The following is a 115,343-nucleotide window of genomic DNA, read 5'->3' as shown; positions in this document are numbered from 1 at the left end:
GAGGAGACCCGAATGCCATTGTGGCTGCAGTGGACCCTGATTATCGCAGGACTGATTGCCATCACTCTGCTGCTGGCCTTCATCCGCCGCCAGGTTGGCACCCTTTCCGAGGGGCGCCGGCGCCGGATGAAAGCCGAAGCGTTCCAGCAGAAGCGCCGTGACGACATGATCGACAGCATTCGTGTCATTGCAATGGCGGTCGAAACGGAGCAGGTCGAGTATTCCGAGGCCTGCCTCCGTATAAAAGGCCTGCTGGATCATGTTGCGCCCGAGCTGCTCGAACAGACACCGTTCAGGGTGTTCCAGGAAGTGCACGAAAAACTGGAACACATGCCCACCCATCGGGCCCGCCAGGCGACCGACACTCGCTTCGTCGAAAAGATGGACAAGGAACGGTTTGAAGTGGAAAAGGCTCACGCAGACGAGATCCGGCGGGCGGCTACCGCCATTCGGCATCATCAGTTTGATGCCAAGTAGGCAAGCTCATCTCGGCGACTGGTCAGACCGCCTTTTTTGTAACTTTTTGTAACCGAGAAGCCGGCCAACAATCCAGGTTAGTCCTGAAAATCAAAAGCTTCCAGCGGACAGAAAAGTTGACAGCAAACTCATTCCTTCACGCCGGCCACTATTGACTTTTCTTTTCCCTTCCTTCGACTAAATTGAAATCAGGGCGTTGCCTAAATCTGCGACGGCATCTGCTCTTCGTTGTTTTCTCCTGATAAGTTTGGACGACTCTGCAACAAGCGGGTGAGCTTGCCGGCCCTGGGGCCGGCTTTTTTTGGTGGAAAAACGCGGGTTCGTTGAGCTACTGGCTCATCATACCCGCCATGGCCATGATGCTGTTTTTGCTCTCAACCAGCTCATCAAACTGGGCCTCGACCTGATCCCGATCAAGCCCCAATTCATCGAAATCCGCCTGACTGATGACCTCGCCCGCACCGAGCGCGATCCCTCTGGCGGTCAGCAGCTGCCGTCCCAGCCACAGCAGCTTGGCGTACACCCGGCAAGGCCCATCATAGGCCCGGTTCTTCTGAAACCGAATCGCGAGCGTCACCTCATCGGGCATGCCCCAGTTCTCCATCAATTGGGCGGCAATCTGTTCCCGTGTAATACCCAGGAGGTAGTGCTCGGTAACCGAGGAATCGATCTTTGGATTGGCCTCAAGCGATCGGCATACCAGCTTGAAATGGGGCGGAAAAACCTGGGCCAGGACCAGGTAACCGAAGTTGTGCAGCAAGCCACCCAGGTAGGCAAGTCCGAACAGGGGCCGCTCACCGCGGGGCATCATGCTGGCAAGGATGCCCGCCGATTGGGCCTGCCATATCGCCTGTTGCCAGTAATCAACGTAACCTTCGGGGTGGTCCTGCGGCTGCTTCAAGGCGCGCCCCAGCGAAAGGCCCATGGCCAGGTTCATGACCAGGTCAAAGCCCAGCACCCGGGACACCGCGTCGTGAACCGAACGGACCTGCCCCGCCGCCGCGTAGAACGATGACGACGCCCAACTCACGACCTGCGCCGCCAAGCTTGGATCGCTCTCGACGATATCCACAAGGTCGCCCATGACGGCATTGGGATTGACCCGCAGATGGATGATGCGTTGCGCGGTTTCCGGCAGTGGCGGCAATTCCAGCGTGTCTTCCAGGCGCTGCTGGATACGCAGGCCGGTGAATTTCTTGATGGCGGAATGGAGCTGATCCCGGTCCCGACCGTGATCGTCGAGGTTGACGGCGATCGACTCGGGATCCACCGCGAAATCCCTCCGATCGGCGTCGCTCGTCAACGCCTTGAATTCGTTTCCCGGTATGACCATGGCCAGACCCTGTTCTTCCAGCTCCAGGGCAACGGCGGGCAATGCATCCACCCGCTGGTCCACGATGGTCGGCCAGCCGGTGAGGGAAGGCAGGGCCGGGAGCGGGGTCAGTCCCGCCCGTTCATAAACGCGGACCTGTTCACGACGTTTCATCACCCGGAAATCTCGCCCCAGGCGTTTGTTCAGTTCCTCAAGGTCGATCAGATCGTCTTTACGGCAGATCACCTGAAGATTGCCGCCCCCGTCACTCAGCAACACCATGCGCAGCAGTTGGTCCCGGCTGGCCTGGCATGCACTTCGCAGCGACACACCCGAGACCGAATCACCAAGGGCTTGCTGAACTGCGACAGGTAGTTCCATAGTCTGCTCCATATATTGCTGCAGGCTGAAATCCAGCCTTATCCTTGAAAGGTCAGAGTCAGTATAGGCAAACCCGACAGCTCAACGGGCACTCTTATACATCACCGTAGCGAATTCTCTCTCCCAACCAGCGCCGAATCAGGGCTTCCACCACCTCCCGGTCCGGCATCAACCGGGGTGCCATTTCTCGAACCGGCTCAATCCAGCCCTTGTCCCGCTCAAAATCGGCAAGTCGGAACTGCATCATGCCAGTCTGTCGGGTACCCAGCACTTCGCCTGGCCCGCGAATCTCCAGGTCCTTCTCGGCGATGAAGAATCCGTCCTGGCTGTCCCGCAGCGCCTGCAACCGGGCCTTTCCGTTGCTGGAAAGCGGTGGATGGTACATCAGCACGCAGAAGCTGGCCTGCTCGCCTCGCCCCACCCTGCCCCGCAACTGGTGCAACTGGGCCAGTCCCAGGCGCTCCGGGTTTTCAATGATGATCAGCGAGGCGTTGGGCACATCCACCCCAACCTCAATGACCGTGGTGGCCACCAGCAGATCGAGTTCGCCGGTCTTGAACTGCTCCATGACGCCGGCTTTTTCCGCCGCCTTCAGTCGGCCGTGAACCAGACCAACCTTGAGGTCCGGCAAACGCTCCGACAATTCCTGCGCGGTGACCTCCGCCGCCTGGCACTGCAGAGCCTCCGACTCCTCGATCAGGGTACAGACCCAATAGGCCTGCCGTCCCTCACGGCAGGCATTGCGCACCCGTTCAATGACGTCCTCACGCCGACTGTCCGGAATGACGATGGTTTCGATCGGCTTTCGCCCGGGAGGAAGCTCATCGATCACCGAGGTATCGAGATCGGCGTAGGCGCTCATGGCCAGGGTTCGCGGAATCGGGGTCGCCGTCATGATGAGCTGGTGCGGCGCCAGACGGGCACCAACGCCCTTTTCCCGCAGTGCCAGGCGCTGGTGAACGCCAAACCGGTGCTGCTCGTCGACAATCACCAGCGCCAGACGGTCAAACCTGACATCGTCCTGAAACAGGGCGTGGGTGCCGATCACCACACCGACCCTGCCCGTGTGCACCGATTCCAGGGCTTGCTGCCGGGCTTTTCCCTTCACTTTGCCAGAGAGCCAGGCCAGATTGATACCCAAAGGCTCCAACCAACTGCGGAAATTCTGGTAATGCTGCTCGGCCAGAATCTCGGTCGGCGCCATCAGCGCCACCTGCGCCCCTGCACCAATCGCCTGTAACGCTGCTAGGGCTGCGACCACCGTTTTGCCGGAACCGACGTCGCCCTGAACCAGCCTCAGCATTGGCAGCGGCTGGCTGAGATCCTGGCGGATATCCGTCATTACGTGACGCTGGGCCCCGGTGAGCTGGAATGGCAACGAATCGAGAAAGCGATCAGCAAGATCGCCGGTTGGCAACAGGGGCAGAGCTTCGCGCGCCTGGATCTGTTCCCGGACCTGCAACAGGCTGAGCTGGTGAGCCAGCAATTCCTCCATGACCAACCGCTGTTGGGCGGGGTGCCGGCCTTCCATCAGCAGGTGAACCGGCGCGTCGGCAGGCGGCGAATGCACCAGCTGCACCGCCTCACTGATGCCAGGCAACTGGTAATCCGCCAGTAACGACGGCGGCAACCAGTCCCGGATCGGAAAGCGTTGGAGGTACCCCAGTGCCTGCTGGCAAAGCCCTCGAACCCGGGGTTGCTGGATGCCCTCGGTGAGGGGGTAGACTGGCGTGAGCGTCGCCTCCCCGTCAGCCGGCATGGGCGGGGGGTTCACCTGGTATTCGGGATGGTAGAACTCGTACCCCGCGCGACCGGGACGCACTTCTCCGAAACACCGGACCCGGGCGCCTTCGGTCAACTGGTTTTTCTGGGCAGCGTTGAAATGGAAAAACCGCATGACCAGAAAGCCGCTGCTGTCCTTGAGGGTGACCTGCAGGCTTCGGCGACGCCCCATCACCAGATCCGCCTTCATGACCTCGCCTTCGGCAACCGCCACGTCGCCGATTCGGAGACTGCCCATGGGCACTATCCGGGTGCGGTCTTCATAGCGGTGAGGAAGGTGAAACAGCAGGTCCTGCAGCGACGCGATGCCCAGTTTGGCGAGCTTTTCCGCCAGGGCGTTGCCGACCCCCTTGAGCTGGGTGACCGGGATGTCATCCAGTGACGTCATGGGCGACTCAGGCGCTTTCGGCCACGGCCGGAGTGTCTGTTTTCGCCTTTTCAATGACCCGGCACTGGCTTGCGGCAAGTGACAGGACATCGATCGCTTTTGGCCGCGGGAAGGTCACGCGCCACGCGAGTGCCACCGTCCGGAACGGCACCGGCGGCGCGAATCGGCGTACGGCAAGGATGTCTTCGTGATATTGCATGGCCGTGGCAGCCGACAGGGGCAGAACGGTGATGCCAAGGCCGGAGGCGACCATGTGCCGAATGGTCTCGAGGGAACTGCCCTCGGTCACCAGCGAGGGCGACGCGGTATCCACGCGGCGAGTGACGGCCTCAACCAGCGGCGGGCAGGATTCCAGCACCTGGTCCCGGAAACAGTGCCCCGGCCCAAGCAGAAGCAACTGCTCCTGTGCCAGCTCCTCCGCCGTCAACTGGTCCTTCTCGGCCAGCGGATGACCCGCCGGCAGCAGCACCACGAACGGCTCATCGTAGAGTGGCAGGGTAAGGACCTCCGGCTCCTCGAACGGCAACGCAATGATGATGGCGTCAAGCTCGGACTGCCTCAGCTTCTGGCGCAGGTTTGCCGTGTAGTTCTCTTCAATGTACAGCGGCATGTCCGGCGCCGCGCGCCTCAGTTCGGGCAACAGATGGGGAAACAGGTAGGGGCCAATGGTGTAGATCGCCCCGACCTTCAGCGGCGAATTCAGTTGATTTTTTCCATCCTGGGCCATGTCCTTGATCACACCGACCTGATCCAGTACCCGCTGGGCCTGCTCAATGATACGCTGCCCGGTCTCGGTCACCCGGATGCTGCTTTTGCTACGTTCAAACAGGGGGATGCCCAGCTCATCCTCGAGCTTCTTGACGGCGACACTGAGCGTCGGCTGACTGACGTGGCAGCGCTCGGCGGCGCGGCCAAAATGCCTTTCACGGGCAAGCGTAACGACGTATCGTAACTCGGTAAGAGTCATGTTGAGCTCCGGTCAATGGGGTCCAGGTCGAAGTTTCGCTTATTTATGGGTTCAAGCATAAGGATTGAAATTGTCTATGGCAATGACTGAAGGCACCAACACACCCAGGGTTCTGGTAGCCGGTTGTGGCAAACTTGGCAGCGCCATCGCCGGCCTGCTTACCGACTCGGCCACGACCTTCGGCCTGCGGCGAAATCCGGACCGAATTCCGGAGGGGATTCACCGCCTCAAAGCCGACCTGATGCACCCGGAGTCCCTGAAGGAAGTGGTCCCAGCGAACCTTGATGTGGTGATCTATTGCCTGACACCCGCCAGCTACGACGAGCAGGGTTACCGGGACGCCTATGTGAATGGCCTCGCCAATCTGCTCGCGGCCCTCGGTGACCAGCCTCTGAAGCGACTCATCTTCGTCAGCAGCACCAGCGTCTATTCCCAGGATGATGATGACTGGGTCGACGAAAATAGCCCTACCCAGCCCAGTCGGTTCAGCGGCGAGCAGATACTGGCGGGTGAACGAACCGCCCTGGAAAGCGGCCACCCAGCAACCATCGTGCGCTTCAGCGGCATATACGGCCCTTCAAGGCAACGATTCCTGGACGAGGTCATTGCCGGCCGCATGGACCCCCAGTCCCCGGCGCCCTTCAGCAACCGCATTCATGAGGAAGATGCCGCCCGGGCCGTCGAGTTTCTGACTCGGCAGGCCCTGGCGGGCGAATCCCTGCAGGATCTCTACATTGCCAGTGACAGCGAGCCGGTTCGGCTCGATGAGGTGGTTGCGTGGGTGCGTCAACAGACGCCCTGTGCGGAGCCGGTCGAGGGTGCCAGAAAAGGCGGGCGGGCCGGAAGCAAACGCTGCAGCAACCAGCGCCTGCTGGGAACCGGCTTCCGGTTCCACTACCCCAGCTTCCGGGACGGCTACCGCGACATGATTGCCAACCGGTAGTTCTGGCCGAAAAACAAAAAGGCGGCCGTAGCCGCCTTTTTCTTCTGACCGGAGCCAGGTGTCAGCCAGATCAGCTGAGCACCATCACCGCTTCCATCTCAATGGGCACGCCCTTGGGCAGCGCCGCAACGCCTACGGCCGCACGGGCCGGATAAGGCTCTTCGAAATACGTTGCCATGATTTCGTTCACGGTCGCGAAGTTGGCGAGGTCCGTCATGTAGATGTTGAGCTTCACAATGTCCTTGAGCTCACCACCAGCCGCTTCACACACCGCCTTGAGGTTCTCGAACACCTGACGGGTCTTGGCGGAAAAATCGCCCGCCACCACTTCCATGGTTTCCGGAACCAGCGGGATCTGGCCAGACAGATACACGGTGTCACCGGCTTTTACCGCCTGTGAGTAGGTGCCAATCGCCTGCGGGGCGTTTTCAGTCTGGATAACGGATTTGTTGGTCATGACTTTGGAATTCCTCTCTTTCAAAACGCCAATCCTCACCTCTCGGCGCAGTAGCTGTCAACCAGCCTTTGGTCCGTATCAATGGCGGACACGACCGATGTGAGTGACCGCCCGGATGTTCCGCACCCGCCGCATGACACGGGCCAGGTGCCGACGACCATTCACATGGAGCACGAGGCTGACAATGCTGAACTTGGCGTTCTGATCTTCCACGTTGATGCGCTCGATATTGCCATCCGCCATCGCCACGGCGTTGGCCACTTCCGCAATCACGCCCCGCTGCCGCTCGAGCTCGACCCGCAGTTCCACCGAGAACTCGTCGGTGATGTCCTTGGCCCACTTGAGGTGAGTCAGCTGCGCACGTCCCTCGTCATCCTCGGGCAGGCGGGAGCAGGTATCGGAATGAATCACCATGCCCTTGCCCGAATCCATCATACCGACCACCGGGTCGCCCGGAATTGGCTTGCAGCAACTGGCGAAACGAACCAGTAGCCCTTCCGTGCCCCGGATCGTGACCGGGCTGTGAACTCCGCCGCGATGGGCATCCGGGGTCATGTCGACACTGGGTTCCGATTCCGCGCCGGTCACCAGCTGGCGAGCCACCAGATAGGCCATGCGATTGCCCAGGCCGATATCACTGATCAGGTCGTCCAGACTGTTGACCTGGTTGTGGTTGACCACGGCCTGGATCTGGGCATTGCCGATGTCGGCCAGACGGGCACCGAAGCCCTTGAGGGATTTCTTGAGCAGCGTCTTGCCCAGTTCCAGGGATTCCGTCCGCTTCTGGCTCTTGAGCACATGGCGAATGCTGCTGCGCGCTTTGCCCGTGACCACGAAGCTGAGCCATGCGGGATTCGGGCGAGCGCCAGGTGCGGTAATGATCTCAACGGTCTGACCACTCTGCAGCGGCTGGCTCAGTGAGCTCAGGTTGCGATTGATCCGGCAGGCGACGGTCGCATTACCGATATCCGTATGAATGGCGTAGGCGAAATCCACCGGCGTGGCGCCGCTCGGCAGTTCCATGATCTTGCCCTTGGGCGTGAACACGTAGATTTCATCCGGGAACAGATCGACCTTCACGTGCTCGATGAATTCCAGGGAATCATCGGCCCGCTCGCGCATTTCCATCAGCCCTTTGACCCAGCGGTCCACCCGGGCCTGGTTGGCGCTGGTTACGCTGCTCGGCTCGTTCTTGTACATCCAGTGTGCCGCAATCCCGTTGTTCGCGATGTGCTCCATTTCCTCGGTGCGGATCTGGATCTCAATGTTGACGTGCATGCCGAACAGCGTTGTATGCAACGACTGGTAGCCATTGGCCTTCGGCATGGCAATGTAGTCCTTGAAGCGGCCGGGTAGAGGCTTGTAGAGGCTATGGACCGCGCCCAGGATTCGATAGCAGTCGTCCTCGGTATCGGTAATGATCCGGAACGCATACACATCCATGATTTCGTGAAACGATTTCTGCTTGAACTTCATCTTGTTGTAGATGCTGTTCAGGTGTTTTTCTCGCCCCAGGATACGCCCCGGCAGGCCCCGCTCCTGAAGTTTCTCCTGCAACTTGCCGCGAATTTCCTCAATGATTTCCCGGTGGCTTCCGCGCAATTTGGCGACCGCCTTGGAAATGTACTTTGACCGCATTGGGTACAGGGAGGAGAACCCGAGGTCTTCGAGCTCGGTACAGATGGAATGCATACCAAGACGGTTGGCGATGGGCGCGTAAATATCGAGCGTCTCGGTGGCAATACGCTGACGCTTTTCATAAGGCATTGGCCCGAGGGTGCGCATGTTGTGCAGCCGATCCGCCAGCTTCACCAGAATGACGCGGATATCCCGCGCCATGGCCAGCGTCATCTTCTGGAAATTCTCGGCTTGTGCCTCGGCCCGGGACCGGAACTCGATCTGGGTCAGTTTGCTGACGCCATCCACCAGCTCCGCGACGTCTTCACCAAACTGCTCCGCAAGGGCGTCCTTGGGAATACCGGTATCTTCAATCACGTCATGGAGCATGGCCGCCATCAGGCTTTGATGGTCCAGCCGCAAATCGGCAAGAATGTGGGCAACCGCGAGCGGGTGGGTGATGTAGCGATCGCCACTTTTGCGCATCTGCCCTTCGTGGGCCTGTTCGGCATAATAGTAGGCACGACGTACCTGATTGATACGATTTGTATCCAGATAGGTACTCAGCTCTTTTGCAAGCCCTTCAACCGTCGCCTCTGCCGACACCGCGCCTCCGAATACTCGAGAATCTCAGGGACAAAAAAACCCGAATGCACGCATCCGGGTCCTTCCTGATCCAATGACGTTCTATAGATACACTATAAAAGCGCGGGGCCAGATTTCAATGCTTCCAAGGTACGGATACGTATTTGTACCCGTGACGGCGTTACTCGTCGTCTTCTTCCTGCAGCAATTCACGACCGACCTTGCCTTCGGCGATTTCGCGCAGCGCGATAACCGTGGGCTTGTCGTTCTCTTCCGCCACCATCGGTTCCGCACCTTTGGTCGCGAGCTGACGGGCACGCTTGGTAGCCAGCATCACCAGCTGGAAGCGGTTATCAACGTTTTCCAGACAATCTTCAACGGTAACTCGTGCCATAACTTCCCCGAAAAATAAAATGACTAGTTGAGCAGACCGCGTAGTTTACTGTGGCCGGTTCAATTTGTATACAGCCACAAACAGCATCTGCCCTACCGCGAAAGCCCGGCCAGCAGTTCGCCATGGCGAACCTGCTGCACCGACATTCGCAAGCGCTGGCTGCGGACAATCGCCAGCAGATCCGCCAGCGCCAGCTCGAACTGATCGTTCACCACCAGGTAGTCGAACTCCAGCGCGTGACGGCATTCCTCGGCCGCCTCGGTCAGCCGGCGCTCCACCACGTCCGGAGCGTCCGTTCCGCGACCGGTCAGGCGCTCCCGAAGCACCTCAGACGAGGGCGGCACAATGAAAATACTCACACATTCAGGCATCAGCCGGCGCACCTGCACGGCGCCCTGCCAGTCAATCTCCAGTATCACATCCCGGCCTTTGGCCAGGGTTTCGCGAACCCAGGTGTGGGAGGTGCCGTAATAGTTTCCGAAAACATCCGCGTGTTCCAGGAAGTCGCCCCGGCCGATCATTGACTCGAACGAGTCGCGGGTCACGAAGTGGTAATTGACGCCATCCTGTTCGCCCTCGCGCTTGGGGCGGGTGGTGTGGGAGACCGAGACGCCGAGTTTCTGGTCGGCGCGCAGCATGGCCGCGACAAGGCTGGTCTTCCCGGCGCCCGAGGGGGCGGAAATGACGTACAACGTACCTTGCTCAACTGTCTGGCTCATCAACAAACAACTCCAACCCGAATGTATTCAGAAGGCCGCCCGAACCCGAGGCAGTGCCTGCAAAGCGCGGGATTATACGGTGTTCGACCGGCGTCCGCACCTCACTCGAGGTTCTGGACCTGCTCGCGCATCTGTTCGATGAGCACTTTCAGATCCACCGCGGCACGCGTTACCCGGGCATCGATACTTTTACTGCTCAGCGTGTTGGCCTCGCGGTTCAGTTCCTGCATCAGAAAATCCAGCCGGCGCCCGATGGCATCGTCGCTCCTCAGGGTATCGGTCACTTCGCTGATGTGGGCGTCCAGACGTTCCAGTTCCTCGGCGACGTCACTTTTCTGCGCCAACATCACCATCTCCTGGGCGACGCGCTCAGCATCCAGCTCCACCTTGGCCTTCTCGAACCGGTCACGCAGAGTCTGTTCCTGCGCCGTCAGCAGTTCGGGCATCAGCTCGCGCACCTCGGAGACCAGTCGGGTCATGGCGTCCAGGCGATCTTCGAACAACGGCCTCAGACGCTCTCCTTCGCGCTCGCGCACACTCACCAGCTCAGCAACCGTGGCCTCGAACAGTTCAACAGCGGCCGTGCGGGCCTGGCCAAAATCCTGCTCCGGCACCGACATCACCCCGGGCCAACGAAGGATATCGAGCGCACTGATGTGTGCTGGATTATCAAGTATGCGATTGACGTGATTGGCGGCTTCATTGAGCGCCTTGGCCAGGTCATCGTTGACTTCAAAGCTCTGGGAAGCGGTTTCGGCGGATTGCAGTCGCATGGACACATCCACCTTGCCCCGCTTCAGCTGCTTGCGAAGCGCTTCCCGGAACGGATTCTCAAGCTCGCGAAAGGCCTCCGGAAGGCGAAATGAAGGCTCGAGGTACCGATGATTGACGGTGCGAATCTCGCACGTCAGCGTGCCCCAGTCTCCCTGGGCGTCCCGACGGGAAAATGCGGTCATACTTCGGATCATGGCAGCTCCGGTCATGGTTGGTGGCCTAAGCATCGAGTTTAGCAGGCTCGGAACGCTGACGGCGAGCGCTACCCCGCCAAAGCCATCCGGGCCTTGATCGACGTGTTATACTTTTCGGCCTTTCAATCCACGAACAACCGGGACACGCGCCCGGACACCAACCTCAGACTTCAGGAAACACTATGCGACCAAGCGGCAGAACGCCCGAACAACCCAGAGACGTTCGAATCACCCGTAATTACACCCGCCATGCCGAAGGCTCGGTTCTGGTGGAATTCGGGGACACCAAAGTGATCTGCACGGCCTCCGTCGAAAACAAGGTTCCTCCATTCCTGCGCGGCGAGGGCAAAGGCTGGATCACCGCGGAGTACGGCATGCTCCCCCGCTCCACCGGCAGCCGCATGGGCCGTGAAGCTTCGCGCGGCAAACAGGGTGGACGGACCGTGGAAATCCAACGCCTCATCGGCCGCTCACTCCGGGCCGCCGTCGACCTGAGCGCACTGGGCGAGCACAGCATCACCATCGACTGCGACGTCATCCAGGCCGATGGCGGCACCCGGACCGCCGCCATCACCGGCGGCTGCGTGGCCCTGGTGGATGCGCTGAACTTCCTGGTCGCCGAAAAGCGCTTGAAGAAGTCGCCACTCAAGCAGATGGTTGCCGCGCTCTCAGTCGGCGTTTACAAGGGTACGCCAGTGGTTGATCTGGACTACCCCGAAGACTCCGACGCCGAAACCGACATGAACGTGATCATGACCGACCAGGGTGGATTCATTGAAATTCAGGGCACCGCGGAAGGGGCGCCGTTTGTGAAGGACGAGCTGGACAGCATGCTGGACCTGGCCAAACAAGGCATTGAGCAGCTGTTTGAAATTCAGAAGGCGGCGCTGGAAGCGTAAACGAGGCTTGCGCAAAACCTGGGCGCTGGCATCGCTGCCAGCGTTTCCCAGGTGCTCAGCCGGAAAAGACGTGCTTAAAAACCGATCTCGATGTCGTAATCCATGATCACCGGGGCGTGATCCGAGAAACGGGTGGCGTCATCGATCCAGCCATCCTGGATGGTATTGCGGATGCCCGGTGTCAGCAGATGGTAATCCACCCGGATCCCGGCACTGCGGCGCGCACCCTCGGCCTGCTCGGGCCACCAGGTAAACTGGTTACTCTGTTTGTTGATTTCCCGGAACGCATCGATACAGCCCATTTCATCAAACAGGCGATCCAGCCATGCCCGTTCGTGGGGCAGGAAACCGGAAAAGTCATGCTTGTGATACAGCGGGCTGGCATCGGTCACATGATGGGCCGTCTGGAGGTTGGCGCAGAAGATGAATTGACGGCGCTTGCGCAGGGTTTTCTGCATGTGCAGGCCAAAGCCGTCCATGAATTCATCCTTGTGATCCAGCACCGTGAGGTCATCCTCACCGAGAAGTTCTTCCTCGCGCCCCAGGGCACACGGGGCCAGCACACAGGCTACCGAAACCTTATCAAAGTCTGCCTGGATAAACCGGCCTTCGCGGTCCGCCTGCTCGTTGGCAAACCCGTACATGATGGCCTTTGGAAAATGCCGGGTGTAGATGCCGACACCACCATCCTCGTTCTTCTCACCATCGATGAAATAAGCTTCGTAGCCCTCCGGGATGAGATTGAAATCCTCAATCTCATAGGCGCGCATGCGGTGATCCTGAACGCATACAACGTCAGCGTCCTGATCGGCCAGCCAGTCGAAAAAACCTTTATCAACGGCCTGGGCAAGACCATTGACGCTGATTGATACTACCCGCATACGTGTTCCCTGATTCGGTTTGTGTGTATGATACCGTTTTTACGCGTTAATTAAAGATCCACACCCGCCAGAAGCCTTGCCATGCACGACTATCAGCAGAATTTCATCGAATTCGCCATTCGCCGGAACGTACTTCGCTTTGGTGAATTCACGCTCAAATCCGGCCGCACCAGTCCGTACTTTTTCAACGCAGGGCTGTTCAACACCGGCGACGACCTCCTCCAGTTAAGCAAGGCTTATGCCGCCGCGATAGAACGCAGCAAGCTGGATTATGACATCATTTTCGGGCCTGCCTATAAGGGCATTCCGTTGGCCACCGTAACGGCCATGGCGCTCGCTACAGACGGTAACAGCAAACCCTTTGCCTTTAACCGCAAGGAAAAGAAAGATCATGGCGAGGGCGGGAACGTCGTCGGCGCGCCATTGCAGGGCAAAGTCCTGATCGTGGACGACGTGATTACCGCGGGCACAGCCATCCGGGAATCCATTGACCTGATCCGCGGTGCCGGTGCCGAGCCGGCCGGCGTGCTGATCGCGCTGGACCGCCAGGAACGCGGCAACGGCGAGCTGTCCGCGATCCAGGAAGTCGAGCAGGAGTTCGGCATCCCGGTGGTCAGCATCATCCGCCTGGAACAGGTTCTGGACTACCTGAAGGCAAAACCGGAATTCGCCGGTCACGCCGAAAAGGTGGCCAGTTATCGGGATCGCTACGGAGTCTGATTCATGACCAACCGTTTTACTCCACTGAGAATCGCAGCTGCGATGGCCCTGGCACTCGGAACGATCGCCACCGCGCACGCTGGCATGTACCGCTACACGGATGAAAACGGTCAAATTGTTATCAGCAACACCATTCCCCAGGAAGCGACGAAACGGGGCTACGACATTCTCGGCACGAACGGCCGGGTGATGGAAACCGTCCCCCCGGCGCCGACCGAAGAAGAAATTGCCGCCAGGGAAGCCGAAAAGCAGCGGCAGGAAGAGCTGGAAATCCAGCGCGAGAAGGACCGCTTGCTGCTGAAGCGCTACAGCCACCCCGATCAAGCGGTTCGCGCCATGCACCGCAAGGTTCGCGAACTGGAAGGCCTGATCCAGCTGAAGCGCGGCAACATTTCCGTTATTTCGAGCCAGCTGGACAATGAGCAAAGTCGCGCCGCCGACATGGAGCGAGCCGGTCGCGACATTCCGGAAGCTTCGCTGGAAAAGATCCGACGCCTGGAGTCGCAGATTCGTGATCTGGAACAGGAAATCAGGGTCCAGAATCGGGAAATTGAGCAACTCAAATCCGCATTCGAAGCCGATATCGAGCGACTGGAAGAAGTGACCGGAGAGTCACGCACCCTGTCGCTCAGCCAGCCCGAAAAGAACCAGTAGCCGGGCACCCGACAAACGGTCGGACACAAAAAAGGGCGGAGGTTTCAAAACCTCCGCCCTTTTAGCTGAAAGCCGCCGACTCGCGGCGGCACTCCAGACGTCTTAGGCAGACGCAGTCGTCTTCTTGGCAGAAGCGGCGCTCTTGCGCGCAGTGGTCTTGCGAGCAGCCGGCTTCTTGGTGGTGACTGACGCCTTGGCGCTTTGAGCAGCGCTAGTCACTTCGTCAGCGGTCTCGGAAACGGTGTCCGCCGCTTCCTTCTCGAGCTTGGCAACCAGGTCCGCGGCAAAGCTGCCGAAGCGGGTGTTCAGGCTACGCAGCTGGTCGAACAGGTTCTCACTGTAGCCATAGTAACGCTTGCGCAGGGTCTTAACGCTGTATTCGCGAGCTTCGGACTCCAGCTTCTCAGCGTAATCAAACGGCTTGGACGCCAGTTTCTTCTGCTGCTCTTCCGCGGTGTTGATGCCTTTCTCAACGATTTCCTGAATCTGTTCCTGGTAAGTTTTAAGTTTACCCATAGCACTTCTCCTTAGGTTGTCTGAAAGCATTCTCGGTCCAGCGGCCAAGCGTTGACTGCCGGCCTTATCTGAATTTCGACTTTCAGCGTACGGAGAAAAATTAGAATGTTCATACTAAAAGCTGATGGGTACACCCGGCTCACCAAATTTCCCGATTCCGGACGGGAAACCGGCGCCGTTACCAGCGGAACAACACCCAACTCGGCACCAGCATGTCGGATTCGGTTTCCCGGATCCAGCCGCCGCCATCCGATGGCACGAGATAATATTCCGGGCCGACCTCAGGCACCACCTTGATTTCCATGAGCTGACCGTTCACCCGGTATTCGTAGAACACCTCGTTTTCACCGGGCCGAATAACAATCTGCGGCCCCTCGCTGCTGGGCTGGTAATCCGAGATCACCACGGGCTCGTCCGGGGTTTCCACAAGCGTCTCATCCAGGGCACCGTCATCCTGGGCGATAGCCACCCCAGAAAAACCGGCAAGCAGTAACGCTCCCGAAAAGGCGAATCGTTTCATTTTCGTGATACCCTTTTGCCAATCGATTTACGTACAGATTTGCACAAGCCAATCAACGCTTCAATCAGAATCCGGACCCGCTTTGACATGACTGAGCAAAAGACTCCGCCTGTGGTTCTTGTGGACGGTTCGTCCTACCTTTTCCGCGCCTATCATGCACTTCCCCCACTCACCACCAGCAAAAACCAGCCGACCGGAGCCATAAAAGGCGTCATCAGCATGCTGCGGCGACTGGAACAGGATTTCCCCGGTTCGAAAATGGTGGTGGTGTTCGACGCCAAGGGCAAAACCTTCCGCCATGACATGTACGAAAAGTACAAGGCCAACCGCCCGCCCATGCCGGAGGACCTTGCCTGTCAGATCGAGCCCATCCATGAGATCGTCAAGGCCATGGGCCTGCCGCTGCTGATCGTCAGCGGCGTCGAAGCGGACGATGTGATTGGCACCCTGGCCCATGAAGCGACCAGCAAAGGCATCGACGTGGTGGTTTCCACCGGCGACAAGGACATGGCCCAGTTGGTCAGTGATCACGTCACCCTCATCAACACGATGACCGAAACCCGTATGGACCGTGAGGGCGTGCGGGAAAAATTCGGGGTAACCCCCGAACAGATCATCGACTACCTGGCCCTGGTCGGCGACAAGGTCGATAACATCCCGGGCGTCAACAAATGCGGACCGAAGACCGCCGTTAAGTGGCTTGAGAGCTATCAGGATCTCGACAACCTGATTGAGCACGCGGATGAGATCAAGGGCAAGATCGGCGAGTATCTCCGCGAAGCCAAGGAAACCCTGCCACTGAGCCGGGAGCTGGCGACCATCAAGACCGACGTGGACCTGGACTTTGGCCTCGAGGATCTGCAACTCAGGCAGCAGGATGACGACCAGCTCCGCGAGCTGTTCCAGGAGTACGAGTTCCGGAGCTGGGTCGCAGAGCTGGAGCCAGGCTCCGGCAACGGCAGCGACGAATCCAGCGATGCCTCCGAGCCTCAGAACACCTCGCCCACAGAAAAGCACTACACCATCGTCACCGACCAGGGTGAACTGGACACCTGGCTGACGCGGTTGAAGGAGGCCGACCTGTTTGCCTTCGACACCGAAACCACGAGCCTTCGCTACAGTGACGCCGAAGTGGTCGGCGTGTCCTTTGCCGTCACGCCTGGCGAAGCCGCCTACGTGCCCCTGGCCCACGATTACATGGGTGCGCCCGAGCAACTGGACCGGGACGCGGTCCTGAACCAACTCAAGCCGCTGCTGGAGGATCCCAAACAGGCCAAGGTCGGCCAGAACCTCAAGTATGACAAGAACGTGCTGGCCAACCACGGCATTACCCTCGAAGGCATTGCCGAGGACACCATGCTGGAGTCCTACGTGCTCAATTCCGTGCTCACGCGCCACGACATGGACAGCCTCGCCCGGCAGTACCTGGATGAAACCACCACAACGTTCGAGTCCATTGCCGGCAAGGGCGCCAAGCAACTGACCTTCAACCAGATCGAGCTCGAGAAGGCCGGTCCCTATGCGGCGGAAGACGCCGACATTACCCTGCGCCTGCACCAGACACTGACACCCTTGCTGGAAAAAACCGGCAAGCTGGCGTCGGTGTACCGGGAGATCGACTTGCCCCTGGTGCCGGTTCTGTCCCGGATGGAACAGCGGGGGGCCCTGATCAACGCCAGCACCCTTCGCAGGCACAGCCAGGAACTGGCCGAACGCATGGCCGAACTGGAGCAGGAAGCCCACAAAGTAGCCGGCGAGACCTTCAACCTCGGGTCCCCCAAGCAACTGCAAGCCATCTTCTACGACAAGATGGGGCTGCCCGTCATCAAGAAAACCCCAAAAGGCGCGCCGTCCACCGCCGAGCCGGTGTTGCAGGAGCTGGCCCACGAACACGAACTGCCGCGACTGATCCTCGAACACCGCAGCCTGAGCAAACTGAAGTCCACCTACACGGACACGCTGCCGGAACTGATCAGTCACCGCACCGGCCGGGTCCACACGTCTTACCACCAGGCGGTGACCGCCACGGGACGCCTGTCCTCATCCGAGCCCAACCTGCAGAACATTCCAATTCGGAGCGAACAGGGCCGTCGGATCCGTCAGGCCTTTATTGCGCCGGAGGGCTTCAAACTGGTGGCGGCGGATTACTCCCAGATCGAGCTGCGCATCATGGCCCACCTGTCTGGCGATAAGGGCCTGCTGACCGCGTTCGAGAAAGGCGAGGATATCCACAAGGCCACGGCCGCCGAGGTGTTCGGTGTTCCGGTCGCGGAAGTGTCCGGAGATCAGCGGCGCAGCGCCAAGGCCATCAACTTTGGCCTGATCTATGGCATGTCCGCCTTTGGGCTGTCGCGCCAGCTGGATGTCGAGCGCAAAGTCGCACAGGAATACATCGACCGGTATTTTGAACGCTACCCGGGCGTACTCAACTACATGGACAACATTCGCAAGCAGGCCCACGAGGACGGCTTCGTGGAAACCCTGTTCGGCCGCCGCCTCTACTTGCCGGAGATCAACGCCCGCAACAAACAGTTGCAACAGGCGGCGGAACGCACGGCGATCAACGCCCCGATGCAGGGTACCGCCGCCGACATCATCAAGCGGGCCATGATCGAGGTCGAGACCTGGCTGCTCCGGGAGCACGCCGACGAGGCCAGGATGACCATGCAGGTGCACGACGAATTGATCCTCGAAGTCAGGGAAACCGCACTGGACAAGGTTCGGGACGGCCTGGTGCAACGCATGTCAGCGGCGGCGAAGCTCGACGTCCCGCTGCTCGTGGAAGCCGGCGTCGGTGACAACTGGGACGAAGCCCATTAACGGAAATTCGTCCGACTCCATCAAACAACACCGGACCGCCAGCCCGGTGTTGTTTGATAAACGCCACCAAAACAGGGCGTGAGTTCACAAAATGCACCTTAACAAAGCGTAATCTCAACACCGGAACGCCACCTCACTGCCCTTTCACCCGCCTCCCAGCCTTTAATGGCGCCGTTTCCCGGCTGTTCACACAGAAGCGGCACGAAATTCGCTTCGTTTCAAGTGTCGGCGCTTGCCCCCTCCCTCTCCATTCAGGCAACGCCATGTTGTGACACATCAGTCCGAGGTCGTAACCATGACATCTATGGCATCTGAACGAAGCTGGCTACTGGATCCGGGCCTGCTCAAGCTGGTTCACCAGTGCCGCCGCCTGATTCGGTCCGAATTCGGCGTGAAATTGCACCTCACGGAAGAGCACCTTGAGCAACAGCTGGCGGAATACGCGAGCAAGACGCGCTCCAGCCACCTGACACGCACCTGGGAGGCACTGCAGGAAAAAGTGCCTCAGCTGTGTGTGGCAAGAGAAGGTGAAGACGTGCCGAAACGGATGTATCGGGGCCAGGAGATCGCCGAGGACAGCAGACCGGCGGTCGGCGCAAGCAGTGAGGACACCGAAGCGGACCAGGCCCGGAAGAAGAAGGTCATCTACCGTGGCCAGGTCATTGGCTGATCAGCGCCCGCTGATCAGCCCCGCATCAAAAGGCCTTGCTGACCTGCACTGACGCGCTCCAGGCACTCAACTCGTAAGCACCCTGGTAGTTGGCGGGAGAACTCGGCTGGGTCGGGTTCTGGTGCGTGTAATACCGGTCATCGACGTCAGCGTCGTCGGCAAAGATCAACGTACCGATCGCAGCATCAACCGCCCAGCCACTCTGAACGTCTTTCCACTGCGTGCCCAGGGTCAACCAATGCCGGTCTTCGGACGGGATACGGGCGGTGACAAACTGGTCCACGGGCGATTCATCCCAGGCGTAACCTGCCTTGAATGCCCACGCCGGGGTCGCCTGCCAGATGCCGCCAAGGTTGAACTGCCAGGTGTTCTTCCACTTTTCGGTGATGTGGGTGATGTAGGCGCCCGGTACCCCGGCCACCTCGCCGTTCGGATCCCGGCTGATGATATCCAGCTCCTCGAAACGCCCCCACCTCGCGTAGGTCGCACCGGCCAGCACCGTAACGTCGTCGGTCAACCGGTGACGGGCGCCAAAGGTTACGCTCTCGGGAATGGCCAGAGGCACGGTCACCTTTTCGTTCAGGGTCGTGGTGCTCGTGAAGGTTGGCGGCACCGGCACATTGCTGATTTCCGCGTCGCCCTTCAGCTTCAGCTCGGTTCCGGTCTGGGCCGTCAAACCAAACTGGGTCCGTTCCGACAGCTCGTACAGGAAACCAACGCGGAAGGTCACGCCCACGTCGTCTCCCTCAATGTCGGCGTAAGGCTCTGGCAGCGCAAGCGCAGCCGGCCCGGCGGTTGAGCTCAGATCCTGGTAGCGGGTGAGACGGCCTTCGGCGTAGATCAGGTTAAGACCCGCGCCCATGGACAGCCCCTGGCCGTTGCTGACGGCGACCGAGGGTGTGAAGGCAATGGCCGTGAGCTCGGTCTTGTCAGCAAAGAAGCGGCCGGCGAAATCATCGTCATAATCCGCCGCCAGGCCGTATGGCGCATGGATGCCGAAACCCACGTCGATCTGGTCGTTGATTTCGTGGGTGAGGTAAACGTTGGGCAGAACCGCCGGATCGGCAATATCACCGCCGTTGGACGCGGGCTGCACCGGAACCGCCGGGTTGTCCCGGGTCACCGAAATGCTGTCCCGTTTGGCTTCGGCGTCAATATCCAGCACCGCAGCGCCGAACGAGAGATTGGTGCCGGACAGCTGGCTCATGCCGGCCGGGTTGAACAGGACCGTGGTGGCGTTTTCCGGGTTGGCCGCCGAACCGGCGTTGGCGGTCCCCATGGCGCTGGCGCTTTGCTCGTTCAGGGAAAAACCGCCAGCCAGCGCCGTGGCCGGGGCGGTAATGGCGGCCAGCGTGGCCAGGCGAACGGCTCGTGCGAGCAGTGTGGAACTCATGTGCAGGTATCTCCTTATTGAATCGGCGCGGAGTATACGCAGCACAGGCCAATGGCCTCAAATGCCAATCCTACTGGTTTGCGGGGCTAACCATTTACGACTTTCGTCTAATCATCCTGGATCGACAGCTTGTCGACAGTCGACGACAACTGATCCGCCCCCTGGGCATCGGCACCCAACTTGATCATCAGGCGCAGATCGTTGGCCGAATCGGCGTGGGCGAGCGCGTCTTCGTAGGTGATCGAGCCTTCGGCGTACAGCCGGTAAAGGGCCTGGTCAAAGGTCTGCATGCCCGATTCTGTGGACTTGGACATCAGCTCCTTGAGCTTGTGCACTTCGGCCTTGCGGATCATATCCGCCACCAGCGGCGTATTGATCAGCACCTCGATAACCGCCTTCCGGCCCTTGCCGTCCGGGGTCGGGACCAGCTGCTGGGCGACGATGGCCTTGAGGTTCAGGGACAGGTCCATCCAGATCTGGTTGTGCTGTTCCGGCGGGAAGAACTGGATGATCCGGTCCAGCGCCTGGTTGGCGTTGTTGGCGTGCAGGGTCGCCAGGCACAGGTGGCCGGTTTCCGCAAACTGCACCGAATACTCCATGGTCTGGCGGGTCCGGACCTCACCGATCAGGATAACGTCCGGTGCCTGACGCAGGGTGTTCTTCAGGGCCACCTCGAAACTCTCGGTATCGATGCCCACCTCGCGCTGGGTGACGATGCAGCCCTGGTGCTGGTGGACAAATTCGATCGGGTCCTCGATGGAGATGATGTGGCCCCGGCTGTTGCGGTTCCGGTGTCCCAGCATCGCCGCCAGGGACGTTGACTTACCGGTACCGGTGGCACCGACGAACATGATCAGGCCGCGCTTGGTCATGGCCAGGTCCTTGATCACCTCCGGCAGCGACAGATCGTCAATCTGGGGAATCTTCACCTCAATCCGACGCAACACCATGCCGCACAGGTTGCGCTGGAAGAAGGCACTGACCCGGAAACGGCCGATGCCCCGGGCACTGATCGCGAAATTGCACTCGTGACTCTCTTCGAACTCGGCCCGCTGCTTGTCGTTCATGGAGCCGTAGACGAATTCCCGGGTCTGCTCCGGGGTCAGCGCATTCTTGGTGACCGGGAGTACCTTGCCGTTCACCTTCATGCTGGGCGGGACCCCTGCGGTGATAAACAGGTCCGAGCCCCCTTTTTCAACCATCAGACGAAGCAGCTTTTCAAATTCCATGAGAGTACCTGTGGCGGTTCTTGGTTCTTGTCAGTCGCGGATCAGAAATTGTCCGGCATCTTGGCTTTGGCACGGGCCGCATCCCGGGAAATCAGGCCCTTCTGCAACAACCGCTCCAGGCACTGGTCCAGGGTCTGCATACCCAGGGAACCACCGGTCTGGATGGCCGAATACATCTGGGCGATCTTGTCTTCACGAATGAGGTTCCGGATGGCTGCGGTGCCAATCATGATTTCATGGGCCGCGATCCGGCCGCCGCCCATCTTCTTCATCAGAGTCTGGGAGATAACCGCCTGCAGCGACTCCGACAGCATGGAGCGGACCATGGATTTTTCTTCCGCCGGGAACACGTCCACCACCCGGTCGATGGTCTTGGCCGCCGAGGTGGTGTGCAGGGTGCCGAACACCAGGTGACCAGTTTCGGCCGCCGTCAGCGCCAGGCGGATGGTCTCAAGGTCTCGCAGCTCACCCACCAGGATAATGTCGGGGTCTTCCCGCAGAGCGGAACGGAGCGCTTCGTTAAAGCCGAGGGTATCCCGGTGCACTTCCCGCTGGTTCAACAGACACTTCTTGGATTCGTGCACGAATTCGATCGGATCCTCGATGGTGAGGATGTGCTCGTAACGGGTGTCGTTGATGTAGTCGATCATCGCCGCCAGCGTGGTGGACTTACCGGAGCCAGTCGGCCCGGTCACCAACACGAGGCCACGGGGTACCGAGGCAATATCCTTGAAGGTCTGGCCCATGCCCAGGTCCTCCATGGTCAGGACCTTGGAGGGGATGGTCCGGAACACCGCACCGGAGCCCCGGTTCTGATTAAAGGCGTTGACACGGAAGCGGGCGACCCCCGGAACCTCGAACGAGAAGTCGGTTTCCAGGAATTCCTCGTAGTCCTTACGCTGCTTGTCGTTCATGATGTCATAGATCAGCCCGTGAACCTCTTTGTGTTCCATGGGCGGCAGGTTGATCCGACGGACATCGCCGTCAACACGAATCATCGGCGGCAGGCCAGCAGAGAGGTGCAAGTCGGACGCACCCTGTTTGGCCGAGAAGGCAAGCAGTTCAGTAATATCCATAGGATTCCTCGGAAGGCTTTTTCTTTTATTCCGGCAGCATCGGTCCGGCGGCTTTCCTGGCGAGGTTCACTTGGCATTTCAGTGACCTGCGGGTAACGTGTCACCGTAAAGGTGATGGACCGGACGTGGCGATTTCACACTATGAGCAGCATAGCAGACAACATCGGGAGCGTAACCCGACGCATACAAAAAGCAACATTGCAGGCGGGCCGCGAGCCCGGCTCTGTGCGCCTGTTGGCAGTTAGCAAGACCCGTCCGGCCGACGACCTCCGGGAAGCGGCCGCTGCCGGCCAGACCGCCTTCGGCGAGAACTACCTCCAGGAAGCTCTCGACAAGATGGACGTCCTGGCCGACCTGCCCGACATCGACTGGCACTTCATTGGCCCGATCCAGTCCAACAAGACCCGCCAGATTGCCGCGGCCTTCTCCTGGGTGCACAGCGTGGACCGCCTGAAAGTAGCCCGCCGACTCAGTGAACAGAGAGCGCCGGCGATGGGCCCATTGAATATCTGCCTCCAGGTCAACATAAATGAGGAGGACAGCAAGGCGGGATGTGGGCTCGACGAATTGCCCGACCTGGTGTCCGAAATCGGCGAACTGCCGAACGTGTCGTTGCGCGGCCTGATGGCCATTCCGGATCCTGACCAATCCGAAGCCGACCTGCGCCTGAGCTTTCGCAAGCTCGCCGGGGCGCTGAAGGACCTGAGAAACCGACACCCGGATGCCGGCCCCCTCGATACCCTGTCCATGGGCATGTCCGGCGACCTGGAGCTGGCCATTGCGGAGGGCGCCACCTGGGTGCGAGTCGGCACCGATGTTTTCGGCGCCCGCCCGGCGAAGAGCTGAAACAGCCCGTTCCTGCTATGATCAGGTCCGGACGTTTAACCGATCAACCGTTGGAGTGAACCTTGAGCACATCACCAACCATCTCATTTATTGGTGCCGGCAACATGGCCAGCGCCATCATTGGCGGTATGCTGGACAGTGGCTACAAGGCCGCGGACATCTGGGTCAGCGCCCCGGACGATGGCCACCTGCAATCCATCCGCAAGAAATTCGGCGTCAGCGTCACCACCGATAACCGCTACTGCGCCCAACAGGCGGACATGGTGGTGCTTGCGGTCAAACCGCAGGTCATGGCGGATGTGTGCCGCGATATCGCTCCGGTGGTGCAGAACACCCGCCCCCTGATGGTTTCCATTGCGGCCGGCCTCACTGCCGACACACTCGATGGCTGGCTGGCCGGCGGCCTCCCGCTGGTTCGGGTGATGCCCAACACTCCGTCACTGGTGGGCAAAGGCGCGGCCGGCCTGTTTGCCAACGATCGTGTCGAGGAGGACCAGAAAAAGATGGTCGAGTCGGTGTTCGAGAGCATCGGCTCCGCGCTCTGGGTGGATGACGAAAATCTGCTGCACGCGGTTACCGCCCTCTCCGGCAGCGGCCCCGCTTACTTCTTCCTGATGCTGGAAGCCCTGGAAGAGGCCGCCACCGAAGCAGGCATTGCCGCCGACACGGCCCGCCAGCTGGCCATTCAGACCATGGCCGGTGCGGCGGAAATGGCCGCGCGCAGCGAGCATGACCCCGGCCAACTGAAGCGCAACGTCATGTCTCCCGGCGGCACCACCGAACAGGCCATCAACACCTTCGAAGACGGTGGCATGCGCGACCTGGTCCGCAAGGCCTACAAAGCGGCCTTCAAGCGCTCGGAAGAAATGGCCAGTGAACTGGCAGGCAAACAGTAACCGATAACGGAGACACGGCTTCATGCTGGCAGACATCCTGATTACGATCCTGCTCATCGCGTCCACCTTTTATATGACCATTGTCCTGCTGCGGTTTCTGCTGCAGCTGGCCCGTGCCGATTTCTACAACCCGATCTCCCAGTTCGTGGTCAAGGCCACCAACCCGCCGTTGCGCCCGCTGCGCCGCTTCATTCCGGGCTGGGGCGGCATTGACGGTGCCTCACTGGTTCTGGCCATCATTATCCAGGCCATCACCTTTTTCCTGATCCTCGTTGCCCTGAACGGCGGCATTCCCGGCATCAACCCGGTCACCTTGATGGTATGGGCCGTGCTGAACGTCCTGGACCTGATCGTGAAGATCTATTTCTGGTCGGTGATTGCCGTTGTCGTGGTGAGCTGGATTGCCCCGGGCAGTGGACACCCCGCGATTCAACTGGTGGCGCAGATCACCGAGCCGGTCATGCGCCCGGTTCGCAATGTCATGCCTTCCATGGGCGGACTGGATCTCTCGCCGATCATCGTCTTCCTGATTCTGAACGTGATCTCCGTGGTCATTGAGCACATGAAAATGGCCGCCGGGCTCGGTTCCATCGGCCTCGGAATGTAAACCGCGTCTCACGGATACACTCTGTAACAGTTCGCGACGAAAACCAAAATACCGAAGCTGCAAAGTCATCTTTCTGATTTTGCAGCTTTTTTATTGTAATTCCTGCCAATTTCAACGACAGTCTGCGTACCCGTCACCCACAATGATTTCGGTAACAGGATAGTATTACTGAAACGTAATCCGTAAGCATCGTGCCCGAAGCACCCGGTAGTCGCGCAGAAGGAAAGTCCAATGAATCAACAGGGAACTCTGTCGCAGCAGGTAGAGGCGTACCATAACTGGAAGAAAGAGTTGATCCGGCAGATTGGCCGTTACCGGCTTTGGCTGCAGGACAACAATCTGTTTTCCGATGACGTCAGCACCCGCATCCGTAACGGCCTTGAGCTGCTGATTGAGGACGAACTGACCATTGCGTTTGTGGGTGAGTATTCGCGGGGTAAGACGGAGCTGATCAACGCCCTGTTCTTCTCGGAATTTGGCCAGCGCATGCTGCCGTCCCAGGCAGGACGAACCACCATGTGTCCGACCGAACTGTTCTTCGATCGCAGTGCCAACCAGAACTACCTGTTATTGCTGCCCATTGAGACCCGAACCGGTGAGCTGTCCCTGCAGCAGCTGCGAAAACAACCGGAGCGTTGGGTCAAGCACGAGCTCGACGAACGTGATCCAGAGGTAATGCGCGAGGTCCTGGCCGAGGTCGCCCGGGTCAAGAGCGTGCTCCCGGAAGAGGCCCGCAATCTGGGCTTCGACGAAGACATGCTGGAGCACGACCGCAACAACCCCGGCAACGTGCTGGTGCCCGCGTGGCGCAATGCCCAGATCAGTATTCGCCATCCGCTGTTCGAGCGGGGCTTGCGGATTCTGGATACGCCCGGGCTGAACGCCCTGGGCTCGGAGCCGGAGCTGACCATCAGCATGCTGCCGCGCGCCCATGCGGTCATTTTCGTACTGAGTGCTGATACCGGTGTGACGGCCAGCGACATGACCATCTGGAAAGAGCACATCGATACCGAGCACGCCGACCACCGCGCCGGACGGTTCGCCGTACTGAACAAGATTGACGTGCTCTGGGATGACCTGCAGGGCGAGAAGCACACCCAGGATGCCATTGAGCGGGTCCGAGCCTACACGGCCGATCATCTCGGCATCCGCCAGCACGATGTGATTCCGCTGTCGGCCAAGCAGGGCTTGGTTGCCCGGGTTCGACGGGACGAGGATCTCTTTGATCGCTCCAACATCGGGCGCCTGGAACACCTGATTATCCAGCGCATCCTGATGCACAAGGAACAGCTGATCACCCAGAGCCTGATCAACGACTTGCTGGGTATGCTGCAGAACAGCCAGGCGGCCATGCAAACCCGGCTCGACTCCCTTGAAGAAGAGCTCGAGGCCTGCTCCGGCGTCACCATGGACAAGCAGGCCCTCAGCCGTCTGGCCGATCGCGCCCAGAAGGATTACGACTTCTACTACAAGAAGCTGATCACCCTCCGTTCCAGCCGCCGCCTGATGGACTCCCAGGGCGACATGCTGAAAAAACTGGTCAGCGAGGAACGGTTCGAAGGCCACGCCGACCGGATTCGCAAGTCCATGTCCAAAAGCTGGACCACCGCCGGCATGAATCGCGCGATGGACCAGTTTTTCGAGCTGTTGGAAAGCGACCTGACCAATTTGCTGAGCGAAGGGCACCTGGCCGAGAAAATGGTGGGCGCCATCTACCGCCGCTACAACGAGGACACCCGAGCCCGTCACCTCGAGCCGATCCCGCTGCGTTCAGGCCGGCACGTCATCGCCATCCGGGAACTGCGCAAGAAAGCCCGGCGGTTTCGCATCAGCCCCAAGAACCTGCTGACCGAACAGTCCATGCTGGTTCGGCGCTTTTTCAACGTCATGGTCGGCGAAGCCAGGACGCTGCATGCCCGAGTGCGAGCCGACGTCGAGCGCTGGCCCCAGGAAGCGCTGCTGCCCATCATGCAGTACTCCATGGAGCAGAAGCAGCTTCTCGAGCACCAGATCCGGCGCCTGCGGGACATGGTGCGCAGTGACCGCGATGGCCGGGCGGAGCGTGAGCGCCTGAATCACACCATTGCCGACCTGCGCCGCCAACTGGAACTGGCCGACGCCATGCAGCGTCAGATCCGGAAACCGGCTCCGACCCTGATCCAGCAGAAAGTCGTCAATATCTCCGGGGCTGTCTGAGCCCCGACGCCTCCCTGCGCCTTCGGTTGCAGCCATCACGGCCCGGCTTTAAACTGCTGGGCTGGCAATGGCTCCGTCATTGCTGTTCCAGACACTTACGGATCGAACCAGGAACCTGTCGCGCCAATGCCCGATTCCCTGCCCGCGGATTCTGTCGGGATTGTTTCCCCGCAGATTTATCACTTTGATTCCCCCATAGACCTGGCCTGCGGTCAGGCGCTGGACAGTTACGACCTGGTCGTTGAAACCTACGGCGAACTGAATGCAGACGCCAGCAACGCCGTGCTCATCTGCCACGCACTCAGCGGGCATCACCACGCCGCCGGCTACCACGCCATGGATGAGCGCAAGCCCGGCTGGTGGGACAGCTGCATTGGGCCTGGCAAGCCCATCGACACCAACCGTTTTTTTGTTGTGAGTCTCAACAACCTGGGCGGCTGTCACGGCAGCACCGGCCCCAGCAGCACCAACCCGGCCACCGGCAAGCCCTACGGGCCGGACTTCCCTGTTATTACCGTGGGCGACTGGGTGAAGAGCCAGGCCCTGCTGGCCGACCGCCTGGGCATCCAGTGTTGGGCGGCTGTCGTTGGCGGTTCCCTGGGGGGAATGCAGGCGCTGCAGTGGAGCCTGGACTATCCGGACCGACTCAAACACTCGGTGGTGATTGCGTCCACACCCAGACTGACGGCCCAGAACATTGCCTTCAACGAGGTGGCCCGACAGGCCATCACCTCAGACCGGGAATTCCATGGCGGTCGCTACTACGATTTTGATGTGGTGCCCCGGCGCGGACTGATGCTGGCCCGAATGGTTGGGCACATCACCTACCTGTCGGACGCCTCCATGGGCGAGAAATTCGGACGGGAACTGCGGGATCAGGCCTACAAATTCGGGTACGACGCCGAATTCCAGGTGGAAAGCTACTTGCGGTACCAGGGCGAGCGTTTTTCCGAGACCTTCGATGCCAACACCTACCTGCTGATGACCCGGGCCCTGGATTACTTTGATCCGGCGTACGATTATGGTGGCGACCTTTCCAGGGCGCTGACGGGCACCCAATGCGAGTTCCTGGTGCTGTCCTTCAGCACCGACTGGCGCTTCAACCCGGCGCGGTCCGAGGAGATGGTCAACGCCATGATCGCCGCCCGCAGGAAAGTGAGCTATTCGGAGATCGACGCACCCTGGGGCCACGATGCGTTTCTGATACCGACGCCCAGGTACACCGATGTCTTCACCGCCTATATGGATCGCGTTGCACGGGAGGTAGGTGCATGAGACCGGACCTCGAAATCATCCAGCAGTGGATCCAGCCGGGCCACCATGTACTCGACCTGGGCTGCGGCGATGGCACCCTGCTCGATTACCTGCAACGGGAACGCGGGGCCAGCGGTTTTGGCCTGGAGATCAACCCGGACCACATCACCACGTGCATGGGCCGTGGCGTGGCGGTCATTGAACAGAACATCGATACCCAGGGACTCGGCAACTTTGACGACGGCAGCTTCGATACCGTCCTGATGACCCAGGCGCTCCAGGCCGTAAGACGGCCGGACAAGGTCCTCGACGAAATGCTGCGGGTCGGCCGCGAGGGGATTGTTACCTTCCCCAACTTCGCCCACTGGCGACTGCGGTGGGGACTGGCGCTCAGTGGTCGCATGCCCGAATCCGAAGCACTACCGTATAAATGGTACAACACCCCCAACATCCGGTTGTGCACCTTCAAGGATTTTGAAGCCCTGTGCCGTCAGAAAGGCATTCGCATCAAGAGCCGACGGGTGGTTGACGGCCAACACCAGAACAGCTGGCTGGCCAGGCTGTGGCCCAACCTGCTGGGGGAGATTGCCATTTACCGCATCACACGGGAGAACGAGCAATGAACAGTGCCAAGCGTCACACCTTCAGCAAGATCGCCCTGGCTGTGCTGGTCTGGATTGGTTTCTCGATCCAGGCCCAGGCCGCCGGAAACACCGATTTCGGGGACTACCAGGTACACTGGAGCGTGCTGCCCAGCACCTTCCTTGCACCGGAGGTGGCCCGCGCCAATAACCTGCAGCGCAGCAAAGGCATTGGCATCGTCAATATCTCCATCATGAAAGAGAACGACGATGGAACTCTGTCCCCGGTCAGCGGTCAGGTTGAAGGCAAGGTCACCAACGACATCCAGCAAGTACGTTTCCTGGCGTTCCGCCGAATCCAGGAGGGCGATGCGGTGTATTTTATCGCCGAATACCAGTACAGCTCCGGTGAACTGATGACCTTCAACATCACGGCACGGCCCACGGGCGAACCCCAGGACCTGCCGGTACGTTTTGCCCACACACTGTTCAGCGACTGAATTGCCCATGCCAGAACCTCGCATCAACAAGCTGGTTATCGCCAGTAACAACCAAGGCAAGATCGCTGAGCTGACGGACCTGCTGGCACCGCTGGGGCTGACACCGGTCGCCCAGGGCGAACTCGGGGTCAGCGAGGCGGAAGAGCCGGCAGTGACCTTCGTGGAAAATGCCATTCTCAAGGCCCGTCACGCCGCCCGGGAAACCGGTATGCCAGCGCTGGCCGACGACAGTGGCCTGGCTGTCGATTGCCTGGGTGGAGAGCCGGGGGTGCGCTCGGCCCGATACGCCGGTACCGGCGCCTCCGATGAGGACAACGTAAAGGCGTTGCTGGCTGCCATGGCCGACATCCCGGAGTCCAGACGAAGCGCCCAGTTCCATTGCGTGCTCGTCTTCCTGCGCCACGCCAATGATCCGACCCCCATCGTCTGCCACGGCCGATGGCCAGGGGCCATCCTGACCGAGCCGAGGGGTGAAGGCGGTTTTGGCTACGATCCGGTGTTCTGGGTACCTGAGCACCAATGCAGCGCCGCCGAACTGACGCGCGCCGAAAAAAGCCGGATCAGCCACCGGGGGCGCGCCCTCCGCCTGCTGGTCGAACAGCTCGGTACGGGAGCCTAGGCCGGTGACCGCCCCAGCCACGGCGGCGGTCCGACCGCCACTCAGCCTGTATGTGCACGTACCCTGGTGCGTTCGAAAGTGCCCCTATTGCGACTTCAACTCCCACGCCGTTAAAGGGGACATCCCGGAAACCCAGTACCTGAGGGCGATGCTGGATGACCTCGACCAGGACCTCGAGTTTGCGGCCTCACGGCAGATAGAGACGGTGTTCATTGGCGGGGGCACGCCGTCGCTGATGAGCGGCGCGTTCTACCAGACCCTGTTCCGGGAACTCCGGTCCCGGTTGAACCTGGCTGACGAGGCCGAAATAACCCTGGAAGCCAATCCGGGCACTCTGGAGGAAGGGCGCTTCGAAGCCTTCCGCGCTGCGGGAATCAACCGGCTCTCGATTGGCGTCCAGAGCTTCCAGTCCAGGCATCTGACAACCCTCGGCCGCATCCATGACAGCACCGCCGCTCACCGGGCCATTGCCGCGGCCCGAGAGGCCGGCTTTACCAATTTCAACGTCGACCTGATGCACGGCCTGCCTGACCAGACGCCGGCAGACGCCATCGCCGACCTGGAAGCCGCCCTCAGCCACAACCCTCCGCATCTGTCCTGGTACCAATTGACGCTGGAACCCAACACCGAATTCTACAGCCGGCCACCCGACCTGCCCGACGACGACCGGCTCTGGGAGATTTACCGTCAGGGAGCGGATTACCTGAGACAACGGGGATTCCGGGATTACGAAGTGTCGGCCTGGAGTCGGCCGGGGATGGCGTCGCGCCACAACCTCAACTACTGGACGTTCGGGGACTACCTCGCCTTGGGCGCAGGGGCCCACGGCAAAATCAGCCTGGCCGATGGCAGCATCCGCCGCTACTGGAAAACCCGGCAGCCGGACGCTTACCTGAACCGGATCGGCAGCCGCACGGCGGGAGCCGAGTCGATTGCCCCCGCCGACCTGCCGCTGGAATTCCTGATGAACGCCCTCCGCCTGAGCGACGGGGTCGAAGAAACACTGTTTACCGAGCGTACGGGTTTACCGCTGACTTCAGTTGCGGTAAAACTTGATCAGTTGCGTAGAGAGAAGCTACTGGAATGGCATCGCATCCAGGCCACCGATCTGGGCCAGCGATACCTGAACAGCCTGTTGGAGCGTTTTCTGTAATGGACTGGGCAAAAGATCTTGCAGCACTGCCACGAACACTGAAGGCTTCCCTGGTTGCGGTGCTGGTGCTGCTGGGCGCCCTGCTATTGATCAATCAGCCGCTTCAAACCGGCTCGGCGCCCCAGGGCATTGTCAGCTTCCAGATGGCTGGCACGGCCGAGCAGGCGCACGCAATCGTTCGCAGCTGGGGGGCAGAAGGCGTGGCCTGGGCCCAGGTTTCGCTGTGGCTGGACTTCCTGTTCATTCCCGCTTACGTGTTCGCCCTCATTCAGCTAACCCGGCACTTGATGCGTGATCGCCCCGGAGTCCGGGAACGCATGGTCGCCCGCTGGATCCGCGCCCTGTTTCTGGCGGCGGGGTTCAGCGATGCCACCGAGAACATCCTGATGCTCAACAACTTCAACCCGCCTACCGACCTGGTCAGTGTCTCTGCCACGATCTGCGCGCTGATCAAATTCACCGGCCTTACCCTCGGAATCGCCGGACTGGTGATCATCCGGGCCGCCCGCCGCCACCCGCTGGCGCACGGATGACGGCTCACGCCCTCTCGGGTCAGTTGGTGCGGTAGAACAGCAGGTCCCAGACTCCGTGCCCCAGGCCTTCCCCGCGCTTCTCGAATTTGGTGATCGGGCGATCGTCCGGCCGCGGCGAAAATTCGCCCACCGCCTGGGTATTGGCGAACCCTTCGGATTCGCTCATTACGTCCATCATGTGCTCGGAGTAGTTTTCCCAATCCGTCGCCAGGTGGAGAATACCGCCCACCCGTAGCTTGTGGCGAAGCCGCTGTACAAACTCCGGCTGAATCAGCCGACGCTTGTGGTGTTTCTTCTTGTGCCAGGGATCCGGGAAAAACACCATCACCCGGTCAAGGCAGGCATCCGGCAAACACAGATCGATCACATCGTTGGCGTCGATGTTGTAGATCCGGACATTTTCCAGGCCCCGGTCTTCCAGTTCCTTCAGCAGCGCCCCCACGCCGGGCAAGTGAACCTCAACACCGATGAAATCCTGCTCCGGCGCTGCCTCGGCCATATCGGCCAGGGACTTGCCCATGCCAAATCCGATCTCGAGATTGAGCATGGCGTCCCGACCAAACACTTGCCGTGGATCGATCATGCCATTGTCGCGGGTCAGGCCGTATTTCGGCCAACTGCGTTCGTACGCTTTCTTCTGGCCTTCAGTCATCCGGCCCTGGCGCAGCACAAAACTGCGCACCCCTCGACGCATGGTTATCGGCGAATCCGCGACCGCGTCTTTTGGCTCTTTGGGGTCTTTCTGATCGGTCATCTGAAATCCTCAACCGCAGCTTGCGGGTCTGGTTAAACGGATTGTTGGCGACAGTTTACCAGAGACGCCGGTCTCAGGAGGATACCAGCGAACTTCTCCCCTGCTGGCGATCAAGCTGGCGATACCCGAGCGCCTCGACCAGATGCGTCTGAGCCAAGGCTTCACAGCCTTCGAGATCAGCGAGGGTCCGGGCCACCCTGAGAATCCGGTGCAGGGCGCGCGCCGAGAGCCCCAGCTTTTCCATGGCGCCCGACAGCAGGCGCTCGCCCTGCACGTCCAGCCTGCAGGCCCGGTGCAGGTCCCGGCCCGCCAGCGCCGAATTCAACTGGCCACGCGCCTCCTGACGAGCACGCGCCGAGGCGACCCGGACGGCAACGTCGGCGCTGGACTCGCCTGCCCCATCCGAGCGCATCAGCAGGTCGCCGTTCTGAACCGGCACTTCGACATGCAAATCGAACCGGTCCAGCAGCGGCCCGGAAATCTTGGACCGGTAACGCACCACCTGCTGGGGCGTACACTGGCACTCCACCGTGGGGTGTCCGCTAAACCCGCACGGGCAGGGATTCATGGCGCCCACCACCTGAAAACAGGCGGGGAAGCGCACCTGCCGTGCCGCCCGGCTGATGGCGATCTCCCCGGTCTCCATAGGTTCTCGCAGCACCTCAAGCACCCGGCGCTCGAACTCCGGTAATTCGTCAAGGAACAGTACGCCCCGATGGGCCAGGGAGATCTCCCCCGGCCGGGGACTGCTGCCCCCGCCGACCATCGCCACAGCAGACGCCGTGTGATGGGGCGCGCGAAACGGTGGCTTGCACCAGCCTTCTGCACCCGACACCAGACCAGCCACCGAATGCACGCTGGCCACCTCCATGGCAGCCTCATCGCTGAGCGGTGGCAGTATGCCGGGCAAACGGCTGGCCAGCATGCTCTTGCCGGTGCCCGGCGGCCCAAAAAACAGCAGGTTGTGATTACCGGCCGCAGCCACCTCCAGGGCGCGCCGGGGCACGCCCTGGCCGCGGACATCGGACAGATCCGGCAAATCCCGGGCACGTTCCGGCCGCAGGCGCGCGGTGGCTCGTGCCAACGGCACCAACTTTGCCCGTGCAGACAGATGCTCACACACCGTGAGCAGATGTCCGGCTGCCAGAACATCGTCGTTGCTGGCCAATGCCGCTTCCTCGGCGTTGGCGTGTGGCACCAGCAGGGACCGGCCGTCCTTACGAGCGGCCAGCACCGAAGGCAACACCCCTTTCAGCGGACGAAGTGCACCATCAAGGGACAATTCCCCAACGAATTCCAGCCGCTCGAGGCTTTCAGGGGGAATCTGGCCGGAGGCGGCCAGAATGCCCAACGCTATGGGCAAATCGAAACGACCACCTTCCTTGGGCAGGTCCGCGGGCGCGAGATTGATGGTGATTCGACGGGCGGGGAACTCAAAGCCCGCATTGAGCAGCGCACTGCGCACCCGATCCTTGCTCTCCCTGACACCGGTTTCCGGCAGACCGACGATGGACAGTGCGGGTAAGCCGCCTGAGAGGTGAACTTCGACCGTCACCGCGGGAGCAGAGACGCCGATGCTGGCGCGGGAATGAACAATAGCAAGCATGACAACCTTCCATGGTCTGTGGGCAGCGGATCAGAGAATCGGGCGCGGCGTCCTGCCGGCCCGCGGCAGGTTATTGGTCCTGCAGTTTCTGTTCGAGATCATTAACCCGGCGTTCGAGGGCGTCCACCTTCTCGCGGGTCTTCATCAGCACGGCCTGCTGGGCATCGAACTCTTCCCGGGTGACCAGCTCCAGGCGGGACAGCACCGCCATGACGGTGGCCCGAGCCTGGGCCTCAAAGTCTTCCCGGGCAGCGCGGGCCATATCGGGAACAAACTGGCCAAACTGGCCCTGCAACTGGGAGAAAAAATCCTGCGGACCTTTCACACATCACCTCGCTGATTCAAATAATGGACGATTCAGACCAAAGACAGGGCCCCAACCGCTTCGCGGGAGTGTATCACACCGCAGCCCCTGCCATACTGTATCCGGTCGACGGTATAATGCTCGACGACCCCCGGATCGGGCCCGCTCTAATTTGGCTCATTCCGGAGCAAGGCGCCCATTTTTGGTGCATGCTTTTGCTCCAATCTGGGACAGTCATTAGGTAACACACTGTTATCAAATGTTTTTTTTGCGTTGGCACATACGATGCTACAGGTCTCGCACGCAATCCGCACAATTGGTGTGCGAGGTGGCAGCATCCCGAACTCAACAAATGGCCGACGGGCCCGCTCTGTTGAGACGGCTATATCAAGGAGAAAGCAATGAAACTTGTGACAGCGATCATCAAGCCTTTCAAATTGGATGATGTCCGTGAGGCACTATCTGAGATTGGCGTGCAAGGCGTAACCGTCACTGAAGTCAAAGGCTTCGGTCGGCAGAAAGGCCACACAGAACTTTACCGTGGCGCGGAATACGTAGTGGATTTCCTGCCCAAGGTTAAGGTGGAAGTTGCCATCGGCGACAACCTGCTTGACCAGGTCATCGAGTCCATCACCAAGGCGGCCAACACCGGCAAGATCGGTGACGGCAAGATCTTCGTGACTGAACTGGAACAAGCCATCCGGATCCGGACTGGCGAAACCGGCGAAGAAGCGGTCTGATCCAGCTCGAATAAACGAACAGCCAACGCAAAAAATTTATAACCTGAAAAGCCTCGTGCGGAGGGCTTCACATGGAAAGCAATCTTAATCATATTTTCGAACTTCAGTACGCAATGGACACCTTCTACTTCCTGGTGTGCGGTGCCCTGGTCATGTGGATGGCCGCGGGTTTCGCCATGCTGGAAGCCGGCCTGGTGCGTGCCAAAAACACCACTGAAATCCTGACCAAAAACGTCGCTCTGTTCGCCGTTGCCTGTACCATGTACCTGGTTGTCGGCTACGACATCATGTACGACGGCGGCATCTTCCTGAGCGGCATCACAACCGTCGCTGAAATGGACGACGCGGCAGTTGCCGGCGTGCTGGCTGCTTCGACCGAAGCCGGTTTCGGCGACATGGGTGAGTACAGCGGTGCTTCCGACTTCTTCTTCCAGGTGGTCTTCGTGGCCACGGCCATGTCCATCGTTTCCGGTGCGGTTGCCGAGCGCATGAAGCTGTGGGCCTTCCTGGCGTTTGCCGTTGTTATGTGTGGCGTGATCTACCCGATGCAGGGCTCCTGGACCTGGAACGGTGACGCTGTATTCGGCATCTACGAGCTGAGCTACAGCGACTATGCCGGTTCCGGTATCGTTCACATGGCCGGTGCGGCCGCCGCCCTGGCTGGTGTTCTCCTGCTGGGTGCGCGTAAGGGCAAGTACGGCGCGAACGGCCAGATCAAGGCCTTCCCGGGTGCAAACCTGCCCCTGGCCACCCTCGGTACCTTCATCCTGTGGATGGGCTGGTTCGGCTTTAACGGTGGTTCTACCCTGAAGCTGGGTGGTATCGGCGTCGCCAACGAAGTTGCGAACGTGTTCCTGAACACCAACGCTGCCGCCGCCGGCGGTCTGATCGGCGCGCTGATCGTGGCCCGCATCATGTTCGGCAAGGCCGACCTGACCATGGCCCTGAACGGCGCTCTGGCTGGCCTGGTTGCCATCACTGCTGAGCCGGCTGATCCGTCTCCGCTGCTGGCGACCATCATCGGTGCCATTGGTGGTGTGATCGTGGTCTTCTCCATCGTCACCCTCGACAAGCTGCGTATCGACGATCCGGTCGGCGCCATCTCTGTCCACGGTGTGGTCGGTATCTGGGGCATCTTCGCTGTCCTGCTGTCCGACGCAGACGCGACCTTCATGGGTCAGCTCGTGGGCATGCTTACCATCTTCGTCTGGGTATTCGGCACCAGTCTCATCGTCTGGGGCATCCTGAAGGCCATCATGGGCATCAGGGTTTCCGAAGAAGACGAGTACGAAGGTGTGGATCTGTCCGAGTGTGGTATGGAAGCCTATCCGGAGTTTGTCAGCAGCAAGCCGTAATCGGCAGCTGACAGGATCAAAAAGGGCGCCCCTCGGGGCGCCCTTTTTTGTTTCTTGCTTTCGCGTTTTCAGCCTGTGCCACTGTAGAGCACATCGTCGGAGTGGCGCAGATACAGCAACAATTCCATCTGAGCCTCCTTGATATTGTCGAATGGACCCTCGACTGCCCCCTCGCGGGTCTGGAAATACCATTGTCCATTCACCAATTCGAACCGATCACTGCGAAACCAGTGACGTTCTGCCTCACCCTTGCGTACATCCATATTCCACATCTCCTGCACAGCGAACCACGGCATCGCTCACTTTCTGAGCACAACCATGAGTGTAGCCAATATGGTCAGGCTGTCGAGTCGATGTGCGCCTCAGGCTTCGCCGGGCAGGACCGGATCCTCCAGGGCATCCAGCATGAACTGGGGCATGGCCAGTGCGCCGTGATGAACACCGGCATTGTAGTAACGCGTCACGAATGGCCGGTTATCGGCGTCTTCCTCGCGGAAATAGCGGACCGGCTTGTCTTTTCCGGCCATGGTGCAGCTCCACCAGCCCGTCGGGTAGACCGGCTGCGGAAACGGCAGCGTCTGGACATGGTCAAAGCCCGCCTTGCGCATATCCTCGTGGATCGACTTGATGATGGTGTTGGTGTGCAACAACGGCGATTCGCTCTGCTGCACGATCAGACCGCCGTCACGCAGGGCCAGCATCGCATCGCGATAGAAATCAAGCGCGAACAGGCCTTCGGCCGGCCCCACCGGGTCAGTGCTGTCGATGATGATCAGGTCCAGGCTGTTCGGCTCGATGTCACGGATCCACTGAATGCCGTCGCCAAAGAAGAAATTGGCGCGGGGGTCACCATTGGATTCGCACAGCTCCGGGAAGTACTTCTCGGACATGCGCGTCACCCGCTCATCAATCTCCACTTGCCAGGCCTCTTCCACTCCAGGGTGCTTCAACACCTCCTTGAGGGTGCCGCAGTCGCCTCCACCGACGATGACCACTTTTTTCGGGTCTTTGTGGGTAAAGAGTGCCGGATGAGTCATCATCTCGTGATACAGGAAGTTGTCCCGGGTGGTCAGCATCACGCAGCCGTCCAGCACCATCAGATTGCCGAAGGTCTCGGTTTCGTAGATTTCCAGTTTCTGGAACGGTGTCTGCTCTTCGTGCAGTTTCTTTTTCACCTGCAGGGAAAACGCCGTTCCCTGGTCCTGAAACACCTCGGTAAACCAGCCTTCGTTCAATGCCGTCATCATGTTTCTCCTGCTGTGGTCCGTAAGCGGGGTCAAACCGCGTATTGTAGGGATGCCTTCCGGGCAGCTAAAGCTTTAATCACCGGGATGGGCCACGTATTTTCCACACCCGGTTCTTTTAGCGGGCGGGCGGAATCCATACAATGCGACCTAACAACGGCCTCGGTTACCGGTACCCCGCCGGCCCCGGTTTTCTGACAGGATAGCAAGCATGAGCGAATCCAGCGGCACTGCTGCTCACAAGGTTTACAACATTGCCCATTGGAGCGACGGTTACATCGGCGTGAACCGGGACGGCGAAGTCCTGATTCGCCCGGACCGTGGCCACAGCCCGGCCCGGATCAACCTGCCCGAGCTGACACGCTCGCTGACGGGCTCGGGCGTTCAGTTGCCCGTGCTGATCCGGTTTACTGACATCCTCCACGACCGGGTCAACAAGCTGTGCGATGCCTTCAACCGGGTTGCCGAAGACCAGGATTTTCAGGGTCAGTACACGGCGGTGTACCCGATCAAGGTCAACCAGCAGCACCGGGTTGTCGAGGAGCTGGTGTCCGCAGAGCCGGCCGCCAGCAAGGGCCAGATCGGTCTGGAGGCGGGCAGCAAGCCGGAGCTCATGGCGGTATTGGCCATGTCCCGACGGCCCGGCTCGGTCATCGTCTGCAATGGCTACAAGGACCGGGAATACATCCGACTGGCGTTGATCGGCCAGAAGCTGGGCCATCGGGTGTTCATCGTGGTGGAAAAGCAGTCCGAACTGCCTCTGATCCTCAAGGAAGCCAGAGACCTCGACGTGTCACCCCTGATCGGCGTGCGCGCCCGCCTTGCCACCATCGGCAAAGGCAACTGGCAGAACACCGGTGGTGAGAAGTCCAAGTTCGGCCTGTCCGCGAGCCAGGTACTGGACGTCGTTAACACACTGCGCGATGCCAACGCCCTGGATACCCTGCAACTCCTGCACTTCCACCTCGGCTCCCAGATCGCCAACATCCGGGACATCCAGACCGGCTTGCGGGAATGCGCCCGGTTCTACAGCGAATTGCGCCAGATGGGAGCGCCCATTGGCACCGTCGACATTGGTGGCGGCCTGGGCGTCGATTACGAGGGCACCCGCTCGCGCAGCAGTTGCTCCATGAACTACAGCGTGCACGAATACGCCTACAACGTGATCCACGTGCTGCAGACCGAGTGCGACCGGCACGGCCTGCCTCATCCCGACCTGATCAGCGAATCTGGTCGAGCCCTGACCGCGCACCATTCAGTGCTGGTGACCAATGTCATCGACCGGGAAGTACCGGACAATCGCGATCCCGAGGCCCCCGCCCCAGAGGCGCCGGGCCCCTTGCACGATCTGTGGCGTGACTTGCAAAGCCTGGAGGATGCCGATACCCCACGTTCGCTGGCGGAAATCTACCACGATGTCATGCACGCCATGGCCGACGTTCACGCCCAGTTCGCCCACGGCCTGCTGTCCCTGCAGGAACGGGCCGACGCCGAAACCCTCTACACACGGTGCTGCCGTATGCTGCGTAGTCAGCTCGACACGGCCAACCGAGCCCACCGGGAGATCATCGACGAGCTGAACGAGAAACTTGCGGAAAAACTGTTCGTGAATTTCTCCCTGTTCCAGTCACTGCCGGACGTCTGGGGTATCGACCAGATCTTCCCGGTCATGCCGATAAACGGGCTGAACCGGCCGCTCAATCGGCGCGCGGTTATCCAGGACATCACCTGCGACTCGGACGGCCGCATCGATCAGTATGTGGATGGCCAGGGCACCGAGACCACGCTGCCACTCCCGGAAGAGATCCCCGGGGAGCCACTGCTGATGGGCTTTTTCATGACCGGTGCCTACCAGGAAATCCTGGGCGACATGCACAATCTGTTCGGCGACACCCACTCCGTGGACGTGCGAATGGATGCGTCTGGTGGCTTCGAGATCGGCAAGCCAATCACCGGCGATACCGTGACCAAGGTACTCCGCTACGTGAACTTTGAGCCCGACGCCCTGCTGCAGGCGTATCGACAGAAACTCCAGGCCAGTGACCTGTCGGAACAGAGCCAGACGGCGTTGCTGGCGGAGCTTGCCTCAGGCCTGGAGGGGTACACCTACCTGGAAGAGTGATCGTCGCCGCCACCGCCCTCCCGGTTGCGGCGCCAGATGCCGGGTGACACACCCTGCCATTTCCGGAAGGCCCGGCCAAAATTGGAGGGATCGGTGTAGCCGAGCGTTTCGGCGATGATGTCGATCGCCAGGTCCCTGCGACCCAGTAGCTCCAGCGCCCGTTGATGACGCAACCGATCCTGCAGCTGCTGAAAGCGCACGCCCTCACCCGCCAACTGGCGCCTCAGGGTCCGGGGTGACACGTGCATCTGCTCCGCAATCTCCTCCAGCCCGGGCAACCGTCCACCCCGGGCGGATTCGAGCGCTCGCTCCACCCGGGCCGCCACCGAGGTGACCGCTTCGATGGACCGCATCTCCTGCTCACACTGGGCTTCCGCCACCCGCCGGGTGACGGGATTGGAGAGGGACATTGGCAAGTCGAGAAATCGCCTCTGGAAGCGCAGTTGATTGACGCCGCGGCCGAACTCCACCCGTTGCCCAAACAGGCCCCGGTACACCGAGCTGTCCTTCGGCTCGTCAAAGTCCAGCAGGCAGCGACCTCCCTCGATCAATCGCTGCCCGAACAGCAGCAGGTTCACGTCCATGAGTGAGGCCATCACCACTTCAATATTGAACCGGTACAGATCTTCAAACTCGTGCCCCAGCTCCAGCTGCAATACCGCCTCGTCCGCTTCGGTGAAAAAGCACAGATCCATGTACGCGAAACGGATCCGAAAATACTTGATCAGCACAGACAGCGCCTGCTGAAGGTTGTCGCAACTGATCGCGGCCTGGGCCAGGGAGCCATGGGTGGTGAATTTCAGGCGATTGCCGAATTCCAGGCCGAGCGTGTCGTCTCCGCATCGGGCGAGCGCTTCACGGCACAAGGCAGTGAACTGATCCACGGTGATGAAGTTCTCCGGGTGCCCCAGCATTGACGGTCGAATCCCTGCTGCGGCCAGCAACGACTGTCGCGACACTCCTTTGTCCTCGGCAAGCTGGCAGAGGATATCCGCATAATGGGCACGCATGACCGGCAGGGTGCCAGTGGGGCCTGGGGCTTTCATGGCGACGGGGCGCTCCGGAATTGTTTTTTTTCAAGCCTAGACCGCCCTTCCAACTTCGGCAATCACTCCCGGGACGCCGCCCATGCGGCGCTCCTGTCACTGCGCATGACTGCCCGCCGAACCGGAGCGAATTTATTTCAGCAGGAACTGATCCAGACGCACAACCACCCCGTAAATCCAGAACTGACAAACCCGGGACGAGTGCATAGAATGATGACCAGAACAAGCTCAAATCATGCGACTGTCAAGGAGCGCCCAGTGACCACACTGGAGCACAAACCGGCCAACTCCGAGGGGCGGAAAGACCCCTGGAGCCAGCTATTGCAGAAAGTGGGCAAACATCAGGATCGCGAAGCCTACCACGCGCTTTTCGAACACTTCGGGCCCCAGATCAAGTACTACGCCATGGCCAATGGCCTTGCCAGCCACGCGGAAGAACTCGTCCAGGAGGTGTTTGTGTCGATCTGGCGGCGGTCGTGTCTGTACGACTGGCGCAAGGCGGCGGCGTCCACCTGGATTTTCACCATTGCCCGAAATCAGCGCATCGACATGCTGCGCAAGATGCAGCGCACGAGTGCAGAGATGCCGGTGGAAACCGAAGACCTGTGGCAGATTCCCGGGGAAAACGAAAATGAACCGGTGACGTCGCTGCACCGTCTTATGTCTGAGCGACGCATCCGGGAGTCCTTGAGCCACCTGCCCGAAGAGCAGATTACCGTGATTGCCAAGGTGTACATGGAGAACAAGTCCCACCAGATGGTTGCCGATGAACTGGCAATCCCGCTCGGGACCGTAAAAAGCCGGGTTCGCCTGGCGTTGAACAAATTGAAAGTGATTTTGCAGGACCAGAACGTATGACACGGCATCATCCCGACAGCCTGAGTTTGATGGAATACAGCGCAGGCAACCTGAGCGAGCCCCACGCTCTCTGTATCCGGTTACATCTGGACGAATGTCCACAATGCCGTAGCCGCGTGGATACGCTCGACAGCCTGGGTGCGGTGATGATGGAGTACCAGCCGAAAGTGTCGGTGTCGGAAACCATGTTCGACGACATTCTGTCCCGAATCGACAGTGCCGCTGAAGATGAAGCGCCGCTGCCGACCATGGCGCGACTGAGCCCACTGGAAAAGCTCTTGGGCAAAGACATCAACGATCTTCCCTGGAAGCGCCAGCTCGGCGACGTCAGTGTCCTGGACATCACTGACCGGTTCCCGGGCCAGCGCGAACAGGTCGTATTGCAGAAGCTGGCAGCGGGCGGCAAAGCTCCGGTCCACACGCACCGGGGCAACGAGACAACCATCGTGCTCCAGGGTGCGTTCGCCGACCAGAAAGGTGTTTTCAACCAGTGGGACTTCGTGGTGCTGACGGACCAGGACGAGCACAAACCGGTCGCCGTCGGATGCGAAGACTGCATCACCCTGTCGGTGCTCAGTGCCCCGGTGAAGCTGACCGGCACCTTCACCCGGATGCTTAACCCGTTTATTCGCTGAACCTGTCAGTGCGCCAGAAACAAAAGGGGTGATCGATGATCACCCTTTTTTTATACCTCGTCCCCGGCATTCACCAAGGCAACTCCGATCCATCCCAGCTCAGAAAACGTCCATTGTCTTCGCGCCCGACCTCACGCAACACCGCCAAGAGATGCCCGGCGGTCTGCTCCGGCGAGTGTACCGTCAACTGAGCCAGGGACTGTCGGAACGGTTCGCTCAACGCAGACTCGGTCGTGCCCGGGTGTAACGCAAGGCAGGCAACGGGCTTGCACCGCCTCGGCAATTCCACGGCGAGGGTGCGGACCAGCATGTTCAGGGCGGCTTTGGAGCTTCGGTAGGCGTACCAGCCGCCCAGCCGGTTATCGGTGATCGAGCCGACTTTGGCCGACACCGCGGCAATCCGCTTGAACTCCCGATGCCTGAGCCAGGGGATCAGGGCTTGAACGAGCAGCGCGAAGCCCGTAGCGTTCACGGCAAAGGCCTGAGACAGGGCCTCCGCCGACAGATCCTCCAGCCGTTTCTCGGGGAATACGGTGTCCGAATGCAGCAATCCAGCGGCGTATACCAGCGTGTCGATCCCCTCCCGTTGCGGCATCACGGTTGCCAACGCCTCGGCGACCGACGTCATGGCCCCGGTGTCCGACGCATCCCAGGGCAGTAAAGTCACCCGATCCATCCCCTGCAATGCCGCCGGCGCCGTTGCCGGATCCCGGCACAGACCAACCACCTGGCTGTCCGGGTACTGATCCAGTATGGCTTGCGCCAAAGCCGCACCAATGGCTCCCGACGCGCCAGCTATGACCACTCGTTTCATGCGACTCCCCCTCGCGGAACAATCCTGGCCGCCCATGACCGGTCGCGGACGGCATTCAATCTCACTGTCGAGGACATACGAAAAATTTATCGACTGGACCGCCCCGTCCTGTGAACCACCCCATTAAAACGGGCGTATGAATCGAGTGTTCGACAGACCCACAGCGTGTCGGGCAGGCCGCCCGGCAACGACAGAAAAAAACCACGGTGAGGAGAGTATTCCATGCAATACCAGGCACCAGCGAACGACATTCGCTTCCTGCTGTTTGACGTCTTGGGCGCGGACCGGCTCCACGAACTGGAGAAGTACGCCGACGCCACACCGGATCTTATCTCTGCGGTCATTGATGAGGCCGGGAAGCTGGCGGCGGAAGTGATCCAGCCCACCAACCAGGCCGGTGACCGTGAAGGGTGCAGCTACGACCCCGAGACCCATGCGGTCACTACCCCCGAAGGCTTCAAAGAGGCCTACAACAAGTTTGTTGAAGGCGGCTGGACAGCGCTGGATGCGCCCCTGGAGTTCGGTGGCCAGGGCTTGCCCCACACCCTGAAGTTCGTGGTCGACGAGATGGTGTGTTCCACCAACCTCTCGCTGGGCATGTATCCGGGCCTGACCCACGGCGCCATCAGCGCCCTGCACGCCCACGGCTCCGAGGAGCTGAAACAGACCTACCTCGAGAAGCTGATTTCCGGGGAGTGGACCGGCACCATGTGCCTGACCGAGCCCCAGTGCGGCACCGACCTGGGCCTGATCCGTACCCGCGCCACCCCGAATGACGATGGCAGCTACGCCATTGAAGGCACGAAGATCTGGATCACCGGCGGTGAGCACGATCTGGTGGACAACATCGTACACCTGGTTCTGGCCAAGCTTCCCGGCGCTCCCAATACCACCAAAGGCATTTCCCTGTTCGTGGTACCCAAGTTCCTGCCAGACACCGGCGAGCGCAATCCGGCCTTCTGCGGTGGGCTGGAACACAAGATGGGCATTAAGGGGTCGGCCACCTGCGTCATGAACTTCGAAGGTGCCAAGGGTTGGCTGGTGGGCGAGCCCAACGACGGCATGCGCGCCATGTTCACCATGATGAACGAGGCTCGCCTGATGGTGGGCATGCAGGGACTTGGGCTGGCGGAAATGGCCTACCAGGAGAGTCTCGGGTTTGCCCGGGAGCGGCTCCAGAGCCGTTCGCTGAGTGGCCCGAAGAACCCGGACGGTCCGGCCGACCCGATCATCGTGCATCCGGATGTGCGCAGGATGCTCATGCGCCAGAAAGTTCTGAACGAAGGCATGCGGGCATTGGCCCTGTTCACCGGCCATCATCTGGACCTGTCAGTCGCCCACCCGGACGAAGCGGTCCGTGAATCCTCCGACGATCTGGTTCAGCTATTGACCCCGGTTGTGAAGGCCTTCCTCACCGATGAGGGATTCAACAACGCCAACACCGGCCTGCAGGTGCTGGGCGGCTCCGGCTTCACCACCGACTGGCCGCTCGAGCAACTGGTCCGGGATGGCCGCATCGCGCGGATCTATGAGGGTACCAACGGCATCCAGGCCATGGACCTGGTGGGCCGGAAACTGAGCCTGAAGGGCGGGCAACTGGTGCGGACACTGTTCGGGGTATTGAGCGGTTACCTCAAGGACAACCCGGAAGCGCCCTACCGGGTCGAACTCAAGAACGCGATGACGTCGCTTGAGGACGCGACCCTGTGGCTGGCAAGCAACGCGCCCAAGGATCCGGAGCAGGCCGGCGCGGCTGCAACCCCGTACCTGCGGCTGATGGCCCTGACCGTGATCGGCTACCTCTGGTCCCGCATGGCCGGTGTTGCCAAGGCGCAACTGGACGCCGGCGCGGACAACAAGCCACTGCTGGAAAGCAAGCTGGTCTCGGCCCGCTTCTTCTTCGAGAAGCTCGCGCCGGAAATCCAGTGGTTGCTGGGCGACATCAAAACCGGCAAGGACAGCCTGATGGCCTTTAACGACGATCACTGGATCGCCTGAACCGGTCATCGATCCGGGTCGTACCGGGCCCTGACCGGAAATGACCGATGCTTGGCATTTATTGACCTTCTTTGGGAACGGTGAACGTTCAACAATGAGCGGGTTGATTAGTGTCTCTGAACTAGTCCCGCCCAGCCTTCTCCGGCTTGGGCATCCTTGAAAGCCACGCCTTGCGTGGCTTTTTTTTGCCCATTTTTCGGTCTGGCCCGGGCCTGGGTTACAATTGCGCTCTTTGAATTCGTCCGGCTCCGCGCCGGACCCGACCGGAGGCCGCATGAACGCCGACGATTACGCATTCCGCTTTGGCGGCATTGAACGACTGTACGGACGCCGCGCCCTGAAGGCCTTTCGGGGCGCCCACATCGCCATCGTCGGTCTTGGCGGTGTGGGTTCCTGGGCGGCGGAATCCCTGGCGCGCAGTGGCGTTGGCACCCTCACCCTGATCGACATGGACGACATCTGCGTCTCCAACACCAACCGGCAGCTTCATGCGCTGGAACAGCAGTACGGCCGCACCAAGACGGACGCAATGGCGGAACGCCTGAGAGCGATCAACCCCCATGCGGACATCCGCGTCCATTTTGGTTTCCTGACCACCAAAAATGTCGCCGACCTCATCACCCCGGACATGACCGGTGTTATTGATGCCATCGACAGCGTCAAGGCCAAGGCGGCACTGATTGCCCATTGCCAGCGCCGCAAGCTGCCGATCGTGTGTGCCGGCGGTGCCGGTGGCCAGATGGACCCCACCCAGATACAGGTCGCGGATCTCAGCAAGACCACCCAGGATCCACTTCTGGCCAAAGTTCGTAACTTGTTGCGCCGGGAGTATGGTTTTTCCCGCAACCCCAAGCGTCGCTTCGGTATCGAAGCCGTATACTCCCTGGAGCAGCTGACGTATCCTGCCGGTGACGGCGAGGTGTGCCTGCAAAAGCCCGCCACCGATGGGCCGGTGCGCCTTGATTGCGCCTCGGGCTTCGGGGCAGCCAGTCCGGTCACCGCGAGCTTCGGATTTTTTGCGGCCTCCCGGCTGCTCAACCGTATGGCAAGGCGCGCCAATCAATAAACCATAAGGATCTGCTCACACTATGCCTGTCAGTACCGTCCTGCTTCTTGCCAGCATCGGCGTTCTCTCCCTGTTCTGCCAGTGGTTGGCCTGGCGGGTCAGAATGCCGGCCATTCTGTTTCTGCTGGCCGGTGGTATTGCCGCTGGCCCGCTGCTGGGCTTCCTGGCACCCGAGGCGGTGTTCGGGGAACTGCTGTTCCCGGTCATCTCCCTGGCGGTGGCCATCATTCTGTTTGAGGGCAGCCTGACCCTTCGTTATGACGAGATCCGCGGTCACGGCAAGATGGTGCGCAATCTCATCCCGGTGGGCTCGATTGTCACCTGCATCATCGGAACGCTGTCGGTGCGCTGGCTGCTGGACGTATCCTGGCCTGTCGCCCTGCTGTTCGGTGCCATTTCCATCGTCACCGGCCCAACGGTTATCGCACCACTTTTGCGGTCGGTGCGGCCAGACGCCAAGCTCGCCAACATCCTGCGCTGGGAAGGCATCATCATAGACCCGGTGGGCGCCCTGCTTGCGGTTCTGGTGTTTGAGGGCATTGTGTCCTGGGGTCAGGGCAACGTGTTCGGCCATTCCCTCTACATTTTCGGCAAGACCCTGATGGTCGGCTTTCTGATCGGCGCCATCGCCGGCTACCTGAACGGCCTGGTGCTGCGCAAGCACTGGATTCCCCAATACCTGCACAACGCCGGGACCCTCACCTTCATGCTGGGGGTCTACGCCCTCTCCAACGAGATGGCGCACGAGTCCGGACTGTTGACCGTCACCGTAATGGGCATCTGGATGGCCAACATGAAGCAGGTGCCCATCGACAGCATCCTGGAATTCAAGGAATCCCTCAGCGTGCTGCTGATCTCGGCGCTGTTCATCATCCTGGCCGCACGGGTGGAATTCAGCGCCATTGCCGAACTCGGCTGGGGGCTGGCGGTGGTTCTGGCCATCCTGATGCTGGTAGCCCGCCCCTTGAGTATTTTCCTGTCCGCCATTGGTACCAGCCTGAACTGGCGGGAGAAACTGTTCCTGAGCTGGATAGCGCCCCGGGGTATCGTTGCCGCGGCGGTTTCCGCCCTGTTCGCCTTCCAGCTCCAGAAACTCGGCTATGAAAGTGCCGGCACACTGGTGCCCCTGGTGTTCATGCTGATCATTGCCACCGTCACGCTCCAAAGCCTGACCGCCCGGCCGGTGGCGCGGATCCTGAAAGTGGCGGAACCGGCGGAGTTCGGTTTCCTGATTCTTGGTGCCAACCCGGTGGCGCGTATGATCGCCCTGGCGCTCAAAAAACACGAGGTGCCGGTCACCCTCGCCGACACCAACTGGGAGAATGTTCGTCAGGCGCGCATGGACAACCTGCAGACCTATTTCGGCAACCCGGTGTCCGAGCACGCATCCACACACCTGGACCTCACCGGCATCGGCAACCTGCTGGTCATTTCGCCCTACAAGCACATGAACTCGCTGGCGACGTACCACTTCCTGGACTGGTTCGGAAACAACAGCGTCTTCACCCTCGCCGAGGGCGATCAGGACCAGAAGGCCCGCCACCAGACTGCGGAAAAGATCCAGATGACGCGCGGCCTGTTCGGTGGTGCGAGCTACGCCAAGCTGGCAAGCCTGGCCAGCCAGGGCTACACGGTAAAGACCACTCAACTCAGCGATGAGTTCAGCTACGACGCCTTTCTGGAGAAATACCAGCGCGAGGCCCTGGTGCTCTTTGTGTTTGACGGCAAGGGCCACGTGGTGCCGGTCCGGGATATGGACGAACTGAAGCCGGAGAAGGACTGGACGCTGATCAGCCTGGTCCCGCCCCAGGCCCGGAAGGAGCGGAAGGAAAAGGAAAGCCCGGACTCGGCTGCAAACCCGAGTGACGAGGCGGCATCGGAGCGTTCACGACTGCCCCTGCCGGAGGGAGAGAAGCGCTGAGGGGGCCCCTCAGCGACAATCCAGCACCAGCTTACCACGCACATGTCCTCCCTCGAGCAGCTCGTGGGCGTCGGCCACCCGATCCAGCGGGAAAGACTGGTCAATGTGGACGCGGACATCACCGTCTTCAATGAGTTCGGCAATCTCGTCCAGGTGAAAAACGTCCGGTCGTACGGTCATGCCATGGGCACGCAGGCCCATTTCCTCGGCCGCACTGATGATCTCATCGGCCGTGACCGTGGGGATCGTGACCAGCACGCCCTGTTCACCCAGGGTATGCAGGGAGCGCTTGCCAGCCTCGCCACCGACCAGGTCAAGCACGACATCCAGGCCATAGCACTCCTCGGCCACATCGGTCGTGCGGTAATCGATTACCTCATGTACGCCCAGCTCGGCCAGGAAGTCCCGATTGGACGCGGATGCCGTCGCCACCACGTGGGCCCCCCGTTCGAGCGCAAACTGCACGGCGAAATGCCCGACACCACCCGCACCCGCGTGGATCAGGATTTTCTGACCAGACTCCAGCTTGGCCACCTCGAACAGGGCCTGCCAGGCCGTGAGGGCGGCCAGCGGCAGGGCGCCGGCGACCACGAGGTCCAGCTCTTCGGGCACAATGGCCAGTTCATCGGCACCGGCTACCGCGTATTCCGCGTACCCCCCGCCAACGGAGGGGAAGCCGATCATGCCCATGACCCGGTCTCCGGGTGCCAGCGTGGTAACGTCCTCGGCGACCGAGACCACCTCACCGGCCACATCATAGCCCGGTGTCCACGGCAGGGAATTCTCGATCTGGCGCGCGGCAAACCCCAACCCTTTCCGGGTTTTCCAGTCGATGGGGTTCAGGCCCGCACCGTGAACCCGGATCAGGACCTGACCGGCTGCCGGCTGGGGGATGTCCGAGTGGGTCACCTGCAGTACATCTCGCTCACCAAAACGGCCATAGCTGATATGACGCATGGTGGTATCACTGCTCTGTTCATTGGGGTTTGCCATGGTGGTCTCCGGACAACGGTGGTAACGGACAACGGATTCAATTCAGACTAGCAGAAGATGCCCGCAAAGGTGATTCAATCGGCGGGCAGGCCCCGACCTCCGGCGACGACAGCCGCCCCGAGGATCTCGGCAAACTCTCTGGGAGCCCGGGATGGACGCTGGGTTTTCATGTTCACACAGGCGTGTGTCGACAGCGCCCGCACCAGCGTTTTGCCATCGGCCGGACGTACCAGCTGGAATTGGCGGGACGAACGCAAGCGGCCGTCATAACCGGTCAGCCAGGTGCCGAGAATCAGCCGGTCACCGGCGTTGGCGGACGCCAGGTAGTCGATCTCCGTGCGGGTGATTGCCATGGCCTTGCCGGTGGCCTCGTGCAGGTCCCAGGTCATCCCCAGGCTCTCGATATGGGCCCAGCTCACGTCCTCGAGCCAGCGAACATAGACCACATTGTTGGCATGACCCAGGCGATCCGTGTCTTCATCCCTCACGGTGATATCGAGGGTAAACGGATCTGGCAGATCCCACTGAATCGCGCCTTGGTCTGTCATGCTTCGTCGTCTCCGAGACCGGGAATGGCCCGTAACGGTATCCGTCCGATGCGATCGTTGTGAAGTGAACCAAAGTATAGGTAGCCATCGTGCGGATTCACTGAGGTGATTTCCTGCAGGTGAGTGCCCTTGGTATCGTGCAGGCTGGTGATCACCTCGCCGTCGCGATTGAACGCGACCACCAGGCCATATTCCTGAGGCGTCGGTTTCAGGCTGTCGGGCAGCTTGGCCACGAGATCCTTGAGCCAGGGCGTGCGGTGCAGGGCATCCACCTGGGAATTGCGGAGGGTGGGAAACGCCACCCAGTACCGGCCGTCCCGATCCACCGCCAGGTTGTCCGGAAACCCGGGAAGGTTGTCCGCAAACACCTCTGCCTGCCCGGCCTTGGGCCCCTGGATCCAGTAGCGCAGGATTCGGTATTTCCAGGTTTCGTTCACCAGCACGAACGAGCCATCCGGCGACACGGCGACGCCATTGGCGAAATGCAGGTTGCCCAACAAAACCTCAGCCTTGCCAAGCCGGGGCGAGTATCGCAACAGTCGGCCATGGGGACGCATTTCGAGCAGGTCCAGGCGGTAGTCCGGCTGCTGAAACCGGGAGCTGGCGTCGGTAAAGTAGATCCGGCCATCCGGGGCAATGTCGACGTCGTCCGTGAACCGGAACGGTGTGCCCTCTGCCTCGCGAGCCAGCACCGTCACGGTCTTATCCGGCGCGATGGACAGCAGCCCCTTCCAGGCATCGGCCACGATCAGGTTGCCGTTGCGGTCAAACACCATGCCAAGTGGCCGCCCCCCGGTCTGAAGCCAGGTTTCCACCCGACCGTCCGGAAACAGGCGAATGATCCGGCCATCCTGGGTTCCGGAGTAGACCACGCCGTCCGAGCTTACCGTGGTGTCTTCGGGGCCATAGACCTGGCCGCGGGCGAGGAGGTCGGCCAGACGAAGCCGCTCATTGGGGGCCAGCGGGCCAGTTAAAGGGGGAGGAGCCGGCGGTTGCCAGGCCTTGCTGTCAATGGGCGACGGTGTCAGGAGAAAGCTGCCCAGCAGCAAAAACAGGATCAGCACTCCCACCATCAACCATTTCATAGACCATGTCCGCCTGTTTTCGTGTCCGATGCATTTCGCCGCATTGGGTTAACCTTAGCAGACCGCCCCCAAGGCTTGAAAATGCCGTTCGCGCCAACGCCTAGCGGTTATTGTCCAGAAAACGCCGGCACAGGGCCGCGAACGAATCGGCCTTTTCCGCGTGCAGCCAGTGCCCCGTGCCCTTGATGATGCGAAGCTCGGCCGCCGGAAACAGGCGCTGGATCTCGTCCCGATGTTTTTCCTGGATGTAGGCCGATTCCTCGCCTTTGATGAACAGTACCGGACCCTCGAACGGCCGACTCCCCTCAGGGGCGCTGGCCAGGTTGGCGTAACAGGCATCGATCACCGGCACGTTCAGGCGCCAGCGAAAGGTAGGACCGCCTTCACTCTGCTCTTCCCTGGGTATCCGCTCGAGATTTTTCAGCAGGAACTGCCGGGTGGATGGCATCTCCACGAATTCGGCGAGCAGCGTGTCGGCGTCCTGGCGCGAACGCACACCCGTCAGGTCGATGCTCTTCAGTCCCTCCAGGACCTCATCGTGACGGGGTTTGTAACTCACCGGCGCGATGTCGGCCACGATGACCTTCTCAACCCGTTCCGGAGCCTGCAACGCCACCTGCATCGCCACCTTGCCGCCCATGGAATGCCCCAGGATACTGGCCCGGTCGATGCCCTGGCTGTCCATATAGGCAATCACGTCGGCCGCCATGGCCGGATAGTCCATGGTGTCGGTGTGAGGCGAGCTGCCATGATTACGCTGGTCCAGGGCGTGGATCTGCCACTCGTCCTGCAGCCGGCGGGCGATGCCGCCAAGATTCTCCAGGGACCCGAACAGGCCGTGCAACAGAATCAGCGGCGCACCTTCGCCGGTAATGCGGTGGTTCAGATCTACGGTCATGGGCAGACAAATCTCCGGGTTGGCTCACGGGTTTCGAGCGGATACATTACCACTGAGAATCTGTTGAGCAAGTTGGCGAGGGCGGGCGACATTCCGCAGACGAAAAAAAGCCGGGGAATCCCCGGCTTCAAGGTCATAGGCTTTACGCCTGGCTGATCAGCAGTAGAAGATGCTGTTCAGATACTCTGCAAGCGCCATCACGTTTTTCCGTTCGCGCTCAGTGTGAGGTACGAAAATTTCCTGTTCCATAAAACACCTCCTGAAAACACCTTTCCATTGCTTCAACCTGATGACTTAATGCTATCGTTGTTGGCATGACAAACCGTTGACAGGCTGTTTCATCCACTTGACATTTTGTATCAGCGTGGATGAAAAGTTGTTAACCATCGGGACCGATACCGTGATTCCTGCTCAGTCCGACAACGCCAGCACACCGCTGGTCGCCGCCTCCAGCACCCTGGCCCTGGTTCACTACCTCGAGCGCCAGGGGGTTCTGGACCCCGATCGTGTGGAACGGATTGTCGGGCTCGGCCTGGAGGCGCTGTCAGACCCGGACCTCCGGGTGCCAGCGAGCGCCCACTACCAACTCTGGGACTACGCCGAACACGCCACCGGCGACCCCGGCGTTGGGCTGCACGCCGGCCAGGTGGTTGATCCCGAACGCATGGGACTGGTCGGCCACGTCTTTTTCAACTGTGACACCCTGGGCGAAGCTGTCACCCAGTACGTCCGCCTGCACCGGTTAATCAACGAATCGGTCATCCTGAGCTTCGAGCAGACCGGCGAGCAGGCCATCCTGACCTGGCAGCCGGATGTTCCCCATCACTATTGCCGACAGGATATGGACCGGACCCTGGCGGCGGCTCTGTGCCGGACCCGGCATTTCATCCACCCCCAGATCACCGCCGAGTGGGCTGAGCTCGCCCATCCCCGACCAAGCTATGCGGACGAGTACGAAAAGATCCTGGGGGGACCGGTTCGGTTTGACTGCGCCACGACCCGCCTGGCGTTCAACAGCCGCCACCTCAGTCACCCGATTCCCCGCCGCAATCCCTACGTATACTCGGCCGTCCTGAAACAGGTGAACGCGGTGTTGGCGCGCCTGCAGCCCAGACGCTCGTTCGGCCGCAAGATCCGGCGCCTGATCTCGAAGCAGATGGCCACGGACAAGATCGACGCCGACAGCCTCGCCCGGCAATGCCATATGAGCCGCCAGACCCTGTACCGGAAACTGAAACGCGAGGGGCTCGGATTCCACGAACTGGTCGAACAGGTGCGCAAGGACAAGGCCCTGCGTTACGTTGCCGCCGATCACTATGCCCTGGGTGAAATCGCTTTCCTGCTGGGATTTTCCGAGCTCAGTGCCTTCAGCCGGGCCTTCAAACGCTGGACCGGAATGGCGCCGGCCCAGTACCGGGCCAGCCACCTGGCCAATGAGCCCGAAGCATCTGAGCCGGGCACCAAAGCGGACATGGACGAATAACCATGGAGAACGTCTCACTGGTGGCGGTGGCCGTTGGCCTGCTGTACCTCGCCGCACTGACCTGCATTTACCGGATCCTGCTGACCTACCGCACCGCCCAGGGCGCCATCGCCTGGATCATCGGCCTCCTTGGCCTGCCCTACGTGGCGGTGCCCATGTTCCTGCTGTTCGGACGTTACCGGTTCGGAGGCTACGTCAAGGCCCGGCGCATGGGCGACGAGGCCCTGACCAACCTGCTGAATCGGTTTGAGCAGCAGACCACATCGATCCCGGCGCCCGCCGACAAGTACTTCACCGACGAACTCCAGGTGTTGTGCAAGCTCGGCCGCCAGCCCTTTACCGAAGGCAACAACTGCACGTTGTTGCGGGACGGTGAGGCGACCTTTTCGGCGCTGTTCGAGGCCATGGAAAACGCCACCCGCTACATTCTCCTGGAGTTCTACATCGTCCGGTCGGATCGGGTCGGCCAGCGCATCAAGTCCATCCTGGAACGAAAACTCGCCCAGGGTGTGGAAGTCTGGTTTCTGTACGACGACATCGGCAGCGTCTGGCTGCCCCGAACCTACCTGAAACAGCTGGCGGCGGCCGGGGCCAGGATCGCCTCGTTTGGCAACGGCAACATCCGCCGACGACGATTCCAGATCAACTTTCGCAATCACCGCAAACTGCTGGTCTGCGATGGCACCATCGGCTTCGTCGGTGGCATCAATCTCGGTGACGAATACCTGGGCACCGCCATCGACCAGGAACCCTGGCGCGATACCCACTGCCGCATCGAGGGGCCCGCCGTGACCGGTCTGCAGTTGAGCTGGCTGGAGGACTGGAACTGGGCCAGTGACGAGTCCCCGGAACTGGACTGGGCACCGGGGTCCGGCAACGCCGGCGAGGACCGGGTGCTGATGTTGCCGACCGGTCCCGCCGACGATTGGGAAACCTGCACCCTGTTCTTCCTGAACTGCATCAACAATGCCCGGAACCGGCTCTGGATTTCCTCGCCCTATTTCGTGCCCGATTTTCAGATCATGAACGCCCTGCAACTGGCGGCACTCCGGGGGGTGGACGTACGAATTCTGATTCCGGAGAAATCGGACAGCCGGCTGATCGGCCTGGCGGCCTACTCGTATCTCGTTCAGGCCTGCAAAACCGGCATACAGATATACCGCTACCAGCCCGGTTTCATGCATCAGAAAGTCATTCTGGTGGACGACCGTTACGCCGCGGTAGGCACCGCCAACATGGACAATCGATCGATGCGCCTGAACTTCGAGATTACCGCGGTGACCACCGCCCACCATTTCATCAACAGTGTGGAATCCATGCTTGAGGAAGACCTCGGACATTGCCGGCTGATGAGCGAGAGCGATTACCGGGATCGGTCCATCCCCTTCCGCCTGACCTGTCGGGCCATCCGGCTGCTGGCGCCATTGCTCTGACAATCGCCCGGCAACCGCCTGTACTGGTGTCCGCAGGCCCATCTGTGCGACTATGCCTTCACGAATCAGCCAGTACGCAGTAACGATAAAAAGCCATGAACGCGTTCAGACCCAGAGAGACCCTGACCGAGCAGGTCGCCCGCCACATTGAAAACCTGATTGCCTTCGGCCAGCTCCGCTCAGGCGAGCGCATCTATGAAGGGGCCATGGCCAAGGAACTGGACGTCAGTCATGGTTCCATCCGCGAAGGCCTGTTGCTGTTGGAAAAACGCCACCTGGTGCGCAACGTTCCACGTAAAGGGGCATTCGTCACTCCGCTGGACGACTACTTCGTGCGCAGCCTTTATGAGACCCTCGAACTGTACCTGACCCACACGGGCCGTAAGCTCGTTCGGCAATGGCAGCCGGCCGATATGGAACGGCTGGAGTCACTGTATGCGCAGATGAAGGCCTGTTTTGAGAAACGCGACCTGATGGCGTTTCTTGAGCTGGGCATCGAGTACACCAAGGCGTCACTGGCCTACGCGGACAACTACTTCATCGTTGCTGCCATCGATGACCTCTGGCCCTCGGCCAAGCGGTGCGCGTTCGTGGCGTTCCAGCAGGGTGGCAGCCACGTGTTCGAGGACAACCTGGCCCACATGCAGGAATCCATCGAGGCCATCAAGGATCGGGACGAGGAGAAGCTCGCGAACATCCTGCACCATTTCGCCATGCAGCAGTGCCAGCAGGTACTGGACGCGATCGCGACCAACGACCGCAAAGGCGCCTAGCCCCGAGCGTCAGTAGAACAGCTGGGTGTAGGAGAACCCGATGTTCAGGTAGGCGGTCCAGTCGTCCCGGTTGTTGTAGGCGGCAGCCAGCTGTACCGGCCCAAGGAAGGTATCCACGCCGGCAAACAGACTCCAGGAGCGCACGGAATTGTTCCAGCTGGCCTGATCAAAGGACTCCCAGGCGTTACCCGCCTCAAAGCCCGCCCCGGCAAACCAGGGCATCAACGGGCCTCCAAAGGCCTGACTGGCGTACACCGATCCCAGCAGGGCGTTATCACCGGTGATCTGGCCGGGGGCGTAGGCCGAGAGCCGGCGAAAACCACCCAACCTCACCGCATTTTCGATACCCGGCTCGCCGCTGGTCACCGCCGTCCCGTAGACCAGCCCCGTCAGGTTAAAGCCCTGCCAGCTGTCGGTCCCGAGCAACATGGCCGTCACCGAATCGAAGTGACGGTCCGAGCCCAGATCTTCCCGCTCCAATCGCCCGCGCAGACCGGCAAAGGCGCCGTGCCGAGGGTAGAAGGAATCATCGAGGGAATCATGCACCAGTTGCAGGCTGATGCCGCCGCGGTGGACGTTGTCCTCCCGCACGAGCGGCTGCCCGACCAGCTCATCGACGGACGCGTACCCACGGGTGTACTTGAGGCGGGCTTCGGCGTTTCCACCCAGCTCGGTGCCAAGGGCAACGTCCAATTGACGGGAGGTGACGTCTACCTCGGCCACGGGACTGGTGCCCCCGTCGTACAGACTGAACGTTTCCCGGGTGTATTCGCCGCCCACGACCAGGAAACGCTTATAGCCGTAATCCAACGGCTGGTACCATTGGGTTCGCACCCAGGGCTCCGTGCCCAATTGAACGCCGGTCTGCCACTCGGCACCGAGATCATTTAGCTCGGTCATTCTCAGGCCGGAGGCCAGATTGAACCGGTTCTCGCCATCGAAGTTGTCTTCGTAACTGAGCCCGAAGGACAGATAATTCGGGCCCCAGCTTTTTTCCTGCACCTGGATTGTCAGCACGGTGCCCTCCGGAGACGGCGCCAGGGAGTAGGAGACGGTCTCGTAGTAACCCAGACCGTAGATCCGTTTCAGATCCTCCTCAAGCACTTCGACATCCAGCGGTTCGCCGGTTTCCTGCTGTATCCGCTCCCGCAGGAACTCGGGGGCCAGGGACCGGCCCTGTTCGATCCGTATCCGTACGATCGGCCCCGTACTGTAGGCCCGGGAGGCCCTTTGCGCCTTATAGGCTGTCCAGTCGGTCCGCGAGACGGTCAGCGGTCTCAGCTCAACCGCATGTTCGCGAGCCGCCGTGGCCCCCAGTTCAAACAGCGTCAATGCATCGTAGAAGTCGGCGGAGCTGTAACCTTCCAGGTCGGGCCGGATCAGAACGTCTTTGTCACCCAACAAGGCCAACTGCTCATCGGTGTTGCGCCGGGTCATGATGGTGGTGAGCTGGCCAACGACCGAGAAGGCTTCCCTGAGCTCCTCGGAATCCATGAGGGCATCGGTGATGTCAACGGCAATGATAACGTCCGCGCCCATGTCACGGGCCACGCTGACCGGAAGGTTATTGGCCACGCCGCCATCCACCAGCAAGTGCCCGTCACGCTGAACCGGCGCGTAAACGCCGGGAATGCTCATGCTGGCACGAATGGCTTCCGCTAGATTGCCATCCCCCAGCACGACCTGCTCACCGGTTTCGAGGTCCGTCGCCACCGCCCGGAAAGGAATCGCCAGCCGGTCAAAATCCTCCACCAGGGCGGCGCTGCGGGTCAGTTCATTCAGGATGAAACCGAGGTTCTGGCCGGCGATGATGCCGCTGCCTACGTGCAGGCCATCGGCGCGCAGGCCGATACCCGGGGTCAGTGGCAAGCGGACCTCTTCACTCTTGCGCCGCACCGGTTTGTAGACGCGGCCCGGATCATCCTGAAAACTGGAGAGCCAGTCCATTTCGATGAACCGGCGCTCAATGTCCTCGACGGCTACGCCCGATGCGTAGAGTGCCCCCACCGCCGAACCGGCGCTGGTTCCCACCACCAGGTCCACCGGAATATTCATTTCCTCGAGCACTCGCAGAACGCCCACGTGGGCCATGCCCTTGGCCCCGCCGCCACTCAATACCAGCCCCACGCGGGGACGCTCGGCCGCGGACAGTGGCAGCGCGACGACAGCCACCGCCAGGCCGAGTATCAGGAAGACCGTTCTCACCCGCTGAAGGATCCTGTTCCCGGAGCCCACTTCACGACTTGCCGGTGGCGTCGTCGTCCGCCAGGGAAAGGTGTGACACGTCCGGCACCACCGGTGACGGGAGCTCCCGGTCAACCCCCAGATCCGTGCCCGCGGGCGCCAGCGTCCAGTCATCAAGGTGCTGGAACATGGGCGGCTCCACCTCGGTATGCTCCATCAGGGTCACCCCGACCGGATCGAGGCCGAGGCCGGAGCCCGACAGGATGTCATCCACCTTTTCGCCGGCGACCGGCAGGCGCTCTCCCGGCTCGGTCTCCGGCACCTTGCCCCGGGGCGCGGCGGCGGCCTCGGGTTGAGGTGCCGTTTCAGCCCTGGGTGGCGTAGCCTTCGCCGGCGCTGGCCGGGCCGGCTCTGCCCCCGCCATAGGCTGCACATGGGCAATCATGCCGTGTTTTTTCAGGACCGCGCGGTACTTTTCGGCCTGCACTTCCTCCAGTTTGTTACGGATCACCACCGGCTGACCGCTGAACATGCGGTCCACCTGCTCGACGCTGGCCTTGAACAGGCTGCGGGCGTTACTTCTGGCGGTTTCCGGATCCGTACCGGGAGCGCATTCTCCCCTAAAGACAAGCTGAAACATGCGATTTCCTCTTAATGACTGTTCTAATGACAGAATAGTTGATAGCGTGGCCGCCGGCCGCGTCTGCCCCGCAACCTAACAACATGCAAACTGCAAACAATTGAAAAATCCATGCACTCGATCACGCAAAATGCAGGGTACTCTGCGATAATCCACCGTAACGAAACTTTACATTCCGTAACACGAACGCCGGATTGTCACCGGGAGTGACTCTCATGAAAAACACCTTGGCGCTTGGTGTCATGACCGCCGCCCTGTTGATGCCAGCCTTTTCGGCCCAGGCCGAAAACCTGGATATCCTGATGAGCCAGATCTTCCCCCAGGATCAGGCCACCTACATCGGCTACGAGAGTGTTGAGCGCGAGGATATTCCCGCATCCTCCGCCATCGACCGCAAGTACCTGATTGTCGATTTCCGGTTCGAATCCCGCCAGCCTCCAGTAGAGCAGCTTCAGGCCAGCGTGCACAAGGTGTGCATGACCCTTCTGAAGGACCGCGAACTGATCCGCCAGCTCTCCGATTCCGGATATGACATGGTCGCCGTCGCCTTCGACCGCCGTTCCCAATTCGATTGCCTGTAACTGGATCTCCGCAATTACTGGCGGCCAAGAAGCTTGGGAAATGCCTCCAGTGAGCTGTTCACCGCATCCAGGTTAAACGCTTCCACATCGGCCAGCAGTTTCTCCCCATACCGGGTCACCGAGCGCGAACGGAACCGCTGCCCCCAGGCCTGCACCCGCCGTGCGAAATCCTTCATCTGCTCGGGATCGCCGCTCTCCCGAACCGTTTTCCACTCGTCCCCGAAGTCCGAGGCCAGCTGCTCCCGTAACCAGCCGCGCTCCTGCATGCTGAGCGTCTGGGCCAGCAGCCGCTCCTCTTCCTTCGGCTCGCCTTCATCCTCGGCCTGCTCACCGGTGGCGGCCACTCTCGGAATGACCACCGTAAACACCGACCCGGTCCCGGGCTCGCTTTCCACCTCCAGATCGCCGCCCATCATGCGCGCCAGTTTACGGCTGATGGCCAGCCCCAGACCGGTACCACCATAACGCCGGGTGTTCTGACCTTCCTGCTGTTCGAATGCGTCGAATATGCGCTCGCGCTGATCCGCGGGAATACCGATCCCGGTGTCCTTTACCGTGACCACCAGGTGATAGTACTGGCGGTCTGACTCGCCCTCGTCCTCCGGGATTTCCTCGGGCTTGAGCGGTCTGGCCGTTGCCCTGACGGTCACACCGCCGTTGTGGGTGAACTTGATGGCGTTGCCCACCAGGTTGAACAGCACCTGACGGAGCCGGGTCTCATCCAGCATCATGGCGGCCGGCATTTTTGAATCGACACTGACTTCCAGGGTAATGCCCTGCTCCCGGGCCCGCAGATCAAAGATATGACGAACATCACCGAGCAGGCGGCGCAGGGAAACCGCCGAGTAATCCAGGCGCATTTTCCCGGCCTCAATGCGGGACAGGTCGAGAATGTCGTTGATCAGCATCAGCAGGCTGCGGCTGCCGGCTCGAATGGCCTCAAGGTAGGTACGTTGCTGTGGGTCCGTCACCGTGTTGTTCAGCAGGTCGCTGTAACCGATCACCGCATTCATCGGCGTTCGGATCTCGTGGGACATGTTGGCAAGGAACTCGCTCTTGGCCAGACTCGCCGTTTCCGCTTCCCGCGCCAACCGTTCCGCCTCCAGTTTTGCCGCCCGGAGTTCGTCCTCACTGCGTCGCAGGGCATTCTCCGACCGGATGCGCTCGTCCACCTCCCGCGACAGTTTGCGGTTCCAGTAGAGGAAAATCAGCACCACCAGCAAGGCAATCAGCACCACCCGGCGAACCACGGTGTAGTCGGTTTCCTGCTCGATATCCAGATGAATCCAGCGATTGTAGATCGCTTCGGTCTCGGTGGCTTCGAGGCTGTTCAGGGCCTGATTCAGGATGCGGTGCAGCTCCGGCTTGTCCTTTCTGACAGCCAGCCGAAGATCGTACTCGTAAGGGGTAATACTGGTGATCCGGAGGTTCGAGAGCCCCAGCCTGGCAACCGTATAACTCACCGCCGGGATGTGAGTCACCATCACTTCCAGGTCGCCGTTGGACAGGGCCAGCAGCCCCTCCTCGACGGTATTCACGGGGTAGATATCCAGGTTCGGATGGTTGATCAGCAGGTAATCGTGCGCCGCGTGCCGGTTGACCACGCCAACGCGTTCATCCCGCAACTCCCGCAGATCGCCGATAAAGCGGCCGTCGTCCCTGATGGCCAGGGCGATCGGTACGGTGAGGTAGGCCCGGGTAAACAGATACTCGTTTTCAGTCCGAGGCGTCCGCGACAGCCCCGGCAGGATATCGATGTCGCCATCCCGCAACTGTGACTCGGCGGCCATGCGGTCCGGCACTACGATGCGGTTGAACCGTGCACTGAGCTCCGTTTCGAGCCGGGTCACGAGATCCGGCACCAGTCCGGTCGGCCGTCCATCCTGGGCATACTCGAACGGCGGCCAGTCCGACCGGAAGGCGACTCTCAGGTTCGGGTTCCGCTTGAGCCATTCCTGATCAGAGACCGACAATTCCAGACCGCTGCGCTCCAGGGCCGGCAGATCCGCCTGCAACCAGGCCTGTCGAATCACCCGGTGCTCGGTGTGGCTGATGGCCGCGATGGCCTGGTTCAGGACGTAGTAAAGGCGGTCGTCGTCGACATCCACCTGGAACACAACGTCCACCGGGGTTTCATCAAGCAGAGCCGACAAGCCAATGCCGTTGATCATCGCCGACTGCAGGTAATCGGAAACCACCGCCACCGGGCCCAGGAACGCATCGGCCTGGCCCGACAGCACCTGGCTGACGGCCTCGGCGATGCTTTCAACCTCGACCGGCGTGAAGCTCTCGACCGGATCCAGCATGGGGTACTGGTTGAGATCGCCATCGATGACTGCGATCCGTCCGCCCTCCAGATCCGACAGACTGCGTATCGCAACGTCACCGGCACTGACAAACAGACCATAGGTGAGCGTCATCACCGGTTCGCTGTAGCGTTTCCCCGGGGTGACCAGAGATTGGGGCAGGCGGGTGGTCAACACCGCATCGGTGTCCGGCGTAGTCTGACCGGGCTCATCGGCCGCGGGCAGAATCACAGGATTCATCGGCACCCCGAGCTTGTCGGAGAGCCGGGCCAGGTAATCAATGTAAGTGCCGGCCAGCGTGCCATCACCGGTATCGAAGATCAGCGGGACCTGCCCTACGCGCACCCCAATCCGGAAGCTTTCCTGCTCAGCGAGCCAGCTCAGTTCGTCGCTGCCGAGAACCGGCGACGGCGACGGCTGGGGTGGGTCCGCTCGAAGCGGGGATTGAAACAGCGCAAGCAGGCAGCATAGTAAGAAGGGAAGGATGACCTTCACTGGATATCCTCAAGGGTTCCGCTACATTTCAGGGAACAATACCTGCAAACGAACGGGATTTCATTCAGGCAACCGTCAATCAGGAGATCGGTATCCATGGATACAAGCAAGCACACGCTCAGTACCCTTTTCGAGCAGCTCGGTCTGGCGGCCGACGAAAAGAGCATTGAGGACTTTGTGGCACGGTACTCGCCGCTGCCCCGGGAGATTGCGCTGCAGGATGCTCCGTTCTGGTCCGAAAGTCAGTCCCACTTCCTGGAAGAAGGCCTTGAGGACGATAGCGACTGGGCTGAGATCATTGATGAACTGGACGCGATGATGCGTCACTGACCTGCCTGTTCTGCACTGATCTGAACGCGATTCCGGCCGTTGTCCTTAGCGAGGTACAGGGCGCGGTCGGCACGATCAAACACGGTCGCTTCCGAGTCTTTTCTCCCAACGGCCGCCAGGCCAGCGGAAAACGTGACGGTTACCGGCTCACCACTGAAATGAAAGGGCAGCTTGCCGACATGCTGCCGCAGCTTGTCCATCGCCACTTTGGCTTCATCCGGCGTGGTCTCGGGAAACAGCAAAACAAACTCCTCACCACCAAAGCGGGCAATGAAGTCCGTGGTCCGGAGCCGTTCACTCAGCTCTCGGGCCACCAGCTGCAGCACCCGGTCGCCCGCCTTGTGGCCATAGGAGTCGTTGATCCGCTTGAAAAAATCAATATCCAGCACGCCAACCGTTAATGGCTGCTGATATCGCTGCCAGCGATTGAACTCGAAGGACAGGCGCTCCTGCCAGGCCTCTCGGTTCGGCAGTTGGGTCAGTAAGTCCGTCATTGCCCGGTGGCGTTCGCGCCGCACCTCTTTCTGCACCTGTTCCGAGTGGGCCTCCATGGCCGCGATCTTCTCCTGCATGACCGCCAACTGTTCCGAAAGCACCCTCTCCCGCTCCGTCTCCTGTTCACGGTAACGTCCCACCGCCTCGCCGATGGACGACAGGTGATGACTGACTGAGGCTTTAAGCTGCTGCAGATCGTCGCTGTCCCGCAACTGAGACCCCGCCCGCTCCAGCTCCTGACGGATTTCACGGTCCAGGGCCTCGGATGCGGTCAGTCGGCTCGACTGGGCGGACGTTTGCTCCGAAAAATGCGCCCGCAGCGCCTCGAGTCGCTCGTCCAGTCGTTTGAGAAAGGCCTCGAACTCTCGCTGGCTTCGGGTAACCGCCGCAATCACCAGCTCGGCGACGTGGTTCAGCCCCTCCCGCAGCTCGTTCCAGTCGTTGCTGGACAGCAACGCCTGCTGCAGGGCCCGGGCACGGGCTTCGGCGGTGGGTTCAAGGGCAACCGTATTCAGCAGCTGCCCCAGCAGTTGCCCGATACGCCGGGCTATACGGAGACGCTGGGTATTGTCGGCCAGATCCCGTTCGTCCCCGGGAACGTTCCGCGGTTCGACGGAACCGCATCCCGGATCGACGATGGGCGCCTCCGGATTGCTCTCGCTTTCGGGCGGGCTCCGTTCGTCGAGCAAGGTCACCTGTCGGTCGATCTGCTCCTGCAGCTCCCGCCAGGCATCGACATCCACGTTTTTCTGGCGCAGGTCCTTGCGAACCTTCGCCAGCAGTCGGTCGAGCTCCGGGGTCTGGCCTTCCGAGGCCAGACTGGTCCGCACCAGCATCCGTTCCAGGGTATTGCGCTCAACTTTCCATTGCTGGGCCCGAAGGTCGGCCGATTCCAGCTCCTGAAGGTATTTTTCCTTCCAGGACTGATCAGATGTCATTCAGTGCTCCCTTGTTCGCCTGTTCTGACCGCACGTCGCGGGCTTGGCCCCGTGCCAGGTTAGTCCTCGGCACCGTCCTGCTTACGTTTTTGCCCATGATACGGATGACGGCGAGCTCTGGGGTGACTCTGGTCATAAACCCGGGCTAAATGTTGAAAATCGAGGTGGGTATAGACCTGGGTGGTGGCGATGTCGGCATGGCCGAGCAGTTCCTGGACGGCCCGGAGGTCGCCACTGGATTCCAGCATGTGGCTGGCGAAGGAATGGCGCAGCAGGTGGGGATGGAGTTTTTGGTCGGCACCTTTGGCCAGGCCCCAACGGTTGAGCCGGGCCTGGATGCTGCGATGGCTGAGCCGATCGCCCCGCCGGCTGACAAACAGCGCCTGCTCCGTTTCCATCGCCAGGCCGGCTCGCACCGGCAGCCACGCCTGCAACGAGGACCGGGCTTTGCGTCCGACCGGAAGGACCCGCTCTTTGCCGCCCTTGCCCAGCACCCGCACCTCGCCGCCCTGAAGATCGACCGAGTCCACGTCCAGGCCAGCCAGTTCCGACAGCCGGAGCCCGGAGGAGTACATCAACTCGAACATGCACAGATCGCGCACTTCCAGCGGATCGTCCGGACGGGCATCGAGCAGGTGATTGAGCTGGTCCACATCGGCCACTTTGGGCAGTCGCCGAGCGCTCTTCGGGGCCCGGATATCCAGGGCCGGATTGTCGGTGGCCAGACGTTCCCGTAACAGGTACTGGTAGAAACGCCGGATGGCGGACAGGTGGCGGGCAATGCTGCGGCCATTCAGCCCGTCTCGACTCAGTGCCGCCACATAACGGCGAAGGTCATGGTTGGAGACCCTTTGCCACTGATCCTGTTGATCGTGGGACAACCAGCGGGCCAGCCCCCGAAGGTCGCGCTGGTAACTGTCACAGGTGCGGGGCGAATGCCGTTTTTCCGAGGCGAGATGACCGATGAAGGCTTCCAGGGGAGCGATCAGGCTAGCTGGAGGTTCCAGTTGCCCGGTCATGTCGGGCACCCTAGCGAGATTCCGTGGCGATGTCCGCCACCGGCGCCGCTCCGGTGTGACGCTGAACCATGGGCGGGAGCAGCCGGCTCAGGGTATCGCTGATGTAACTCAGAAACAGGGAACCCATGCTCTGGTCAAAATAGCCAGGCTGGCAGCTTCCGACGGCAAACACCCCGACCAGGTCGTTGCTGCGCAGGGGCACGAGCGCAACCGAGGCGATGGGTTCCTCGCGGTCCGGGAACAGGAACTGGCGCTCGCTTTCCCGGAACTGGCCGCATACTGCACGGCTGCCCTCCAGGAGGCTCCCGAGACGCTCGTGGGCTTCGTCCGGGCGGACGACGTGAAGCGCGCCCTGAGACGGATCAGGCAGAGGCCGATCGGTAAACAGAAGGACCGAAGCCGCATCCAGCCCAAAATCACCCCGAATGCTGTCATCGATGGCGGACGCCATGTCATTGAGGGTGCGGGCTTCAATGACCTGCATCAGCAGGCGTTTGCTCTTCTCGAACAGCCGGTCGTTCTGACGGGCAATGGCCACCAGCTCCACCAGTTCGCGACGCAGGGTATCCCGCTGCTCACGGAACAGGTGCACCTGACGCTCCACCAGCGAGATTGCCCGGCCACTGTCGTGAGGCAGGGTCAGACTGCGAAGCAGCTCGTCCTGATCCACAAAGAAATCCGGATTCTCCCGCAGATACTCCGCCACCTGCTCGCGGCTGAGCTCTCCGGCCTTCTGGCGGGCCGCTTGGTCTGTCATCACGTTCTCCTGACTGTCAGGACCGTTGTTTGGTTGGTCTGCTGTTTCTCCGACGACGTCCCTGATGATCGCCGGGCAACCGCAACTGTCCCTCGAAGACACTCGTTGCAGGGCCTTCCATCATAACAGGGGTACCCTCCCCCTGCCATTCAATCACCAGCCGCCCACCACGCAGTTCCACTTCAACCCGAGGATCCAGCAGGCCCCGCAGACAACCGGCCACGACCGCCGCGCAGGCGCCGCTGCCACAGGCGAGCGTCTCACCGGAGCCTCGTTCGAACACCCGCAGCCGGGCGTGGGTGCGATCAATGATCTGGAGAAACCCGATGTTGGCGCGGGCCGGGAAACGGGGGTGATTCTCGAGCCTGGGACCGAGGGTCTCTACCGGGGCGGTGTCCACGTCGTCCACCAGCAGCACACCATGGGGGTTGCCCATGGATACCGCACTCAGCTCCACCGTGCTGCCATTCACATCGACGGTGTAGACCTCCTTGCGACGATCAGCGGCAAATGGGATGGCGGGAGGATTGAGCTCCGGAATCCCCATGTTGACCATGACCAGGCCATCCTTGCCAACCCGCAACTCGATCACCCCTTTGGCGGTCTGCACCCGGATGACCTTCTTGTTGGTCAGGCGTTGATCGCGAACAAACCGGGCAAAACAGCGGGCACCATTGCCACACTGCTCAACTTCGGACCCGTCGGCGTTGAAGATGCGGTAGCGAAAATCCACATCCGGCAGCCCCGGGGGTTCCACGACCAGCAACTGGTCAAAACCGATACCGAAATTGCGGTCCGCCAGCTCCCGGATCATCTCCGGGCGAAGGCGGAACGGCTGGCTGATGGCATCGACCACCATGAAGTCATTGCCAAGGCCGTGCATCTTGGTGAATCGCATGGTTGCAGCCTGGCCTCGTCGCTGTTGCCCCATATCCTGTGCTCCGCTCATTCCGGCAGACAACTCTCGGGCGCGAGCTGGTCGTCCAGGGTTTCACGACGACGCACCACATGCACCTGGTCGCCATCCACCATCAGCTCCGGCGGCCGGTTGCGGCTGTTGTAGTTGGAACTCATGACAAACCCGTAGGCGCCGGCGGACCGAACCGCCAGCAAATCACCGGCCTGCAGTCGAAGCAGGCGATCCTTGCCCAGGAAATCGCCGGTCTCGCACACCGGCCCCACCAGATCCCAGGATTTCTCCTCGCCCTGTTGATGCGGGGTAACGGGCACAATGGCCTGCCAGGCACTGTAGAGCGCCGGGCGGATCAGGTCGTTCATGGCGGCATCGATGATCGCAAAATTCCGGTGTTCAGTGCACTTCAGGAACTCGACGCGGGTAATCAGGATGCCGGCATTGGCCGCAATGGATCGCCCGGGTTCCATGATCAGTTCGAGCTCGCGGTCGCCCAGGCGCTCGGCCAGGGCCGTTACATAGTCCGACGGCTGGGGCGGCTGTTCCTGATTGTAGGTAACGCCGAGGCCGCCCCCCATGTCGAGGTGCCGGATGTGAATACCCTGCCCGGCAAGTTCGTCGATCAGCGCCAGCACCCGATCCAGGGCGTCCAGAAACGGCGACACCGACGTCAGTTGCGAACCGATGTGACAGTCAACGCCCTGAATATCGAGATGGGGCATAGCCGACGCCCGGGCGTAGACGGCAGGCGCCTCGGCAATATCAATGCCGAATTTGTTCTCTTTCAGGCCGGTCGAAATGTAGGGGTGGGTGCCGGCATCGACGTCCGGATTCACACGCAGGGAGACCGGCGCCCGCACGCCCAGCTCACCGGCGACGGCATTCAGGCGGTCGAGCTCGGTGTCAGACTCCACATTGAAACAGCGTACACCCACTTCCAGGGCACGCTTCATTTCCCACTCCTGCTTGCCAACACCGGAGAAGACCACCCTGCTGGCGTCACCTCCGGCGCGCAGCACTCGCTCCAGCTCACCGGCGGAGACAATGTCAAACCCCGCACCAAGGCGGGCAAGGACGTTCAGTACCGCAAGGTTGCTGTTGGCCTTGACCGCATAGCAGACCAGATGTGGCCGCCCCTTGAGGGCGTCATCGTAGGCGCGATAATGACGTTCCAGGGTCGCCCGGGAATAGACATAGGCCGGCGTTCCGAAACGCTCGGCAATGGCAGAGACAGGCACATCCTCGGCAAAGAGTTCGCCGTTGCGGTAGTTGAAGTGATCCATGAGCTTCCTGATTCGTTATACGGGGCCGGAGGGCGGCTCGTTATTCGCCAGCGTCCTCATCGTCGCGCACGTCCCGGCTTCCGGGCTCGGCCGTCACCGCGTCTGTGGCACGGGCAGATACGGCGGGATCCTCCCGGTACAGCGGCCCTTTCTGACCACAGCCAGTCACCGCCAACAACACCACCAGACCCGCCAGCCAGACCTTTCCCGCGCGCATTCCTGCTACCCCTGAGTTTACCATGGCGCAAGTATACCTGAGACCCGGCCCGCGCGGCGAGGACGCTAGCCGTTGCCCTGCAGGGCCTGGTTAAGGGCGCGCTCCAGAATCGACCGGTAATGGAGGTACTGACTGGTCTGGATATCCAGTTGATAGACCTGGGGATCCAGGTCATGGGGGAGATGCACGTCCGTCAGGTAGACCGGATAGTCCTCGCGATCCTGGCGCTGGGATCGGATGTAATGGGCCACCGCGGAAATCAGTTGATCCCCATATTCCTGGACGGTGAATTCCTGCTCGCCGCAGAACATGTCGAACCGGACCCGACTGCCGCCCTCCTGCACCCCCACAGCCTGGACCTCCAGGCCGGGGAGAGTCGATGTGGACTCGGTATCGGGACGGAGCTCGGTGCGCCAGTGGCCGTCCCGGTTCACGACTTCCTGGCACTGAACGCCCGCCAGCACCGTCGGGGCATCGCTGCGGCGAAGCATGCGGCGCTCCACCAAATTTTCGAGAAAGCGAAGCAGGGGCGCCAGCAGATAACGCCGGTTACCGACCGCCTGTTCCCAGGTTGAAAGCGACCCAAGCTCATCAACCACCCAGATCCGTGCCCGCTCACCCCGGATGCAGTAAAACACCTGGATGTTGTCCGGCTCGCACGCCTGGGACACGGCTCTGAGGGCGGGATCCTCCGGAATCGCATAGCGGTCGAACACCACGGGCAGGTACCTATCCTGAGGCAAGGCAAGGTGCTCCAGCAGGGCACCAAAGCTGTCGAGGGCGATGAACCCGGGTTCCCGACCGTTGAACTGGAGCATAAAATACCGCCGATCCACTTCAATCACATAACGCAAGGGATGCGGCCCCAGCCCGCCCGCAAAAAACTGGCGCAGAACATCGCTGAACAGCTCCTGGACACGCCGCGCGATGGCGGCTCCGTGCCCCCGGTTGTGGCCATGGACCTGGATACCGGGCACCTCGGACGGATCCACCGCCACCGACGCGAGCACGTTCTTCAAGCACTGGATCAGCGTGTCGCCGGCGGCGTAGTGCTGGAGACTCACCTCGTGCCAGCTGTTGAAGGTGATCTGATCAATCGTGACCACCAGATTCTCCCGCCCGCCGCTGAAGCCGAGCGAATCATGCCGTGCGCTGAGCTTGTGCAGGCCTTTTTCGGTCAGGTGGGCCTGGGGGTCGACGCCAACGTTCACCAGCAACAGATTGCGCACCGGGCGGACGCCTCGCGAAAGCGCCTCCCGGTCCGCCGGTTCGATCGGAAACGGAAGAAACCCGGCGAGGGCTTCGAGCATTTCCCGCAGTTCACTGACCGACGCCACGCTCTGGCCAGCCCGCACATTCAGCCGGGTTGACCGGGACAAGAGGCCGTTGCAGTAACACCACACCATCAGTTCGGTCAGGTTGCCCGACCGGCGGATGGCCGGCTGCCAGAAGGCGTCGGCCGGATCTTCAAGGTCCCGGTAAAGCAACCAGCCATTGCCGTCCCTCCCCTGCTCCGACTGGTGGTAGAAGGCCAGGTTTTCCTCCACCAGTGACGGCGCCAGGCCGGGGTTGATCTGCTCGATCTTGCCGGCTTTGCGCTGGAACGCCGCATAGAGTTTGCGGCCAAGGAGGTTGATGTCGCCGACGCTGATGGTCGCCCGGGTCCCGTGATCCCGGGCCATTTTTGAAAGCAGTCGATAGCTGTGAGTGAGTTCGGCCACGATGAGGCGGCGCAGCCGGGTGACATCCTCGGCACGCCACTGGTGACGGTTATCCAGTTCAGCGAGGGCTGGCTCCTGCCACTGCCACCGTTCCACCAGCTGGGTCAGCAGGCGCACCCGCCAACGCTCCGGCGCCGAGTCGGCCCGGGTCAACGGCAACCCCGCTTTCAGGTAGAGGCTGCGGCGGACAAGGTCCAGACGCCCTGACATCCCCGAATCCAGCAGCCAGGTTTCCAGCCGGTTGTAGAGCAGCAGATAGGGATCCAGGCCGTCGGCCTCGGTCTCGCCCCGGAACACGGCCTGTTTGAACACACTCGACAGCAGTGGCTGGCCCGCGGTCTGGGCGTAACACTCGATCAGCAACAGCTTGAGAATGGATTTCCAGGGCGCGTCGATACCCTTGTAGAGCTGCCACACGCCCGCCCCCAGGAATTCCTCCTCGGGAATGGCCGACACCGGCCCAAAATCAATGTATTCGTCGCCCCGAACAAAGCGGCAGCCCACCAGCTGTCGCATGCATTCGTCGTAGCGCGACTCACACTCCGCGGGGATCAGCCACCACATCGGATAGCGCCCCGCCAGGTGAATACTGGTCCGGTAGAACTCATCAAGAAGCAGGTAATGCTGGGCACTGCCGCAGTTCTCGCCGGTCACTTCGGCGCGCTGTCGGCCGGCCCGCCAGTCCTCCGCACAGAACACGAACACGTGAAGCTCCACGCCGAGCGACCCCGCCCATTCCGACAGTTTTTCCGCTTTACGCTCCAGGCATTGGATGCCCCGCTCCGGCAGGTCACTCCGGTGGCAGAGCCACAGGTCCAGGTCACTGGCCACGGAATGCCCCAGCGTGCCCGGACTCCCCATCAGGAACAGGGCGTCGAGGTCGGGCCTGCGTTTGCCTTCATTGCGGACACTGAAGGTTCGCGCCAGGCGGCGTGCCGCGTTCAGGGTTCGGGACGGGGGTTGGTAATGACTGAAGCCATACGGACAATCGGCGTCTGTGTAGCCCGGCAACGCCGGATGATTGGCGTGGAACACCAGCGGCAACACTTCCAGCACGATCTGCTGGCGGTAGGTCAGTGCGGAGCACGCCCGATCCCAGCGTTGCTGATTGACCGACAGGAACCGGTCCCGCAGACGGCGCAGGGTCTTGCGATCTATGCCCTCATCGAAATCCAGGGCAATCGGGGCAACATGGGCGGTCAAGGCAGCTCCGGGGAGAGGTTCTTTTCAGTCAGAGTATCAGTATGATGGACGCATCGTGGCAAAACCGGCAAAAAAATAAAAGCGGGGCCGGCTCGTTCCGGGCAACCTGCAGAATCGTACCGAAGAATACCGAGGCTCACCCGTTGTGAAAGAATTCGTCATCCGTCGTTACCGTTCCGATCAGCCCAGGGGATCCGAGCGCAGCGCACTGCTGCGAATCGATGACGACGGCAAAGTGTTGTACGCCGACCGTTACGCCGAATCCGTATTGGGCTACGACGCCAGCGAGCTTGAAGGTCATCCGGTCCACAGGATACTCGCCTCCCGCCAGGACGACCCCTTCGCCCCGGCGAATCGCCACCGGATCGAGCGGGGTCAGGATGCCCTTGTCACCTTTCGCCACAAGGAAGGTTTCTTTTACACCGCGTGTCTGAGTCTGCGCCTGACCATGCGGGATTCCGACAAGGCCGCCAATGCCAGCATCACCCAACGGGACAGCGGCAACATGGATCCACGCCTGCTGGCATCGGCCGAGGACAGTGCCGCGTTCGGGATCTGGGAGCTGGATACCCAGACCAACGAAATGACCTGGAGCGAGGGCGTTTTCCGGTTGCTGGAACTGCGCCCGGGCTGCGACATCACGCCCGAACAGGCGCTGTTTTACTGCCAGACCGGGCAGAACCGGGTGCGGGCAATGTTCCGGCGGTGTATTCGATCAGGCGCCCCGTTTTCCCTGGAACTGAATCTGCTCACCGCGCGCCAGAATATCCGCAAGGTCACGCTGAACGGACGCCCCCTGAAAAACGGCAAACGCATCCAGCGCCTGGGCGGGATCCTGGTGGATCATACCCCGACCATGCAACGCGATCAGTCCCGACAGCGGGCAGAAGAGATACTGAACGCCACCACACAGGCGACGCCGGACCTGGTCGCCGCCGTCGATCGCGAACTGAACCTGCTGCACTGCAACGAGTTGTTCCGTCACCAGTTCACCAACGTTTTTGGCGTGACGCCCAAACCCGGCGATAACCTGACACAACTGTTGCCGGACCACCCCAACGAGCGCCGGCTCATCGAACGGCTGTGGCAACGGGCGTTCGACCGCGACAGCTTTGTGGTGGAAATGCCGCTGGCGCAGCAGAACCGGGAGTTGCCGGTCTACGAATTCCATTACCAGCGGCTGACCAACGGTCAGGGCGAAACGATCGGCGCGGTGCATGTGGCCCGGGACATCAGCCAGCGGGTCAATCATTGCGCCAGCAGTGAATACCGCATCCGCCATGACCCGGTGACCGGACTGATGAACCGTCGCGCCTTTGTCGCCCGACTGCTGCGGACCCTGGAACAGAAAACCCATCGGGAATCCTGCGACAGCCTGCTGTACCTGGATCTCGACGAATTCGAGCGTTTCAACGAGGTAGCCGGCAGCGGTACCTGCGACCGCTACCTTCGGGAGCTGGCGGGCAATCTGGGCATACGCGTGCGCCAGCGGGATGCGCTTGCGCGCCTGTCTGGCGACACCTTTGCGCTGCTGATCGAGAACTGCCCCGAATCCAGGGCCAGAAAGATTGCCGAGGACATCCTGGAACTGATTCGCGAGTTCGTCTTCGAATGGCAAGGCCATTCCCTGAGGACGACCGCCTCGGGCGGCTTGCTGATGATGGACAGCGAGGTGCCCAGCGACCCGGAACAGTTGCTGAGCCAGGCCTCGGACCTCTGCCATACCGCCAAGACCTCTGGCCGCAACCGCATCCACACGGCCCGGGCGCTGGCCCTGCAGACCGACGAAGGCACCACGAACCGACAGGTGGAACTGATCCGGAAGGCCCTGGACAACCAGAAACTGATCCTCGCCTACCAGGCTCTCAAGCCGGTTGCCAGTGTGACCTGGGGCGATCATATCGAAATCCTGTGTCGCATCCCCGGCGACGGCGAGCATGAGGACGAACTTCGTCCCGACCAGTTCCTGCCGGTGGCCGAACGATTCGATCTTGCCAAACGCCTGGATCGACAGGTGATCCGCCAGACCCTGGCCTGGCTGGGTGACCATCGGCTGCTGGAACCCCGGCTGAAATACTGCGGTTTCAACCTGTCCCTGGCCAGTGTCCTGGATGACACGTTTGCGGATTTCCTGGAAGACCAGCTACGGGACTCGCCGTTCGCCCCGGATTGCTTCTGCCTGGAGATCCGCGAAAGCCATGCAACCCAGTACCCCGACGACGTGGCGGTGCTGTGCGATGCCCTGCACCGGGTGGGGTGCCGCGTGGCATTGGATGGTGCCGGTGCCTCGGTGGAGAGTTACAGCCTCGCGGCGAAGCTGCCGGTGGACATTATCAAGCTGGATCGGCGGATGATGCAGCACCTGGAGGACGATCCGGTGCAACAGGTCATGGTTGAGGCCTTGCACCGAATTGCCGAAGTGGCGGGCAAGCAGACTGTGGCCACCTTCATCGAAAACGACAACACCCTGAGCAAGGTCAGAACCCTGGGCATCCATTACGGTCAGGGCTTCAGGCTTTCACGCCCACAGCCGCTGGCCGAACTGACGCCGGCGGCAGTGGACCTGACCACCGGGCGCATCGGCGGCTGACCGAAGCGCCCGGAGGCCGATCATTTCGGCTCAGCCCATGCGTTTACGGGCCCGGCTGACGGCCGCCCGAACCTGATCCGGCGCAGTGCCACCCAGATGGTTACGGGCCTGCACCGAGCCTTCGAGGGTCAGGACGTCGAACACGTCCTCGGTGATTACGTCGGAGAACTGCTTCAGCTCGTCCAGGGTCATATCGGACAGGTCGCGCCCCTCGGCGACGCCGAAGGCCACCGACTTGCCAACGATCTCGTGAGCGTCGCGGAAGGCCACACCCTTCTTGACGAGGTAGTCCGCCAGGTCGGTGGCGGTTGAGAAACCACGCTTGGCCGCCACCCGCATGTTGTCGGCCTTGGCCCGGATAGCCGGGATCATGTCGGCGTAGGCCTTGAGGCAGCCCTTGATGGTATCAACGGTGTCGAACAAGGGCTCCTTGTCTTCCTGATTGTCCTTGTTGTAGGCCAGCGGCTGGCTTTTCATCAGGGTCAGCAGGCTGATCAGATGACCATTGACCCGGCCGGTCTTGCCTCGCACCAGTTCCGGCACGTCCGGGTTCTTCTTCTGGGGCATGATCGAGGATCCGGTGCAGAACCGGTCCGGCAGGTCGATAAAGTCGAACTGGGCAGAGGTCCACAGCACCAGCTCTTCGCTGAAGCGGGACAGGTGCGTCATCAGCAGGGCGGAAAAACTGCAGAATTCGATGGCGAAGTCCCGGTCGCTGACCGAATCCAGCGAATTTTCGGTCGGCCGGTCAAAGCCCAGCAGCTGCGCGGTCATGTCGCGGTCGATGGGATAGGTGGTACCGGCCAGCGCGGCAGCGCCAAGGGGCATGACGTTCACCCGCTTGCGGCAGTCCTGCAGACGCTCGGCGTCACGGACCAGCATCTCGTACCAGGCCAGCAGATGGTGGCCGAAGGTCACGGGCTGGGCCGTCTGCAGATGGGTAAAGCCCGGCATGATGGTATCTGCTTCCCGTTCGGCCAGATCCAGCAGACCGGATTGCAGGCGCGCCAGTTCCTCGGCGATCACATCAATCTCGTCGCGCAGGTACAGGCGGATATCGGTGGCCACCTGATCGTTGCGGCTGCGACCGGTGTGCAGCTTCTTGCCGGTGATGCCGATACGATCGGTCAGGCGGGCTTCGATGTTCATGTGAACGTCTTCCAGACTCACCGACCATTCAAAGGTGCCGGCCTCGATATCCGCTTTGACGCCTTTAAGGCCTTCGATGATCGTGTCGCGCTCTTCGTCGGTCAGCACGCCCACGGCGGCCAGCATGGTGGCATGAGCGATGGAACCGGTGATGTCGTGATGATAAAGGCGCTGGTCAAAACCCACGGAGGCGGTGAAACGCTCCACGAAGGCGTCGGTGGGTTCGCTGAAGCGTCCGCCCCAGGGTTTTTCGGAGGTTGTGGTCTGGTCAGACTTATTCTGATCCGTCATGGTCTATCTTTCCTGCTGACAGCCCGGCATCATCTGGCGGGAATTGGGTACATTGAACGTGGCGGGAGTATAGCATTCTGACCCGTGTAAAGGAGCCACCCCTGAACGGCGACAAAGGTGTAGCAGTCAACGAGTTCTTCGTTCCGGACCTGTGCCGGGTGCGGGCCGTATTCATGCTCCTGATCACCAGCGAACTGCTGGTTCTGGTGCTGGCGATCGTTCAGGCAAACGCAGGCTGGATCGACTGGAACTACTTTGGCCTGCTGTCACTGTTTGTTCAGTGGACCACGCTCACCAGTGCCGCCCTGATCTGCCTGCTCCGGCAACGGCTGGCAAGAATGTCGGTGGCCCGGGCCACGCTCAGCATCGTTGCCATCGTTCTGCTGGATGTGCTGGCCTTCAGTCTGTTCGCCGACAGCGTCCTGCATCCCCAGGCCGGGGTTGCGGTCTGGCAGGGCATTGCCAAGAAACTGCTGCTGGCCCTGCTGATCGCGTTAATGGTGCTGCGCTACTTCTACCTCCAGCACCAGTGGCAACAACAGCGCGAAGCCGAAATGCAGTCCCATCTGACCGCCCTGCAGGCGCGTATCCAGCCTCACTTCCTGTTCAACAGCATGAACACCATCGCCAGCCTGATTGCGGTCAACCCCGACCAGGCCGAAGAGGCGGTACTCGATCTCTCGGAACTCTTTCGCGCCAGCCTGCGCACCGTCGACCAGCTGATCCCTTTGTCCAGGGAGCTGGATCTGTGCCAGCGCTACCTGGCCATCGAGGCCCTGCGCCTGGGCGATCGCCTGACCCTTGACTGGCACATCGAACCCGGACTGGAACAACAGGCCATCCCACCCCTGACCCTGCAGCCACTGGTGGAGAATGCTATCTACCATGGCATCCAGCCCAGACCCGACGGCGGCACCGTGCGCGTGGAGGCACAGGCCCGGGGCGATTTTGTATACTTGCTGGTTCAGAATCCGAAACCGGATCACAACGACCGTCAGCACGAAGGCAACCGCATGGCCCTGGCAAACATCCAGTTGCGGCTGCAGGCCCTGTTTGGCGAGCCTGCAGTGCTCAAACACAGCCACCAGAACGACATCTACACGGTGACGCTGCGACTGCCGCGCCAGAGCGCCAACTCGCAAACCGCATCGACCACAAGGACCTGATCTCCGGACATGCCCAACAGCCCCTCATCCACCCGCAGCATCCTGATCGCCGACGATGAACCACTGGCGCGTGAACGTTTGCGTCGTCTGGTGGAAGCCCTCCCCGGCTACCGGGTCTGCGGCGAGGCGGCGGACGGCAACGCCGCCCTGAAGCAGATCGCGGACCTGGAACCGGACATCCTGCTGCTGGACATCCGCATGCCGGGCATGGACGGCATGGAGGCGGCGAGCCGGCTCGGGCAAATGGCTAACCCGCCGGCCCTGGTGTTCTGCACCGCCTACGATCACTACGCCATCCAGGCGTTCGACGTCCAGGCCACCGCGTACCTGCTCAAACCGGTACGCAAGGAGGCCCTGGCCGACGTCCTGGAGCGCGCCGGTCGGGTCAACCGGGTGCAGCTCCAGACCCTGACCGAACTGAGCACCGAGGACGATGAACACCTGGCGGTGAAGACCTATCGGGGCACCGAACTGATTGATCTGGCGGACATACTTTACTGCGAGGCCGACCAGAAGTACGTCACCCTGCACCACGCCAATGGCGAAACCATCTGCGACTACACCCTGAAGGAACTTGAGAGCACCTACCCGCGCCACCTGCTGCGCATTCACCGCCACACCCTCGTGGGCGTGCGCTTCGTGCAGGCCCTCAAACGCACGCCGGACGGCCAGAGCGTGGTGGTGCTCCGGGGCGAGCGGGGTGAACTCCCGGTGAGCCGGCGCCATGCCAGCGGCGTTCGCCAGTGGCTGCAGGAGCACCAACCCGGCTAGCACGGCCCCTCGGGTTATCCGGACGTTCCCAGCGGGACTTTTTTGCTGTCACAAGGTAACCTTGGCGGACATTTTCCGAACCGGCAGTGAGTGTCATGTCTAAACGTACCCTTCGCATCGCAACCCGCAGCAGTGCCCTGGCACTGTGGCAGGCCGAATTCATCAAGGCCGAGCTGGAACGCCTGAACGACAATGTCGAGGTCGAGCTGGTGAAGATCAAAACCCAGGGCGACAAGATCCTGGACGTCCCCCTGGCCAAGATTGGCGGCAAGGGTCTGTTTGTGAAGGAACTTGAAGAGGCCATGCTGGACGGTCGGGCCGATCTGGCCGTGCACTCCATGAAGGACGTCCCCATGACGTTTCCGGAAGGTCTGGGCCTCGTCGCCATCTGCGAACGCGAGGATCCTACCGACGCCTTTGTCAGCAACAACTACGACAATGTCGATGCGCTCCCGGACGGTGCCGTCGTGGGCACCGCCAGCCTGCGGCGCGAAGCCCAGCTGCGAGCCTATCGCCCGGACCTGCAGATCCGGGTCCTGCGGGGTAATGTGAACACCCGTCTGGCCAAGCTGGACGCCGGCGATTACGACGCCATCGTGCTGGCCAGCTCCGGCCTGAAACGCCTGGGCTTCCATGACCGGATTCGCTATTGCCTGCCGGACACCGTATCGCTGCCGGCCGTGGGCCAGGGCGCCCTCGGCATCGAGTGCCGGCTCGATGACAGCGAGTTGCGCGACATGCTCGCGGTGCTGAACCACAAGGACACCTGGGATCGGGTGAGCGCGGAGCGGGCCCTGAACCGTCGCCTCGAAGGCGGCTGCCAGGTGCCCATCGCAGCCTATGCCCTGCTTGAAGACGAGAACACGCTGTGGCTGCGCGGCCTGGTTGGTGCCGTCGACGGCACCCAGATCTTCCGGGTAGAGGGCCGGGCTCCGCGGGGTGAAGGCGAACGTCTTGGCCGGGAACTGGCCGAAGACCTGCTGGCACTGGGTGCCGACAAGGTGCTGGCTGAAATTTATGGCCACACCCCACGCTGAGCCCCTCCGTCTCGAAGGCCGACGGATCCTGATCTGCCGGCCGGAACCCGAGGCCTTCCGCCTGGCCGAGTGCTTTCGCGCGGCCGGCGCCGACGCCCGGGTGCTCCCCCTGATCGAACGGGAAGCTCTGCCGGAAACCCCGGAACGGCGTACGCTGATCCTCGATCTCGACCAGTTCACCCACATCATCACCGTCAGCCCCTACGCTGCCCGCCTGTTGCTGGACGAGCTGGACACCTGGTGGCCGCAGGTCCCGGCGGGTATCCGCTGGTACGCCGTCGGGGCCGGAACCGCAGCCGTTCTGGCCGGCCAGGGCCTGAGCATTCGCAAACCGGCCTCCGGCTGGACCAGCGAAGCCCTGCTGGCTCTGCCTTCGCTGGCTCAGGTCAACAACGAACGGGTACTGCTGGTGCGCGGCGAGAACGGGCGCGAACTGATTCGCGAAACCCTTGAGGCACGTGGTGCCCGGGTCTCGGTATTGTCCCTCTATCGGCGTATCACGCCCGCTTACACGCCCGAGCATATCAACCAGCTGCTGGGCGACTTTGCACCGGAAGCGATCGTCACTCTTTCGGGCGAAACCTTGAACAATCTCATCGCACTATGTGCGAATAGCAGCCATAATCTATACGATAGGTTATTGATTGTTCCCGCAGATCGGGTCGCCGAGCAGGCGCGCGTTGCGGGATTCGAGAATCCGTGCATACCAGGAAGCCTTGCCGATAACGACATCGTGGCCACCGTTGCAGCGCAACTGAACGGCCAGGACGGTGGCTCCGGAAAAGCCAAGTAAGGACGCCCGTGACTGAGACAACAGACCAACTGCCCGCCACCATTTCCAAGGAACCGCCCGCCCGCCAGCGACTCTGGCCCGTGTGGCTGATTGCCTTCCTGGCACTGGCGCTCGCCGTCGCCCTGGCCCTGTGGAGCTGGCAACAGTGGAATAACCAGCAGGCACTTCAGCAATCCATCGCCAACCTGCAACAGGACACCGAACAACTGGAAGACCTGTACGGAGATCGTGGCAGTCAGCAGAGCCAGCGGTTGCAGTCCCTGGAGCAGAAGTTGGCGGCGCAGCGAGAGCTGATTGCCACCCAGCAGCGCCAGATTGACCACAATGCCCGGGAATTGCTCGAAGCCGGTAATCGCACACGAACCGACTGGTTGTTGGCGGAAGCCGAATACCTGCTGCGGATCGCCAACCAACGGCTGATGATCGAGAAGGACATCCGGGGCGCTCTGTCCGCGCTGCAAGCGGCCGATGAAGTGCTGAACGAGTCCGACGACATCGGGGTGTATCCGGTCAGACAACAACTGGCCCGAGAGATCCTCGCGCTCAAGGGCATCACCGGCGTCGACCGCACCGGCCTTTACCTGCAACTGGAAGCCGCAATCGACAGCATCCACCAGCTTACCGACCAGGCCCTGATCAATGCCCAGGCACCGGGTTTCATTGCCGACGAGGGCGGGGACTCCGCTGACACGAGTGACGATGCCAACGCCCTGACCGAGGGTTGGGACGCCTTCAAGAGCACCCTGAAACAGGTGGTGGTGGTCCGCCGCATGGATGAGCCGGTCAAGCCTCTGCTGTCCCCGGATCAGAGCGCCTACGCCCGCCTGAACCTCCAGTTGATGCTGGAAGAGGCGGAAATGGCGGTACTCCGAGGCAACCAGCCGCTTTATGAACGGGCCCTTGCCAAGGCCAGGAACACCATCGACAACTGGTACGACGCCAGCCATCCGCGGGTGCTTGCCCTCTCCGACACCCTCACCGAGTTGGCCGACCGGAACGTCGATCCGACGCTGCCGGACATCAGCCAATCCCTGGACCTGCTCAAGGAACGCCTGGCCGGACGACTCCAGGCCAACAACAATGACAATGCCAAACCGCAGAGCAACGACGAGACCGATGCCAACGGAGGCGATGATTCATGATCCGTTTGCTGCTTGTCGTCCTGCTCGCCCTGCTGATCGGTACCGGGCTGTCACTCGGGCTGCAGTATGATCTCGGCTACATTCGCATCAGCCTGGGCCATTACCTGATCGAGACCAACTTCTGGGTAGGCGTTGCCTGCCTGGTGGTGCTGGTGACGCTGATCGTCGTCAGCCTCAACCTGTTTCGCCGCTTCCGCCGGAGCACCGGTGTCATGGCCGGCTGGATCGCCCGTGGCAATGAACGGCGTGCCCGTCGGCGGACCACCCAGGGGCTGCTGGCCCTGGCCGAGGGCAACTGGCCCCGGGCGCGCAAACTGCTGACATCGGCTGCAGGCAACGCCGATACCCCGCTGATCAATTACCTCGCGGCGGCCCAGGCCTCGTTCGAATCCGGTGACCACGAGGCGGTCGACGACCTGTTGCGCAAGGCCTTTGAAAGCACACCCGGTTCGGATATGGCGGTCGGCATCACCCAGGCGCAGTTACAGCTCGCCGGCAACCGCCTCGAGCAGGCGCTTGCCACCCTCGTGCGCCTGCGCAAGCAATCACCGCATCACCCGTTCGTGCTCAAACTGCTGAAAAACACCTACCTTCGACTGGAGGACTGGCGGGAACTGTCAAAACTGCTGCCGGAACTGCGAAAGCGCAATGTGCTGCCGGAAGACGAGTTCAACGAACTGCAACGCCTCGTCTGGCACAACTTGCTGGAGAACGCCGCCGACGACTGTCGCCGGCGACAAAAAGAGGATCCGAACGCGTCACTGGAGCCGCTGACCCGCCTGTGGGACGAGCTGCCCGGGTTCCTGCGCCGGGACGAATTCACCATCCGGGACTATGCCCGCCTGCTGGCGAATCTGGGTGACGAGGCACAGACCGAAACCCTGCTGCGCAAAGTCTTACGCAATCACTGGAGTGACGAGCTGGTGAACCTGTACGGTCGCATTCAGGGTCAAAAACCGGACGAGCAGCTGCTGCTCGCGGAACAGTGGCTCAAGGACCGCCCGAACAACCCGGAACTCTTGCTGGCGCTGGGTCGTCTGAGCCTTCGCAACGAGCTCTGGGGCAAGGCCCGGGAATACTTCGAGACCAGCCTGCGGCTGCGCCGCAGCCGGGAAACCCTGGCGGAACTGAGTCGACTGAATGCCCACATGGGCGAGGAAGAACTCAGCATCAAGCTGATGATGCAGGGGCTGGCCAACGACAACGGACTGCCCGAACTGCCGATGCCCAAAGCCTGAGGGCGACTCCCGGGCGGGCCATCGGCCCGGCCCGGTCGTTGATCAACTGCGGGGTGCGTACTCCAGCACGTCGGAAAAGAACGCCTCTTCCGGCAGTCCTGCCTCGATCAGCGCATCCATCAGGGTATACACCATGGTGGGCGAGCCACTGGCGTGCACTTCCACGTTGCGCCAGTCCATACCCGAAGCCAGAACGGCCCGCACCAACTGATCGTGGTGGCCACCCCAGTCATTATCCTCGTCGTCACCGACAACCGGCAAAAAGGTAAACGGCGGCCAGTCCCGCTCCCATTCCTGGGCCAGGGACCTGAGGTACATGTCCTCGTGGCGACGAACGCCCCAGTAAAGCTTCACCGGCTGATCGTAGGACGTCTTTCGCAGGTAATCCACCAGACTCTTCATCTGCGCAAAACCGGTGCCGGCAGCCACCAACAACAGGGGCTTGGTCGGCGCGGCAGCGAGGCAAGCCTTGCCATGGGGCAACTCCAGAGTCACTTCTCCGCCGGCCGTCAGGGCATCAATCACTTTCTGCGCCGAGACCCAGTCGGGGGAGGCCTGGATATGAAGCTCGATGTTCTGTTCAGACGGGCTACTGGCAATGGAAAAGTAGCAAGGGTCGGCATCGGGCAGGTTCACGGACAGATACTGGCCGGCATGGAACGACAACTCCCGGCGGCGGGGCAGTTGAAGCTCCACGCGGAAGACGTCGTGACTGATGGACCGGACGTCCACCACCTTTGCCTGGAATCTGCGAGGCTGAATATTTCCGGCGGCCATAACGGCGTTTATCTCCAGTTCAAGGTCACCCAACGCCCGACTTCTGCACATCATCAGGCGCCCGGTGACCGGAATCTTCTGTTGGTTTCGGGTATTGAGAACAGCCCCGTGCACTAACCGGGCTTCACAGATCTCACATACCCCATTGCGGCAGGCAGCGGGCACATCAATTCCCGCGCGAGCCGCCGCATTGAGCAGATCGTCATCGGGGCCGACGTCGTAGCCTAGCCCGGACGGTGTTAAAACGACCCGATACACATCGCTGCCCCTATCACTCGGGGCGAGCGGAGCCAGTTTCAATGGCCAGACTCTCCCAGAGCTCATCCACCCGCTGCTTGACCTCGTCGGTCATGGTGATGGGGGTTCCCCACTCGCGGTCGGTTTCGCCCGGCCATTTGTTGGTGGCGTCCATCCCCATTTTGGAACCGAGTCCGGACACCGGCGAGGCAAAGTCCAGGTAATCAATCGGTGTGTTTTCCACCATCGTGGTGTCCCGGACCGGATCCATCCTGGTGGTCATCGCCCAGATGACGTCTTTCCAGTCCCGGGCGTTCACATCGTCATCCGTAACAATGACGAACTTGGTGTACATGAACTGACGCAGAAATGACCATACGCCCATCATGACCCGTTTGGCATGGCCGGGGTACTGCTTCTTCATGGTCACCACTGCAAGGCGGTAGGAGCAGCCCTCGGGGGGCAAGTAAAAGTCCACGATTTCCGGGAACTGTTTCTGCAGAATCGGGATGAACACTTCATTCAGGGCGACGCCCAGAATCGCCGGTTCATCGGGCGGCCGCCCCGTATAGGTACTGTGGTAAATCGGGTCTCGGCGGTGGGTGATGCGCTCCACCGTGAACACCGGGAACTCGTCCACTTCGTTGTAGTAACCGGTGTGATCCCCGAACGGTCCCTCGGGCGCCGTGTCGTCCGGGTAGATAAACCCTTCCAGAACAATCTCGGCACTGGCCGGCACCTGCAGGTCACTCAGACCGGCCTTCACCAGCTCGGTCCGGCTGCCCCGCAGCAGCCCTGCGAACGCGTACTCGGACAAAGAATCCGGCACCGGTGTCACCGCACCGAGGATCGTAGCCGGATCCGCCCCCAACGCCACGGCAACCGGGTACGGCTGCCCCGGATTGGCCTTCTGGAACTCCTGGAAATCCAGCGCGCCACCACGATGGCTCAGCCAGCGCATGATCAGTCGATTGCGACCAATCACCTGCTGCCGATAGATGCCGAGATTCTGCCGCTCCTTGTGAGGCCCACGGGTAATCACCAGCGGCCAGGTGACTAACGGACCGGCGTCGCCCGGCCAGCAGTGCTGCACCGGAATCTGGTAAAGATCCACCCGGTCTTTCTCAATCACCACATCCTGACACGGCGCGGACCGGAGTACCTTCGGACTCATGCGCATCACCTGACGGAACAGCGGCAGCTTTTCGATGGCATCCCGAAAGCCCTTGGGGGGATCCGGCTCCTTCAGGAACGCCAGCAGCTTGCCAATGTCCCTCAGCGCGGTGACGTTCTCCTGCCCCATACCCATTGCGACCCGCTTTGGCGTGCCAAACAGGTTGGCCAGCACTGGCATGTCATAGCCCTTCGGATTTTCGAACAGCAACGCCGGCCCCTCCGCCCGCAACGTGCGGTCACAGATTTCCGTCATTTCCAGATGGGGATCCACTTCAACCGAGATGCGTTTCAATTCGCCCAGCTTTTCCAACTGGTCAATGAAGTCTCGCAGGTCGTTGTATTTCATCGCATGCTCCGAAGGTTTCGGGCTTTTTACGGGCCTGGCAAGCTATCGGATGTCTTTGCTGCGTGCACAGCGGGGAGGAAGTTTGTGGCGCGAACCTGTTCGGGAAACCAGTGCCGGGGCTTCTCTCCCCGGACTGTGTCTTGCCAGGGATGGCAAGACCAAGCCTACAGGGACGTATTAACGGCGTGTCCGGGGAGAGAAGCCCCGGCACTGACCAGCTCGGAGACGGACGCGCAGTCGCATCCGCCTCCAGCCAGGACACTCAGCGACGCTTCATCGACTGGAAGAACTCGTCATTGGTCTTGGTGTCCTTGAGCTTGTCCAGCAGGAACTCGATTGCCGCCGTGTCGTCGTCCATGGAGTGCAGCAGCTTGCGCAGGATCCAGACCCGCTGGATGTCCGCCTCGCTCATCAGCAGGTCTTCACGGCGGGTGCCGGAGCTGCGGATGTTGATGGCCGGATAGGTCCGCTTCTCGGCAATCTTGCGATCCAGATGGATCTCCATGTTGCCGGTACCCTTGAACTCCTCGTAGATCACCTCGTCCATCTTGGAGCCGGTGTTGACCAGCGCCGTGGCAAGGATGGTCAGGCTGCCGCCTTCTTCCACGTTACGGGCAGCACCGAAGAAGCGCTTGGGCTTCTCCAGGGCGTGGGCGTCCACACCACCGGTCAGGACCTTGCCAGAGGACGGAATCACCGTGTTGTAGGCACGAGCCAATCGGGTGATGGAATCCAGCAGGATCACCACGTCTTTCTTGTGCTCAACCAGACGCTTGGCCTTCTCGATCACCATTTCTGCGACCTGAACGTGACGGGCCGGCGGCTCGTCAAACGTGGAGGCGATGACCTCGCCGCGCACGGTGCGCTGCATCTCGGTGACTTCCTCAGGCCGCTCGTCAATCAGCAGCACCATGACATGGCACTCGGGATTGTTGCGGGTGATGGACTGGGCAATGCTCTGCATCAGCAGCGTCTTACCGGCCTTGGGCGGGGAGACGATCAGACCACGCTGGCCCTTGCCGATGGGCGCCACCAAATCCAGTACCCGAGACGACAGATCCTCAGTACTGCCGTTTCCGGCTTCCAGGGTCAGGCGTTCCTCGGGGAACAGCGGCGTGAGGTTTTCAAACAGAATTTTGTTACGGGCATTGTCCGGCTTGTCGAAGTTAATCTCGTTAACTTTCAACAGCGCAAAATAACGCTCCCCATCTTTCGGCGGGCGGATCTTGCCAGCAACGGTATCGCCGGTGCGCAGGTTGAACCGACGGATCTGGCTCGGCGACACGTAAATGTCATCAGGCCCGGCCAGATACGAGGCGTCGGCGGAACGGAGGAAGCCGAAACCGTCCTGCAGAATTTCCAGTACGCCGTCACCGTAGATGTCTTCGCCGCTCTTGGCATGCTTCTTCAGGATGGTGAAGATCACATCCTGCTTGCGCGAACGAGCCAGGTTATCGAGGCCCATTTCTTGCGCAATATCGAGCAATTCGGGCATGGATTTCTGCTTGAGTTCAGTAAGATTCATAGTTTGTTGGATTTTCAGGAATGGAAGTAAGCGAATAATGGGATGACAGGGGTGCCCCTGAACGGATTGATCAATAATTAAAATCGTTGAACTTGATGCTGGCCAGATGGAGCAACCGGTTGTAGATGGAGTCCGGAATTAAAGGTACTGAAGCCAGAGAGTGGGAACAACCGTTCGCCGGGCAAAAGCGATCATCGGCCACCTGACTGGCGAATGTCAAGTACACTGCCCAAATTAACGCCAATTTCATCGAGCTCCCTGATCCGGGTCCGGCAACCACCACTGCCCGCCCCCCTGAAGGGATACCCCCTTCCATTCACCGGCGGTCATACGGATACTGATAACCATAGCCTTCTTTCATTCTACGGAGCCTACTCCATGAGCAGCGAACTCACCGGCGAACTCAAACCTCTGAACATCGCCCTTCTGACCGTCTCTGACACCCGGGGGCCCGACCAGGACACCTCAGGCCAGTTCCTTGAAGACAGCATCATCGAGTATGGCCACACGCTGGTGACCAGGAGGATCCTGCCTGACGACATCTATCTGGTGCGCGCCCTGGTGGCCAACTGGATTGCGGACCAGGAGATCCACGCCGTCATCATCACGGGTGGCACGGGGTTCTCCGAACGCGACAGCACCCCCGAAGCGGTCAAACCGCTCCTGGACAAGAAGATTGAAGGATTTGGTGAAGAGTTCCGTCGCCTCTCGGCGTCAGAAATTGGCTCTTCCACCGTTCAATCCCGGGCCTTCGGTGGCCTGGCCAACCATACGGTCATTTTCTGCCTGCCGGGTTCAACGGGCGCCTGCCGGACCGGGTGGAACGGCATCCTGAGCTCACAACTGGACAGCCGCCACGCCCCCTGCAACTTCTCCGGGCTCGTGCTGCGCAAGCCGGAGCTTCCGTACCAGCGGCTGCACGAAACCGTTGGCACCCGTGCCAAACGCTAGTTCCCGAAGGCAGCGACACCGCAAGGAGTAGAGACCCGATGGCCGGCCACGAACTGACCCCTCTGGAAGATGCCCTGGCACACTTGCTGGCCAGGGCGCCGACGATGACTGAAACCGAAACGGTCAACTTGACCGACAGCCTGAACCGTATTCTGGCGGAAGACCAGACCGTACCCGCCGACGTCCCCCCGGCAGACAACAGCGCCGTGGATGGATACGCGCTGCGCTGTCGGGACCTGCAACCCGGCAAACCGCTCCCGGTTTCGGCCCGCATCCCGGCCGGCGAGCCACCACAGCCGTTGACGCCGGGCACCGCCGCACGGATCTTCACCGGCTCGGAGATCCCCCCCGGTGCGGATTCGGTGGTCATGCAGGAGCGTGTCGAAACCTCGGACGCCGGGATCTCGGTATTGGCCGAGGTGACCGAGGGCCAGAACATCCGTCGCCGCGGCCAGGATCTTGCCGTAGGCAACCTCGCCCTGCCCCGGGGAACCCGCATTCGCCCTCAGGAAATGGGCCTGCTTGCCTCCATGGGCGTCGCGCGGGTGCCGGTCCTGGCGAAGCTGAGAGTCGCCATCCTGACCACCGGCGACGAGCTGGTGGACCCGGGAAAGCCGTTGGGACCAGGCCAGATCTACAACACCAATCGCTTCACCCTGCTTGGTCTGCTTGAACTTGCCGGCTGCGAGGTGGTGCTGTGCGAATCCGTCGAGGATACCCGACAGGCCACCCGGAACGCCCTGCAACAGGCGGCGGACCGCGCCGACCTGATCATCACCAGCGGTGGCGTATCCGTGGGCGAGGAAGACCATGTCCGGGCGGTGCTGGAGGATTCCGGCGACCTCTCACTCTGGCGCCTGGCCATCAAACCGGGCAAACCTCTGGCGTTTGGCGAGATCGGTGGTACGCCTGTTCTGGGTCTCCCGGGTAATCCGGCCTCGGTGCTGGTTACGTTTCTGATGATCGGAATGCCGCTCATACGCAAGCGTCAGGGCCGACTCCACACCGAGCTTACCGGTGAACGCCTGCCGGCGGCCTTCCAGATCGACACCGGCTCCATTCGCCGGGAATTTGTTCGTGCGCGCAAGGAGTTGCGGGACGGACAGGTGTGCATCGCCGCCTACTCGAACCAGAGCTCCGGGGTTCTGAATTCGGCCTGCTGGGCAAGCGGCCTGGCGGTGGTCCCGGAGAACACTTCGGTCAAACCCGGCGACGTGCTAACGTTTTATTCGTTCGATGAACTTCTGGCATAACTATGACCACAGAAACCACAGACACCATCACCATCCGTTTTTTTGCCCGACTGCGGGAAGAGTTGGGTGCGGAACAACTGACCGTGCCGGCGCAACCGGGCCTGACCACCGGACAGATTCTCGCCGAACTGGCCCGTCGCGGTGGGCCCTGGGCGCAACTTCAAGGCAGCCAGCCGGTCATGATCGCGGTCAACCAGACCATGGCCAAACCCTCAACGGCCGTTCAGGGTGGCGATGAGGTCGCCTTCTTCCCACCGGTCACCGGAGGCTGAGATGATTTCGATCCAGACCGAAGATTTTGATCCGGCTGCCGAGTATGCCGAACTGCGAGACAGCGGCGCAGGGACCGGGGCGATTGCCACGTTTACGGGCCTGGTGCGGGACAGCGGGGACATGAAAGGGGTAACGGGGCTCTACCTGGAGCATTACCCAGGCATGACCGAACAGGTGATCGGCAACTTGATTGAGACAGCGTCAAGCCGCTGGAGCGTACGCAAAGCCCGGGTCATTCACCGGGTGGGTCGCCTGGCCCTGCAGGACCAGATCGTGTTTGTCGGAGTCTGCAGCGCCCACCGGGAGGATGCGTTTGCCGCCTGCCAGTTCATCATGGATGCGCTCAAGACGTCGGCCCCCTTTTGGAAAAAGGAAATCACCGCATCGGGTGAGCACTGGGTCGAACAGAAGGAATCCGATGTCGCTCGCAGTAAAACCTGGGAGTAATCAGGAGCGCCATCACAGGCACAAAAAAACCGCCCGTGAGCCGTTACTCAGGGGCGGTTTTGCTTAACCGGTCGGCAATCAGAGATTGCTGTCCAGGAACGCCGCCAGTTGCGACTTGGACAGGGCGCCCACCTTGGTTGCATCGACGTTGCCGTTTTTGAACAGCATCAGGGTCGGAATACCGCGGATGTTGAACTTGGGCGGAGTCTGCTCGTTCTCATCGATGTTCAGCTTGCAGATCTTCAGCTTGCCATCGTACTCGTCGGCAATCTCTTCCAGTACCGGCGCAATCATCTTGCAGGGACCGCACCACTCCGCCCAGTAGTCAACCAGTACCGGAACGTCGGACTGCAGTACGTCCTGCTCAAAAGAAGCGTCGGTTACGTTTACGATATTTCCGCTCATTACCATTTCCTGATTCGTGCGCCCTACCTGATGCCAGCCTGTTTGTCACACTGCGGCAAGGCGCTGTTCACTTCGCTGAAGGGCGGCCAATGAATCGGCAGCCCCTCACCCTAATCGAGATACGGCATACTTTACGCGATTGGTCCGCAGTATGTGAAGCGGTAGATCGGCCTGCGCATTACTGACAGCCCTGAGGGATTTCGCTTATAGTAGCGCGAACGCTAACCTTAAAAGGATTCCGACCAACGTGACGGCCGCATCCACTGCCGAAAGCGCTGCCCCCTCATCAGAGGTTCTGGCAGCCATCGATATGGGCTCCAACAGTTTTCACATGGTCGTTGCCCGGCTGGTGCACGGAGAGATCCGTACCCTGGAAAAAATGGGCGAAAAGGTTCAGCTTGGCGCCGGCCTCGACGAATTCAATCGCCTGACCCCCGAAGCCCAGGAACGCGGCCTGGCGTGTCTCAGCCGGTTTGCCCAACGCCTGAATGGCATGCCGCCGGAATCGGTCCAGATCGTTGGCACCAATGCCCTCCGGGTGGCCCGAAACGCACGGGAGTTCATGGACCGGGCCGAGGAAGTACTGGGCTACCCGGTGGAGATCATCGCCGGACGGGAAGAGGCCCGTCTGATTTACCTGGGGGTGTCCCACACCCTGTCGGACGACGTCGGTCGCCGGCTGGTGATCGATATCGGGGGCGGCAGCACCGAGTTTATTATCGGCCAGCGTTTCGAACCCCAGGTGCTCGAAAGCCTGCACATGGGCTGCGTCTCGTTCCGCAACCGCTACTTCCCGGATGGCAAGATCACCCGCCGGCAGATGGACAAGGCCATCACCCACGCCGAACTGGAACTCCTGAACATCCGCCGGCATTTCCGCTCGGTCGGTTGGCAGAGTGCGGTTGGGTCGTCCGGCTCCATCAAGGCCATCGCCAGTGCCCTGGCCAGCCTGAAGATCTCCGATGGCACCATCACCAGAGAAGGGATGCAGGAGCTTCGCAAACGTCTGGTGGATATGGGAAAGACCGAAAAACTGGGGGAGCTCGGGGTTCGTTCAGATCGCCAGAACATTTTCCCGGCCGGCTTTGCCATCCTGATGGCCGCCTTCCAGTCCCTGGGCATCGAGGAAATGGAGTTCGCCGATGGCGCGCTGCGGGAAGGCCTGCTGTATGACATCGCCGGTCGCATCTGCCACGAAGACGTCCGCGAGCGAACCATCTCGGCGTTGCAGGAACGCTACCACGTTGACCAGGAGCATGGCGCCGCGGTGGAAGCCACCGCCGTGGCCGCCTGGGAGCAGGTCGCCGACACCTGGGGACTGAGAACGCTCAGTGACGAGGAAGTGCTTCGCTGGGCGTGCCGCCTGCACGAGATCGGTCTGACCATCTCCCACAGCCAGTATCACAAGCACGGGGCCTATCTGTTGCGTTACTCGGACCTGCCCGGCTTCAGCCAGCAGTTCCAGCGCGATCTGGCAACACTCGTTCGGGGCCACCGGCGCAAGTTTTCTCCGGCCATTTTCGAGGGTCTGGATCCGGAAGACCGGACCCGACTGCGTTACCTGTGTGTGCTCGTGCGCCTTGCCGTACTGATACAACACCCTCGCAACCTGGAATCCCCGCCCGACTTCACGCTGCACGCCCACGACAACAAGCTGGTACTTGAGTTTGCCGAAGGCTGGCTGGATGATCGCCCGCTCACGCGGGCCGATCTGGAAAACGAGCGCGATTACCTGTCCAAACAGGATTTCGAACTGCTCATAGCCGGAGACTGATGGGGCCTAGCCGGTCAGCTCCCCTTCCAGGGATTCCACCGTTTCACTCACCTCCAGCCACTGAGCCTCGACCTCCTCCAGGCGCCCCCGGGCCTCTGCCTGCTTACCCAATAACTCCTGCAGCATGGCCTTTCCGCCGGCTTCATAAAGCTCTGGATTGGCAAGATCCGCCTCGACCGCCTTTAACGTTTGCTGCAGGCTGTCCATGTCCCTTTCCAGCGCTGACTGCTGCTTGCGATAGGGACTGAGTTTTTGTCGGAGGGCCGCCTCAGCCCGCTTGCGCGCTTTCCTGTCGTCCGCACTCTCGCCGATGGCAGCCTCCGGCTGAACCGACGCCGAAGCCTGGGCGCTATCGTCCCGCCGCCGGGGAGCCTCGCCATCCTCCTTGCGCCGGTCCGCCAGCCAGCGCTCGTAATCCTCCAGGTCTCCCTGGTACTCCGTCACCTTGCCCTCATTGACCAGCCAGAATTCATCGACCGTGTTGCGCAACAGGTGACGATCGTGGGAAACCACCACGATGGCGCCCTCAAAGTTCTGCAGGGCCATGGTCAGGGCCTGACGCATTTCCAGGTCCAGGTGGTTGGTCGGCTCATCCAGCAGCAGCAGGTTCGGTTTCTGCCAGGCGATCACCGCCAGCGCCACGCGGGCTTTCTCGCCACCGGAAAACGAGCGAATGGGGCTCAGCGCCTCATCACCGTGGAAATCGAATCCTCCGAGGAAATTGCGAATGCTCTGCTCGGAGGCTTTCGGTGCCAGTCGCTGCAAATGCAGAAAGGGGCTGGCATCAAGGTCGAGGGATTCGAGCTGATGCTGGGCGAAATAGCCGATGGCCAGATGCTCGCCACAGGTCCGTTCTCCAGCAAGCAAGGTGCTCTCGCCCCGCAGGGCATCCATCAGCGTGGACTTGCCGGCGCCATTTGGGCCCAAAAGGCCAATTCGGCTGCCGGGCAACAGGGTAAGGTTAATACCATCGATGATCGGAACCGAACCGTGTCCGGCCTGCCCGTTCCGGATGGAGAGCAGAGGGTTGGAGACCTTGTCCGCCACCGGAAACTCGAAACTGAACGGCGAGTCGATGTGAGCGGGCGCGATTCGCTCCATGCGCTCCAGCGCCTTGACGCGACTTTGGGCCTGCCGGGCCTTGGTCGCCTTGGCCTTGAAACGGTCAATGAAACGCTGAATTTCAGCGATGCGTGCCTGTTGACGCTCGAAGCCGGCCTGCTGCTGGGCCAGTCGCTCGCTGCGCTGGCCCTCGAAAGCCGTGTAGTTGCCGGTGTAGAGCTCCAGCTTGCGCTGGTCGAAGTGCACCACATGAGTGGCGACCCGGTCCATGAAATCCCGGTCGTGGGAAATAAACAGCAGGGTGCCCGGGTAACGGCGGAGCCAGTTCTCCAGCCAGAGGCAGGCATCGAGGTCCAGGTGGTTGGTTGGCTCATCCAGCAGCAACAGGTCCGACGGCCGCATCAGCGCCTGGGCAAGATTGAGCCGAATGCGCCAGCCACCAGAGAATGCCGACACCGGCCGATCGGTATCCTGATCGGAAAATCCAAGGCCTCGCAGCAGGGCTTCGGCCCGACGAGGCGCCGACCAGGCTTCATGAACGTCCAGTTCGCCATGAATCCGGGCCTGGGCATGGTCATCACCGCGCGCCTCGGCATCGGCGAGCTCCGACTCCAGGCGACGTAGATCGAGATCGCCGTCCAGGACAAAATCCCGGGCGCTGCGTCCGGAGGCTTCCACTTCCTGGGCCATGTGGGCAATCCGGCAGCCGCCCGGCAGCGAAACGCTACCCTGCTCCGGCGCCAGCTCACCCAGTAACAGCTGGAACAGACTGGATTTTCCAGCGCCATTGGCGCCGACAATTGCCACACGCTGACCGGGCTGAACCGTGAGGTCGACCGACTGTAGCAACCAGACGCCACCCCGTTGTAAACTGAGTTCGGTTATCGTTAACATGATTTCATTTTATCAACGTACAGATTTAAGAGAAGGCTCGGTTGTCATGCCGGTTTCACGCGAAAGCCACACGGAAACTCCGGCAGAAAACCTGAAAATTCCAGAACAATTGGAACCAGATAACCCGTTGTGGCGTTTTGCTCTCACATTCTGGCAAAAGGCAGGCGTCCAGGAGGCTTGCCTGGCACTACAAACACAGGGCTGGAGTGTCACTCGAATCCTGTGCGCCACATGGTTGGCACTGAATGGCAGAACGTACACTGGCTCAGAGGACGCTACGGTAACAGAGTGGCGCAGCCATGTAACCGGCGCCCTGCGCACCGTGCGGCAATTGCTTCCGAAGACACGTTCGGATCTCAACAAACTACGCAGTGGCGTTGCCGGCCTGGAGCTGGACGCAGAACGCATCGAATTGGCACTGGCCTGGCAAACACTGATGACCAACAATCCGAAAACCGGCAACATGCACGGACGCGAACAGCTGATCCATGCGAATCTTGAGGCTGCCGCCCCCACCACGGCCAGAGCCCGGCGTGCGGAGCCTTTACTGAATACACTGGTCAGTGCACTGGCCGACGTCTCCAAGGGAGAACCCCAGCCATGATGATGAAATGGCTCATCCGGCTCTCGTTTCCGGCCCTCGGCTTGCTGCTGTTGTTGATTTTCTTCGGCCTCCAGGCGCCTGAACAGGTTTCAGAACCGGTTGCGGAAGAGACACAGCCGGAAATCCCGGCCTTCGAGGGCCTGGTTCCGTCGCCGGTAACAACGGACGGACCCGACATCGTGTTCAAATGGCAGGACACGGACGGCAGCTGGCACTACGCGGACCAACCACCGGCCAACGGCCCGTGGAACACCCTGGCCATTGAACGCCCGGAAAAAGAGCTGTCCCGGAACCGGGCCACAGACCCGGAAACCGACTGGCAGTCCCCCTACAGCGCCCCCTTCTCACTGGGCCCGACCGCCGGCGTGAATGGCAGCTGACCGGAACCGTCCGGTTTCTTAACACATGTTCAGTGGCAACTGCCGACAGAACCCGTTACCTTCTGCGTTCTGACATACACCTTTTGGGGCAAGCGCCCCTGTACCTACGTCAAAGGATGAAGCAATGAAGAAAACACTGCTTGCACTGGCAATGACCGGTATCGTCGCTGGCTGCTCGACCCCGCCCGAGACCCCAGAAGACCCGAAGCTGGAGTCGACCGACCAGAAAGTCAGCTACGGCATGGGCCTGGTGCTCGGTGAGCGTATGAGCAATGACCTTCCGGATCTGCAGATGGACCAGTTCCTCCAGGGCATCCAGCACGGTCATTCCGGAGATGAAAACGTCCAGCGCATGAGCCGTGAGGAAATTCAGCAGGCGCTGATGGCCTACCAGCAGGAGATGCAGCAGAAGCAGTCCCAGCAGATGGAAGAGCTGGCCCAGAAGAACAAAGAGGCCGGCGAAGCTTTCCTGGCTGAAAACGCCAACCGAGAGGAAGTGGAGACCACCGAGTCCGGCCTGCAGTTCGAGGTTCTCGAAGAGGGTTCCGGCGAAAAGCCTGCCGCCTCCGATACCGTTCAGGTCCATTACACCGGTGAACTGCTGTCCGGCGAAGTGTTCGACAGCTCCCGCGAGCGCGGCGAGCCGGTTACGTTCGCTCTGAACCAGGTCATTCCCGGCTGGACCGAGGGCCTGCAGCTGATGAGCGAGGGTGCCCGGTACAAGCTCTACATTCCAGCGGATCTCGCCTACGGTCCGGGTGGCAACCGCGCCATCGGTCCGAACGAGACACTGGTCTTCGACGTTGAGCTGCTGGACATCAACCCGCAGGCAGACGAAGAGACTGCGTCGGAATAATCCGCAGCCATCAAAAAAGCCTCAGTCCGGTTACCGGTACTGAGGCTTTTTTTTGCCCTGCGATCGGATCAGGCAGAGGTGACCTTGTTCGCGTGCACGTTGTGCAGGTGCTCGATCAGGAAATCCTCCATCTCGAAGCGGCTTTCCAGGGTTTCGCCCAACTTCGACAACTCCCCGAACAAGGACCTGACGTCCTGCTCGGACAGATCGCGGCCGTCCAGCCGGTCGTTGAAATTCAGGGCCACCTCGGTGGTCTGTTCAATCCGGGGGTAGACCTTGGCGGCCAGTTCGAGACCACCGTCGTTGAATTCCCGGGCCTCACGGACCAGCTGTTCGTAGATCTCGAAGTGACCGGTCGATACGTAATCCACCAGAACCTCGCACAGGCGCACAAACTTCTCTTTCAGGGCCTCGGTCTGGGAAAAATCGTTCTCCCCGGACAGTTCACAGTAATGAACCAGCAGTTCCTGACGTTCTTTGAGCCAGCGATCAATGAGTTCGCTGACCCCGCCCCAACGTTCCCTGGCATTTCGGCAATTTTCCAACATGACGCCTGTTCTCCGCTTCGTAACCGGATCTTCTGTCTCGATCTCGTTTCTTGTCAGGTGGCTTTCAACTTACCCCATGGCTGCGGTCCGCCGCAACCGTTTCAGCCGGCAATCCAGTTTTGCGGTTTTGGCGTCCGAAACAGCAACACCAGTCCGGTCACCACCAGCAGGCTAAAGAACACCGCAGTCCAGCCCGGAATACTCAGCCCGAGGAAACGCCACACCACCTCGGCGCAATCGCCAGTGCCTTTGAGCGCGGTCGAGAGCACCTCGAAAATCGGCAACACCTCAAGCATGTAGTCCACCGACGGACCACAGGCGGGCACCTGATCGGCAGGCAAACTCTGCAGCCAGAGTTGACGCCCCGCCATACCCAGGCCGGCGCCGGCCGTCAGGGCCAGAAACAGGCCATAGATGCGAATGCCGACACCGGTCGGACCATGAAGCGCCGCCAGCAGGCTCACCAGCCCGGCACCCATGAACCCGAAGCGCTGGAGCCAGCACAACGGGCACGGTTCCAGCCCCATCACATGCTCCATATAGAAGGCCACGCCCAATAACCCGGCACACACCACAAAAACCAGTCCGAACACCCACCTGCTTGTCAAAAGAACACCTCAGATTGATCAATTGAAACTGCATCCACGCACCGGGCCTGCTATTCTCGGTCCGAACGGCGACGTCACTGCTGAGTCGCCACTAAACCCTAAACCATAAACAACTTCAAGCCTATGAGACTTCAGCCAAATCCCGTACTGACTCTGCTGTTTTTCCTGTGTTCGTTTGCCACCGCACCATTGCTCGCGGAAGAGCCCGAAGACGAAGAGGTTGTTGAGGAGGCGGGCATCACCGATTACATCGCCATGGACCCGCCGTTCGTGACGCACATCGGCGTGCCGGGCAACAGGATCACGTACCTGAAAGCCTCGGTCAGTCTCAGGGCAGCCAGCACCGGCGCCCGGCCCGCGGTTGAGGCCCATATGCCACGACTGCGGCACGAGCTGGTCATGCTGTTTGGGGAACAGACCGACACGGATGAGCTGACGACAACCGCCGGCCAGCAGGCGTTGCGGGAAGAGGCGAAAACGCGGATCAATCAGGTGCTGGAAGAACAGCAGACCGGCGAAAGCATCACCGGCGTCCTGTTCACGGAATTTGTGGTGCAGAAATAGCGCGGGGACTGACCGACCTCAGGCAATCCTGGAAAACAGATCGTCTCCGGAGCGATCCTGTTGCACAACCTGATCGGCGTCGTCCCAGCCGGCCTCCCAGGCTGCGATAACCACCTCGCCCCGATAGGGACAACGTGCTTTTTCCATGCCCATGGAGGCCGCCATGTATCCCTGGCGGTATGCCTTGTTCAGTGCTTCCACGTCCCAACCGAGCTTCATATCCCTTGCCACGACCGTGTCTCCTTGCCCCTGTAAATACAGAAGCTAACAGCCGGCCCGGGAGCTGACAAACTTTTGTGCGGATTCTGTGAGTCAGGTCCGAACCGGGTGTGAAACCGGCGATCAGGACTTGAGATACTGCTCCAGGAAATCGCCAAAAGGCTGATTATCGGCGTCTTCCATCGCTTTCTGTTCAGCCAGCGAATCCGATGTCATGGCCTTGAACGCCGCCAGCACATCAGGGTCCAGCCCCTCCTCACGAAGGGTTTCCTGATGCTGGCGCGACTGCGCCATCACCCACTCCCGATGACCCAGACCCGATGCCTCCATGGCATTCACCACGGCTGCAGAGGGTACCGGCCACTCGCCGCCTTCGGGCAGCTTCCGGCGCTGGTCAGCCAGGGCACGGCGGTAGGTCTCCCCGCCGGTCCAGCTGTCCAGCAAGTCTGCCAGGGGCTCAAGCTGGTCGAACACCTCGGCTGCAGCCTCGCCCACCGGCACCCGGGTTCCACCCCGGCACAGCCTGAGTTCCCGGTGGCGCCCCTTGGCCACCACGTCCTTGTAGTTGTCGTCCAGGCGTTCACACTCTGCATCGCCAATACGGGGGCTGTCCGCCAACAGGCAATCGAGCAGGAACAGATCGAGGAAATCAACCTGGGACTCGTTGACCCCCACCGGCGAGAACGGGTCCAGGTCCAGACACCGTACTTCAATGTATTCGACGCCTCGGGCCTCAAGGGCCTGGATTGGCTTTTCCTCTCGCTCGGTCGTCCGTTTCGGGCGAACGGCACTGTAGTACTCGTTCTCGATCTGGAGCACGCTGGTATTGATCTGGATGAACTCGTCGCCCCGACGGGTGCCCATGCTTTCGTAGGCCGGCCAGGGTGTATGGATCGCCCGATCCAGGGTCTGGGTGTAGGTGCTCAGCTCATTGAAACAGATGTTGAGGGAGGCCTGGGCGTTGTTGTGGTAGCCCAGATCCCCCATCCGCAGGGAGGTGGCAGTCTCGCCGTACCAGGTCCGGTCATCAAACCGGCTGAGATCATGATGGACGCCAGCCACGAAACTGGCATCGAGCGCCGGGGACGCACCGAACAGCAGCATCAGCAACCAGCTCCGGCGGCGGAAATTGCGGATCAGCCAGAAATACTCGTCGGACTTGAAGTCTTTCAGGCTCTGGCCGTTGCCCAGGGCTGCCTGCCACGTCTGCCAGAAGCTGTCCGGCAGCGAGAGGTTGTAATGGGCGCCGGCAATGCTCTGCATCATCCGGCCATAGCGCACCGCCAGGCCCTGGCGATACACGTGCTTGAGGCGGCCAATGTTGGAGGTGCCGTATTCCGCGATGGGAATGCTGGCGTCGCCATCCAGCTCGCAGGGCATGCTGGCTGCCCAGAACACTTCATCACCTAGGTTCTGTTGAACGAACCGGTGAATGTTGCGCAGCGACTCCAGCATTTCCCCGGTGCTGCTGCAAACCGGCGTAATCAATTCCAGCAGGGCTTCGGAATAATCCGTGGTGATGCGCGGATGGGTCAGGGTCGAGCCGAGGGCTTCCGGGTGCGGAGTCTGGGCAATGAAGCCGTTGCGGTCGACCCGCAACCCTTCCTTCTCAACGCCTTTCAGGAACCCACGCCAGTCGCTGGCGGCGAACTGGCGAAAAACGGAATGGCGGGATTCAGCCATGGTGAACTCCTGCTGCAGCCGGCACGGCCTCGTGAGCGATGCCGGCTGGTGGATAGATTGAAAACCGGTTAGCGGCTGTCCTTGCGGGCCGAGGCCAGGGCCTGGGCCAGAGCCCCCGCCATGGCGCCCTGCTGCTGTTTCTGCCCGCCGCCGGACTGACGCGGGTTCCGGCCACCGGATTTCTGCTCTGAACGCGGGCGCGCCGAACCGGCAGACTTGCCGTCATTCTTCTCACCTGGCTGGTCATCCATACGCATGGACAGGGCAATCCGTTTGCGGGGGATGTCCACATCCATGACCTTGACCTTGACGATGTCTCCGGCCTTAACCACTTCTCTCGGATCTTTCACGAAAGTATGCGACAGCGCGGAAATGTGCACCAGCCCATCCTGATGTACGCCGATGTCGACGAACGCCCCGAAGTTGGTCACGTTGGTGACCGAGCCTTCCAGCACCATGCCCGGTTCCAGATCGCTGAGGGTTTCCACCCCTTCCTCGAAACTGGCAAACCGGAATTCCGGCCGCGGGTCCCGGCCCGGCTTCTCCAGTTCGGAGATGATGTCCTTGATCGTCGGCAAACCAAACTGATCTGTTACATAATCTTTTGGATTCAGCCCTCGCAGGAACGCCGAATCGCCAACGATATCGTCCACCCTGCGGTTGTTTTTCGCCGCGATGGCCTCAACCACGCCGTAGGCCTCCGGGTGGACCGACGAGCGATCCAGGGGATTGTCACCACCGGCAATACGCAGGAAACCGGCGGCCTGCTCGAACGTGCGATCGCCCAGGCGAGACACTTTCAAGAGTTGCTTGCGGTTGTGGAACAGCCCGTTCTGGCTCCGAAAATCGACAATGTTCTGAGCAATGCTCTGGTTAAGGCCGGACACCCGGGCCAGCAGGGGCACCGACGCGGTGTTCAGGTCCACACCCACGCCGTTGACGCAGTCCTCAACCACCGCGTCCAGGCTGCGGGAGAGCTGCACCTGGGATACGTCGTGCTGGTACTGCCCCACCCCGATGGACTTGGGTTCAATCTTGACCAGTTCCGCCAGAGGATCCTGCAGACGACGGGCGATTGAGACCGCACCGCGGATGGTGACGTCCAGATCCGGCAGCTCCCGGGAGGCGAACTCCGAGGCGGAATAGATCGAAGCCCCGGACTCGCTGACAACGATGCGCGCCAGCTTCAATTCCGGGTAACGCTTGCACAGGTCAGCGACCAGTTTCTCGGTTTCCCGGGAGGCGGTGCCGTTGCCGATGGCGACCAGCTCGATCTTGTACTCACGACACCATTTCGCCAACTGCTCGATGGACTGGTCCCACTGGTTTTTGGGGGCATGGGGATAGATTGCGCCATGGCCCACCACCTGGCTGGTGCCGTCGATCACCGCCACTTTAACGCCGGTACGCAGGCCCGGATCGAGACCGAGGGTCGGCCGGGGCCCGGCCGGTGCCAGCAACAGGAGATCTTTGAGGTTGGCGGCGAACACGTTGATGGCCTCAGTCTCGGCGGCCTCACGCACCTGGGCCATGAGGTCGGTTTCAATCTGGGTGGACAGTTTGACCCGCCAGGTCCAGCGAACCACTTCCGACAACCATTTATCGGCGGCCCGGCCGTTGTCCCGAATGTTCCAGTGCGCGGCGATGCGCTGTTCGGCCGGATGCGGCTGCCGGCGATCGTCCTCGGTGTCGCCAACCACAAGGGTGTAGGCCAGGATGCCTTCGTTCCGGCCCCGGAGAATCGCCAGCGCACGGTGTGACGGCACCTTCTTGAGAGGCTCTACGTGGTCGAAGTAGTCCCGGAACTTGGCGCCCTCGTTTTCCTTGCCTTCAATCACCGAGACCTTCAACTGTCCCTGCTGCCAGATGAAATCGCGCAGGCTGCCGAGCAGTTCCGCATCCTCGGCAAACCGCTCCATCAGGATGTAGCGGGCGCCGTCCAGGGCGGCCTTGGTATCTTCCACGCCGGCGTCCTTGTTGACGTACTCTCCTGCGGCCACCTCCGGCTCCAGGGTGGGGTCGTCGTACAGCGCCTCCGCCAGAGGCTCCAGGCCGGCTTCGCGAGCGATCTGAGCCTTGGTGCGACGCTTGGGCTTGTAGGGCAGGTACAGGTCTTCCAGGCGGTTCTTGGTATCGGCATCGTTGATGCTGGCGCGCAGCTCGTCGGTCAGTTTGCCCTGTTCCTCGATGCTGCTCAGGATGGTGGAACGACGATCCTCAAGCTCGCGCAGATAGCGCAACCGCTCTTCCAGATTGCGCAGCTGACTGTCATCCAGCGAACCGGTGACCTCTTTCCGGTAACGGGCGATAAACGGAACGGTCGCCCCTTCGTCGAGCAGTTCAACGGTGGCATTGACCTGCTGCTCGCGTACGCCAAGTTCTTCGGCTATGCGCCTGGAAATACTGTTCATGCAACCTCGGTAAAATAAGATTGGTATCGAATTAAAGGAGGAAAGGTACAGCGGCTTACCGCTGCAGGCAAGCAGACTGTCTGCGGCTGCGCAGAAATTGCACAAGGTCGTTCCAGGGCATGGGGCGGGCGTAGTAGTAGCCCTGAATCTCATCACAATGCTGCTGGCGCAGGAACTCGAGTTGTCCCTCGGTTTCCACGCCCTCGGCGACCACGCTGATCTGCAGGCTGTGCGCAAGGCTGATGATGGCCCGGATGATGTGTTCAGCATCCGCAGATTGCCCCAGTTCCTGGACAAAGGATTTGTCGATCTTGACCAGGGAAATGGGCAGGTGCTGGAGGTTGCTGAGCGACGAGAAGCCGGTACCGAAATCATCCAGCGCGAAGCTGATGCCAAGTTGATTCAACTCCCGCAGGCAGCGCTGGGCGTACTCCGGATCGTGCATCATGGCACTCTCCGTAAGCTCGAGCTCCAGCAGGCTGGTGTCGACATTGGCGTTGAAGATGATCCGGAAAATAGTCTCCGTCATTTTGCGGTCGTGGAACTGGCGGAACGACAGGTTGACGGCGAACACCAGGCCCGGAAAACCCAGTTCCACAGATTCCTGGAGGCGTTTGCAGGCCTGTTCGATGACCCAATAGCCGATGGGCACAATCAGGCCGCTACGCTCTGCGACCGGGATAAACTCATCCGGTCCGACGAGGCCACGCTCCGGGTGGTTCCACCGCAACAGACACTCGACGCCGCGCACCTCTTCTGTCGCGAGGTCAATCCGCGGCTGGTAGTAGAGTTCCAGTTCCCGCCCGCGCAAGGCGCTGCGAAGGTCGGCTTCGAGCCGGAGCTGATAACCGGCCGAGATGTGCAAGTGGCGATCGTAGAATCGGTAACTGGTGCCGGGGTCGCGCTTGGCCTCAAACATGGCACGGTTGGCGCGCCGCATGAGGTTTTCCGCACTGTCTCCCGACTCGGGATAGGTGGCGACACCGAGACTCGCGTTCACCCCAATGGCCTGGCCGTCGATGGTCACCGGCTCATCCAGGATCGTGACCACCTTACGGATGATCTGGGTGATATCCAGCGAATCTTCCACCTTTTCAATGATGATGGCCAGTTCATCGCCACCGATCCGCATCAGGGAATCCACCCGCCTGAGAGTATGGCGCAGACGCTCCGCCAGCTTCATCATCAGCTGGTCACTTTTCTGGTACCCGAAGGACTCGTTGATACTGCGGAAGTCATCAATGTTGAGGTGCAGCAGCGCCAGACGCTGGCCGCCCCGCTCGGCCCGCAGCAGGGACTGCTGCAGCCGGTCGAAGAACAGGTCGCGATTGATGAAACCAGTGGCAACGTCGCGCCCCAGCTGGCCGTGGGCCGACTCGGCCAACTGGCCACGGTACCAGAGGCTCCGAACCGCCCGGCGCAGGCTCCAGTGATCAAGGGTTTGCCGGCTCAGGTAGTCGGCGGCGCCAGCGGCAATCAGTTCCGGGGCCCGCGCCTCAGCGGTTTCGGCACTCAGGGCCAGGACCGGCTTTTCATTGCTGGCGACGGCGAGGTATTGCAGAAAGGCGGATTCGGACCCGCCGTGGAAGACGCAATCCCAGATAATGACATCGAAACTTGCGTTGCGAATCAGGTCGTCACAATCGATGAGGTCCGGACACCAGGTGGCATCGGGTTCGAACTCAGAGTCGCGGGCGAGGAAATCGTTGAGCCACAGAAAATCGGAATAATCCGGGACAAGAACCAATAGACGCAGCGTGCTTGGGCCAATCGTCTCCAGTGGCAATGTCATTAAGCAGAATCCATTTTTGCGTGAACGACCAAATCCGTTCTATCTAGGATAGCCGATAGATCGTCAAGGTACAGAAAGGCACGCTGGTGTAGAATAACAAAACGTTCGAAACGCCCCTTTGGTTCCACTCTGGCCTGAATATTGTGAACAAGCTCAATCCCCGACAAAGTGAAGCGGTTCGCTACGCTGACGGCCCCCTGCTCGTCCTGGCGGGTGCCGGCAGTGGCAAAACCAGCGTCATCACCCGGAAAATTGCCTACCTGATTGAAGAGCTGGGCATTCCGGGACGGCACATCGCCGCCCTGACTTTCACCAACAAGGCCGCCCGGGAAATGAAAGAGCGGGTTGGCCGGATTGTTGATCGCAAACTCACCCGGGGCCTGATTGTCTCCACCTTTCACAACCTGGGTCTGAACATGATTCGGGAGGAGCACGCTCACCTTGGCTATCACCCCGGCTTCTCGATCTTTGACGCCGAGGACGCCAAGGCACTGCTGCAGGACCTGATGCTCCGGGAAGGCAGCACCGAGGCCGGCGATGAGCTCAACGATGTCCAGATGACCATTTCGTCCTGGAAGAATGCCATGCGGGCACCGGCCGAGGCCCTGAGCAAGGCGTCGGACGAGCGGGAACAGCGCATCGCCCTGGTCTACGGCAAGTACAACGAGTATCTGAAGGCCTACAACGCGGTCGACTTCGACGACCTGATCCTGCTGCCCGTCCAGCTTTTTCGCTCACATCCGGATATTCTGGCCAAGTGGCGCCGCAAGATCCGGTACATGCTCGTGGACGAATACCAGGACACCAACGTGTGCCAGTACGAGCTGGTCAAGCTGCTGGTGGCCGAACGGGCCGCGTTTACCGTGGTCGGCGACGATGACCAGTCCATCTACGCCTGGCGGGGGGCACGACCGGAGAACCTGGCCCAGCTGAAAGAGGACTTCCCCAGCCTCCGGATCGTCAAGCTGGAGCAGAACTACCGCTCCACCGGGCGCATCCTGCGCAGCGCCAATACCGTGATCGCCAACAACCCCCACGTGTTCGAGAAGGCGTTGTGGAGTGACCACACCATTGGCGAGGAGATCCGAATCGTCCGGTGCCGGAATGAGGACGCCGAAACCGAGCGTGTGGCCACCGAGATTCTCGACCAGAAGCTGAAGCAGGGCCTCGAATTCCGGGACTTCGCGGTGCTGTACCGGGGCAACCACCAGGCCCGCCTGCTGGAGATGAAGCTGCAGGCCTACCAGATTCCCTACCGGATCTCGGGCGGACAGTCGTTCTTCTCCAAGAACGAGATCAAGGACGCCATGTCCTACCTGCGCCTGTTGATCAACCCGGACGACAACGCCGCGTTCCTGCGGGTGGTCAATGTGCCGCGCCGGGAAATCGGCCCGCGCACGCTGGAACAGCTCAGCCACTATGCCCGTGCCCGCGACGTCAGCCTGTTCAAGGCGCTGGGCGATATGGGTGCCGAGACCCATGTCACTGAAAAAGGCCTGGACCGCCTGCGCCGGTTCGCGCACTGGGTCGACGCCACCTGCGAGCGATTGTTCAGCGAGAACCCCATTCCGGTGATCAAGCAGTTATTCACCGACATCGAGTACGAGGAATGGCTGCACCAGCACTCGGGCACCCCCAAGCAGGCGGAGCGCCGGATGGAGAACATCTGGTACCTGGTGGAGTCGATCCAGCGAATGCTGGATGACGGCAAGGGCACCGCCGACGAGCTGGGCATAGAAGACGCCATCACCAAACTCATACTCCGGGACATGATGGAACAGCGGGAGGAGGAAGACGACAGCGACAAGGTCCAGCTACTGACCCTGCACGCCTCGAAGGGACTGGAGTTCCCCCACGTGTTCATCATGGGCCTGGAGGAGGAAATCCTGCCCCATCGCAGCAGCATCGAAGAGGGCAACATCGAAGAGGAACGGCGGTTGATGTACGTTGGCATCACCCGGGCCCGGGAAACCCTGACCCTGACCTACGCCGCCGCCCGAAAACAGTACGGCGAGAAAATCGAGACCATTCCCAGTCGGTTCCTGGACGAGCTTCCGGAAGAGGACCTCAAATGGGAAGGCCTGGGTGACCTGGACGTCGAAGCCAACCAGAAGAAAGGCAAGGCGACCCTCAGCGCGCTCCTGGGCGACCTCGGCAACTAGGTTTCACTTTTTTTCACATTTACTGCATCTGCTTCGAATCCTGATCCGTTGTCACAGACGGGACCTTAAATCCCGTTTTTACAACAACAAGATCAGGAGGACACTATGTCCCGAATACCGAAGCGATTCTCGCGAGTCACCGGTTCATTTCTGCTGTTGGCTGCCGGGTCGACCACCGTCAGCGCCGGCCTCTTGGGTGGCTTGTTGGACGGCTCGGCCGACGACACCACCACACAGACCGGGGAACCCACGTTCCAGGCCAGCTATGATGGCAAAGGCACGTTCAGCGAACCCTTCGCCGAACCCACCATCATTGTGGACGGTGAAGCGGTCAGGACCGATGAAAAGTGCATCACCCGTGATGACGGTCTCGACGAGTGCAAGCCTGCCGCCGGCACGATGGCGCTTCTCAAGGACGGACGCCTGCTCTATCTGAATGCCCTGGAAGGGACGGAGAACGTGGAACTGTCGATCGTCGCCGAATTCGGCGAGGTGTCCGTCAACGACCAGACCCGGGTACTCTCACTGGATGAAAACGATAACCCCTCGTGGCTCAAGCCCTCGCCACTGGATGCCGGCGCCAACCCCGACGGCAACGACAGCGAAACACTGCTGGATGGTACTGAGCTCGACGGCGTTATCGACACCGCCGACAACACCAGCAAAAACGATGGTGCCCTGTTCTGCTCGGACGTGATCGGGCTGGCCAACGGCGACGTGATGGCCGTCGGTGGCACCGACTATTACTCCGAACCGGGCGTCGATGGACTGCCTCTGGGCGTTGCCGAACTCGAGGGCATCAAGAACTCCCGGATTTTCGATGAGGAGACCAACACCTGGCGCCAGAGTGGCGACATGACCTACGGCCGCTGGTACCCGTCTCTGGTTACCCTGGGCAGCGGCGACGTCTTCGTTGCCAGCGGCGTGACCAAGCTGCTCAAGCCCGTCTATCCAGACGAGCCCCTGAACAGCGGTCGCAACGTGGCCCAAACCGAAACCTACGACCCGTGCGCCGGCACCTGGTCGGAAAACCCATCCACCGCCGACCGGTCGCTGCCGCTGTACCCGCGCATGCACCTGCTGCCCAATGGCCACGTTTTCTACAACGCCGGCGGCCAGGCCTTTAACCCGTTTGGCCAGGGGTACGATCAGGCGCTGTGGAACATCGTGGCCAGTTTCAATCCCGAAACCCAGCGCTGGACTGATATCGGCTATGCGGGACTTCCGCTGAGGCTGGATGAAGCCGGCCTGAGCCAACTGAGCAGCACGCTCAACGTCACCAACGCCTCCCTGGAACAGTCACTGTCCCTGCTTGGCGGCGTACTGGCGTCACCCAGCGACTTGCTGGAAAGCGCGGCTGACCTGGGCGTATCCGAGGAAGATCTGCGGATGGCCATTGCCGGCGGCATGAGGGGGTCAACCTCGTCGACCATGCTGCCACTGAAGCCCAACGCCAACGGCGAGTACACCGACGTTGAACTGCTGACCGCCGGCGGCGTGCCCAGCTACGCGTTACTCACCAACCCGGGTGGTTACCTGCCGACCGACCAGAGCCGGATCGACCGCATCACCACCAACGGTGAAGAGATCGGCTACGAGTCACGGCTGACCGGCCCGCTGAACCAGCCGCGCTGGTATGGCACCAACGTTCTGATGCCGGATGGCAGCGTCATGGTCTTCAGCGGCGGCAACCGGGACGGTGTCGTGGCGCCCGGCCTGGAAGGCCCGATCCGCACGGCCGAACGTTTTGATCCGGAAACCGGCACCTGGACCGAGATGGCCACCGGCCAGCGCGCCCGCACCTACCACAACACCGCGGTGCTGATGGAAGATGGCCGCGTGATGATTGCCGGCCATTCGCCGATCAACACCGCCTACCTGACCTTTGTCGATCTGCAGGACTTCGGCCTGGCGCCCTATGACGGCCGTGATCCCAGCTTCGAGATCTACACACCGCCCTATGCCATGCGCAACGATCGCCCGAAGATCGAAAGCGCACCGAGCAACCTGACCATCGGGGACCGCTTCAACGTCAAGGTTGATCAAGCCGACGCCATCGACAAGGCACTGTTGATCCGCCGGACCGTGATGACTCACGTCGTCGACGGTGACCAGCGCGCGGTTGAGCTGAAGATGGAGAAGCAGGCAGGCAACAAGGTGACCCTGACCATGCCGGACAACCACAACGTGGTGCCCGCGGGCGAATACATGCTGTTCGTCAGCAAGGATACGCCGGAAGGCCGGGTGCCATCGGTGTCCGCGCCCATCACGGTGGTCAATGAAAGCCTCGAATGCATGGCACCGACCCAGATGGCCAGTGACACGACAACCGAGGACGGCATCATCGAGTCGACACTTGAGATCCTCTGACCCGGGAGTGGCGCTATGACATTCGGACAAACCAGAGGCGGTATCGCCAGTCTGGTGCTGTTCGGCCTGGCGTCCCTGTCAGCCTCCGGGCTGACAGCGGCCCATGGCGCACCGGAAGCGGGTGACCTGCCGGAGGGCGTGGTCAAGGCCCGTATCACCGAACAGCCGGACATACCCGGCCTCAGCGCCATGATCCTGGATGCCCCGAGGCCTGGCATCCTGCTTCGCTACCGGGGTGAGCGCCCGCTCACCGTCCTCGGCACCGAAGGCGAGGCCTTCCTGAAATTCACGCGGCGGGAAGTGCAGGTGAACAGCGCCAGCCCCAGCTGGCAGGCGCTGCCCAATCGGTCTGCACCTCCAGCCCCGGACATCGGACAGGAACCGGCAACGGTCACCTGGATGACCCTGTCCCAGTCCGGCAACTTTGGCTGGCTGGATCCGCGACTGGACACCCGGGAGGTGGACCACGATCACACTGGAGGACCGAAAAACTGGAGCATTGCGATCCGGATGGAGACGGGCGAGACTCGTCGCATCGGTGGCGAACTGACGTTCATACCGCTGCCGTGACCGCAACGAGCCAGAAATGACCCACAAAAAAGCCCCCGCACTTGCGGGGGCTTTCGTTTGCCTGCCCAGCCAGACGTTACTGGCTTTGCGACACGATGTGCTCGACGGCGTTGGCGATTTCCTCATCCGGACAGTTCGCACAACCACCTTTGGCCGGCATGGCGTTGAAACCGTTGATCGCATGGTTGACGAGAGTCTCCAGGCCCTTGTCGATGCGCGGCGCCCAGGCAGCGGTATCGCCGATTTTCGGTGCACCGGCGGCGCCGGTGGTGTGGCAGGCCATGCAGACGGCGTCATAGACTTCCGGGCCAGGGCGGGGGCCAGAACTGGCGGTTTGGGTCGGCGCAGCGGCAGCACCGCACTCGTCACCCTGGAGGCACACTTCACCAACCGGTTCGATGCGTGAACGAATTTCATCTTCAACACTTGCCATCACGGCACCGGCGGTGAGGCCGAAACCAAGCAGTACGACAGCCAGGACTCTCTTCATCTTCACAATGCACCTCGCATTAGAGCGTTATAATCTTCAGTGCCCGCATTATAGCGACTGAACCCAGGCAAAAAAACCAAACGGCAAAATCAGCGCTTGATCTGAGCCAGATTAATTGCCATTTCGTAAGCCAAACAGCGTTTTGCAACGATTCCGGTTACCATAGATCCGCCGACCATTCAGGAACCCAGGAACCACCGCATGTCCCGACCAGACGCTCCTCCCCCGCACCCATTACGCAAGCCACTGCTGATTGCGGAGTTTTCGGCCCTTGCCATTTTGCTGGCATCCATGGGCTGGTTCTCAAGCCAGACGGCCGACGGCAGCCAGCTCAGCGCGGCCTGGTTGCTGATACCGGCGGCCGCCAGCCTCGGTGTTTTCCTGAGCTTTATCGGCTTGATGTACCTGCGCTGGGTGGCGGCAGCGGAGGCCGCCAACCGGTTTCGCCACAAGGTGGTGTTTGCACTGCTGGCCGTGACCCTGATCGGGGTCTGGGTGTATGGCGTTGCCAACACCTGGCTCAGCCTTAACGCCACCTGAGGGCCTGCACATGCGCTCACTCCTCTACGCGTCGGCCACGTTGGGACTGGCTCTGGCCTCGAGCATGGCGGGCGCTCAGGAAACCACCACTCCCGATGACGGCGCACCGAAGCTCACCGCTGAGGAGTGCGCCCTGATCGAAAACGGTATTCGCCGGCTCGCTTGTTATGACCGGGTCCTGGACCCGAGCCGGGCTCGGGAAGAGGCGAATCCGGACAAGGTCAGGGAAATTGAAGAGGAAGCGAATAAAACCCTGCCCACGCGTGAAGCCAAGGTGCAGGACATGGCCGGCGACGGCGACAATGATGAAGGCGTGATGGACTCCATTGTTGATCAGTACATCGCTGCGGAGAAGGCCGTATTCAGCTTTTCGGGCAGTTTTGTCGGCTATCGGCCGACTTACATCCTGCCCATCAGCTGGGTCAAGTCCCCGAACTCGAGGCCCACAAGTCCAAGCCTGGGCGCTGCCAGCTACGACTATGACCTGGAGCGCGAAGAGGCAAAATACCAGATCAGCTTCAAGGTGCCGCTGTTCACAGGGATGCTGGATGACCGCACCACACTCTGGTTCGGCTACACCCAGAAATCGTTCTGGCAGGTATACAACCGGGACGATTCCGCGCCGTTCCGGGAAACCAACTACGAACCCGAGATCTTCATGCGGTACCAGACCGATTGGAAGATTGGCAAGGGGACCCTGAATGCGCTGACGATCGGTTTCAATCATCAATCCAACGGCCAATCCGAACCACGGTCCCGAAGCTGGAACCGCATCATCGCTTCCGCCGCCTACAGCTATGACCGCTGGCTGTTCATCGTCCAGCCCTGGTACCGCATTCCGGAAAACAGTGAAGACGACAACCCGGACATCGATCGCTACCTGGGTTATGCGAACTACACAACGGTGTACAAGCTGAGCGAGGACCGTACGTTTTCCCTGAACGTGAGGAACAATCTGCGGTCGGACAACAAGACGTCGGTGGAGTTCGGGTACAGCTTTCCGATGGGGGATACGGTTAAGGGCTTTTTCCAGTACTACAACGGGTATGGGGAGAGTCTGATTGACTACAACCACCGGATTGAGCGGTTTGGTATCGGGATTATGCTGAACGACTGGCTCTGACTCAGGAGTTAGGGCAAGCGAACAGGGCCTTCCGAAACCCGCTCAAGCACATCCATGTGGCGCTTGAGCTCCGCCATCCTTGGCTCCGCACAGTTTCAGAAGGCCCCGCCCGCTTGCCCTGCGAGCTTCTACTGGCCGTCCGGTTTAGCTTTGCCGGACTTGGGCAAGGAATTACTCGTTCAGCCTTTCCATTTCGGCCAGCAACTCTTCAGTCTTTGCTTCCATCAGCGGGATGTCACCCCGTGATTCCACATTCAGGCGAACAACCGGCTCCGTGTTGGACATCCGGAGGTTGAAGCGCCAGTCGTCGAACTCGATGCTGACGCCGTCCACATGGCTGACACTTTTCGCGCCGACGCCGTACTTGGCTTCGATGGCGGCAATGACCTTTGGGGGATCGGCAATGGTCCGGTTGATCTCTCCGCTGGCCGGGTAGGCTTCGATGCGGGCGTCGATCAGTGACGACAGGGTCTGGCCGGACTGGCTCAAACGCTCGGCCACCAACAGCCACGGAATCATGCCGCTGTCGCAGTAGGCGAAGTCCCGGAAGTAATGGTGGGCGCTCATTTCGCCACCATAGACCGCGTCTTCATCGCGCATGCGCTGTTTGATGAAGGCGTGGCCGGTCTTGCTCTCGATGGCTTCGCCGCCGGCGGCCTTCACCAGGTCCAGGGTGTTCCAGGTCAGGCGCGGGTCGTGAATCACCTTGCCACCGCCGGTCTTGCGCAGGAACTGGTCGGCCAGCAGGCCAACGATGTAGTAGCCTTCGATGAACCGGCCGTTTTCGTCGAAGAAGAAACAGCGGTCGTAGTCGCCGTCCCAGGCGATACCCATGGCGGCCCCTTCCTCCACCACCGCCTCGGCGGTCACGGTGCGGTTCTCCGGCAGGATCGGGTTGGGTACGCCGTTGGGGAAGTGGCCGTCGGCCTGATGGTGTACTTTTACGAATTCGAACGGCAGGTGCTGTTCGAGTTCATCGATCACGAGGCCCGCGCCACCGTTGCCGGCATTTGCGACGATGGTCATGGGCTTCAGCGAGCCCGCGTCCACGTAACCCAGCAGGTGGTCGATGTAGGCACTCATGGCTTCCAGCGGCTCGTAACGTCCCAGCGCAGGAGCATCGGCGAAAGGTTCCAGCACCCGATCCCGAATGTCGTTCAGACCGTTGTCGGAGCTGATGGGGCGCGAGTCCGGGCCCACCATCTTCATGCCGTTGTGATCTCTCGGATTATGGCTGGCGGTCACCATGATGCCGCCGTCCATGCCGTAATGGCTGGTGGCAAAATACACCATCTCGGTGCCGCAAAGACCAATGTCGAAAACGTCCGCGCCGGCAGCCATCAGGCCCGAACTCAACGCTTCGGCAATGTCCGGGCTGGACAGGCGGATGTCGTAACCGACGATGACTTTCTTGGCACCGGTAATCTCGACATAGGCTCGGCCGATGCGCTCGGCCAGGGTCGGGTTCAACTGGTCAGGCACCCGACCGCGCAGGTCATAGGCTTTAAAACAGGACAGGTCCATTGTCGGGGGTTACTCCGCGGCGGCTGACTGAAGCTGGATGTAATTCTGGATGCCCATCTGGGAGATGAGTTCGAGCTGGGTTTCCAGCCAGTCGATGTGCTCTTCCTCACTGTCGAGGATACTGCGAAACAGCTGGCGGCTGCCGTAATCCTGAACCTGCTCGCAGTAGGCCACGGCTTCTTTCAGATCAACGTGGGCGGTCTGCTCCAGCTTGAGGTCACAGGTGATCATCTCCTCGACGTTTTCACCGATCAGCAGCTTGTTCAGGTCCTGGAGGTTGGGCAGTCCCTCGAGAAACAGGATGCGCTCGATCAATTGATCGGCGTGCTTCATTTCATCGATGGATTCCTCGTATTCCTTGGCAGCCAGCTTGGTAATCCCCCAATCCTTGTACATGCGGGAGTGAAGGAAGTACTGGTTAATGGCGGTCAACTCGTTGGCGAGGACCTTGTTGAGATACTGAATAACCTTTTTATCGCCTTTCATAGCCTGGCTCCCTGATGAGGTATGTAATCCGCCCTCAAGGATAACCGGTTATAGCTCAATAAAAAATTGCAGGCGAGAAAGATTCGCAACAGAAGCCGGCGTGGGAGCCGGCTCCGTGAGCGAGCGCAGATGCGCTCTGTGCCTAGGCGGGTTGGGCCAGGAGGTTGGCCAGTGACAGGTAATCCGGAGTCGAGCACTCCCTGAGGATCTCGCGGGCGGTGCTGGCACAGCGACCGCACTGCCGGCCGACGCCCATTTCCTTACCGAGCTGGCGCATGGAAGTAACCCCGTTTTCGGCGGCTTCGCGAATTTCGCGGTCAGTGACCCCGTGGCAAAGGCACACGTACATAGTCTGCTCTCACTAACGACATTAAAGGTTAGTGATAATTATTGTTATTTGCGTCTCGAATTACAAGCCCTTCGCGTTAAATTTGTGCAACAGGGTGTATCAGCCCCCCACTTCCCGGGTCAGGTTCCGACTTCCCTCTTCGGTCACCTCCACGTTGTCCTCGATTCGAATGCCACCGCAACCGCGGAGTTCATCCAGCACCTCGTGGTTGAAATGCTGCCCAAGCGGCCCCTCCAGCAGGGGATCCAGCAGCGACGGAATGAGGTAGAGCCCCGGCTCGATGGTCACCACCATGCCGGGTTCCAGGGTTCGGGTGAGGCGCAGGAAAGGTGCGTCCGCCGGCGACGGCTCACGTTTGCCGGCGACATCGTGCACCTGGATGCCGAGGAAGTGGCCAATACCGTGGGGGAAAAAGGCCCGGGTAATGCCCTGCTCCACCAGGGCCTCGTCGTCCAGTCCGGAGACCACACCCGCGGCAGACAGCAGCGCCGCAATGCCCTGATGGGTCTTGCGATGGATGGCCACGTATTCCACACCCGGCGCCACCATGTCGCACAGGCGGCGCTGAAGCTGCTCAAGCCCCTGCACCAGGGCGGCAAACCGGCCCTCACCGGCGGCGGGCGTGGTGCGGGTGATGTCGGAGCAATAACCCCGGAAGCGGACACCGGCGTCAATCAACAGGCTGCGCGGGCGCGTCGGTGCCTCGATGTCGTAGTACTGGTAATGCAAAGTGCCCGCGTGTTCGTTAACACCGATAATGCTGTGGTACGGCGCTTCGGCCTCCCGTTGCCGGGTGGCCCGCTGGAAAGCGAGGCTGATCTCGAACTCGCTGCCTCCGCTGAGGAAGACCTCCCGGGCCGCTTGGTGGCCGTGTACGGCGATCTCGTTGGCGCGGACGAGACAGGCGATTTCGTAGGGCGTCTTGTGCACGCGGGTTTCGTCCAGGTCTGTCAGCAGCGACGCCGGGTTGTGATCACCCGGAACCTGAGCCAGCATTGCCGGATCCCCAATAACCGCCAGCCTGCCGACACCTTCCACAGACGGCGCCTCGCGCTGCTGGATGAAACCGACATCCATGGCCTGTTGCCAGGGCTCATCCGGTAACTCCGGGTTGGCGTGCCAGAAGTCCACCGGCTGGTACAACCACAGCTGCGGCGTCTGTCCCGGGCGAATCAGAAGCCAGCTGTGCTCCTGCCCGGCGAGACCGGTCCAGTGCAGAAACGGGCCATAACCGTGAAAATACCAGGACTGGTCATCGCCGTAGCGCATGGGGGCGGCGCCGGAGCTGATCAGCACACCATCGTATCCATTGTGCGCCAGGGCGCGCTCATAACGCTGCTGGAGGGTCTGGATATGGTCCGGCTGAAGGGCCAGTAGCTCGGTGTCAGGCATGTTGGTTTTCCAGTTTTGTCCAGAGTGTCAAAAGATCATCGGAGCGCGGCTCTTTCAAGCGGATGAGGCGAATCTCCAGGGGCACGTCCCACTGCTCGCCACCGGCCCGGGTCAGGCTGCCAAACTGCTCACTTTTTTCCGTCATGCGTTGCGGCAGCCACCCCATGCCAAATCCTTGCTTGACCAGCGCCTTGATACTGGCCGACTGGGTGTTCTCGTTCAGCGGCAACAGGCTTGCCGATTCCTTGCTGCGACTCAGGTGGGCCTCAATGGCCGACTGCAGAAACCCGCGCGGGTGGTAAGCGATCAGGGGCACCGGCTGCTCCGCGCTTCCCGGCAAGCTGAAACGCGGCTGGCCGTTGTCGCCCATGACACTCACCGGCACCAGCGACTCCCGGGCCAGAAGGATCGACTCGTAACGGTCCGGATTCAGCCGCTCTCCCCAGGGCAGGTCCTTGTGCCAGTAGCACAGCACCAGGTCACACTCGCCGTTGTCCAGGGCATCCAGGAATTGCTCCCCCACCCAGTTGGTGGCCTTGAGGTTCAGCTGCAGGCGCTCGGCGACCCCGGCTTTGCGAGCCCAACCCTGGTAAAAATGGGAGAACAGCCCCTGGGTGGAGCCGACGCTGATCCGCGCTGAGGCTTCGGCCTCCATGTCGTGAATGCGGTCTTTGGTCTCCCGGACATCCCGGGTGACCCGCTCGCACAACTCGACAAAGGCCTCCCCTGCCGGTGTCAGCGACAGCGGCAGGGTCTGGCGATTGACCAGAGTGGCCCCCATGGCCTCTTCCAGCAGCTTGATGCGACGGCTGAACGTCGGCTGGCTCACGTGCTGCAGTTCGGCAGCACGTGAAAAATGGCGCGTTCGGGCCAGCGCCATGAAGTCTTCAAGCCAACGTATTTCCATGGAGTCACCAGGGACGAGTAATCAGGGACGAGTAATAATGTCAGGCATCATAGCCTATCGCGTCGGACCCGTTACAACCGGCCCTCTTCCACCGCGTGGCACGCCACCTGGGTGCCACCATCGGTCGCGATCAACCGGGGAATTTCCTGCCGGCAACGCTCGTTGGCGTAGGGGCACCGGCCGTGGAACACACAACCGGACGGCAGTTGCACCGGCGTCGGTACCTCGCCCTGCAGGCGGATGTGATTGGGCCGGTCGTCTTCCAGCTTGGGAATGGCGGACAGCAGCGCCTGGGTGTAGGGGTGGCGCGGGGTACTGAACAGCGTCCGGGTATCCGCCAGCTCGCACACCCGGCCCAGATACATCACCGCCACCCGGGTCCCGAAGTGCTCCACCACGGCCAGGTCATGGGTGATGAACAGGTAGGTCAGGTTGCGGCTTTCCTGGGCATCCATCAGCAGGTTGAGCACCTGGGCCTGGATCGACACGTCCAGGGCCGAGATCGGTTCGTCGGCAACAATGAATTCGGGATCCACCGCCAGCGCCCGGGCAATGGCGATGCGCTGACGCTGGCCACCGGAGAACTCGTGGCCAAACCGGCTGCCCCAGTCGGGATCTATGCCCACCGAGTGCATGACTTCATGGACCTTGTCGCGAACCTCAGTGTCCTTGGCGTTCGGCTGGTGGAAGCGGATGGGCTCTTCCAGGGTTTGCTGGATGGTCATCCGCGGGTTCAGGGACGCGTACGGATTCTGGAAGATCATCTGCATCTTGCGGCGGTAGGGCAACACTGCCTTGCCATCCAGATGATCGATACGCTGGCCATCGTAATGAATCTCGCCGGCGCTGGGTGACAACAACCCCATCACAGTCCGGGCCACCGTCGACTTGCCGCAACCGGATTCGCCCACCACGCACAGGGCCTCGCCCTTCTGCACCTGCAGGTCGACACCGTTGATCGCGTGCACGGCTTCCTGTTTACGGTGGAAGCGGCCGCCCTTGAATGAAATCTGTTCCAGCAAGCTACCGGACAGGTCAAACCTTTTCTCCAGCCCGCGAATGTCCACCAGTGTGGATGACGGGGAGGTCACGATTCCACCTCCTGCATGCGTTTCTCCTGCTCAATGAGATTACTGACTTCGTAACAGGCCACATCCACATTGCCGGAGCGGACATACTCGGGCATAACGCGCTTGCACTGGTCGGTGGCGAACTTGCAGCGTGGGTGGAAGGGGCAGCCCGAGGGCACGTTTTTCAGGGACGGCATGGAACCGGGAATCTGGAACAGCCGCTCACCGGGCTCGCCCATCTGCGGCAGCGCGTTGATCAGCCCCTGGGTGTAGGGATGCTGGGCATCGTTGATGATTTCCCGGGTCGGGCCCTGTTCGATGATCCGGCCGGAATACATCACCAGCATGCGCTGGGTCACCTGGGACACCACGCCCAGGTCGTGGGTGATCAGCATCAGGGCCACATTCTCCTGCTCACACAGTTCCAGCAGCAGGGCCATGATTTCCGCCTGGATGGTGACATCCAGCGCCGTGGTCGGCTCGTCGGCAATGATGATTTCCGGGTCCAACAACAACGCGATGGCGATGATCACCCGCTGGCGCATACCCCCGGAGAGCTCGTGGGGATACTGATCGAGGCGCTTTTCCGGCGACGGAATCTGCACCTTGCGCAGTTTTTCCAGGGCGATATCCCGGGCACCTTTGGTGCTGATCCGGCGATGGGCCTTGATGGCCTCAACCATCTGGGTGCCGATGGTCAGCACCGGATTCAGGGTCATCATCGGATCCTGGAAAATCATGGCGATGCGGTTGCCACGGATTTTCCGCAGCTCGCGCTCGCTCATGGCCGCCAGGTCCCTGCCCTCAAACAGGATCTGCCCCCCGGCTATGTAACCGGGCCGGGCAATCAGGTTCAGGATGGAGAAGGCCGCCACCGATTTACCGGCGCCGGATTCGCCCACCAGCCCGAGGCGCTCGCCCTTGTCGAGGCTGAAGCTGATGCCGCGCAGGGCCGTGAGGTCGCCGCCACGCACCGCAAAGCGGACGTCGAGATTTCTTACTTCCAGTAATGACATGACGTTACCCCTTGTACAGCCGTGGGTTCATGACATCCCGCAGCCAGTCACCCAACAGGTTGATGACCAGT

107 protein-coding genes (1 of these 107 running past the window's edge) are annotated in these 115,343 nt (G+C 61.1%); 51 read left to right on the top strand and 56 right to left on the bottom strand.

Features of this window, described 5'->3' with window-relative positions; all coding sequences use genetic code 11:
* The first annotated feature begins 12 nt into the window (after positions 1–12).
* Positions 13–477, top strand: a complete 465-nt coding sequence (locus tag KXD86_RS14120) for a DUF2489 domain-containing protein (RefSeq protein WP_218636638.1) — start codon at positions 13–15, stop codon at positions 475–477.
* Between the two features lie 328 nt (positions 478–805).
* Here the strand turns inward: KXD86_RS14120 and KXD86_RS14115 are convergent, their stop codons facing one another.
* From KXD86_RS14115 to KXD86_RS14105, 3 genes are all read right to left on the bottom strand, one after another.
* Positions 806–2,170, bottom strand: coding sequence for an aminoacyl-tRNA deacylase and HDOD domain-containing protein (locus KXD86_RS14115; protein ID WP_218636637.1), 1,365 nt, complete (start codon positions 2,168–2,170; stop codon positions 806–808).
* Between the two features lie 94 nt (positions 2,171–2,264).
* A complete protein-coding gene (recG, locus tag KXD86_RS14110; RefSeq protein WP_218636636.1) occupies positions 2,265–4,340 on the bottom strand; it encodes an ATP-dependent DNA helicase RecG in 2,076 nt (691 codons plus the stop codon).
* Positions 4,341–4,347: 7 nt separating this feature from the next.
* Positions 4,348–5,307, bottom strand: coding sequence for a hydrogen peroxide-inducible genes activator (locus KXD86_RS14105; protein ID WP_218636635.1), 960 nt, complete (start codon positions 5,305–5,307; stop codon positions 4,348–4,350).
* A 76-nt stretch (positions 5,308–5,383) separates the two neighbouring features.
* On the opposite strand from KXD86_RS14105, the gene KXD86_RS14100 reads away from it, so the two are divergent.
* Positions 5,384–6,250 (top strand): NAD-dependent epimerase/dehydratase family protein, encoded by an 867-nt coding sequence (locus KXD86_RS14100; RefSeq protein ID WP_218636634.1) that lies wholly within the window; start codon positions 5,384–5,386, stop codon positions 6,248–6,250.
* A 70-nt stretch (positions 6,251–6,320) separates the two neighbouring features.
* Here the strand turns inward: KXD86_RS14100 and ridA are convergent, their stop codons facing one another.
* The 5 genes from ridA to KXD86_RS14075 form a co-directional block, all read right to left on the bottom strand.
* A complete protein-coding gene (ridA, locus tag KXD86_RS14095) occupies positions 6,321–6,707 on the bottom strand; it encodes a deaminase RidA (RefSeq protein ID WP_218636633.1) in 387 nt (128 codons plus the stop codon).
* A gap of 78 nt (positions 6,708–6,785) precedes the next feature.
* Complete coding sequence (locus tag KXD86_RS14090; RefSeq protein ID WP_218636632.1) at positions 6,786–8,930, bottom strand: RelA/SpoT family protein; 2,145 nt, start codon at positions 8,928–8,930, stop codon at positions 6,786–6,788.
* Between the two features lie 160 nt (positions 8,931–9,090).
* Positions 9,091–9,303, bottom strand: coding sequence for a DNA-directed RNA polymerase subunit omega (rpoZ, locus tag KXD86_RS14085; RefSeq protein ID WP_218636631.1), 213 nt, complete (start codon positions 9,301–9,303; stop codon positions 9,091–9,093).
* Positions 9,304–9,395: 92 nt separating this feature from the next.
* Entirely contained in the window at positions 9,396–10,022 is a 627-nt protein-coding gene (gene gmk, locus KXD86_RS14080) for a guanylate kinase (RefSeq protein ID WP_218636630.1), read from the bottom strand.
* Between the two features lie 101 nt (positions 10,023–10,123).
* Entirely contained in the window at positions 10,124–10,990 is an 867-nt protein-coding gene (locus KXD86_RS14075; protein WP_218636629.1) for a YicC/YloC family endoribonuclease, read from the bottom strand.
* Between the two features lie 182 nt (positions 10,991–11,172).
* Between KXD86_RS14075 and rph the strand changes: the two genes are divergently transcribed.
* Entirely contained in the window at positions 11,173–11,889 is a 717-nt protein-coding gene (rph, locus tag KXD86_RS14070) for a ribonuclease PH (protein ID WP_218636628.1), read from the top strand.
* Between the two features lie 74 nt (positions 11,890–11,963).
* Here rph and KXD86_RS14065 read toward each other — a convergent pair whose 3' ends face one another.
* Positions 11,964–12,770: an exodeoxyribonuclease III gene (locus tag KXD86_RS14065; RefSeq protein WP_218636627.1), complete on the bottom strand. Its 807-nt coding sequence runs from the start codon at positions 12,768–12,770 to the stop codon at positions 11,964–11,966.
* Between the two features lie 81 nt (positions 12,771–12,851).
* On the opposite strand from KXD86_RS14065, the gene pyrE reads away from it, so the two are divergent.
* Both pyrE and KXD86_RS14055 read left to right on the top strand, forming a co-directional pair.
* Positions 12,852–13,490: an orotate phosphoribosyltransferase gene (gene pyrE, locus KXD86_RS14060; RefSeq protein WP_218636626.1), complete on the top strand. Its 639-nt coding sequence runs from the start codon at positions 12,852–12,854 to the stop codon at positions 13,488–13,490.
* A gap of 3 nt (positions 13,491–13,493) precedes the next feature.
* Positions 13,494–14,144: a DUF4124 domain-containing protein gene (locus tag KXD86_RS14055; RefSeq protein WP_218636625.1), complete on the top strand. Its 651-nt coding sequence runs from the start codon at positions 13,494–13,496 to the stop codon at positions 14,142–14,144.
* 102 nt (positions 14,145–14,246) lie between these two features.
* Here the strand turns inward: KXD86_RS14055 and KXD86_RS14050 are convergent, their stop codons facing one another.
* Positions 14,247–14,660 (bottom strand): hypothetical protein, encoded by a 414-nt coding sequence (locus tag KXD86_RS14050; RefSeq protein ID WP_218636624.1) that lies wholly within the window; start codon positions 14,658–14,660, stop codon positions 14,247–14,249.
* Positions 14,661–14,838: 178 nt separating this feature from the next.
* A complete protein-coding gene (locus KXD86_RS14045) occupies positions 14,839–15,180 on the bottom strand; it encodes a DUF2782 domain-containing protein (protein ID WP_218636623.1) in 342 nt (113 codons plus the stop codon).
* A gap of 87 nt (positions 15,181–15,267) precedes the next feature.
* Between KXD86_RS14045 and polA the strand changes: the two genes are divergently transcribed.
* Both polA and KXD86_RS14035 read left to right on the top strand, forming a co-directional pair.
* Positions 15,268–18,000, top strand: a complete 2,733-nt coding sequence (polA, locus tag KXD86_RS14040) for a DNA polymerase I (RefSeq protein ID WP_218636622.1) — start codon at positions 15,268–15,270, stop codon at positions 17,998–18,000.
* Between the two features lie 295 nt (positions 18,001–18,295).
* Positions 18,296–18,670 (top strand): hypothetical protein, encoded by a 375-nt coding sequence (locus tag KXD86_RS14035; protein WP_218636621.1) that lies wholly within the window; start codon positions 18,296–18,298, stop codon positions 18,668–18,670.
* A 25-nt stretch (positions 18,671–18,695) separates the two neighbouring features.
* Here KXD86_RS14035 and KXD86_RS14030 read toward each other — a convergent pair whose 3' ends face one another.
* The 3 genes from KXD86_RS14030 to KXD86_RS14020 form a co-directional block, all read right to left on the bottom strand.
* Positions 18,696–20,063, bottom strand: a complete 1,368-nt coding sequence (locus KXD86_RS14030) for an OmpP1/FadL family transporter (RefSeq protein ID WP_218636620.1) — start codon at positions 20,061–20,063, stop codon at positions 18,696–18,698.
* Between the two features lie 107 nt (positions 20,064–20,170).
* Positions 20,171–21,292: a PilT/PilU family type 4a pilus ATPase gene (locus KXD86_RS14025; RefSeq protein WP_218636619.1), complete on the bottom strand. Its 1,122-nt coding sequence runs from the start codon at positions 21,290–21,292 to the stop codon at positions 20,171–20,173.
* 41 nt (positions 21,293–21,333) lie between these two features.
* Positions 21,334–22,368, bottom strand: a complete 1,035-nt coding sequence (locus KXD86_RS14020; protein ID WP_218636618.1) for a type IV pilus twitching motility protein PilT — start codon at positions 22,366–22,368, stop codon at positions 21,334–21,336.
* Between the two features lie 141 nt (positions 22,369–22,509).
* Here KXD86_RS14020 and KXD86_RS14015 point away from each other — a divergent pair, with 141 nt between their 5' ends.
* The 10 genes from KXD86_RS14015 (at position 22,510) to KXD86_RS13970 (ending at position 31,553) form a co-directional block, all read left to right on the top strand.
* The gene (locus tag KXD86_RS14015; protein ID WP_218636617.1) at positions 22,510–23,214 is read left to right on the top strand and encodes a YggS family pyridoxal phosphate-dependent enzyme; all 705 of its coding nucleotides are present in this window, start codon (positions 22,510–22,512) and stop codon (positions 23,212–23,214) included.
* 62 nt (positions 23,215–23,276) lie between these two features.
* A complete protein-coding gene (gene proC, locus KXD86_RS14010; RefSeq protein ID WP_218636616.1) occupies positions 23,277–24,110 on the top strand; it encodes a pyrroline-5-carboxylate reductase in 834 nt (277 codons plus the stop codon).
* A gap of 22 nt (positions 24,111–24,132) precedes the next feature.
* Positions 24,133–24,717 (top strand): YggT family protein, encoded by a 585-nt coding sequence (locus KXD86_RS14005; RefSeq protein ID WP_218636615.1) that lies wholly within the window; start codon positions 24,133–24,135, stop codon positions 24,715–24,717.
* A gap of 231 nt (positions 24,718–24,948) precedes the next feature.
* A complete protein-coding gene (locus tag KXD86_RS14000) occupies positions 24,949–26,913 on the top strand; it encodes a dynamin family protein (RefSeq protein ID WP_218636614.1) in 1,965 nt (654 codons plus the stop codon).
* A gap of 126 nt (positions 26,914–27,039) precedes the next feature.
* A complete protein-coding gene (gene metX, locus KXD86_RS13995) occupies positions 27,040–28,188 on the top strand; it encodes a homoserine O-succinyltransferase MetX (protein WP_218636613.1) in 1,149 nt (382 codons plus the stop codon).
* Entirely contained in the window at positions 28,185–28,790 is a 606-nt protein-coding gene (gene metW / locus KXD86_RS13990; RefSeq protein WP_218636612.1) for a methionine biosynthesis protein MetW, read from the top strand. Before metX ends, metW begins: the two co-directional genes overlap by 4 nt.
* A complete protein-coding gene (locus tag KXD86_RS13985; protein WP_218636611.1) occupies positions 28,787–29,248 on the top strand; it encodes a DUF4426 domain-containing protein in 462 nt (153 codons plus the stop codon). The genes metW and KXD86_RS13985 overlap by 4 nt, the downstream gene beginning before the upstream one ends.
* Positions 29,249–29,255: 7 nt before the next feature.
* Positions 29,256–29,867 (top strand): RdgB/HAM1 family non-canonical purine NTP pyrophosphatase, encoded by a 612-nt coding sequence (gene rdgB, locus KXD86_RS13980; RefSeq protein ID WP_218636610.1) that lies wholly within the window; start codon positions 29,256–29,258, stop codon positions 29,865–29,867.
* A gap of 4 nt (positions 29,868–29,871) precedes the next feature.
* On the top strand, positions 29,872–31,020 hold the full coding sequence (gene hemW / locus KXD86_RS13975; RefSeq protein WP_218636609.1) for a radical SAM family heme chaperone HemW: 1,149 nt from the start codon (positions 29,872–29,874) through the stop codon (positions 31,018–31,020).
* The gene (locus KXD86_RS13970) at positions 31,020–31,553 is read left to right on the top strand and encodes a hypothetical protein (RefSeq protein ID WP_218636608.1); all 534 of its coding nucleotides are present in this window, start codon (positions 31,020–31,022) and stop codon (positions 31,551–31,553) included. Before hemW ends, KXD86_RS13970 begins: the two co-directional genes overlap by 1 nt.
* Before the next feature lie 19 nt (positions 31,554–31,572).
* Here the strand turns inward: KXD86_RS13970 and trmB are convergent, their stop codons facing one another.
* The 3 genes from trmB to KXD86_RS13955 form a co-directional block, all read right to left on the bottom strand.
* Positions 31,573–32,307 (bottom strand): tRNA (guanosine(46)-N7)-methyltransferase TrmB, encoded by a 735-nt coding sequence (gene trmB / locus KXD86_RS13965; RefSeq protein WP_218636607.1) that lies wholly within the window; start codon positions 32,305–32,307, stop codon positions 31,573–31,575.
* A 73-nt stretch (positions 32,308–32,380) separates the two neighbouring features.
* Positions 32,381–33,913 carry a YifB family Mg chelatase-like AAA ATPase gene (locus tag KXD86_RS13960; RefSeq protein WP_218636606.1) on the bottom strand — a complete coding sequence of 511 codons (1,533 nt, stop codon included), beginning with the start codon at positions 33,911–33,913 and terminating at the stop codon, positions 32,381–32,383.
* Positions 33,914–33,983: 70 nt separating this feature from the next.
* Complete coding sequence (locus KXD86_RS13955) at positions 33,984–34,238, bottom strand: accessory factor UbiK family protein (protein WP_218636605.1); 255 nt, start codon at positions 34,236–34,238, stop codon at positions 33,984–33,986.
* 380 nt (positions 34,239–34,618) lie between these two features.
* Between KXD86_RS13955 and glnK the strand changes: the two genes are divergently transcribed.
* Both glnK and amtB read left to right on the top strand, forming a co-directional pair.
* Positions 34,619–34,957, top strand: a complete 339-nt coding sequence (gene glnK, locus KXD86_RS13950; RefSeq protein ID WP_004578958.1) for a P-II family nitrogen regulator — start codon at positions 34,619–34,621, stop codon at positions 34,955–34,957.
* 71 nt (positions 34,958–35,028) lie between these two features.
* A complete protein-coding gene (gene amtB / locus KXD86_RS13945; protein ID WP_218636604.1) occupies positions 35,029–36,312 on the top strand; it encodes an ammonium transporter AmtB in 1,284 nt (427 codons plus the stop codon).
* A 68-nt stretch (positions 36,313–36,380) separates the two neighbouring features.
* Here the strand turns inward: amtB and KXD86_RS13940 are convergent, their stop codons facing one another.
* Entirely contained in the window at positions 36,381–36,575 is a 195-nt protein-coding gene (locus KXD86_RS13940) for a DUF6316 family protein (RefSeq protein WP_218636603.1), read from the bottom strand.
* A 99-nt stretch (positions 36,576–36,674) separates the two neighbouring features.
* Complete coding sequence (speE, locus tag KXD86_RS13935; RefSeq protein ID WP_218636842.1) at positions 36,675–37,556, bottom strand: polyamine aminopropyltransferase; 882 nt, start codon at positions 37,554–37,556, stop codon at positions 36,675–36,677.
* Between the two features lie 211 nt (positions 37,557–37,767).
* On the opposite strand from speE, the gene speA reads away from it, so the two are divergent.
* A complete protein-coding gene (gene speA, locus KXD86_RS13930) occupies positions 37,768–39,678 on the top strand; it encodes a biosynthetic arginine decarboxylase (protein ID WP_218636602.1) in 1,911 nt (636 codons plus the stop codon).
* On the opposite strand, the gene KXD86_RS13925 is transcribed toward speA, so the two are convergent.
* A complete protein-coding gene (locus KXD86_RS13925) occupies positions 39,663–40,724 on the bottom strand; it encodes an AraC family transcriptional regulator (RefSeq protein WP_218636601.1) in 1,062 nt (353 codons plus the stop codon). The two genes, speA and KXD86_RS13925, sit on opposite strands and share 16 nt — an antisense overlap.
* A 258-nt stretch (positions 40,725–40,982) precedes the next feature.
* Between KXD86_RS13925 and KXD86_RS13920 the strand changes: the two genes are divergently transcribed.
* On the top strand, positions 40,983–41,582 hold the full coding sequence (locus KXD86_RS13920) for a sigma-70 family RNA polymerase sigma factor (RefSeq protein WP_312846294.1): 600 nt from the start codon (positions 40,983–40,985) through the stop codon (positions 41,580–41,582).
* Positions 41,579–42,217 (top strand): ChrR family anti-sigma-E factor, encoded by a 639-nt coding sequence (locus KXD86_RS13915; RefSeq protein ID WP_218636599.1) that lies wholly within the window; start codon positions 41,579–41,581, stop codon positions 42,215–42,217. The genes KXD86_RS13920 and KXD86_RS13915 overlap by 4 nt, the downstream gene beginning before the upstream one ends.
* 70 nt (positions 42,218–42,287) lie before the next feature.
* Here KXD86_RS13915 and KXD86_RS13910 read toward each other — a convergent pair whose 3' ends face one another.
* Positions 42,288–43,031, bottom strand: coding sequence for an SDR family oxidoreductase (locus KXD86_RS13910; protein ID WP_218636598.1), 744 nt, complete (start codon positions 43,029–43,031; stop codon positions 42,288–42,290).
* Positions 43,032–43,253: 222 nt separating this feature from the next.
* On the opposite strand from KXD86_RS13910, the gene KXD86_RS13905 reads away from it, so the two are divergent.
* The 3 genes from KXD86_RS13905 (at position 43,254) to KXD86_RS13895 (ending at position 48,016) form a co-directional block, all read left to right on the top strand.
* Entirely contained in the window at positions 43,254–45,029 is a 1,776-nt protein-coding gene (locus KXD86_RS13905) for an acyl-CoA dehydrogenase C-terminal domain-containing protein (RefSeq protein ID WP_218636597.1), read from the top strand.
* Positions 45,030–45,303: 274 nt separating this feature from the next.
* Positions 45,304–46,095, top strand: a complete 792-nt coding sequence (gene tcdA / locus KXD86_RS13900; protein WP_218636596.1) for a tRNA cyclic N6-threonylcarbamoyladenosine(37) synthase TcdA — start codon at positions 45,304–45,306, stop codon at positions 46,093–46,095.
* Positions 46,096–46,117: 22 nt separating this feature from the next.
* Positions 46,118–48,016 carry a cation:proton antiporter gene (locus KXD86_RS13895; RefSeq protein WP_218636595.1) on the top strand — a complete coding sequence of 633 codons (1,899 nt, stop codon included), beginning with the start codon at positions 46,118–46,120 and terminating at the stop codon, positions 48,014–48,016.
* A 9-nt stretch (positions 48,017–48,025) separates the two neighbouring features.
* On the opposite strand, the gene KXD86_RS13890 is transcribed toward KXD86_RS13895, so the two are convergent.
* From KXD86_RS13890 to KXD86_RS13875, 4 genes are all read right to left on the bottom strand, one after another.
* Positions 48,026–49,009 carry an NADP-dependent oxidoreductase gene (locus tag KXD86_RS13890; protein ID WP_218636594.1) on the bottom strand — a complete coding sequence of 328 codons (984 nt, stop codon included), beginning with the start codon at positions 49,007–49,009 and terminating at the stop codon, positions 48,026–48,028.
* Positions 49,010–49,083: 74 nt separating this feature from the next.
* Entirely contained in the window at positions 49,084–49,557 is a 474-nt protein-coding gene (locus KXD86_RS13885) for an acyl-CoA thioesterase (protein ID WP_218636593.1), read from the bottom strand.
* A complete protein-coding gene (locus KXD86_RS13880; protein WP_218636592.1) occupies positions 49,554–50,642 on the bottom strand; it encodes an SMP-30/gluconolactonase/LRE family protein in 1,089 nt (362 codons plus the stop codon). Before KXD86_RS13880 ends, KXD86_RS13885 begins: the two co-directional genes overlap by 4 nt.
* Before the next feature lie 100 nt (positions 50,643–50,742).
* Entirely contained in the window at positions 50,743–51,540 is a 798-nt protein-coding gene (locus tag KXD86_RS13875) for an alpha/beta fold hydrolase (protein ID WP_218636591.1), read from the bottom strand.
* 400 nt (positions 51,541–51,940) lie between these two features.
* Here KXD86_RS13875 and KXD86_RS13870 point away from each other — a divergent pair, with 400 nt between their 5' ends.
* The 3 genes from KXD86_RS13870 to KXD86_RS13860 all read left to right on the top strand — a co-directional run bounded on the left by KXD86_RS13870 (position 51,941) and on the right by KXD86_RS13860 (position 55,229).
* Positions 51,941–53,023 (top strand): AraC family transcriptional regulator, encoded by a 1,083-nt coding sequence (locus tag KXD86_RS13870; protein WP_218636590.1) that lies wholly within the window; start codon positions 51,941–51,943, stop codon positions 53,021–53,023.
* A 2-nt stretch (positions 53,024–53,025) separates the two neighbouring features.
* On the top strand, positions 53,026–54,456 hold the full coding sequence (gene cls, locus KXD86_RS13865; RefSeq protein WP_218636589.1) for a cardiolipin synthase: 1,431 nt from the start codon (positions 53,026–53,028) through the stop codon (positions 54,454–54,456).
* A 95-nt stretch (positions 54,457–54,551) separates the two neighbouring features.
* Positions 54,552–55,229 carry a GntR family transcriptional regulator gene (locus KXD86_RS13860; protein WP_218636588.1) on the top strand — a complete coding sequence of 226 codons (678 nt, stop codon included), beginning with the start codon at positions 54,552–54,554 and terminating at the stop codon, positions 55,227–55,229.
* A gap of 9 nt (positions 55,230–55,238) precedes the next feature.
* Here the strand turns inward: KXD86_RS13860 and KXD86_RS13855 are convergent, their stop codons facing one another.
* Both KXD86_RS13855 and KXD86_RS13850 read right to left on the bottom strand, forming a co-directional pair.
* Positions 55,239–57,320 carry a patatin-like phospholipase family protein gene (locus KXD86_RS13855; RefSeq protein WP_376770979.1) on the bottom strand — a complete coding sequence of 694 codons (2,082 nt, stop codon included), beginning with the start codon at positions 57,318–57,320 and terminating at the stop codon, positions 55,239–55,241.
* Positions 57,321–57,465: 145 nt separating this feature from the next.
* Positions 57,466–58,053, bottom strand: coding sequence for a hypothetical protein (locus KXD86_RS13850; protein ID WP_218636587.1), 588 nt, complete (start codon positions 58,051–58,053; stop codon positions 57,466–57,468).
* Between the two features lie 215 nt (positions 58,054–58,268).
* On the opposite strand from KXD86_RS13850, the gene KXD86_RS13845 reads away from it, so the two are divergent.
* A complete protein-coding gene (locus KXD86_RS13845; RefSeq protein ID WP_376770960.1) occupies positions 58,269–58,634 on the top strand; it encodes a hypothetical protein in 366 nt (121 codons plus the stop codon).
* A 14-nt stretch (positions 58,635–58,648) separates the two neighbouring features.
* On the opposite strand, the gene KXD86_RS13840 is transcribed toward KXD86_RS13845, so the two are convergent.
* Complete coding sequence (locus KXD86_RS13840) at positions 58,649–61,435, bottom strand: ATP-binding protein (RefSeq protein WP_218636586.1); 2,787 nt, start codon at positions 61,433–61,435, stop codon at positions 58,649–58,651.
* Between the two features lie 96 nt (positions 61,436–61,531).
* Between KXD86_RS13840 and KXD86_RS13835 the strand changes: the two genes are divergently transcribed.
* The gene (locus KXD86_RS13835) at positions 61,532–61,765 is read left to right on the top strand and encodes a DUF2789 domain-containing protein (protein ID WP_218636585.1); all 234 of its coding nucleotides are present in this window, start codon (positions 61,532–61,534) and stop codon (positions 61,763–61,765) included.
* On the opposite strand, the gene KXD86_RS13830 is transcribed toward KXD86_RS13835, so the two are convergent.
* From KXD86_RS13830 to KXD86_RS13800, 7 genes are all read right to left on the bottom strand, one after another.
* Positions 61,759–63,198 (bottom strand): GGDEF domain-containing protein, encoded by a 1,440-nt coding sequence (locus tag KXD86_RS13830; protein WP_218636584.1) that lies wholly within the window; start codon positions 63,196–63,198, stop codon positions 61,759–61,761. The two genes, KXD86_RS13835 and KXD86_RS13830, sit on opposite strands and share 7 nt — an antisense overlap.
* Positions 63,199–63,257: 59 nt before the next feature.
* A complete protein-coding gene (gene xerC / locus KXD86_RS13825) occupies positions 63,258–64,217 on the bottom strand; it encodes a tyrosine recombinase XerC (RefSeq protein WP_218636583.1) in 960 nt (319 codons plus the stop codon).
* A 10-nt stretch (positions 64,218–64,227) separates the two neighbouring features.
* Positions 64,228–64,974, bottom strand: a complete 747-nt coding sequence (locus KXD86_RS13820) for a DUF484 family protein (RefSeq protein WP_218636582.1) — start codon at positions 64,972–64,974, stop codon at positions 64,228–64,230.
* 16 nt (positions 64,975–64,990) lie between these two features.
* The gene (dapF, locus tag KXD86_RS13815) at positions 64,991–65,905 is read right to left on the bottom strand and encodes a diaminopimelate epimerase (RefSeq protein WP_218636840.1); all 915 of its coding nucleotides are present in this window, start codon (positions 65,903–65,905) and stop codon (positions 64,991–64,993) included.
* Between the two features lie 14 nt (positions 65,906–65,919).
* Complete coding sequence (gene lysA / locus KXD86_RS13810; RefSeq protein ID WP_218636581.1) at positions 65,920–67,170, bottom strand: diaminopimelate decarboxylase; 1,251 nt, start codon at positions 67,168–67,170, stop codon at positions 65,920–65,922.
* Between the two features lie 40 nt (positions 67,171–67,210).
* Positions 67,211–67,387 carry an LPS translocon maturation chaperone LptM gene (gene lptM / locus KXD86_RS13805; RefSeq protein ID WP_218636580.1) on the bottom strand — a complete coding sequence of 59 codons (177 nt, stop codon included), beginning with the start codon at positions 67,385–67,387 and terminating at the stop codon, positions 67,211–67,213.
* 65 nt (positions 67,388–67,452) lie between these two features.
* Positions 67,453–70,311, bottom strand: coding sequence for a class I adenylate cyclase (locus KXD86_RS13800; RefSeq protein ID WP_218636579.1), 2,859 nt, complete (start codon positions 70,309–70,311; stop codon positions 67,453–67,455).
* A gap of 145 nt (positions 70,312–70,456) precedes the next feature.
* Between KXD86_RS13800 and KXD86_RS13795 the strand changes: the two genes are divergently transcribed.
* Complete coding sequence (locus tag KXD86_RS13795) at positions 70,457–72,901, top strand: EAL domain-containing protein (RefSeq protein ID WP_218636578.1); 2,445 nt, start codon at positions 70,457–70,459, stop codon at positions 72,899–72,901.
* Between the two features lie 30 nt (positions 72,902–72,931).
* Here KXD86_RS13795 and argH read toward each other — a convergent pair whose 3' ends face one another.
* Entirely contained in the window at positions 72,932–74,341 is a 1,410-nt protein-coding gene (argH, locus tag KXD86_RS13790; protein ID WP_218636577.1) for an argininosuccinate lyase, read from the bottom strand.
* A 173-nt stretch (positions 74,342–74,514) separates the two neighbouring features.
* Here argH and KXD86_RS13785 point away from each other — a divergent pair, with 173 nt between their 5' ends.
* The 6 genes from KXD86_RS13785 (at position 74,515) to KXD86_RS13760 (ending at position 80,488) form a co-directional block, all read left to right on the top strand.
* Positions 74,515–75,507, top strand: coding sequence for a sensor histidine kinase (locus tag KXD86_RS13785; protein ID WP_218636576.1), 993 nt, complete (start codon positions 74,515–74,517; stop codon positions 75,505–75,507).
* Positions 75,508–75,516: 9 nt separating this feature from the next.
* Positions 75,517–76,278 carry a LytR/AlgR family response regulator transcription factor gene (locus KXD86_RS13780; protein WP_218636575.1) on the top strand — a complete coding sequence of 254 codons (762 nt, stop codon included), beginning with the start codon at positions 75,517–75,519 and terminating at the stop codon, positions 76,276–76,278.
* A 95-nt stretch (positions 76,279–76,373) separates the two neighbouring features.
* Positions 76,374–77,315 carry a hydroxymethylbilane synthase gene (hemC, locus tag KXD86_RS13775; RefSeq protein WP_218636574.1) on the top strand — a complete coding sequence of 314 codons (942 nt, stop codon included), beginning with the start codon at positions 76,374–76,376 and terminating at the stop codon, positions 77,313–77,315.
* Complete coding sequence (locus KXD86_RS13770; protein WP_218636573.1) at positions 77,296–78,108, top strand: uroporphyrinogen-III synthase; 813 nt, start codon at positions 77,296–77,298, stop codon at positions 78,106–78,108. Before hemC ends, KXD86_RS13770 begins: the two co-directional genes overlap by 20 nt.
* A gap of 8 nt (positions 78,109–78,116) precedes the next feature.
* The gene (locus KXD86_RS13765) at positions 78,117–79,250 is read left to right on the top strand and encodes a uroporphyrinogen-III C-methyltransferase (RefSeq protein ID WP_218636572.1); all 1,134 of its coding nucleotides are present in this window, start codon (positions 78,117–78,119) and stop codon (positions 79,248–79,250) included.
* Positions 79,247–80,488 carry a heme biosynthesis HemY N-terminal domain-containing protein gene (locus tag KXD86_RS13760; protein WP_218636571.1) on the top strand — a complete coding sequence of 414 codons (1,242 nt, stop codon included), beginning with the start codon at positions 79,247–79,249 and terminating at the stop codon, positions 80,486–80,488. The genes KXD86_RS13765 and KXD86_RS13760 overlap by 4 nt, the downstream gene beginning before the upstream one ends.
* Positions 80,489–80,530: 42 nt before the next feature.
* Here KXD86_RS13760 and KXD86_RS13755 read toward each other — a convergent pair whose 3' ends face one another.
* From KXD86_RS13755 to rho, 3 genes are all read right to left on the bottom strand, one after another.
* The gene (locus tag KXD86_RS13755) at positions 80,531–81,565 is read right to left on the bottom strand and encodes a 2Fe-2S iron-sulfur cluster-binding protein (RefSeq protein WP_228739388.1); all 1,035 of its coding nucleotides are present in this window, start codon (positions 81,563–81,565) and stop codon (positions 80,531–80,533) included.
* Positions 81,537–83,024 carry a 4-hydroxy-3-polyprenylbenzoate decarboxylase gene (gene ubiD, locus KXD86_RS13750; RefSeq protein ID WP_218636569.1) on the bottom strand — a complete coding sequence of 496 codons (1,488 nt, stop codon included), beginning with the start codon at positions 83,022–83,024 and terminating at the stop codon, positions 81,537–81,539. The genes KXD86_RS13755 and ubiD overlap by 29 nt, the downstream gene beginning before the upstream one ends.
* Before the next feature lie 262 nt (positions 83,025–83,286).
* Complete coding sequence (gene rho / locus KXD86_RS13745) at positions 83,287–84,549, bottom strand: transcription termination factor Rho (RefSeq protein WP_218636568.1); 1,263 nt, start codon at positions 84,547–84,549, stop codon at positions 83,287–83,289.
* A 378-nt stretch (positions 84,550–84,927) separates the two neighbouring features.
* Between rho and moaB the strand changes: the two genes are divergently transcribed.
* The 4 genes from moaB to KXD86_RS13725 are packed head-to-tail and all read left to right on the top strand — an operon-like array spanning position 84,928 to position 87,473.
* Positions 84,928–85,500: a molybdenum cofactor biosynthesis protein B gene (gene moaB / locus KXD86_RS13740; protein ID WP_218636567.1), complete on the top strand. Its 573-nt coding sequence runs from the start codon at positions 84,928–84,930 to the stop codon at positions 85,498–85,500.
* Positions 85,501–85,538: 38 nt separating this feature from the next.
* Positions 85,539–86,753 (top strand): molybdopterin molybdotransferase MoeA, encoded by a 1,215-nt coding sequence (locus tag KXD86_RS13735; protein ID WP_218636566.1) that lies wholly within the window; start codon positions 85,539–85,541, stop codon positions 86,751–86,753.
* A 2-nt stretch (positions 86,754–86,755) separates the two neighbouring features.
* Positions 86,756–87,025, top strand: a complete 270-nt coding sequence (gene moaD / locus KXD86_RS13730) for a molybdopterin converting factor subunit 1 (protein ID WP_218636565.1) — start codon at positions 86,756–86,758, stop codon at positions 87,023–87,025.
* A 1-nt stretch (position 87,026) separates the two neighbouring features.
* On the top strand, positions 87,027–87,473 hold the full coding sequence (locus KXD86_RS13725) for a molybdenum cofactor biosynthesis protein MoaE (protein ID WP_218636564.1): 447 nt from the start codon (positions 87,027–87,029) through the stop codon (positions 87,471–87,473).
* Positions 87,474–87,551: 78 nt separating this feature from the next.
* Here KXD86_RS13725 and trxA read toward each other — a convergent pair whose 3' ends face one another.
* Positions 87,552–87,878 (bottom strand): thioredoxin TrxA, encoded by a 327-nt coding sequence (gene trxA / locus KXD86_RS13720; RefSeq protein WP_012139190.1) that lies wholly within the window; start codon positions 87,876–87,878, stop codon positions 87,552–87,554.
* Positions 87,879–88,125: 247 nt separating this feature from the next.
* Between trxA and ppx the strand changes: the two genes are divergently transcribed.
* The gene (ppx, locus tag KXD86_RS13715) at positions 88,126–89,652 is read left to right on the top strand and encodes an exopolyphosphatase (protein WP_312846293.1); all 1,527 of its coding nucleotides are present in this window, start codon (positions 88,126–88,128) and stop codon (positions 89,650–89,652) included.
* Positions 89,653–89,658: 6 nt separating this feature from the next.
* Here the strand turns inward: ppx and KXD86_RS13710 are convergent, their stop codons facing one another.
* Entirely contained in the window at positions 89,659–91,608 is a 1,950-nt protein-coding gene (locus KXD86_RS13710) for an ATP-binding cassette domain-containing protein (RefSeq protein ID WP_218636563.1), read from the bottom strand.
* Here KXD86_RS13710 and KXD86_RS13705 point away from each other — a divergent pair.
* The 3 genes from KXD86_RS13705 (at position 91,607) to bamJ (ending at position 93,448) form a co-directional block, all read left to right on the top strand.
* The gene (locus KXD86_RS13705; protein WP_228739387.1) at positions 91,607–92,212 is read left to right on the top strand and encodes a TIGR02444 family protein; all 606 of its coding nucleotides are present in this window, start codon (positions 91,607–91,609) and stop codon (positions 92,210–92,212) included. The genes KXD86_RS13710 and KXD86_RS13705 overlap by 2 nt on opposite strands.
* Entirely contained in the window at positions 92,209–92,592 is a 384-nt protein-coding gene (locus KXD86_RS13700; RefSeq protein WP_218636562.1) for a DUF4124 domain-containing protein, read from the top strand. The genes KXD86_RS13705 and KXD86_RS13700 overlap by 4 nt, the downstream gene beginning before the upstream one ends.
* A gap of 124 nt (positions 92,593–92,716) precedes the next feature.
* Positions 92,717–93,448, top strand: coding sequence for a BamJ family beta-barrel-assembly machinery protein (gene bamJ / locus KXD86_RS13695; RefSeq protein ID WP_218636561.1), 732 nt, complete (start codon positions 92,717–92,719; stop codon positions 93,446–93,448).
* 68 nt (positions 93,449–93,516) lie between these two features.
* Here the strand turns inward: bamJ and rsd are convergent, their stop codons facing one another.
* Entirely contained in the window at positions 93,517–93,996 is a 480-nt protein-coding gene (gene rsd / locus KXD86_RS13690; protein WP_218636560.1) for a sigma D regulator, read from the bottom strand.
* 101 nt (positions 93,997–94,097) lie between these two features.
* Positions 94,098–94,604: a disulfide bond formation protein B gene (locus KXD86_RS13685; protein WP_218636559.1), complete on the bottom strand. Its 507-nt coding sequence runs from the start codon at positions 94,602–94,604 to the stop codon at positions 94,098–94,100.
* Between the two features lie 123 nt (positions 94,605–94,727).
* Between KXD86_RS13685 and KXD86_RS13680 the strand changes: the two genes are divergently transcribed.
* Positions 94,728–95,168 (top strand): flagellar basal body-associated FliL family protein, encoded by a 441-nt coding sequence (locus KXD86_RS13680; RefSeq protein WP_218636558.1) that lies wholly within the window; start codon positions 94,728–94,730, stop codon positions 95,166–95,168.
* An 18-nt stretch (positions 95,169–95,186) separates the two neighbouring features.
* On the opposite strand, the gene rmf is transcribed toward KXD86_RS13680, so the two are convergent.
* From rmf to KXD86_RS13660, 4 genes are all read right to left on the bottom strand, one after another.
* A complete protein-coding gene (gene rmf / locus KXD86_RS13675) occupies positions 95,187–95,399 on the bottom strand; it encodes a ribosome modulation factor (protein WP_218636557.1) in 213 nt (70 codons plus the stop codon).
* Positions 95,400–95,510: 111 nt separating this feature from the next.
* Entirely contained in the window at positions 95,511–97,070 is a 1,560-nt protein-coding gene (gene gshA / locus KXD86_RS13670; RefSeq protein ID WP_218636556.1) for a glutamate--cysteine ligase, read from the bottom strand.
* A 68-nt stretch (positions 97,071–97,138) separates the two neighbouring features.
* Positions 97,139–99,481, bottom strand: a complete 2,343-nt coding sequence (locus KXD86_RS13665) for a Tex family protein (RefSeq protein WP_218636555.1) — start codon at positions 99,479–99,481, stop codon at positions 97,139–97,141.
* Between the two features lie 55 nt (positions 99,482–99,536).
* Positions 99,537–101,273, bottom strand: coding sequence for a putative bifunctional diguanylate cyclase/phosphodiesterase (locus KXD86_RS13660; protein WP_218636554.1), 1,737 nt, complete (start codon positions 101,271–101,273; stop codon positions 99,537–99,539).
* Between the two features lie 143 nt (positions 101,274–101,416).
* Between KXD86_RS13660 and rep the strand changes: the two genes are divergently transcribed.
* From rep to KXD86_RS13645, 3 genes are all read left to right on the top strand, one after another.
* The gene (rep, locus tag KXD86_RS13655) at positions 101,417–103,435 is read left to right on the top strand and encodes a DNA helicase Rep (RefSeq protein WP_218636553.1); all 2,019 of its coding nucleotides are present in this window, start codon (positions 101,417–101,419) and stop codon (positions 103,433–103,435) included.
* 105 nt (positions 103,436–103,540) lie between these two features.
* Positions 103,541–105,805 carry a galactose oxidase early set domain-containing protein gene (locus tag KXD86_RS13650; RefSeq protein WP_218636552.1) on the top strand — a complete coding sequence of 755 codons (2,265 nt, stop codon included), beginning with the start codon at positions 103,541–103,543 and terminating at the stop codon, positions 105,803–105,805.
* A 15-nt stretch (positions 105,806–105,820) separates the two neighbouring features.
* Entirely contained in the window at positions 105,821–106,375 is a 555-nt protein-coding gene (locus tag KXD86_RS13645; protein WP_218636551.1) for a hypothetical protein, read from the top strand.
* A 76-nt stretch (positions 106,376–106,451) separates the two neighbouring features.
* Here KXD86_RS13645 and KXD86_RS13640 read toward each other — a convergent pair whose 3' ends face one another.
* On the bottom strand, positions 106,452–106,865 hold the full coding sequence (locus KXD86_RS13640) for a c-type cytochrome (protein WP_218636550.1): 414 nt from the start codon (positions 106,863–106,865) through the stop codon (positions 106,452–106,454).
* Positions 106,866–107,066: 201 nt separating this feature from the next.
* Between KXD86_RS13640 and KXD86_RS13635 the strand changes: the two genes are divergently transcribed.
* On the top strand, positions 107,067–107,405 hold the full coding sequence (locus KXD86_RS13635; protein WP_218636549.1) for a hypothetical protein: 339 nt from the start codon (positions 107,067–107,069) through the stop codon (positions 107,403–107,405).
* A gap of 10 nt (positions 107,406–107,415) precedes the next feature.
* The gene (locus tag KXD86_RS13630; protein WP_228739386.1) at positions 107,416–108,528 is read left to right on the top strand and encodes a phospholipase A; all 1,113 of its coding nucleotides are present in this window, start codon (positions 107,416–107,418) and stop codon (positions 108,526–108,528) included.
* Positions 108,529–108,699: 171 nt separating this feature from the next.
* Here KXD86_RS13630 and KXD86_RS13625 read toward each other — a convergent pair whose 3' ends face one another.
* The 8 genes from KXD86_RS13625 to KXD86_RS13590 form a co-directional block, all read right to left on the bottom strand.
* Positions 108,700–110,052 carry a phosphohexomutase domain-containing protein gene (locus KXD86_RS13625; RefSeq protein WP_218636548.1) on the bottom strand — a complete coding sequence of 451 codons (1,353 nt, stop codon included), beginning with the start codon at positions 110,050–110,052 and terminating at the stop codon, positions 108,700–108,702.
* 9 nt (positions 110,053–110,061) lie between these two features.
* Positions 110,062–110,538: a bacterioferritin gene (gene bfr, locus KXD86_RS13620; RefSeq protein WP_218636547.1), complete on the bottom strand. Its 477-nt coding sequence runs from the start codon at positions 110,536–110,538 to the stop codon at positions 110,062–110,064.
* Between the two features lie 142 nt (positions 110,539–110,680).
* On the bottom strand, positions 110,681–110,887 hold the full coding sequence (locus KXD86_RS13615; RefSeq protein WP_218636546.1) for a bacterioferritin-associated ferredoxin: 207 nt from the start codon (positions 110,885–110,887) through the stop codon (positions 110,681–110,683).
* Between the two features lie 99 nt (positions 110,888–110,986).
* On the bottom strand, positions 110,987–112,279 hold the full coding sequence (pepQ, locus tag KXD86_RS13610) for a Xaa-Pro dipeptidase (protein WP_218636545.1): 1,293 nt from the start codon (positions 112,277–112,279) through the stop codon (positions 110,987–110,989).
* Positions 112,272–113,186, bottom strand: a complete 915-nt coding sequence (locus KXD86_RS13605) for a LysR family transcriptional regulator (protein ID WP_218636544.1) — start codon at positions 113,184–113,186, stop codon at positions 112,272–112,274. The genes pepQ and KXD86_RS13605 overlap by 8 nt, the downstream gene beginning before the upstream one ends.
* 71 nt (positions 113,187–113,257) lie before the next feature.
* Entirely contained in the window at positions 113,258–114,277 is a 1,020-nt protein-coding gene (locus KXD86_RS13600) for an ABC transporter ATP-binding protein (RefSeq protein ID WP_218636543.1), read from the bottom strand.
* Positions 114,274–115,272 carry an ABC transporter ATP-binding protein gene (locus KXD86_RS13595; RefSeq protein ID WP_218636542.1) on the bottom strand — a complete coding sequence of 333 codons (999 nt, stop codon included), beginning with the start codon at positions 115,270–115,272 and terminating at the stop codon, positions 114,274–114,276. Before KXD86_RS13595 ends, KXD86_RS13600 begins: the two co-directional genes overlap by 4 nt.
* 4 nt (positions 115,273–115,276) lie before the next feature.
* Positions 115,277–115,343 carry the final stretch of an ABC transporter permease gene (locus KXD86_RS13590; RefSeq protein WP_218636541.1) on the bottom strand. 866 nt of this gene lie beyond the right edge of the window, so 67 of the gene's 933 nt are visible here — the last part of the coding sequence; its start codon lies beyond the right edge, outside the window; its stop codon occupies positions 115,277–115,279.

The organism is Marinobacter arenosus, from assembly GCF_019264345.1.
Taxonomy (GTDB): domain Bacteria; phylum Pseudomonadota; class Gammaproteobacteria; order Pseudomonadales; family Oleiphilaceae; genus Marinobacter; species Marinobacter arenosus.
Note: the sequence above shows the minus strand (reverse complement) of the source record. Positions and strands in the feature narration are given on the sequence as shown.

Bases quoted from the DNA above. Each gene is read 5' to 3' on its own strand.
- KXD86_RS14120 (WP_218636638.1), top strand. From the start codon at position 13: ATGCCATTGTGGCTGCAGTGGACCCTGATTATCGCAGGACTGATTGCC.
- KXD86_RS14115 (WP_218636637.1), bottom strand. From the start codon at position 2,170: ATGGAACTACCTGTCGCAGTTCAGCAAGCCCTTGGTGATTCGGTCTCG.
- recG (WP_218636636.1), bottom strand. From the start codon at position 4,340: ATGACGTCACTGGATGACATCCCGGTCACCCAGCTCAAGGGGGTCGGC.
- KXD86_RS14105 (WP_218636635.1), bottom strand. From the start codon at position 5,307: ATGACTCTTACCGAGTTACGATACGTCGTTACGCTTGCCCGTGAAAGG.
- KXD86_RS14100 (WP_218636634.1), top strand. From the start codon at position 5,384: ATGGCAATGACTGAAGGCACCAACACACCCAGGGTTCTGGTAGCCGGT.
- ridA (WP_218636633.1), bottom strand. From the start codon at position 6,707: ATGACCAACAAATCCGTTATCCAGACTGAAAACGCCCCGCAGGCGATT.
- rpoZ (WP_218636631.1), bottom strand. From the start codon at position 9,303: ATGGCACGAGTTACCGTTGAAGATTGTCTGGAAAACGTTGATAACCGC.
- gmk (WP_218636630.1), bottom strand. From the start codon at position 10,022: ATGAGCCAGACAGTTGAGCAAGGTACGTTGTACGTCATTTCCGCCCCC.
- KXD86_RS14075 (WP_218636629.1), bottom strand. From the start codon at position 10,990: ATGATCCGAAGTATGACCGCATTTTCCCGTCGGGACGCCCAGGGAGAC.
- rph (WP_218636628.1), top strand. From the start codon at position 11,173: ATGCGACCAAGCGGCAGAACGCCCGAACAACCCAGAGACGTTCGAATC.
- KXD86_RS14065 (WP_218636627.1), bottom strand. From the start codon at position 12,770: ATGCGGGTAGTATCAATCAGCGTCAATGGTCTTGCCCAGGCCGTTGAT.
- pyrE (WP_218636626.1), top strand. From the start codon at position 12,852: ATGCACGACTATCAGCAGAATTTCATCGAATTCGCCATTCGCCGGAAC.
- KXD86_RS14055 (WP_218636625.1), top strand. From the start codon at position 13,494: ATGACCAACCGTTTTACTCCACTGAGAATCGCAGCTGCGATGGCCCTG.
- KXD86_RS14050 (WP_218636624.1), bottom strand. From the start codon at position 14,660: ATGGGTAAACTTAAAACTTACCAGGAACAGATTCAGGAAATCGTTGAG.
- KXD86_RS14045 (WP_218636623.1), bottom strand. From the start codon at position 15,180: ATGAAACGATTCGCCTTTTCGGGAGCGTTACTGCTTGCCGGTTTTTCT.
- polA (WP_218636622.1), top strand. From the start codon at position 15,268: ATGACTGAGCAAAAGACTCCGCCTGTGGTTCTTGTGGACGGTTCGTCC.
- KXD86_RS14035 (WP_218636621.1), top strand. From the start codon at position 18,296: ATGACATCTATGGCATCTGAACGAAGCTGGCTACTGGATCCGGGCCTG.
- KXD86_RS14030 (WP_218636620.1), bottom strand. From the start codon at position 20,063: ATGAGTTCCACACTGCTCGCACGAGCCGTTCGCCTGGCCACGCTGGCC.
- KXD86_RS14025 (WP_218636619.1), bottom strand. From the start codon at position 21,292: ATGGAATTTGAAAAGCTGCTTCGTCTGATGGTTGAAAAAGGGGGCTCG.
- KXD86_RS14020 (WP_218636618.1), bottom strand. From the start codon at position 22,368: ATGGATATTACTGAACTGCTTGCCTTCTCGGCCAAACAGGGTGCGTCC.
- KXD86_RS14015 (WP_218636617.1), top strand. From the start codon at position 22,510: ATGAGCAGCATAGCAGACAACATCGGGAGCGTAACCCGACGCATACAA.
- KXD86_RS14005 (WP_218636615.1), top strand. From the start codon at position 24,133: ATGCTGGCAGACATCCTGATTACGATCCTGCTCATCGCGTCCACCTTT.
- KXD86_RS14000 (WP_218636614.1), top strand. From the start codon at position 24,949: ATGAATCAACAGGGAACTCTGTCGCAGCAGGTAGAGGCGTACCATAAC.
- metX (WP_218636613.1), top strand. From the start codon at position 27,040: ATGCCCGATTCCCTGCCCGCGGATTCTGTCGGGATTGTTTCCCCGCAG.
- metW (WP_218636612.1), top strand. From the start codon at position 28,185: ATGAGACCGGACCTCGAAATCATCCAGCAGTGGATCCAGCCGGGCCAC.
- KXD86_RS13985 (WP_218636611.1), top strand. From the start codon at position 28,787: ATGAACAGTGCCAAGCGTCACACCTTCAGCAAGATCGCCCTGGCTGTG.
- rdgB (WP_218636610.1), top strand. From the start codon at position 29,256: ATGCCAGAACCTCGCATCAACAAGCTGGTTATCGCCAGTAACAACCAA.
- KXD86_RS13970 (WP_218636608.1), top strand. From the start codon at position 31,020: ATGGACTGGGCAAAAGATCTTGCAGCACTGCCACGAACACTGAAGGCT.
- trmB (WP_218636607.1), bottom strand. From the start codon at position 32,307: ATGACCGATCAGAAAGACCCCAAAGAGCCAAAAGACGCGGTCGCGGAT.
- KXD86_RS13960 (WP_218636606.1), bottom strand. From the start codon at position 33,913: ATGCTTGCTATTGTTCATTCCCGCGCCAGCATCGGCGTCTCTGCTCCC.
- glnK (WP_004578958.1), top strand. From the start codon at position 34,619: ATGAAACTTGTGACAGCGATCATCAAGCCTTTCAAATTGGATGATGTC.
- amtB (WP_218636604.1), top strand. From the start codon at position 35,029: ATGGAAAGCAATCTTAATCATATTTTCGAACTTCAGTACGCAATGGAC.
- KXD86_RS13940 (WP_218636603.1), bottom strand. From the start codon at position 36,575: ATGGATGTACGCAAGGGTGAGGCAGAACGTCACTGGTTTCGCAGTGAT.
- speE (WP_218636842.1), bottom strand. From the start codon at position 37,556: ATGACGGCATTGAACGAAGGCTGGTTTACCGAGGTGTTTCAGGACCAG.
- speA (WP_218636602.1), top strand. From the start codon at position 37,768: ATGAGCGAATCCAGCGGCACTGCTGCTCACAAGGTTTACAACATTGCC.
- KXD86_RS13925 (WP_218636601.1), bottom strand. From the start codon at position 40,724: ATGAAAGCCCCAGGCCCCACTGGCACCCTGCCGGTCATGCGTGCCCAT.
- KXD86_RS13915 (WP_218636599.1), top strand. From the start codon at position 41,579: ATGACACGGCATCATCCCGACAGCCTGAGTTTGATGGAATACAGCGCA.
- KXD86_RS13910 (WP_218636598.1), bottom strand. From the start codon at position 43,031: ATGAAACGAGTGGTCATAGCTGGCGCGTCGGGAGCCATTGGTGCGGCT.
- KXD86_RS13905 (WP_218636597.1), top strand. From the start codon at position 43,254: ATGCAATACCAGGCACCAGCGAACGACATTCGCTTCCTGCTGTTTGAC.
- tcdA (WP_218636596.1), top strand. From the start codon at position 45,304: ATGAACGCCGACGATTACGCATTCCGCTTTGGCGGCATTGAACGACTG.
- KXD86_RS13895 (WP_218636595.1), top strand. From the start codon at position 46,118: ATGCCTGTCAGTACCGTCCTGCTTCTTGCCAGCATCGGCGTTCTCTCC.
- KXD86_RS13890 (WP_218636594.1), bottom strand. From the start codon at position 49,009: ATGGCAAACCCCAATGAACAGAGCAGTGATACCACCATGCGTCATATC.
- KXD86_RS13885 (WP_218636593.1), bottom strand. From the start codon at position 49,557: ATGACAGACCAAGGCGCGATTCAGTGGGATCTGCCAGATCCGTTTACC.
- KXD86_RS13880 (WP_218636592.1), bottom strand. From the start codon at position 50,642: ATGAAATGGTTGATGGTGGGAGTGCTGATCCTGTTTTTGCTGCTGGGC.
- KXD86_RS13875 (WP_218636591.1), bottom strand. From the start codon at position 51,540: ATGACCGTAGATCTGAACCACCGCATTACCGGCGAAGGTGCGCCGCTG.
- cls (WP_218636589.1), top strand. From the start codon at position 53,026: ATGGAGAACGTCTCACTGGTGGCGGTGGCCGTTGGCCTGCTGTACCTC.
- KXD86_RS13860 (WP_218636588.1), top strand. From the start codon at position 54,552: ATGAACGCGTTCAGACCCAGAGAGACCCTGACCGAGCAGGTCGCCCGC.
- KXD86_RS13855 (WP_376770979.1), bottom strand. From the start codon at position 57,320: ATGGCCCACGTGGGCGTTCTGCGAGTGCTCGAGGAAATGAATATTCCG.
- KXD86_RS13850 (WP_218636587.1), bottom strand. From the start codon at position 58,053: ATGTTTCAGCTTGTCTTTAGGGGAGAATGCGCTCCCGGTACGGATCCG.
- KXD86_RS13845 (WP_376770960.1), top strand. From the start codon at position 58,269: ATGAAAAACACCTTGGCGCTTGGTGTCATGACCGCCGCCCTGTTGATG.
- KXD86_RS13835 (WP_218636585.1), top strand. From the start codon at position 61,532: ATGGATACAAGCAAGCACACGCTCAGTACCCTTTTCGAGCAGCTCGGT.
- KXD86_RS13830 (WP_218636584.1), bottom strand. From the start codon at position 63,198: ATGACATCTGATCAGTCCTGGAAGGAAAAATACCTTCAGGAGCTGGAA.
- xerC (WP_218636583.1), bottom strand. From the start codon at position 64,217: ATGACCGGGCAACTGGAACCTCCAGCTAGCCTGATCGCTCCCCTGGAA.
- KXD86_RS13820 (WP_218636582.1), bottom strand. From the start codon at position 64,974: ATGACAGACCAAGCGGCCCGCCAGAAGGCCGGAGAGCTCAGCCGCGAG.
- dapF (WP_218636840.1), bottom strand. From the start codon at position 65,905: ATGGGGCAACAGCGACGAGGCCAGGCTGCAACCATGCGATTCACCAAG.
- lysA (WP_218636581.1), bottom strand. From the start codon at position 67,170: ATGGATCACTTCAACTACCGCAACGGCGAACTCTTTGCCGAGGATGTG.
- lptM (WP_218636580.1), bottom strand. From the start codon at position 67,387: ATGCGCGCGGGAAAGGTCTGGCTGGCGGGTCTGGTGGTGTTGTTGGCG.
- argH (WP_218636577.1), bottom strand. From the start codon at position 74,341: ATGACGGATCAGAATAAGTCTGACCAGACCACAACCTCCGAAAAACCC.
- KXD86_RS13785 (WP_218636576.1), top strand. From the start codon at position 74,515: ATGCTCCTGATCACCAGCGAACTGCTGGTTCTGGTGCTGGCGATCGTT.
- KXD86_RS13780 (WP_218636575.1), top strand. From the start codon at position 75,517: ATGCCCAACAGCCCCTCATCCACCCGCAGCATCCTGATCGCCGACGAT.
- hemC (WP_218636574.1), top strand. From the start codon at position 76,374: ATGTCTAAACGTACCCTTCGCATCGCAACCCGCAGCAGTGCCCTGGCA.
- KXD86_RS13770 (WP_218636573.1), top strand. From the start codon at position 77,296: ATGGCCACACCCCACGCTGAGCCCCTCCGTCTCGAAGGCCGACGGATC.
- KXD86_RS13760 (WP_218636571.1), top strand. From the start codon at position 79,247: ATGATCCGTTTGCTGCTTGTCGTCCTGCTCGCCCTGCTGATCGGTACC.
- ubiD (WP_218636569.1), bottom strand. From the start codon at position 83,024: ATGAAATACAACGACCTGCGAGACTTCATTGACCAGTTGGAAAAGCTG.
- rho (WP_218636568.1), bottom strand. From the start codon at position 84,549: ATGAATCTTACTGAACTCAAGCAGAAATCCATGCCCGAATTGCTCGAT.
- moaB (WP_218636567.1), top strand. From the start codon at position 84,928: ATGAGCAGCGAACTCACCGGCGAACTCAAACCTCTGAACATCGCCCTT.
- KXD86_RS13735 (WP_218636566.1), top strand. From the start codon at position 85,539: ATGGCCGGCCACGAACTGACCCCTCTGGAAGATGCCCTGGCACACTTG.
- moaD (WP_218636565.1), top strand. From the start codon at position 86,756: ATGACCACAGAAACCACAGACACCATCACCATCCGTTTTTTTGCCCGA.
- KXD86_RS13725 (WP_218636564.1), top strand. From the start codon at position 87,027: ATGATTTCGATCCAGACCGAAGATTTTGATCCGGCTGCCGAGTATGCC.
- trxA (WP_012139190.1), bottom strand. From the start codon at position 87,878: ATGAGCGGAAATATCGTAAACGTAACCGACGCTTCTTTTGAGCAGGAC.
- KXD86_RS13705 (WP_228739387.1), top strand. From the start codon at position 91,607: ATGATTTCATTTTATCAACGTACAGATTTAAGAGAAGGCTCGGTTGTC.
- KXD86_RS13710 (WP_218636563.1), bottom strand. From the start codon at position 91,608: ATGTTAACGATAACCGAACTCAGTTTACAACGGGGTGGCGTCTGGTTG.
- KXD86_RS13700 (WP_218636562.1), top strand. From the start codon at position 92,209: ATGATGATGAAATGGCTCATCCGGCTCTCGTTTCCGGCCCTCGGCTTG.
- bamJ (WP_218636561.1), top strand. From the start codon at position 92,717: ATGAAGAAAACACTGCTTGCACTGGCAATGACCGGTATCGTCGCTGGC.
- rsd (WP_218636560.1), bottom strand. From the start codon at position 93,996: ATGTTGGAAAATTGCCGAAATGCCAGGGAACGTTGGGGCGGGGTCAGC.
- KXD86_RS13680 (WP_218636558.1), top strand. From the start codon at position 94,728: ATGAGACTTCAGCCAAATCCCGTACTGACTCTGCTGTTTTTCCTGTGT.
- gshA (WP_218636556.1), bottom strand. From the start codon at position 97,070: ATGGCTGAATCCCGCCATTCCGTTTTTCGCCAGTTCGCCGCCAGCGAC.
- KXD86_RS13665 (WP_218636555.1), bottom strand. From the start codon at position 99,481: ATGAACAGTATTTCCAGGCGCATAGCCGAAGAACTTGGCGTACGCGAG.
- KXD86_RS13660 (WP_218636554.1), bottom strand. From the start codon at position 101,273: ATGACATTGCCACTGGAGACGATTGGCCCAAGCACGCTGCGTCTATTG.
- KXD86_RS13650 (WP_218636552.1), top strand. From the start codon at position 103,541: ATGTCCCGAATACCGAAGCGATTCTCGCGAGTCACCGGTTCATTTCTG.
- KXD86_RS13645 (WP_218636551.1), top strand. From the start codon at position 105,821: ATGACATTCGGACAAACCAGAGGCGGTATCGCCAGTCTGGTGCTGTTC.
- KXD86_RS13640 (WP_218636550.1), bottom strand. From the start codon at position 106,865: ATGAAGAGAGTCCTGGCTGTCGTACTGCTTGGTTTCGGCCTCACCGCC.
- KXD86_RS13635 (WP_218636549.1), top strand. From the start codon at position 107,067: ATGTCCCGACCAGACGCTCCTCCCCCGCACCCATTACGCAAGCCACTG.
- KXD86_RS13630 (WP_228739386.1), top strand. From the start codon at position 107,416: ATGCGCTCACTCCTCTACGCGTCGGCCACGTTGGGACTGGCTCTGGCC.
- KXD86_RS13625 (WP_218636548.1), bottom strand. From the start codon at position 110,052: ATGGACCTGTCCTGTTTTAAAGCCTATGACCTGCGCGGTCGGGTGCCT.
- bfr (WP_218636547.1), bottom strand. From the start codon at position 110,538: ATGAAAGGCGATAAAAAGGTTATTCAGTATCTCAACAAGGTCCTCGCC.
- KXD86_RS13615 (WP_218636546.1), bottom strand. From the start codon at position 110,887: ATGTACGTGTGCCTTTGCCACGGGGTCACTGACCGCGAAATTCGCGAA.
- pepQ (WP_218636545.1), bottom strand. From the start codon at position 112,279: ATGCCTGACACCGAGCTACTGGCCCTTCAGCCGGACCATATCCAGACC.
- KXD86_RS13605 (WP_218636544.1), bottom strand. From the start codon at position 113,186: ATGGAAATACGTTGGCTTGAAGACTTCATGGCGCTGGCCCGAACGCGC.
- KXD86_RS13595 (WP_218636542.1), bottom strand. From the start codon at position 115,272: ATGTCATTACTGGAAGTAAGAAATCTCGACGTCCGCTTTGCGGTGCGT.